This is a genomic window from Marivirga sericea (assembly GCF_900177665.1).
GTDB lineage: Bacteria > Bacteroidota > Bacteroidia > Cytophagales > Cyclobacteriaceae > Marivirga > Marivirga sericea.
In genome coordinates, this window is the sequence record NZ_FXAW01000002.1 from 346,028 (window position 1) to 461,370 (window position 115,343).

The window sequence follows — 115,343 nt, forward strand, 5'->3', positions numbered from 1 at the left end:
GTATAACTTCCTTGTTCATAAAAAAAAGTCCCTGCAAAAAAGATGATCTAGTATGTACAATTTTCCCTTTGCTTTGTAATTCCTTAAATAGATGACCTCTTTGAGTTTTATTATCCAAAAGATTGAACGGTGCTTGAATAACATCAATTAAGTCATTATCTAATAGTTCAATGATTTCATTATTATCATATATTGAAACTCCAATTTTTTCAAATAAATTTCCTTTATGCTTGTTAATGCTATTTCTATGCTTATTAATATTTTTTTTAAAATCAGTAAATGAATGGAATAGAATTGTATTAACAGAATCAATTTTAAGATTTGTTAAACTCGCTGTTAAAGATTTTTCAAAATCCACGCTATCATCAGTCTTAATTTTTGTGATTATTTTAAAACCCATTTCAGGATTACTTTGCAAAAAGTCTCCAATAAGCTTTTCGGAGTTACCATATGCGGCAGCAGTATCTAATGTTCTAATACCATGTTCGTATGCTTTTTTTAAAATAGTAAAAATTTCTTGCTTAGATGGTTGACCCACAAGGTTATTTACTCCATAAGGAATTCCAAATTGAACTGTACCTAAAATGAGCTTTTTTTCAGTCATATCGATAATTTGGGTTAAATAAGGCCATTCTTATAACATCGCAGTACTTGCCATTGTGGAATGCATGTTTTAGAAAGCGTCCCTCTTCTTCAAATCCTAATTTTTCATATAGTTTCACAGCTGCAATATTATCTTTTAGAACTCCTAGTGTTATTTTTCTTAAATTCAATCCTTCAAAAAAGCAAAATCTAATCACTCTATTAGAAGCTTCGGCAGCGTACCCTTTTCCCCATTCTAATTTGTCACCCATCATTATACCATATTCTCCCACACTATGTTTACTATTAATTGGATCAATTTTAATGTTGCCAATATGTTTCTGATTTTCTTTTAAATGTATGGCCCAAAAATAAATATTGCTATTTTGAACTTCATGCAGATAATCATTTAACATTTCCTTAGTATAATTACCACCAGTTTCGAGAAATTGATAAATGACATAATCATTTAGCCAATTCACATATTGATCTGTGCAATAGTTTAGGTTTAAAGGTTTGTAAGACAAACGTTCAGATTCAAATTCTTTAGCTTTCACCATTTTAAGCTATTATTTCAATAAATCTTTCAAAAATCAATTCGTAGTTTCATCTGATAGATGGATTAATTTACTTAAAAGATATGGATCAATCATTCAAAGAATATTCTAATAGTTTCTAAAATAAATTCCTGGTCTTCGTCAGACAAGGTTGGAAACATAGGTAAGCTAATACAATGCTTATAATAAGTCTCGGCATGGGGCATGTCACCTTCTTTCCAACCAAACTGTCTATAATACGGCATTAAGTGGGTAGGGATGTAATGAATTTGAGCAAATATTTTGTTTTCTCTTAGATGGTTGTACAATCCTAACCTGTCCTCAACTTCAATTACGTACAAATGATAGGCATGACCTTCAATTACTCCAGATTGACCTTTGATAAATTTCTGATTTTTAAACGCATTAAAATATTTTTCTGCAATTTTTCTTCTTTTTCCTAATCCTTCATCAGCTCTTTTTAATTGACTTAATCCTAAAGCTGCCTGAAAATCAGTCAACCTATAGTTATAACCCAAGTCCTGCATTTCCATGTACCAGGCAGGGTAATCAATTTCACCGCCTGCAAATTCAACCGAATTTTCGTACAAATCTTCATCCTTTGTAATACCGTGAGTTCTCAGCTTCATTAACTTTTCGTAGAGACCTTTATCATTTGTGGTGATCATCCCACCCTCTCCAGCTGCAATATGCTTTACAGGATGAAATGAGAAAATAGCTAAATCTGCATACTTACCATTTCCACAGTTTTGTTTTTGAGCTGTGCTGTCTATGAAATATCCACCAGGAGAGTGGCAAGAATCTTCAATAATCCATAGTCCGTACTCATATGCCAGTTTCCTAAAAGCTTCTAAATCTACTGCTCTACCAGCGAAATCTACTGGTATTATGCCTTTGTAGGTTCCTTTTGAGGAAGCCTCTAAAAGCTCTCGTACTTTTTCTATATCTAATAAATAGGTTTCTGGATCAATGTCAGCAAATACTACCTCTCCACCACAATACCTGATGCAGTTGGCCGATGCAGCGAAAGTGATGGGTGTTGTGATTACCTTATCACCAGGCTTCACATTCAAAGCAAGGCAGTTCAAGTGTAATGCGGCTGTGCCATTCGCAACGGCAATAGCATATTTAGCGCCGACGTAATCAGCAAAAGCTTCCTCAAATTCCTTAATTTTAGGCCCTTGAGTGAGATAATCTGATTGTAGTGTTTCTACTACTGCTTGAATGTCTGCTTCTGTTATATCTTGCTTTCCGTATGGAATTACTTTTTCATTCATACCTCAAATTCTGGGTCAACATGTTCTTTAATCAACTTTCGTAAGCTTTCTACGCTTTCCCATTCAGTATTTTCTGCAGAATTATATTGAAAACCTTCTTTTACTTTGGTTGCGTTAAAATGAGCTATAAAATCCTTTAAATCCCATTTATGTGTTGCTGGAAGTATAGTGTAATATTTGCCCAAGTCATAAGTATAATAAGAATCAGATGAAGTAATCATTTCTTCATGAATTTTTTCACCAGGCCTAATTCCTATTATTGGTTTAGCTGCCTGAGGACTTACTGCTTCGGCCACGTCAGTAACCTTATAAGATGGTATTTTTGGTATAAATATTTCTCCACCCCACGCTTGCTCCATAGCATGCATAACCATGTCTACACCTCCTTGCAAGGAAATATTGAAACGAGTCATTGTTGGGTCGGTAATAGGTAGTATCCCTTCATTTTTTTTTCTTAGGAAAAAAGGAATAACAGAACCATTAGACCCCATTACATTACCATAGCGAACTACAGAGAATTTAATAGGATTCCATCCAGTAATATTATTAGCTGCTATAAAAAGCTTATCAGATGCTAATTTTGTCGCTCCATATAAATTTATTGGTGCGCAAGCTTTGTCTGTTGATAATGCAACAACTCGTCCAACGCCAGTTTCCAAGCATGCATTAATCACATTTTGCGCTCCATTCACATTTGTTTTGACGCACTCCTCTGGGTTATATTCTGCCAAATGGACATGTTTCATAGCTGCAGCATGTATTACATAGTCTACATCCTTACATGCCCGAACTAACCTATCCTTATCTCTTACATCCCCAATTAAGAAGCGTAATTTAGGATAACTATTTTGAGGGAACTCTTGGGCCATCTGAAACTGCTTTTGCTCATCTCGTGAAAAAATTACAAGCTTTCTTATTTCAGAATGATTTGTTAATATATGTTTTGTTAGAGCTTTTCCTAACGAACCCGTGCCCCCAGTGATTAATATAGTTTTATCTTTATAAATACTCATTTAATAATATATTTGTCAAAATCCTTATGCTCTTTTTCAAAGAGCTTTCCCTTATCCAATGATTTAAAATAGTCATAGGTAATCTTCAAACCTACTTGCCTACTGACCCTTGGTCGCCAGCCCAATAGTTCTTTTGCCTTCGTGATATCCGGCTGTCTCTTTTTTGGGTCGTCTTTAGGCAAATCTTTGTATACCACCTTTTGGGTGGTGCCGGTCAATTTAATGATTTCTTCTGCAAATTCCGAAATCGTGATCTCATCCGGGTTCCCTACATTTACGGGATGACTATGGTCACTCAACAACAGCCTATAGATCCCTTCCACCAAGTCATCCACATAGCAAAAGGATCGGGTTTGGGAACCATCACCAAAAATAGTGAGGTCTTCTCCTCTCAAGGCCTGGCCAATAAAGGCAGGCAACACCCTTCCATCATTGAGCCTCATCCGGGGGCCGTAAGTGTTGAAAATCCTGATTATGCGGGTTTCCAGTTGATGGTAAGTGTGGTAGGCCATCGTGATGGATTCCATAAAGCGCTTGGCTTCATCATAGACTCCTCTTGGGCCGATCGGGTTCACATTTCCGTAATACCCTTCCGTCTGCGGATGCACTAGAGGGTCCCCATATACTTCGGAAGTGGAGGCCACCAAAATCCGGGCTTTTTTATCTTTTGCAAGACCCAATAGATTATGGGTGCCATGTGCACCGACCTTCAAGGTCTGGATGGGGATCTTTAAATAGTCTATCGGGCTGGCAGGAGAAGCAAAATGCAATATATATTTCAAATCACCGGGAACATGCACATATTTGCTCACATCATGATGGTAGAATTCAAAATCCTCTTTACCCATCAGATGGGCAATATTGTCCATGGAGCCCGTGATCAGATTGTCCATTCCGATCACATCGTACCCCTCTTTTATGAAGCGGTCACATAAATGTGAACCTAAAAATCCTGCTGCCCCTGTTATTAAAACTCGCTCTTTCGCCATAGCCCTTATCTTCCTATACTGAAATAAGTGAAGCCAAGTTCTTTCATCTGCTCCACTTCATATAAATTCCTTCCGTCCAAAATCAACGGCTCTTTCAATTCCTTTTTGACCACATTAAAATCAGGTGTCCTGAAGACTGGCCATTCGGTCATGATCATGAGCGCATCCGCGCCTTTCAGTGCTTCATAAGCAGTATCGGCATAGACAATCTCATCACCCAATTGACCTTTTACGTTCTCCATTGCCTCAGGATCGAAGGCTTGGATCTTTGCACCTGCAGCTATCAATGCCTCAATGTTATACAATGCCGGTGCTTCCCTGATGTCGTCAGTATTTGGTTTAAAGGCCAGGCCCCACATCGCAATGCTCTTGCCCTTTAGGTCATTCTTGAAATAACCGTTCAAGTTGTCCATCAAGCGGGTCTTCTGCGTGGTGTTCACCTCCATCACGGCATTCAGTATCTTGAAATCATAATTGGCATCCTTGGCCGATTTGGCCAATGCCTGCACATCTTTTGGAAAACAGCTGCCTCCATACCCGATGCCAGCAAAGAGAAACCGTTTGCCGATCCTTGTATCGGTCCCGATCCCTTTGCGGACCATGTCCACATTGGCCCCCAAGCGCTCGCACAGATTGGCGATCTCGTTCATGAAGGTAATCTTTGTGGCCAAGAAGGAGTTGGCCGCATACTTGGTCAGCTCGGCTGATTTCTCGTCCATAAAGATGACAGGGTTGCCCTGGCGCACCAATGGGGTATATAAGCGCTCCATTATTTTGGTGGCCCTTTCAGATTGTGTCCCGATCACGACTCTATCTGGCTTCATGAAATCGTCCACGGCCACCCCCTCCCGCAAAAACTCGGGATTGGAGACCACGTCAAACTCCACTTTTGCATTTTTGGCAATCGCGGAATGTACTTTGTCGGCAGTGCCCACGGGCACGGTACTCTTGTCCACTACCACTACATATTCCTCAAGGATATGTCCCAAATCGTCTGCCACCTTCAATACATATTGCAAATCCGCGGCACCATCCCCACCTGGCGGGGTAGGCAATGCCAGGAAGATGACTTCTGCATCTTTTATGCCTTCTTCCAAATTGGTGGTGAAATCCAGCCTTTTTTGCTTGACATTCCGTTCGAAGATTACTTCAAGACCAGGCTCGTATATGGTCACCTTGCCGGATTGTAATTTCTGTACTTTGACTTCATCTATATCCACACAGGTCACATGATTGCCGGTCTCCGCAAAACATGTGCCCGTTACCAATCCTACATATCCTGTGCCTACTACTGCTATTTTCATTTCTTATGTTATTTGCAAATTATCTTTTAAAAATTTTAAACCCTCGTGTAAGTTAGTGGTAGCTTTAATGTCAAATGAGTTTTTAAGTTTCTGGATGTCCGCAACGCTTTCGACTATATCTCCAGATCTCACCTCTTTGTATGATGGTGACTTGTTGTAGTTAAACAAAGATGCCATAGTATTAAAAAGTTCATTTATACTGGTAGATTTCCCTGTACCTAGATTGAAAATCTCAGAGGTGTTTTTTAATTCAATACTTGATATTAAAATTTTAACCAAGTCTTCAATAAACACAAAGTCCCTGGTTTGCTCACCGTCACCAAAGATACTAATTTCACCATTTTGTATCATTTTTTCTCTGAAAATAGAAATAACGCCAGAATAGGGTGAATCGCTTTTTTGACCTTTTCCATAAACATTGAAAAATCTAAACCCATTCGAATCTATATCAAAAAACTCTTTGTATGTTTTAGCATAAATTTCATTGATTGATTTACTAAATCCATATGGCGAGGTTGGTTTTATAATTGCATCTTCTGAAATTGGAGTTTTTGTGGGATTCCCATAGACAGCTGAAGAAGACGCGTATATTATTTTTTTAGCTTGATGACGTTTAGCGTATTCTAAAATATTCTGAAAGCCAACAATATTGATATTGTTATTTTTAGCACTTTCTGAAAAGGAAAGTGGAACGCTTACCAACGCTGCCAAATTGAATATGTAATCGACAGCCGGTAGATTTTCGACTTTATTAAAATCACTAATGTCAATTTCTATTAATTCTAATCTGCTGTCTTTTGAAAATGGCGTCAAATTTGATTTTAGTCCTGTGGATAGATCGTCAGCTACGTAAATTTTTTTAATCTTATATTTTAACAATTCAGACACTAAGTGATGCCCAATAAAACCAGCTCCACCCGTAACTAGTACCTTAGCGTTTTCTAGCAATTTCATTACAACCTTTTATTTACTAATTCTCTCTCAAAAAACCCTTTAATGTCGTAAGTGACTCCATTTTCATTCAAATGGTTGGATAAATTGAAATCTTTAAATTCTTTATGAGATACCGCTAAAACAATTGCGTTATAATCTGAGCCGGGTTTTTCAATTAAGTCAACTCCGTACTCATGTTTCACTTCTTCTTTATTGGCTTGAGGATCATAAATTTCTACATTTATGCCGTAAGAACCCAGTTCTTTAATGACATCAATTACTTTGCTGTTACGGATATCTGGACAATTTTCTTTGAAAGTTATCCCCAAGACCAAAGCTTTTGAGCCTTTGATCACAGAGCCTTTTTGTGCCATTAGCTTCACAACTGAGCTGGAAACGTGAGCACCCATGTTGTCATTAATCCTTCTTCCTGCTAAAATGACTTGAGGATGATAACCCAAAGCCTCAGCTTTATGGGTTAGATAGTAAGGATCAACGCCTATACAATGTCCACCGACTAACCCTGGTTTAAATGGCAAGAAATTCCATTTAGTACCCGCAGCTTCTAATACATCTGCAGTGTCAATTCCCATTTTATCAAAAATTAAGGCCAGCTCATTTACGAAAGCGATGTTCAAATCTCTTTGAGAGTTTTCAATTACTTTAGCTGCTTCTGCCACTTTAATAGTAGCGGCTTTATGAGTTCCTGCCGTAATAATTGTTTTGTAGAGTTGATCGACTTCCTCCGCTATTTCAGGAGTGCTTCCTGAAGTCACTTTTGTAATTGTGGGCAAACAATGCTCTTTATCTCCTGGATTAATTCTTTCGGGAGAATAACCGCAGAAGAAGTCTTGATTGAATTTTAAACCACTTTCTTTTTGCAAGATGGGAACACAGTCGTCTTCTGTGCAACCGGGATAAACAGTAGATTCATAAATTACAATATCCCCTTTTCTCAAGGTCTTGCCAACTGTGGACGAAGCCATCATAAGTGGAGTTAAATCTGGTTGTTTATATTCGTTAATAGGAGTAGGAACTGTTACTATATAAATCTGAGCTTCTGCTAAATCACTTGAGTCAAAAGTGTAAGATAAGTGAATAGCTTCTTTTAACTCATCTGATTCTACTTCTAAAGTCCGGTCAAATCCCTGAGAAAGCTCATCAATACGTTTTTGATTAATATCAAAGCCTATAACAGCTCCTTTCTTCCCGAATTCTACGGCTAGAGGTAATCCCACATAACCCAAACCAATAACTGCTATTTTTTTCATATAATAATCCAAATGAAGTGTAAAATTAGTCATTTTCTACTACTTAGAAAGTGAATGTAATTTTAATATCAAATGAACTACTGATTTGTTGGTGCGTGTCGGCTAGCAGTAGGGTTGGCGCTGTCACATAGGATTCTGTTAAACCAATAAAAAAATAAGTACATTATAAATGTGGTTCAATGCAAAGTTCTTTAATTTTCGTTCGATTCCATTCGAATAGTGGATCTTTATGATCAAAAAGACCTACTTTTTGTTTTTGTTGCTCTCATAATTTTAGTGACAACAACTATTCAATCATTAGAGACAACTAATTATTAGAAAAGTAGGGTTGGTGATTTTCCTTAAAAAAGTGCTAGCATTTGTATTTTCACTTCTAGTAAGAAACGATTGTCTTGAATCAAAATTTTTAGTGTGTCTTAGAAACTATTCGTGACACATGACCATTTATAAATAATGGTTCTAAGCTTATTTTACACTTTGTCAAAGTCGCGCTATACGCTTTTCATAAAAGTACTATAAACTTTTAAGAGTCTCAATAATATCCTTTATTGGCAACTCATAAAAAAGAGGCAATCTTACTAAACAATCAGAATAATGATCAGTGTTTGGTAAATCTCTTCCGTCATGTTTATTTTGATAGAAAGGACTGTCATGTAGAGATAAGTAATGAAAAACAGCCAATATACCTTTTTCTTTTAATTCTGTGATAAAACGATTTCTTCTTTCCAACGAATCCGTTACAACATAGTACATATGTGCATTATTTGTAGCATAGGCTGGCATTGAAGGCAATTTGAGCCATGGGATGGCCATTTCTTTAAAAAGCTCATTATAAGTTTGCCATAATTCTTTTCTTCGATTTTGGATGTCCTGCAGATTTTCTAACTGTGCCCATAAAAATGCTGCTATTACCTCCGATGGTAAAAAAGAACTTCCAACGTCTACCCAGCCATACTTATCAACCTCACCTCTAAAAAATGCACTTCTGTTTGTTCCCTTTTCCCAAATGATTTCTGCTCTGGCCTCAAATTGTTCATCGTTTATAACTAGCATTCCGCCTTCCCCAGAAATTACATTTTTTGTTTCATGGAATGAAAAGGCCGCTAAATGTCCGATGCTTCCCAAAGGGTTTCCTTTATAAAAGCTATCAATAGCTTGAGCAGCATCCTCAACCACCCATAGATTATGGCGCTTTGCGATGTTCATAATCGCATCCATGTCACAAGCAACACCAGCATAATGAACAACTACAATGGCTTTAGTTTTTGGTGTGATTAAATTCTCTATGGACTTTTCATTTATCCCAGGATGATCTACTCTCGAGTCAGCAAAAACCAATTTTGCACCTCTGAGAACAAATGCATTAGCAGTTGAAACGAAGGTGTAGGAAGGCATAATTATTTCATCACCTTCTTCAATATTCAAGAGAATAGCAGCCATTTCCAGTGCATCAGTACAAGAAGTGGTGAGCAAACATTTCTTAAATCCATAATGCTTCTCAAAAAACTGATGACATTTTTTGGTGAACATTCCATTTCCTGAAATCTTTCCTGATTGAACTGCTTCTGTAATGTACTCGGTCTCTCTTCCGGTTAAATATGGTTTATTGAAAGGGATATTCATATACGTTTTAGATTCTTAATTTTACTTAGTTTATTTTTCCAAATTTACTTATTGTATTTACAGATTATCAAATCTTTAGTTTTTAAAGTTGAGGAATCAAAAGTAGGACTTAAAATAAAGAATCTTAAACAAATAGAAAAACCCACTAGCAGTATGTAAAAAAACAACAAATAATAGAAAGGAATTACGCCATTTGCTTGCTCCATATAGCTGGATTTTCTCATATAATAAAGTTAAAGTTACGAGAAAAAGAATGTAATTTGACATGACGATTTGCCAAGTTAGATTCCCATGATCTGCTCTTTTTCCAGTTTCCGTAAAAACTATCCCTATGAATAATGAAAATAAAAACAAAAAAATACTATACTTCAATTTATAGCTTTTAAGGATATCTGAAGGATAAAGCAAGCAATAACTTAAAGGTAAAGCTAGGCTTACAAATGCATCAACAACTATATTTTTACTGTATAAGTTAAAAAAATAAAAGGGAGAAACGACAATACCGCCTTCTTCATCTTTACTGAGGGAATTATAAACATCAAGCTCATAGATAAGATAGTATTCATATATTATACCTATTCCAAGAATCAAAGAAATGGAAAAAGCAATTAATACTTTTTTATTTATTTTCTTTGTCTTAAGTAATACTACAAGTGGAAAAATAGGTATTAAAGCGAACAGAAAACTTGGTTTGATTAAAATTAACGTACCCCCAAATATTAGTACTTTGACAATTAGATTTTTTGACGGTTGAGAATGCTTAATAAATTCTAGAGAATCCCGAAATATTAAAATTACAAATGGCATCGCTAAAATAGTAGTAGAATTGTGCCAGACATTAGTTGCAAGCTTTCCTAAATACATTCCCTTCGTGACAATATCATAAAAAATGGGTGCTGAAAAAATGAGAGATAAACTTAAAATAAGTATAATTGAATTGTTACTTTTTTTTGTATCGTACTGAAGGTTATTTAAACTAAAGTAATAGGATAATATGAATTTGTAGGTGACGGAAGCACTTAAAACTAATACTGCAGCTAAGTTTAACGCGCCGAGATTTGTTGAAAACCCCGAGATAAAAAAAATCAAAGCATAATACAAAGGAGGTACTGGGAAACTACCTGCTTCTAGTAAAGAAACGATCATTTTACTATGCGACTGAATATCTGTACTTATATTTGATTTAATAATGAAAGAAAATATCAAAAAACTAGAAAATAGGATTAATATGAAAGATGTTTTTTCTTTTTTTTTCATCGACTACAAAATTGAGTTAAAAATTATTATTGCAATGAACGGGAATAGTGAGGCCTAAGCAGTTATTCCTTTGGATAAACATTTTATGTGAAAAATTGTCCTTGACCGGACCTTTTTTGTAATATTGCTTATTTCAACGCACCACAAATAGCTTGTTGTAAAGTTAGCATTTTTGGTATTATTGCCAGTAATGATAAATATATTTTTTTTCAACAACCTCGAAATCATTTTTGTAATAAAGTTTTACCGCACCTAAATTGGCTTCTTGAGTAGATACATTTAAAAATTGACCGTCATTGATTTTTTCCTCACAGGCCCTAATTAATTTTGAAGCTATTTTTCTTCCTTGCGACTCAGGGTCTACCGCTATTAAGCCAATTTGGCCAGTACCGTAATTATCTATTCTTAATGTCACAAAGCCAATAATTCTTGTTTTATATTGAGCAACCAAAATATAATCTGCTATATTCTTATTAATGCTCTCATCCAACCACTTCTTATACAGTTTTCTAAAATTATTCTCTCCAAACTTTTCATCTAACTTATATCGTGAAAATTCACCACTGAGATAGGCTAAATTTTCAATTTCATCGTAGGAATCAGTTTTTAGATTAAAGCTTGAAAATGAAATCTCACCTAAATTATTAAAAACAGATTCTTCTCTATGAATAACTTTTTTTTGAAATATCAATTTGGTATCAACATGCTTAAGGCCTGGCCAGTCCAAAGCATAATCAGAGAAAAAGTATATCAGTTTGAATTCCTTAGCTAACTCTTCGACATTATGCAGAGACCTGTCAGCATTAACATCAATTCTTCCAATAGGAAAGCCAAAAAAGTCTGAATCCCAATCTAATTTCTTAACCACGTTTTATCTTCTTTTCAATGATATATATTGGCCTTTGCTTAACGCCTTCAAAGGTTTTTCCTATATACAAGCCTACTAAACCTAAAGTTGCCATAGTTAGTCCTGACAGCAGCCATATCGATATTATTAAGCTTGTGTAACCCAGTATCACAACATGGCCCGCAAGATATTTCGCTAAGTAAACGATGGAAATAACTAGAGACATAGCTGAAATTAATAATCCCAGCTTCACAGCTAAACGAATAGGCTTATCAGAAAATGCCAATATGATATCAAGGGCAAGATTTAAAAGCTTCTTCATATTGTAACTTGTTTCGCCTTCTGATCTTTTGTTATGCTTAACTTTAAGTTTGGTAGATTTGAAGCCTACCCATTTCACCATAGTTGGGAAATATCTGATTGATTCCCGCATACTTTTCACAGCATCAATAACTTTTTTACTATAAATACCAAAATTAGCTATGCTTTCATCTTGCTTTGAACCCGTTAAATATCCTAGGACTCTATAAAAAGCAGCGGAAAAAAATCTTTTAAAAAAGCTGTCTCTTCTCTGATGACGCTGAGCTAGCACAATGTCATAACCCTTCAAAGCTTCGGAATAGAGGTTTGGTATCTCTTCGGGCTGGTCTTGCAAATCGCAATCCATTACCACAACCCAATCTCCGTTAGAAGCATCTAAACCAGCAGTAATGGCATAATGCTGCCCAAAATTTCTACTTAGCTTAATACCAATAATGGTTTCATCATTTTGGGCCAAGTTTTCAATCACCTGCCATGAATCATCAGGGCCATTATCTTCCACTAGAATAATTTCATAATCCATAGTGATATTTTCTACACTTTCTTTTATGCGAGAAATAAGTTCTGGTATTATTTTTTCTGCTCTATAAACAGGGCTAACTACAGATATTTTAGGCATTATTGCACAGGGATTAGCGATTGTAAACTACAAATTTATAATAAATTTTATACTCTTCATATTTTGAGAATAAATCAATTACACAATTTGTTATTATATACAATGCTTGAAATTCGGAAAAACATTATTGTTAGTTTTAGTCATTCGATTCTCGGTAGATCATTTTGATTTGAATAGAGGTTTAGAACTTATATTGATTCTTAGTTACTTAGGGAATTGGAGATGCCCTGTTTTTGGTTCTCAATCTATTTTTGCATCTGCGAAATCCTACTCTCATAGATTTAAGATTGAAAATAATTAAGCTTTTATTTTTTAGAAATCATTATTCCTTCTTACCTTTGTCAGCTCAAATGGTGGATGTAGCTCAGCTGGTTAGAGTATCGGTTTGTGGTACCGAGGGTCGTGGGTTCGAGCCCCATCTTCCACCCATCTTTTGTTAGCCTGATTCTTTACAGATTCAGGCTTTTTTTTATTCTTAAGTTTCAAGTTATCTTTTCTAACTAGTAATTCAAAGGATCAAGCAAAACGGAGGAATCAGCAGTAAATCTTGAGATTACAATCAGAAAGGATTAACAGAGCGGGTTAATAATATTTTGTCATAATTTTAGTTATTCCTCCCTAGTAGCAAATTTTCTAATTGAAGATTCGTATTTTGCGCTTAAATTGAATTTATGCATTTTTACATGTGCTTAGGGAGCATTATTTATGGCAAAGAACACTTATAAGTCTAATACTTTTAAAAAAGGAGAGAAAGAGAAGAAATCTGCTAAAATTAACTTGCAATGGAATTTTCTGAAAGATAGGAGACTCCATTTGGCTTTTGGTTTCTTTTTATTGACCGCTTCTATTTTTCTATTTACTGCATTTATTTCTTATTTATTTACAGGCAAAGCCGATATGAGCATTTTGCAGTCAGTTTCAGAAACAGGTGTGAAAGCTTCTGGAGCTGAAATGGATAATTGGCTTGGGCTGTTAGGTGCACAGTCTGCTTATTATTTCATTTTTAAATGGTTTGGCTTAGCCGCATTTTTAATTCCCCCATTTCTATTTTTAGCTGGTTATCGCATTACTTTCAATAAGGTAATCTTCTCCATAAAAAGTGCTTTCACTTTTATGTTGTTTTTCCTTTTTTGGTTCAGTTTACTTCTGGGCTTTATGGTTTTTGAATCAGGTAAAATTACAGCATTCTCTTTCTTGTGTGGTGGGATAGGCTATGAATTAGCAGTGCTTTTCAATAGCCTTTTTGGCTGGGGCACCTATCTTGTTTTAATTCTTTCCCTTCTCATATTTACCGTTTTCTATTTTAATGTCACCTCACTACTCTTTTTTAGTTCCAAAACAGCTGGTGATGTCCCATTAGCAGATGAAACCGTAAGCTTTTCAGATGAAAAAATTACTTCGGAAACTGAGAAAGATGAAATCACAAGCGAAAAGCAAGATGAAGTTGTAGAAGAAGAGTCTTTCGATGATGCTAGTACATGGACAGTGGCCGAACAAAAGCCCAAAAAAGCCCCTCCGCAAGAAGAATTAAAAATGGAGGTGGAAAATACACTGGAAAATAAGGTAGTTCAGGAAGAACCCCCAAAAGAAGAAAAGCAGGAAATGGAGGTAGAAGAGTCTTCGTTTGACGAGGCTTTAGGTAAAAAAGTAGAAAATTATGACCCGACTTTAGATTTATCCTCTTATAAATATCCGACTTTAGATTTATTAGCAGATCATGATTCAGGGAAAGTAAAAGTGACTCAAGAAGAGCTAGAGGCTAATAAAGATAAGATTTTGGAAACTTTGACCAATTTCAAAATCAAGATTCAGAGTATAAAAGCCACTATTGGTCCAACGGTGACGCTTTATGAGATTGTACCAGAAGCAGGCGTGAAAATTTCAAAAATCAAGAACTTGGAAGATGATATTGCTTTAAGTTTGGCAGCTTTGGGTATTAGGATAATTGCCCCCATACCTGGAAAAGGAACTATCGGTATTGAGGTTCCGAATAAAAACCGTGAGATGGTGAGTATGAAGTCGGTTTTAGCTACCGATAAGTTCCTAAAAAGTGATAAGGAATTGCCAATCATAATGGGTAAAACTATTAGTAATGATGTGTATATTGCAGATTTGGCTAAAATGCCTCATTTGCTCATGGCAGGAGCAACTGGTCAAGGTAAATCAGTTGGATTGAATGTGATGCTAGCTTCTTTGATTTACAAAAAGCATCCATCCCAACTTAAATTTGTATTGGTTGATCCTAAAAAGGTAGAATTAACACTTTTTAATAAATTGGAAAGGCACTTTTTAGCCATGTTGCCAGGAACGGAAGAGCCAATCATTACAGATACAAAAAAGGTTGTAAACACATTGAATTCACTCTGCATAGAAATGGATAATCGTTATGATTTACTGAAAGATGCAGGCTGTAGAAATCTAAAAGAATACAATGCGAAATTTGTAAGCAGGAAATTAAATCCGGAAAAGGGCCATAAATTTTTACCATACATAGTTTTAGTAATAGATGAGTTAGCGGATTTGATGATGACAGCTGGTAAGGAAGTCGAAACACCTATTGCTCGACTTGCACAGCTAGCAAGAGCCATAGGTATTCATTTAATCATTGCAACTCAGCGTCCTTCAGTTAATGTTATTACAGGTATCATTAAAGCTAACTTCCCAGCTAGACTATCATTTAGAGTAACTTCAAAAATTGATTCTAGAACCATTTTGGACACAGGGGGATCTGAGCAGTTAGTAGGTATGGGAGATATGTTACTTTCTCAAGGTTCTGACCTGATCCGATTGCAATGCCCATTTATTGATACACCAGAGATTGATGAAGTAGTGGAGTATATAGGGAATCAAAGAGGCTATGAAAGAGCATATCAGTTACCTGAGTTCGCAGGAGATGATGATGATAGCAAAGTAGGGGAGGTAGATTTATCGGAAAGAGATGCCTTATTTGACGAAGCCGCTAAATTAATTGTATTGCATCAGCAAGGAAGTACTTCCTTAATCCAAAGAAAATTGAAATTAGGTTACAATAGAGCGGGTAGATTAATTGACCAGTTGGAGGCTGCTGGAATAGTAGGATCCTTTGAAGGAAGTAAAGCGCGGGAAGTATTAATTCCTGATGAATATAGTTTGGAACAATTATTGAACAATATCGATAACAATCATTAGAACAGAAAAAAATAAAGGAATGAGAAAATTCACATTGATAATGATGCTGTGCGTTTATAGCATCACATCGTTTGCACAAAACGATCCCAAAGCAAAAGAAATTTTGGATAAAATGAGTGCCAAGTACAGTAACATCCAAGGATTTACAGCCACTTTTACTCAAACACTGGAAAATAAGATGGAAGATATCACAGATACTTTCAAAGGAGAAATTGTGGTAAGTGGTGATAAATTTAAAGCGGATGTGGCTGGGCAATTGATCGTCAATAATAACGAAACTGTTTGGACCTATTTGAGAGATGCTAACGAAGTGACTATTAATAATTATGATGAAGAGGCTGGGGAGATGAATCCAAGTAAAATCTATAAAGCATATCAAAAAGGCTATAAGTACTTATATATGGCTGGAGAAGGTAGTGCTCAATATCATGTAATTGATTTGGTTCCTGAGGATAAAGATGAATCGTTTTATAAGATTAGATTGAAAATAGACAAAAAAACTAATTTGCTGGATAAATGGACGATTTTCGATAGAGCAGGAAATATTTTTAATTATGAAGTTACCAACTTCAAAGTTGATGATTCTTTAAATGCGGATGATTTTGTATTTAATCCATCAGATTACCCAGATATTGAGGTGTTGGATTTTAGATAATTCACTCATTAATTATATTTAAACCTGTCAGGTCCCGTAGCTTTTTAAAGCTATAGTGAGAGCAAATCAATACAGTGTGTGATTACTAAAAACCAGACAGGTTTATTTAGCCAACCTACTTGAAACCATGAAGTACCAACAGCTTTCTGACCAAATTAGATCCAAATCCAGCTATCTTTGTGTAGGACTGGATACTGATATCAATAAAATTCCAAAGCATCTACTGAAGGAAAAAGATCCAATCTTTGAATTTAATAAGCAGATTATTGATGCTACGATTGATTATGCAGTGGCCTACAAGCCCAATATTGCTTTTTATGAAGCATTAGGTATCAAGGGCTGGGAAAGTTTACAAAAGACGATAGAATATCTACCCAAAGATGTTTTTACCATAGCCGATGCGAAAAGAGGAGATATTGGCAATACATCCAAAATGTACGCAAAAGCATTTTTTGAACAAATGAAATTTGACTCTATCACTGTAGCACCCTATATGGGAAGCGATTCCGTTGAGCCTTTTCTTGAATTTGAAGATAAATGGGTGATATTGTTGGCACTTACATCTAATGAAGGCGGAAAGGATTTTCAGTTTGAGGAATTAAAATCTGGAGAGAAGGTCTATCAAAAAGTTTTGGAAGTTTCTAAGAAATGGGGTACTCAAGAGAATTTGATGTATGTAGTGGGGGCCACCCGTTCCGAAGAGTTTCAGCAAATAAGAAAAGCAGTTCCTTACCATTTTTTACTGGTACCTGGAGTGGGGGCGCAAGGAGGTAATTTAAAAGAGCTCTCTAAATACGGGTTGAATAAAAATGGGGGTTTATTAGTTAATTCTTCCAGAGGAATTATTTACGCCTCAAAAGGCGAAGATTTTGCTAAAGTAGCGAGAGAAAAAGCCCAAACCATTCAACAGGAAATGAAAGGATATCTAGAGCAATTTAGTGAAGTGTAAAACAAAGCTCAGACTTAAATTCTTAAATCTGAGCTTTTGCAGTATGATACTGTTTATTCGTAGGTAATGGTATAGCCTCTAATTCCATGCTCATGGCTATCCAATCCTTGTTCTTCATGTTTTCTGGACACTCTCAATCCAATGGTCTTTTTCAATAATAAGAACAAGATTAAAGCCGAACCAAAAGCTGCTGCGCCACAGACTGCTACTCCGATTAATTGATTCAGAAATTGGTCCCAGCCTGCTTTTTCGCCAAAAAATCCGACAGCTAGGGTTCCAAAAATCCCACAAGTTAAGTGAACAGAAACTGCGCCTACTGCATCGTCTAATTTCAATTTATCTAATCCGATGGCGGAAAGCACCACTAAATTACCAGCTATAAATCCGATTAGAAGGGATAAGCCGGGTGTCATGAGGTCTGCACCTGCAGTAATTCCGACTAAGCCTGCTAAAGTCCCGTTCAGCACCATTCCCAGATCTAATCGCTTGAATGTGAAATAGCCCATTACAAAACCACCTAATGCACCAGCTGCTGCTGCAAGAGAGGTATTCATAATCACTAAGGAAGTTGCTCTAGGCTCTGCTGAAAGTACTGACCCTCCATTAAACCCAAACCAACCAAACCAAAGCAAGAACACTCCGATTGTTGCTAAAGGAACACTTGATCCTTCTTTATCGATCACTTTTCCATTCACATATTTTCCAATTCTAGGACCTAATACAATGATACCTGCAAGAGCTCCCCAGCCTCCTACTGAATGAACCATGGTAGAGCCTGCAAAATCATAAAAGCCCATTGCGGCTAAAGCACCGCCTCCCCATTGCCAACTTCCGATGGCAGGATATACGAAACCAACGAAAACAATGGTAAATATGAAATATGCAGAAATCTTTATTCGCTCAGCAACAGCACCAGAAACAATGGTTGCAGCTGTAGCAGCAAACATGGCCTGAAAAAGAAAGTCAGTCCAGTATGTGTAATTTTGATTGTAATTAAGACCAGCGAAATCATCCAAGAAAAAACCGTTGAAATCAAACCAGCCTGGTCCATTTGCAAATTCAGGATACATGAGATTAAATCCAATAATGGTATAGGAAACTAAACCTATTGCAGGGGTTAGTGTATTCTTGAAAAGAATGTTTACTGTATTTTTAGATTGTGTGAAACCCGCTTCCACGCAAGCAAACCCTAAATGCATAATGAAAACCAATGCAATACAGAGCATCATCCATAAATTATTTACTGTAAGGATTTCTATATTGATTTCTGATGCTATGGCAGTATTTTCAAGATTTGATGCCAGTAGGGGTTTAATTAATCCCTGAAATGACTGTAGAAATGATAATTCCATAAAAATAGGTTTGATTTATCATCAAATTTATGAAAATATACAGATATGAAAATATAATTGGTTAAAAAGTTAACCTGATTTATTAAATATGATGTTAAATAATAAATTTCAGGCCTTTTTATAGGGAAGATAGTGTTGTTTTGCAAAATTGGATGGACATTAGGGGTAAATTTTCAGCTTATTAGAGCTTTTTTGCCTTTTCCCAATAAATATCCATTTCTTCCAAACTCATTTCTGAAATTTGCTTGCCATCTTTCTTGCTTTCGGCTTCTAAATAATTGAACCGTGTAATGAATTTTCTATTGGTTTTCTCAAGGGCTTCTTCTGGATTTATACCTGCGAATCGTGCATAGTTAATGAGGCTAAACATTAAGTCTCCAAACTCTTCAGTGGCTTTTTCTTGATCACCAGATTCTTCTTCTTGTTTAAATTCTTGCATTTCTTCCTCTACCTTTCCCCAAACCTGCTCCTTTTTATCCCAGTCAAAGCCTACACCTCGTGCTTTTTCTTGAATTCGGATAGACTTTATTAAAGCAGGCAAGGATTTTGGAACTCCGCCTAAAACTGATTTATTCCCTTTTTCTTTCAGTTTAATTTTTTCCCAGTTTTCTTTTACCGCTTGCTCGTCATTAGCTTCTACATCTGCATAAATATGAGGATGACGGTTTATTAGTTTATCGCAAATTCCGTTTAGAACGTCAGCCATGTCAAAAGCTTTTTGCTCATCCGCCATTCTAGCGTAGAATACCATATGAAGCATAATATCGCCCAGCTCTTTTCTGATTTCTTCTAAATCATGATCTAAAATTGCATCGGATAATTCGAAGGTTTCTTCTATGGTTAAATGACGGATACTTTCAATGGTTTGCTTCTTATCCCAAGGGCAAAGGTTTCTGAGCTGATCCATTATGGTTAACAGTCTGTCAAAAGCTTGCAGTTTTACTTCTCTTCTTGCGTCAGGGTATTTTTGTACTTCCTTCATTTGTTTTTATAGCTATTAGGGAAAAGTGCAATTTAAGAAACTTTGCTTTCTTAGTAGGCGTTATGAAATTAGAATGTTAAATTTGCGGATCGATCAACAGGATGAATTAAAGTCCTAAACATTAATATTATGACTACTTTTTTATTAGCAATTGGATTAATAGGTGCGTTTTTTATTTTAATGTCAGTAAGGCTGATTTTTATAAAAAATGGTGAGTTTAAAGGTACATGTGCATCGCAGAGCCCTTTTCTGAATAAGGATGGTGAAGCTTGTAGCTTCTGTGGGAAGCAACCTGGTGAGCAATGTGCAAACCCTGATTCAGAAGTGAATAAAGTGTTGAATAAATTCTAATTAAGTAATAGATAGATTTATAAAAGCACAGCAAAAGCAACTTGCTGTGCTTTTTTTATGTCTAATGGTTTGAGTTATCGGTACAGGAACAAAATACTTTACCCCCTATGCAACCAATTAAATTTATATGCATCTTTACTAAGAAACTAACCCATACACACATGAAAAATTTAGTACTAGTATTTGTCCTTGCTCTTTTTGCATGTCAGGCGCAATCTCAAGAATCTGAAACACGTTCATTATCTGATTTTACTTCGGTATCTTCCTCTCAAAGCATCAGAGTTATTTTGAAAAAGGGAAGTGATGCAAAAGTAGATGTTAGCACTACTGGTGAATTAGAAGATGTTATCACTGAAGTAAAAGGTGGTGATTTGAAAATTGAAATGGAATCAAATAAAATTTTCCGAAATGTTGAGGTCGAGGTAATAGTCTATTTCCAAGAACTTGAAAGCTTGAAAGCTAGTAGTTCTTCAAGGATGATGTCAGAAGATTTGATTGAAGCAAGTAATCTAGATATAAAAGGTTCGAGCTCCGCTAGAATGGATTTAAATGTGAAAGCAACTAATATAGAAGTATCCGGATCAAGCTCCGCTAGAATCTCTTTACAAGCTGAAGCTAAAAATATCGAATCGCAAGTTAGCAGTTCTTGTCGATTTAGCTTATCTGGAAATGCTGAGAATATGGAGGCACAAGTGAGCAGCTCGGGAAGAATTGATGCTTCTGAATTTACTTGCGATAATGCTGATTTAGCGGCCAGTTCATCCGGTAGAATCGAATTAAATGTAGAAGAGAAATTAATTGCTAAGGCCTCTTCGTCAGGAAGAATTTCTTATGGTGGTAAGCCTTCTATTGTTGATGCTGATTCCGGCTCAGGTGGACGAGTCTCTAAAATGTAATTTTATATGATTGGAGTAAAAAAGGCTGCCTAAAATCAAATTAGACAGCCTTTTTTCTTTTGCTAGAATATATACTATTTCTTGAAAGTTTCATCATATAGCTTAATACTGTCATTAATGACATTCATAGCTTCCTTTTTATCAAAGAAATCTTCTACCACTACTTTCTTGTTTTCTAACTGCTTGTAATCTTCAAAGAATCTTTGCATTTCCTTGGAAGTATGCGGAGGTAAGTCATTAATGTCATTCATATGATTTACTGACATGTCATTAGCGGCAACTGCAATGATTTTATCATCTGCTTCCCCCTGATCCATCATTTTCATAACACCTAATACTTTTGCTTTTACCATGCAGAGAGGAGGTAATTCAATCGAAGTAATCACCATTATGTCCAAGGGATCTTTATCATCACAGTAAGTTTGCGGAATAAAGCCATAATTTGCTGGGTAATGAACAGAACTAAATAGCACTCTGTCCAACATTAAATAACCTGTTTCTTTGTCCAACTCAAATTTACCCTTGCTACCTTTAGAAATTTCAATCACAGCATTTACATACTCAGGCACCTCATCTCCGTAATGGATATCGTGCCAAGGGTTTCTTTTCTTATCTATCATCTTTAATTTGTAAAATATTTTTACAAAAATAAGGGATGAAGCTGAGAGCACCTACTTATAGTGTTATTAGATTGTTATAACTTTGTCATATGAATAAAGCGAAGAAAAAATCCATTACCCCCACCATAAATTTAGAGCGAAAGAAAAGAATCTGGTTTGTCGTAAAAGCTTTGATTTTTATTGCTGCGCTTTTTGCTATCGATACCTACAAATCACAGCTAGTGGATATTGGCATTCCAGAGCATTATATCAAAGCGCTGAGGCTTTATTTATATGCCGACTTGTGGATTTCATTTATAAGGTTGGCGGTGGTTCTTTATTACCAGCAAAAGCATAAATTATCGAAGGGTGTTAAAAGTAATTTTATTTTAGGGATTAATCACATTGCGAATATCCTGCACACATTTGTTCTAATTGGCGCAATTCTTCTCTTATTTAATATTGATCCCATCAATCTAATCACCTCTCTAAGTATAGTGGCAGCAGCTATTGCCATACTTTCGAAAGATTATATAGCCAATATGATCAATGGAATGTTAATTATGTTCTCAGAAGAAGTGATGATAGGGGATGAAATAAAAATTGGTGAGGTAAAGGGGAAAGTTGCTGATATAACCTTAGTGAATATGCATATTGTGAATGATGATGAAGATCTGATCTACATTCCGAATTCTATGGTATTCACCTCGCAGATTTTCAATTATACCAAGAGAGCAATTCGAAAAGTAAGTTTTGATTTTGATTTAAAAAATGAACTTGCATCTGATGTTTCCTCAGTTGAGAAGCATATTGTTGACGTATTAGGAGAATATCATCAGTATATAAATAGTGAAAGTTACGTACTGCGCATAATTAAAATTAATGAAAATTTTACTTCTCTAAAATTCCAATTTGTATTGCACCGACATTCGGAAGTTCGTGAAAAGGATATAAGGAAAGCAGCATTAAGGGAAGTTTTGAAGTATATAGGAGAAGCTAATAGAAAATAGGTAGCTTATCCAGCTGAAAAAAATGAAACACTTGCGATTGCGATCAGTTTTGTATCTTTATATAAACCAACACAAAAAAAGACTATGAAAAGTACAGTATTCGTATTAGGTCTTGCATTGCTAATATTTGCATGCCAGCCCGCTAAAAAAGAGAATCAAGAAGAAGAAACACAAGAAAAGGAGGTAGTGGAAAAATCAGCCGATCCAAAATTGGTCAAATTGTGGGAAACGGATAGCATAATGACTACCTGTGAGTCAGTTTTATTTGATGGTGAAGGAAGTCGATTATTTGTTTCTAATATCAACGGACAGCCATTGGATAAAAATGGTGAAGGATTTATTTCTATTCTAAATCTAGATGGAAGTGTTCAAGATTTGAAATGGGCTACTGGATTGAATGCTCCTAAAGGGATGGGCATCTTTGATGGTCATCTATATGTGACGGATATCGATAGAGTAGTTGCTATTGATTTGGAAACTGGTGAAGTAGCTAAAGAATTCACTCCAGAGAAAGCAGAGTTCTTAAATGACATCACTTCCTCATCAACAGCAGTTTATATTTCTGATATGGGCTTAGGATTAATTCATAAAATTGAAAACGGAGAACTATCAACCATAGCTGAAGGGGTTGAAGGTGTAAATGGCTTATTAAGCAAAGGAGATCATTTAATGACGTTGGACAAAAAGGGATTGAGGGCTTATGATTTAAGCAAAAATAAATTCTCTATGGTGAATGATTCCGTAACAGGTGGAGACGGTTTAACCATGCTAAATGATGAAACTTATATTGCCAGCAGATGGCAGGGTGAAATTTATCATGTGGCTGGTAATAAAGCTACTTTGTTATTAGACACTAAAGCAGAAGAATCTCAAACTGCCGATATCGGTTTAAATGCTGAGAAGATGATCGTTTACGTGCCTACTTTTTTTAAGAATAAGGTGGTAGCTTATCAGTTGGAGAAATAATAAAGAGATAGTGTATTTCAATAAAAACCCGCAAGATCCAGATTGGCCTTGCGGGTTTTTGTTTTATCTTAATGAAAAAAAGCTTCCGAGTTGCCTCAGAAGCTTTTTTATAATTAAATAAGTCAACCTAAACTTAAAATCTTCTTGAATATTTAATCCGGAAAGATCTGCCAGGGTTTCTGCTGAATTCAATTTGATCTTCAGCATTGAAGGAACTAAAAACTCTTTCCTGAACGTCTCCTAAAATATTATCTACCCTAACTCCAATTTTGTTCTTACCATCGATACCAAAGGCTTTACTTACATTGAAGTTCAAGCTATGGAATGGAACTGTATAGGTACTTGGCGTTCTGTTAACGCCAACGATTGCTAGAGTAGGTCCCTGCACATTATATGCTAAACTTGATTCAAAACCAGACTCAAAATCTACATAATCTATTCCTACATTGGCAATATAAGGAGGTTGTCCCAAGAAATCTCTTCTATCAGAATATTCTTCTCCAGTTCTTAAACCATTTTTGGTGCCTTCTGCCTCCGTTTCGTTCCTTTCGATAAATGAATTTGCATAAGTAAAATTACCTTTGAATAAGAAATTTTGTAAAGCTGGTGTAATAAAAGCTAAGTTCTTTCTTAGTTCAAATTCTGCACCCATTATTTGACCATCACCTACATTTTGAGGTCTGACGTTGTCAGATTGAATATCGTCTCTAACCAGTTCAATAGGATTCACAAATCTCTTATAGAATACCCCTACTGAAACGGTTTGCCCTCTACTCATAAACATTTCGTATCTCAAGTCTAAATTATCAATATCTGTTTCGATAAGGTCTATATTACCTATGAAAGTTAAACCTGTTAATACATCAGGAATTTCTAAAGTAGATTTTTCTTTAAATGATGGTCTTGCTACTGTTTTGGAATATGACGCTCTTAAATTTGTATTTTCGAATGGTGAGTAAGTCAAGTTTAAAGATGGAAAAAGCTTCAATGATGATAAAACGTTCTCGTCTTCAAAAACTCTTGAGCCATTTTGGTTTTGACCAGTAAAGAACTGATCGTATTTCTCTGATCTAACTCCGACTATCGCTTTAATCTCATCAGTAAAAACTAGTTCGCTGCTCACATATGCACCAATAATATTAATACTTCCGTTGAATGCATTACTCGGTGTAAATCTCGTTCCAACATAGGTGCCAAATCGAGAGTCATCTATTCCTTCTTCTTCACCAATTATATTCCCAGGTAAAAATATTCTGTCTGCATCTCCATCAAGTTCCAGTAGGTTTTGGCTACCAAAGAAATCAACGCCAAAATCTTGAATTTCGTAATCTCTTTGTTTAAAGTCTTCACTAAAACCAAAATTGAATTTAGATTCATTACCATTGATATCGAAACCTTTTTTGAAATCGACTCTTCCACTGTAGTTTTGCTCATCAAGTAAACGCCAGATTCTTTGTGATTCTCCACCTTCTTGTGATTGGATAGCTAGGTTTCCTTCATCATCAGCTACTGTGAAAGGAGTGATTCTTACGTCTTTGTCTTCAACAGTTGAAAAAGTAGAAGCTAAAATCCAATCGATTTCGAAATTTCCTCTGTTAAAGCTATGAGTACCGTTTAAGGTCGCATTATTCATGATCCTCTCTGTATACTCTAAGTTGTCTAAAAAGGCAGTATATGAATTTGTTAAAGAAGCTGTCCTTGTCCTTTGCCCCGCTCTTGAAATACCGTTTTGTATTCTTAATACTTTAAGAGAGTATTTTGAGGCATCAGTTTTTAATGATAAGCCTGCCAAACCGCTTAATCTTGTATCTCTTGCGCTCAAAGGCCCCTCGTAAATATTATCCGATATCAATTCAAACTCATCTGCATCTTGAGGTCTTAAGTAATATCCGTCAATCGCATTTTGATAGTGACTTGTACTTTTATTGTAATTTATAGCTACATTATAGCCTAATTTATAGGTGTTGATGTCAAATTGATTCCCCCTTGAGTATGAAGCACTCATATCGGGTAGATTGTTACCATAGACATCTGCAGCCATGTTTGAATCGAATCTTCTGGTTACGTCACTTAAAAAGCGGATACTTTGTTCATCAGTCGGAATTGTACTTTGCAATTTCCCACCATCTAATTTAGCATTATAAGGTAGATCCCTTGTTCCGTCATCAATTCCTAAAAAATCTAAACCTCCACCTTGATAACTTCTAAAGTCTGATTGAAAATGCATTGAAGGATTATAGGTAGTACTAAATGAAAAACTAGAAGTCTTTTCTGATGGGAAATCTTTTAATTCTATATCAACTGTTCCTCCAACGAAATCAGCGTTTAATTCCGGAGTAAATGACTTATAGACAATTATATTATTAATTAAGCTAGTAGGAAAAATATCCATTTGAACAGCATTTTTATCAGGATCAAGTCCTGGTATATTCATTCTGTTTAAAGTGGTCTTAGTATATCTGTCCCCTAAACCTCTAACAAAAACATATTGTCCATCTTGGATAGATACTCCAGAAACACGTTTTACAGCTGTGGCAGCGTGGGAGTCACCGATTAATTTGAATGTTTCAGAAGATATGCCGTCCATGATATTTGCGGATTTCTTTTTAACAGTTAGTAATGCAGCCTCAGTTTCTCTTATGGCTTTAGCCTTTACTACAACTTCTTGCATTTGTTCGACAGATTCACCTAATCTAATCGTTCCTAATGCAGTAACTTCATCAGGTTTTACTTCGATACCTTTGATTATTTTTGTCTCAAATGAAATAAAAGAAATTTTAAGATCGTAGGTTCCTGGATCTGCATTAAAGGAGAAAGCTCCCTCAAGATCTGTAGCTGCACCATTGGCCGTTCCATCAATAACCACGGAAACGCCAATCATTTCTTCACCTGTTTTGTTATCAATAACCTTACCTCTGATCGTTCCTTTTTGAGCCATCAGCAAGCTTGAGACAAATACAAGTGCGATAGTAAAAACTCCTAGTTTGATATTCATGATTTACTCTTATTAAATTTATAATGCAAAAGTAGCTAGAATTAAACTAGAGTAGTTTACCAGATAATTGTCTGTATGTTAATAATTTGTTAACCGAAATATTCTGTTAATATAGATACAAAAAAAAATAGCCCTCAATTCTGAGAGCTATTTCCTTTATTAATATGATTTTCTTGCTTAGAAAGAGTCTAACTGCCCTTGTGCTGCCGCATAAGACCAAGCTAATACACTTACATCTGCACCTACGGTTGGCTCTGATACAACTGCATTATTGCTAATGAATTTAGCGTTGTTTGCTGTGATTTGAGCAGCAAATTCAGTTTCAGTTCTATCATTAGCTGCTGCAGCTGCAGCTGCATCTAATTGATCAACAAAAATATCACCTATCGCATTTGTTGTATTAAATTCAAGTCCGATAAATTTGGTAATATCATTAGCGTAATTATCTGAACCTCTTGGATCATCATCATTATCATCAGCATCAATCTCAATATCTGAACCTTCCGCAAAATCGAAGAAATACGTATTTTGGATATCATATTTAGCACCGTCTCTTAGATCAGCATAATCACTAGAAGATAGGCCTCTTAAAGAACCGTTGATAAATTTACCAACCAAATTAGTTGATCCATCATCTCCTTCTGAACCATCTAACTCCATACCATGGTCTCCATCCCATGCGTAACCATTTGCTTCATCAGCTCCAATATATACAAAGTTGTCAATAGTTCCACTCCATCCTTGATCAGTATCGTATCCATCATCATCTTGAGCCCAAACTATAAAGTTTGAAATATTAACTGTTCCGCCAAATATTTCAACACCGTCATCTGAGCTATTAATTGACTCAACATGGTTGATTGTAGTACCTGAACCTACACCACCTAAGGTTAACCCTTGTAATTCATTTCCAGGGCCTAATTCAGCACCAGTAAATCTAATTGATACATATTCAAATACACCTGAGTTGTCATCAGCAGCATCGCCACCGTATAGTCCTTCAGTTACTGTAACAGGAATTCCTTCAATTTGCGCTTCAGCAGCTTCAGCTGAAATAGGGGCGTTACCTAATATTAAAACTCCACCCCATAAACCTCTTTGGGTAGTTAAATCAAGAGAACTTTCAAATTCACCCACTCCAATTTCATCAGCGGTTGAAGTAAAAACTATTGGAGCCTCAGCTGTTCCATTTGCTTGAATATCACCACCTCTAGCAACTATCAATACAGAAGCTGCTGCAGCGTCACCTGGACGTCCCTTTATTATAGTACCAGGTTCAATTGTTAATGTGTTGCCTGCAGTTACAATTACTCGTCCTGCTAGTTCCCATATTCTGTCACTAGTCAGCGTAAGATCTTCTTGGATTAAACCTGAAAGCACTTCATTAGGTAACTGAGCTGGAGCTTCTCCAACTGAAAGCACATGCGTAACTGTTTCTGAATCACCATCAGCATCAGTAGCTGTAAATTCAAATACAATGTTTTGATCTGCATCAGCTTCAGTTGCAGTATAAGAGAATTCGATTGATAACGAAGTTGCATTAGCTTCAAATTCTGGCTCTAAATAAGTGTCACCGTCTTTTGTTACTGTTACACTCGCTAATCCATCTTCTGCAGTAATAGTTGCATTTACTGGTCCTAAGGTCCCTAAATTTTCAATCTCAGCAGTAGCTGGGATTCCTTCAATTGTTACTAGGTTGTTTGGCTCTGGATCATCATCACATGCAGTGAATATGAATCCCGAAATCAATGCTAGCAACGCTAATAAATTAATTTTCTTCATCTTGAGTAATTTTAATTAAGTTTAAATTTCTTTGAGACAAAGGTGGGTTTTAATTGTTAACTCAAGTTGTCACGCTTTTTAGCAAATTGTTATCAAATTCTGCCTGTATTAATTTTGTGTTAAAATAAAAAAGTAGCCCAATAGGAATGCGTTTATATGTGTATTAATATATTTGTGTTTCAATTACGAACCTTATGAAAATATTACAAGTAACCTTAGCTTTTATTCTTTTTGTAATTTTTGCTCAATCATGTAAGTCGACAAAAAACTCATTAAGCAAAGTGGAGAAATTATCTAATCTGCTTTTTGTTGCTCAAAATGATAAGGAATCAAAAGTCAACAAACTGGACGAAACAGTTGAGCTAGATAGGCAGGAGTTCTCTTTGAGATTTTATAATAAACCCTACAAGCCGGAATCAAACGAATTTTATTCAGCTCAAATTGCCGCTTTCTTAAAAAAAGAGGAACTAGATAAAATTAATTTAGGAATTCAAAAAGCAGATTTGAAATGTTTTGAACCAGGCTCTGGTATGGCTCCTAATAGAAGCGGGAGATATGAAAGCCTAATATTTAAAGATAATGGACATCACTACACTATATATGAGAATTCGGACAGTAAACGGCTTAATTTAATCAGTGAATCCGATGAAATCTTAAAGTTAGAATTTGAGATTAATCAATTATATTATGAAGGCAAGCAAATTAAACTTAAAGATACTGATTTAGACAAATTTTATATTGCAGTCTTAATCGACCGAAACCTAAATGGAGTAATTGATGAAGGGGAATTAAATAAGTTGACTATTCTAGTAAAATAAGATCTGAATGATGTTTAGATCAAAATAATAGAACTTATTTGCCCTAAAATAACAAGGGGCGATTAGATTTAATCGCCCCTTGTTCATCTTCTAATAGATAAAATTAACCAATTGGTACTTGCTTTAATATTTTCTCTATAATGTCCTTGGTAGTAACACCATCTGCTTCAGCTTCATAGTTGAGCAAAATTCTATGGTTCATAACATCATAGGCCACTTCTTTTATATCTTCTGGTAAAACGTAATCTCTGCCTTCCATATAAGCAACGGCCTTGGCACTTAAGTTTAAGTTGATACTGGCTCGTGGAGATACTCCATACTGGATATACTCAGCCTCTTGTTTCAATCCGTAGTCCAATGGAGACCGAGTAGCATAAACCAATTCGATTATATATCGCTCTAATGATTCAGAAATCTCTACTTGGTTGACTTGATCTCTAATACTGAAGATTTCTTCTTTAGTAAGGATGGTATTCACTTCTTTATTAAATGTCATATTTGACATTCTTCTCATCACTTCCAATTCTTGAGATTTGGTTGGATAATCCACTGTTACTTTCAGCATAAATCTGTCAACTTGTGCTTCCGGTAATGGATAAGTCCCCTCTTGATCTACTGGGTTTTGAGTCGCTAATACTAAAAAAGGTCTATCTAAAGGGAAGGTAGTTTCTCCAATAGTTACTTGTTTTTCCTGCATGGCTTCTAAAAGAGCAGACTGAACCTTTGCAGGAGAACGATTAACCTCATCAGCTAAAACCAAATTAGAGAAGATAGGACCTTTTTTAACTTCAAAGTTCCCTTGTTTTTGATTATAGATCATGGTTCCGATCAAGTCCGATGGCATTAAATCAGGAGTAAACTGTATACGCTGAAAATCTAAATGCAAGACATTTGCCAAAGTATTAACCGTTAAAGTTTTCGCAAGACCTGGGACACCTTCTAACAGTACGTGGCCATTGGTGAATAATCCAATAAGCAAACGATTGACCATATACTCTTGTCCAACAACTACTTTAGCTACTTCAGACATTACATCCTTTACTTTCTGTTGCAACGCGCTTTTATTATCTATCTGTGCTTCTTCCATGATTGCTTTATAATTCTCTTTTTATAAAATACTTAAATTAATTATAGAAAAGTTTTCAATTTGATCCTGAATATTAAACACATACTAACATAGTTGATGTAAATGCTTCATAGACATTATTTGAATTTCAAATATATTAATAAGTAACGATACTGTAAACCGCTTCATTTTCTAAAGTCAGTTTTTTTTTGCCTTCCAAAAAACCTAACTCTATCAAGAAGGTAAAGTTGCCTACTTTTCCACCTAATTCTTTTACTAATTGGGCAGCAGCAAATGCAGTTCCTCCTGTGGCCAGCAAATCATCATGTATCATCACTTTTTGCCCTTTTTTGATAGCGTCCTTGTGAATTTCCATAGTAGCGCTACCATATTCCAAATCATATGAGTAATTAATCGTTTCGTAAGGTAATTTACCTTCTTTTCTAACCGGGACAAATGGCACTCCTAATTTTTCTGCAATTAGCATTCCAAAAAGGAATCCTCTTGATTCCACTCCTACAATGACATCAATTTCATCCCTTCTTGCTTTTTCTACAAACCAATCTACGATTTCCGTTACTAATTTAGGGTGAGAGAGTATTGGTGTAATATCTTTAAAAATAATCCCTGGTTTTGGGAAATCAGCTATGTCTCGTATTTGAGCATTAATTTTTTCTGTTAGCGTCATAGTAGTCGGGACTAGGTTAAATTATTTTAGATTGATTTAAGTTTTTTAATCAGGTCTGTTAACATATCATCATCAAAATCCAGATGAGTTACAAATCTTACATCATGTTTTCCAAAAGTGACTGCCAATATTCCGATTTGCTTCAACTTATCTACAAAATCAGTTGCTAATACTTTATTGGCTAGTTTGAAAATGACAATATTGGTTTCAACGGGCATTACCGAATCTACAAAAGTTAATCCATCTATTGTTTCAGCTATAGCTTTGGCTCGTTTATGATCTTCTTCTAATCGGTTGATATTATTATCTAAAGCGTATATACCTGCAGCCGCTAAAAGGCCAGCTTGCCGCATGCCGCCACCTAGCACTTTCCGTACTCTCCTAGCTTTTTTTATGTTCACTGCATCTCCCACTAGCAAAGAACCTACCGGGCATCCTAGCCCTTTTGAAAGGCAAATTGAAATGGTGTCAAAATGTTTTCCGTATTTTTTTGAATCATCCTTTGTGGCCACTAATGCATTAAATAGTCTAGCACCATCTAGATGAAGTTTTAAGTTTTTATTTTTACAAATTGCGCTAATTTTCTCAATTTCTTTGAAATCGTAAACACACCCACCGCCTTTGTTCATCGTGTTTTCTAATGAAACTAATGTTGAAATAGGCGCATGCACATCATCAGGATTGTTGATATTGTCTTGCACCATTTCTGCAGTTATCCGTCCCCTATCTCCATGCAATAAGCGAACTGACGCAAAGGAATTATAGGCGATTCCACCGCCCTCATATAAATAAATATGAGATTTTTCGTCACAGATAACTTCTGTGTGTGGTGCGGTATGAACTCGAATAGCTATTTGATTAGTCATGGTTCCGCTCGGACAAAAAATTGCAGACTCCATTCCAAAGTAATTAGCTGCTTTTTGTTCTAGAGCGTTTATAGTAGGATCTTCTCCAAATACGTCATCACCAACGGGAGCCTCCATCATGGCTTCCTTCATTCCTGATGTTGGTCGGGTTATAGTGTCACTTCTTAAATCAATCATTTTATTCATATTCAGTTTCACTTTCTATTCCTTAAAAGCCGTCAGTTTTGTGACTAAATCAATGATACAATTTATTTCTATTTCCTCATCAATTGTTTTCATAGAATATGACAGGTTTTTAATCAAAAAGCTCAGGAAACTTTTTCGAACCAGTGTGGTAGCTTCACTTGATCAGTATAAAATTTTTTGCGACTGTGATTACTGTCAAAAGGAACAATTTTTTCAATTCTGTCAGTTTTTGGATGGTAAAAGGCTTCCACGTAAAAGCCATTCAGTAAAAAGAGGTTTACTTTATAACGATAATATCTGATAGAAGTCACAAATTCTCCCTCAACATATAAAGTCTTAATCTTTTTGAATAAACTTAAACTTACAAATTCTTCTACTTTCACTAATTTATTTCTTTTTTAGTGTATATAAATCTTTTCTTCGGTCCTTCAAATTACGCACGCTTCCGTAAGTATGCAATTCTTTTAGCAAATTAACATCTACGTCTGCAATTACCGTCATTTCCGTATTGGGTGTAGCCTCTGTTTTTACTCCATTGGTCGGAAATGCAAAATCAGAAGGGGTAAAAACACCTGATTGGGCAAACTGAATATCCATATTGTTCACTTTTGGCAAATTACCCACACTTCCTGCAATGGCAACATAGCATTCATTTTCGATAGCTCTTGCTTGAGAGCATAAGCGAACCCGCATGTATCCATTTTGAGTATCAGTCAAAAATGGGACAAATAGAATTTTTACGCCTTCATCTGCTAATAGCCTTCCCATTTCAGGAAATTCAACGTCATAGCATATATTAATTCCGATTTTACCGCAATCTGTATCAAAAGCTTGTATCTTTTTTCCTCCGCTCATTCCCCATGCACTAACCTCCGCTGGAGTCATGTGAATTTTCTCGTAAGTTTCGTTGGTACCATCTCTTCGACATAAAAAGCCTTTGTTATAAAGTTTTCCTCTGCTCATCACAGGCATACTTCCCGTGATGATATTCACATTATAATTGATCGCATATTCCTGAAATATTTCTTTTAATGGCTCTGTGTACTTCGCTAATTCTCGTATTGCAGTGGCTTCATCTAAATGATTGAATTCCGCCATAAGTGGAGCATTAAAAAGCTCGGGAAATAATATGAAATCACATTGATAGCCACTTACTACATCAATAAAGAACTCAATTTGTTCTTGCATGGCTTTTAAAGAAGGTGTTGGACGCATTTGCCATTGCACTAATCCCAAACGAATAACTGTTTTAGGAATGTGAACATATTCTTCAGAAGGTTCATAATAAATATTATTCCACTCAATTAAAGCTGCAAATTCTACTGATTGCTTATCGCCCGGTAAATATCCTTTTAATACTTTTTTTACGTGAAAGTCATTTGACAATTGAAATGATAAGGTTTTATCATAGATTTCCTTAGCAATTACTTTTTGGATGTATTGCTTTGGTGTCATCTTCTCTGCAAATTTTGAATAGCCTGGAAGTCTGCCACCTGCCACAATTGAGTGAAGATTTAATTGCTCTACTAAATCTTTTCGGGCATCATACATCCTTCTTCCAACCCTCATTCCTCTAAAATCAGGATGCACAAATACATCTATTCCATAAAGTACATCTCCATCAGGATTGTGTGTGTCAAAAGATTCATTACCAGTAATCTGCGGATAAGTGTGATTATCGCCAAATTCAGAATAATCCACAATTATGGATAAAGCACAGCCCGCAACCTGTCCATTAACTAAAACGCATAATTGCCCTTCTGGAAATTTATCAATAAGCGTTTTGATATGTTCTACTTCCCATAGGTCATCCCATCCCGCATAAGCTTTTTTCATTGATTTTAATAAGCTGCGGTAATCCTTTAACTTCAGATTCTCCAGGGTAACAATAAAATTATCTTGCATAGGTATTCAAAGTTGGCTTTTTAAATCAGCCTTCATAAAAATGATAAAAGCTTTTCAACATTTTTTTAGAAAGCTCAAAAAGTAAAAACCACAGCAATATAAGTGAGATTCACTAAATGCTGTGGTTTGAAATGATTAAATTTTAACCACAAATATTTATTATTAGGCAGAATATTTTATCATAGTGATTTGTCTCCTCAATAATAAGTCAGTCTTTGACCGTTAAATCGGAACGTTTACGTGTCTTTCCGCATGGTATGAAGAACGTACTAGAGGCCCTGATTCAACATATTTCAGTCCTCTTTTCAATCCTTCTTCTCTGTACATATCAAAAACTTCAGGATGTACATATTCGATTACATCATGATGTCTTTTGGTTGGTTGTAGATATTGACCAACAGTTAAAATATCGCAACCATGTGCTACTAGATCATCCATAGCTGCAAACATCTCATCTTGTGTTTCGCCCAATCCAACCATGATGCCTGTTTTTGTTCTTTTTCCGTATTCTTTGGTAAGCTTAATTTGGTCTAAACTTCTTTGATATTTAGCCTGAGGTCTCACTCTTCTGTATAGACTAGGAACCGTTTCCACATTATGCGAAACCACTTCTTGGCCAGCTTCTATCATTCTATAAAGTGCATCCCATTTTCCTTTTACATCAGGAATTAAAGTTTCTATAGTAGTTTCAGGAGAAAGTTCTTTAGTTTTTACAACTGTCTGATACCAAATTTCCGCTCCTCTATCTTTCAACTCGTCTCTATTTACTGAAGTTAAAACAGCATGTTTTACCCCCATTTTTTTGATGGCTTCGGCAACTCTTTGAGGTTCCTGCTCATCATATTCTGGTGGACGGCCAGTAGCCACCGCACAGAATGAACAGCTTCTTGTACAAACATTTCCCAAGATCATAAAAGTAGCAGTTCCTGCTCCCCAGCATTCCCCCATGTTGGGGCAATTCCCGCTTTCACAAATAGTATGCAGTTTATTTTCATCCACAATTTTTCGGACGTTAGCATACTCTTTACCTACTGGTAATTTGACTCTTAACCAATCCGGTTTTTTATTTTTCTTTTTTTCTTCTTGGCTTACTACCGGTAAATCTATCATATCAATTAATTAATCGATTCTTAATCTATTTTCTTGACCCAAACAGTATACTAACAAAGGCTGCTGGATAAAAATTGTAATTTTTTGTACCTAAAGGCACTAGTTCTATTTGTCTACTAAATATTTCGCCTAAAAAACCGACCTCAAAACCTGTTACTTTACTTTTAAAGGTTCCGAATTCGAATAATAAAGAGGCTCTTATGTGAGCTCCCAAGACCACTTCCATCTGATCTATTCCTGAGAAATAACCCGCTGGACCTATAATAGAAGAACCATTCAAGTATTGAGAATATGTCACTAAACCGCCACCCTCGCTTCTTAGTAGATAGGGTGATACAAGGCCTAATGTCGGACCTCCTATCAAAACCCCGTTTATTTGTACGCCTTTTTGTTCCGCTTTCTTAAATAATAAAAGATCGTATCCATACATCAATCGTGTACTAATCAGATATTTTTCTTTACCTTCATAAAAGGAAGACGAGCTGAAAAAAGTTGGGCTTGGGACCCTTCGTTCCTGCGGATGTCTAACGTTTGCAATTTCAAGACCAAAAGTTTGAAATATTCGATCCGATTTTTTTGCACTGTAGCGGAAGAAGCCACCAGAGAAAAGACCTCCATTTGTTGCTTTTGTTATTCCAAATAAGAATTCCTGTCCATATTCAAATGGATCATCTTCTTGGCCTTTAAGCTCGAAGAGTAAAGAAGAGATAAAAATAAAAGTTAAAAATACTATTTTCATTTTATAGGAATAACATTACAAATTTAAAGCTTTAGTTTCGGAAACTAAATATTTTTCAATCCTTTCACTAAAAACTCTTTGTAAAAAAAATGACAGTGTATTAAATCATTCAATATTGTTAACTTGCGTTAGAAAAATAACGACAAAAGCACAATATAGTTTATGACCACTTCATCAATTAAATATAGCCACCCTTTAAAAACACATGCAATACATAATCGTTCAGGAAACTCTTTAAATACTGATGCCCCGATAGATAATAATGGAAAAGGCGAGTTTTTTTCGCCAACAGATTTAACAGTTACCTCTTTAGCAAGCTGTATGTTTACCATGATGGGAATCTATGCTGATAAGAATGAACTAGACCTGGGAGAATTATCCTGTGACTTAGAAAAAGAGATGGCAGCAAATCCTAGAAGAATTAGAGCTATAACTGTTGACATAAAATGGAAAACCAGCCTAGGGCAAAAAGAAATTGAAACTTTAAAGAAAATCGCCTTCAATTGTCCAGTTGCAAAAAGTTTGCATCCTGAAATTGAGCAAAATATTACTTTTACTATGCAGTAACTAAACTGCGACTCCTGATTTCAAGCTTTGATAATTGATGCCCATGTGCGAGTCGTCATAAACGCATGTTCCGTTTTTAATCAACAAAATTTGTGGTGATTGATGCATTATACCGAATTTTTCAGCTACAGCATTGGAAATATCGCGATAAGAAATCAGATCTAGGTAGTAAGCCTTTACTTCACTCATTTCGTTATCATTCCAGCTTCTTTCTAGTCTGTTTAACGCCATAGAGCTAATAGAACAGCTGGTACTGTGCTTAAATATTACCACAGCTTGTTGTTGAGATTCTTCAATGATTCTATCTAAACTTTCTTGATTGTCTAATCTATTCCACTTCATAAATTTAATTTTCTTGTTGACCTGATTCAGCTTCTGGCTTTTTCCATTCATCTGGATGTACAGAATTATCCCAAATCATTCCTTCTTTTTTATCTCGTCTCTCTTTAGGTTTTTTGCGATTCACGTAATTTGGTTGCTTGTCGTCTTTCCAGATACTGGTGAAAAACGAGGATACAGATTGAAAAGTTCTGGCAAGGATTGGAACTTGGGTATTTTCAGCTGCGAGTATTTTTGTACCTGGATGTGATTCATTGCTCACATAAATATGCTTTTTGGTATCACCATCAAATTTAGAAATGTCCTTGCTTGTCTCTTTCATTTCATCAATTGGTTTCCTCCTGTCAATCACCGTCAGAAGCCGATCGTCATGCAGTTCCTGCTTCTTAGGTTTAGTAAAGGTGGCGGTCATCAACTTATCATCATCAAAAGGCTTTCTTTCTCTGTCTCCATGCAAAGCCGTCATTAATTTGCTGTCATCATAGGCTTTTCGTTCTCTATTTGCAGGCTCCGATACCATAAGTTTGTCATAATTGTACTTATTTCTTTTTTCATCCTTAAGCGTTTCTGTCATCAATTTATCATTATCAAATGCTTTAGGCCTTTTGTTAGAAGCATCAATTGTTAATAATTTGTCTCCATCGGGTTTATTAGATTTATAGTCTGGTTGCTCGGATACCATTAGTTTATCGTTGTTCATTTTTGCGAAGTCATTTTTCTGCTTTTTGAACATGATTTTATCTTCATCCATTTTGGGATCTAAATCAGGAGCTGACGCAGTTTCCAATTTATTATTGTCAAATGCTTTGCGGTCTTTATCATTTCTACTACTGTAAAGCTTTTTGCCATCTACCTTACTTTTTCGCTCTTTTTTGGGAGCTTTCGATAGGGTTTCAGAAGGATCGTTCAAGTTAATTAACTTTGGAGAATCTTGAGGGCCACCCTTTTGTAAATTAACATTTTTTGGTTTTCGCTTTTTACGTAGATTTTTACCTTCCCCTGCTATTCTGCTATCGTATGGGATTAACGGTTTTCCTAACTCAGAAGGATTAGTTATTGCTTTTCGATCGGCTGATTTATAATTTGGTTCGTTGTCGTAAGTTTTTCTTTTTGTTCTTTTTTTCGGATTATAGTCTTTTGTTTCGTAGTCACTTTTCCGAGCTTTAAACCACATTACTTTATCCCAATCCCATTTGAACGGGTTGATAACAATTACCTTATTGCTTCCTCTGTTGGGATTTCCTTTTCCTTTTCTTCTTTTCGAGGTCCTTATTTTTTTATTGTCCATTTTAGTTGGACTATTTTTTCCAGAAACCTCCAATTTCTCACCTCCTGTCTCTTGAGAATATACATTCGCAGGAGAATAGAAAAGGCTTACCAAACTAATAGCAAGCGTTATTATAAAAGTTCTATATGGTATTTTGTTAATCAATTTTTAAGTTCTAAACCTACAATGTAAAGCCTATTTTCCAGAAAACGAATTTTTGTTGAAGCCCAAGGCCAATTTTTCAATACGCTATTAGTTTTTTTAGTTTTGATTTAATTCTCTCTTTCGGTAAAAAATTTTGCTCTAAATCTGCATTAAAAGGAACCGGAGTATCCAAACTTCCTTCTCTCATTATCGGAGCATCTAATGCTTCGAAGCAATTTTCGCTGATCCAAGCAGCGATTTCCCCACTGATACTTCCCGTTAAGCAGTCTTCATTGCAAATCAATACTTTTCCAGTCTTCAAGACACTTTTTTCTACTGTTTCAGTATCCCAAGGCAGTAAAGTTCTTAAATCAATCAGCTCAACAGATAAATCAGAAAAATCATTCATTGCTTCTTTCGACCAATGAACACCCATCCCATATGTGATGATGGTAATATCCGTTCCTTCCTTCACAATATTAGCTTTTCCGATTTCACAAGTGTAATAATCCTCCGGGATATCTTCTGTTATGGATCGGTAAAGTGCTTTATGTTCAAAGTACATAACAGGGTTAGGATCCTCTATGGCAGCTGCTAATAATCCTTTTGCTTCATACGGATTTGAAGGAAATACAATTTTTAAGCCTGGTGTATGAAAAAACCAAGCTTCATTTGATTGGGAGTGAAATGGCCCAGCCGCTACCCCTGCTCCAGTAGGCATTCTAACGACTACGTCAGCATTTTGTCCCCAGCGATAGTGAGATTTTGCTAAGTTATTTACAATTTGGTTAAACCCACATGTCACAAAATCAGCAAATTGCATCTCAATAACCGATTTTTGTTTTTTGATGCTCATACCCAATCCAATACCAATAATAGCAGATTCGCAAAGCGGTGTATTTCTGATTCTGTCTTTACCAAACTGATCAATAAATCCTTCTGTGATTTTAAAAACACCTCCATAATCGGCAACATCTTGTCCCATTATCACTAACTCAGGATATTTTTCAAATGACTGCCTTAACCCATCCGAGATAGCATCTATATATCTTTTGCTACTTTTCTTTTCGGATTTTGGGCTAATCGGTTTTGAATGACCTTGTAAAAACAAATCAGCGATTTGCTGGTCAGTATTAACTTCAGGATATATATCTTGATTTGCCAGCTTTAAACCCTCATTAATATCTGCTTTAATGGCAGCTCTTAAATTATCTATCTCACCCTGTGAGATTATTTCTTCTTTTACAAGAAATTCTTCATACCTGTCTACAGGGTCTTTTTTAGCCCATTGGTCAAAGAGCTCTTGAGGGACGTATTTAGTGCCAGATGCTTCCTCATGTCCTCTCATTCTGAAAGTCATAGCTTCTATTAAAATAGGTTTTGGATTTTTCCGTATTTTCTTAGCAGCTTTGTCCACCGCGTGGTAAACTTCCAAAATATTATTCCCATCAACTTTGATGGCCTCCATACCATATCCAGGTCCTTTATCTACAAAGTTCTTGAATTTGAATTGTTCATTGCTTGGAGTGGACAGTCCATATCCATTATTTTCAATCATAAAAATAACGGGCAAATCCCAAACAGCTGCAACATTCAAGGCTTCATGAAAATCACCTTCAGAACTGCCTCCGTCACCACTAAATACGAGAGTCGCTTTCTGTTCTTTTTGTAATTTATTGGCTAAGGCTATTCCATCAGCTACACCCAATTGCGGACCTAAGTGAGAAATCATGCCTACAATATGAAATTCATTGGTGCCGAAATGAAAGGAGCGGTCTCTACCCTTAGTAAAACCATCCATTTTACCTTGAAATTGTGAAAATAACCGATTTAATGGGATTTCACGACTAGTAAAAACCCCTAGATTCCGATGCATGGGTAAAATATATTCATCCTCTTGCAATGCTGCGGTAGCTCCTACAGAAATAGCTTCTTGTCCAATGCCTGAAAACCATTTACTAATTTTGTTTTGACGCAGTAATATCAACATTTTCTCCTCTATCATACGGGGCAACAAAATTTGTTTGTAGAGGTTAATCAGTTTACTATTGGATAATTTATTTTTATCGAATTGCATAAAAAAATACCTAAAAGAAAGGCTTTAAAGGTTTAAGTTTAGTTTTTAAATTACTGTTTCTATCTTTGGGTTTCCTAAAAAAAATCGGGAATAACTTCCCGGCAAATTTAAAGTAATGGTCTTATCTGCAAAAGCCATTATATTTTTTATTTTTGATTCACACATTAGCTTATGATAAAATATAATTCGTTTACGCTTGATAATGGGTTGAATGTATATGTCCACGAAGACAAAAATACACCTTTGGTGGTTGTTAACCTACTTTATGACGTAGGTTCTAGAGATGAAAAAGCGGACAAGACAGGTTTTGCTCATCTTTTTGAACATTTGATGTTTGGCGGATCAAAGAATATTCCTAATTACGATGAACCACTTCAAAGAGTAGGCGGGGAAAATAATGCCTTTACGAGCCCTGACGTGACTAATTATTATGTTACGCTTCCCGCACAAAATATTGAAACTGCATTTTGGTTAGAATCTGATCGAATGCTTTCGCTTTCTTTTGATCCTAAAGTTTTGGAAGTGCAAAGAAGTGTAGTAATTGAAGAATTTAAGCAACGCTATTTAAATCAACCATATGGGGATATGTGGTTGAAGATGCGCCCTTTAGCATATGAAAAACATCCTTATCAGTGGGCAACAATAGGTAAAGAGATTGAACATATTGAAAATGCTACTATGGATGATGTTAAAGATTTTTTCTTTACTCACTACAGACCGAATAATGCGTACTTAGTAGTGGCAGGGAATGTAGACACTGAAGAAATAAAGGGGTTGGCGGATAAATGGTTCGGTGAGATTCCATCTGGAGAAAATAATGATAGAAAGCTGCCCGTAGAGCCTAAACAAGAAAAAGCAAAGTTTTTGGAAATGGAAGCTGATGTGCCAGTAGATGCATTGTACAAAGCTTATCACATGCCAGCCAAAACAGATAAAAGCTACTATGCTGTAGATTTGATGAGTGATATTTTAGGGAGAGGAAAATCGAGCAGACTATACAAGAAATTAGTAAAAGAAGAGGGAGTATTTTCAAACTTAGCGGCTTACGTCACGGGTTCTGTTGATCCTGGTTTATTGGTGATAAGCGGACAAGTTTCTGCAGGAATAAGTTTAGAAAACGCTGATCTGGCAGTACATCAGATTATTAAAGAACTACAAGCAGAGGAAGTAGCCAATAAGGAATTAGAAAAAGTGAAAAATCAGGCAATCTCTACTACGGTTTATGGAGAAGTTGATATCTTAAACCGAGCAATGTCTATTGCTTTTGGAGCTGCTATGGGAAATCCAAATCTCGTAAATGAAGAAATCGATTTTGTTAAGGCAGTAAGTACTAAAGATATTAAAGATGCCTCCAATGAAATATTGAGAGATGAGAATTGTTCTACCATTTATTATAAATCAAAGAAATGAACTTGAGAATAGGATATGGCTATGACGTTCACCGCCTGGCTGAAGGGGAAGAGTTTTGGCTGGGAGGTATTAAACTTGACTATCACAAAGGTGGGGTTGGACATTCTGATGCAGATGTCTTAATACATGTGATATGTGATGCTTTATTAGGAGCAGCAAATTTAAGAGATATTGGATTCCACTTTTCTGATCAAGATCCGCAGTATAAAGGAATAGATAGTAAGATTCTTTTAGAAAGAACCGTTGATCTGCTAAGAAAAAAAGGGTATGAAATCGGGAATCTGGATGTTACAGTCGGTTTGCAAAAACCTAAAATCAACCCTTTAGTTCCAGAAATGGTATCTGTTTTAGCCAAAGTAATGAAAATTAGCGAAGGAGATTTATCTTTAAAGGCAACTACCACTGAAAAACTAGGGTTTGTAGGGCGAGAAGAAGGAGTGGATGCCCATGCTGTAGCATTGATTTACAAGGTTGATCAGCAAGTTGATTTAGAAAAATAGTCATGGACAACATTAAAATTATTACTACCGAAGACGGTTCTCATTCTCTTTATCATGAGGGCCTGAAAGAGACTTATCACTCATTTCATGGTGCTTTGCAGGAGTCAGTCCATGTTTTTATTGAAAAAGGGGTACGTTTCTGGAGAACCAAATCAGGATTACCCAAGCAGGTAGATATTTTTGAAGTGGGTTTTGGTACAGGTTTGAACGCCCTTTTAGCTGCTCAATTTGCCATGGAAAATGAATTGAAAATCAATTTCACTACTATTGAGCCTTTCCCATTGGATATGGGAATTATTAATCAACTGAATTATGCTACATCCATTGGTCAGGATGATTTAAAAGATGTTTTTGAACAGTTGCACACGAGCGAATGGGAAAATACCATTGATATCAATAAGTATTTTTCGCTTCATAAATGCAAAACTAAGCTTGAAGATTTTGATACTTCCAAGAGATTCGATGTACTCTTTTTTGATGCATTTGCACCCAACAAACAAGCAGAATTATGGACAGTGGATCTAATGCTGAAATGTTTTAATTTACTGAGAGATGGTGCCGTATTCACTACCTACAGCGCCAAAGGGCAATTAAAAAGAGATTTGAAATCAGTAGGATTTGAAGTAGAAACGCTGCCTGGCCCTCCAGGAAAAAAGGAAATGGTAAGGGGAATAGTAAATTAGATAAAACCAAAATTAGAGGGTGGAAGCTGGGATGATAGAAATAATTAAATGTAATCCTGTTTCGCTTTACTCTAATTTAAGTTTTAGACTTTTCAGGAGTCTCTATGAAATAATTGGTCGAGTGCTTAGCCTAAACAGATTTTGAAATCATTTTCCTCAAAATTAATGTCCATCAAATTATTGTTATTAAATTCATGCCATGGATTTAAGACTTTTCTTCAGCCCAGTTCCCGAGGATATTTTTTCCGACATCAAAAAACAGGGGAGCTTATACAAAAATATTAAGATTTATCAGGAGAAATTCCCCGACTATAAAAGCGCTGATATTGCTTTAATTGGTATATCTGATAAAGGAAAGAATGAAGAAAATGCTGGTACTGTGGGAAGTGCCGATGCTTTAAGAAAAAAACTTTACAGATTAACAAAAGGCACTGGTGCCTATAATATTGTGGATTTAGGGAATATTTCCGAAGCTATCGATACTGAGCAGACTTTCGGAAGAGTGCAAGAGGTTTGCCATGCTTGTATTGAGAATAATGTGTTACCCATTCTCATTGGGGGGTCCCAAGATATGGGTTTTGCGCAATACTTAGCGTACGAGGAAATGGAAAAGTTGATTAGTGTTTTAAACGTTGATGCTTTTTTGGATATGGAAGATAAAGATGCTCCAGCCAATCAGCAGCATGTACAAAAAATGCTGATGCACCAACCTAATTATTTGTTTAATTATAGCCATTTGGCTTATCAGACCTATCTTGTAAATCCTCAGGCAATTGCAACACTTGAAAAATTGTACTTTGAGGCGCATAGAATTGGGGCTTTACGCCATGACATAAAAGAGATGGAGCCTGTTATCCGACAAGCAGATATAATGAGTTTTGATCTTTCTTCTATAAAATCATCTGATTTTCCAGCTTCGGTTCATGCTCAACCTTTTGGATTAACGGGAGAGGAGGCTTGTCAATTATGCTGGTATGCAGGCATCAATGAAAAATTGAGTGCTGTTGGGTTTTATGAGTTTGATGTCACGAGGGATGATCAGTCATGTAAGTCTGCTGCAGTTTTAGCAACTATGATCTGGTATTTTATTGAAGGATTCTACCACAGGAAAGAATCAAGAGATTTTCGTTCTAATGATTATATGAAATATGTTGTATCCATGCCAGTCGAGCCCGAAATCCTTACCTTCTACAAAAGTAATTTTATCGATAAATGGTGGATGGAAGTTCCTAATCCATCAGGGGATAATCGTTTTAATCGTAATTCAATAGTTCCTTGCAGTTATTCAGACTATCAGCAGGCATTAAAAGGTGAATTACCTGAAAGATGGATAGTAATGCATTCCAAACTATTTTAAAATTGAAGCGTACTCTTGTTCTATGAGAAATATTTTTGGGCTAATACTTATAACAGTAGTCACAGTTTCGTGTAATCCTAGCGAGCAGTCTACAGAAAAACTTATTCAAAATGTTATTGAGTACCACGGGGGTGATGCCTATGATTCATTAAATCTTCAATTTAAATTTCGGGGTAAGCTGTATGGTTTACAGCATTTAGGCGGGAAATTTCAGTATGAAAGGATTTTTCAAGATTCAAGTGGTAGGAAAATCACTGACGTTTTAGATAATAATGGTTTTAAAAGATTGATAAATGGTAAGAGGGTTGGACTATCAGCAACTGACTCGGCTGCCTATGCAAATTCTGTAAATTCCGTTCATTATTTTGCTTTGCTTCCGTATAATTTGCAGGATGAGGCTGTCCAAGCGCATAATAAAGATGATGTGTTAATAAATGGAAGGCCTTATAAAAGTATCGAAGTCAAATTCCAGCAAGAAGGAGGGGGAGCGGATTATGAAGATGTATTCATGTTCTGGTTCAACGCCAATACGTACGAGATGGATTATTTTGCGTATTCCTACCATACAGAAGGTGGCGGGATTCGGTTTAGAGAATCTATTAATAGAGAAACAGTTGAGGGTGTGATTTTTCAAGATTATAATAATTTCAAAGCGGAGAAGGGGACTGATTTAAGCAACTTACCTTCAATGTTTGAAAGCAAAGAATTAGAATTGCTCTCTAAAATTGATTTAGAATTTGTAAGTAAGGGCTTATGATTATTTCAAAACCTCGATATAATACCGTTTTTGCTTTAAGTATTTTTTTAGTTCTGATATTTGGTTCCTTTTTTTTATTGTTAGATAGTTTACTAACGAGCGAATCCTTTTTTATATTAAAGCTAGTGCTGACCCCGATAGTGTTAGTAATAGGGTTATTAGTTTTAGGGAAATTATTGTCTGCTATAAAAATTGTTAAAGCTGGTAACAATAGATTGAATATCTTTTTCCCTATTAGTAGAAGCAGAATTGATTTACCATTGGAAGCGATCAGGGGATGGAGGGAAGATGTTGTAAAGACTAAACAAGGAGAATTCAAAGAAACAAAAATTCTTTACGGCAAGAAAAAAGTAATTAAACTATCTAATAAAGAGAATACGGAATACGATAGACTAGTGAAGTATCTCAATCAAAAGGCCAGAAAGCAAAAAGCAGGTTAAGATTGCGCAACACATTCTACCCGTCTTAGAATACCTCCATTAAATCACCACAGATTTTAAAAATCACGGCTATTTCCTTTATAGCCCTTAAATGAATCTGCCCATATCTTTGACAAAGTCATATGTTTAGCTAAATTCGGCTTGTTTTAAAAACCAAATAAGGCATTTATGGCGGAAAAAGTTGAAGAATTTAGTAGTAGGTGGAGTATAATTCTGGCTTCATTAGGGATGGCGATTGGTGCAGGAAACCTATGGCGTTTTCCTCGAATTGCTGGTGAATATGGAGGCACATTTATTATACTCTGGATGTTATTTCTTTTAGTTTGGTCAATACCACTTTTAATGGCTGAATTAGCATTGGGTAAACATTATCAAAAGGGAACCTTAGGCTCTTTAGGTAATTTAGCTGGAAAGAAATTTAATTGGATGGGTGTTTTTATCACCATCGTTACGCTAGGGATCGCATTTTATTATTCGGTAGTCACGGGCTGGTCTCTTCGATATTTTATATTAAATACCGAAGTGCTCATCGGGTATCTTTTTGGATCTGGTGAACTAAATACCCAAATCGGTGAAACCGATTTTATGAATACCTTCTGGGCTAACCTTTCGAATTCAAGTTGGGTGGCAGTAGTTTGCTATATGGTGACTATTTTGGCGGCAATATGGGTTTTAAGTAAGGGGATCAAAAACGGATTGGAGAAAGTTAATAAAATATTGATTCCTACCTTATTCATTTTATTAATGGTAGTATCCGCATTTGCCTTGAATATGGAAGGCGGATACCAAGGTTTAGAGTATCTATTTACGATCGATGTTGATAAATTCTCTAACCCTACTATTTGGATTGAAGCTATAACAGATTCTGCCTGGAGTACTGGTGCCGGCTGGGGATTGATGATCACTATTGGTTCCTTCTCTAACAAAAGGGAAGATGTTACCTTAAATACATTCTTAGGCGCCTTTGGTAATAATACCGCTGCGCTCTTGGCTGCTATGGCAATTTTACCAGCGGTTTTTGCGATGTCTGCGACTGCAGAAGGGGCGATGGATTATTTGCACTCAGGTAGTCAAGCATTGACGTTCACCGTGATTCCGCAGCTTTTTGCTCAAATGCCTGGTGGACCTATATTGTCTTTTATTTTCTTTGGAGCATTTTTAATGGCAGCTTTTAGTTCTCTACTACCCATGATGCAGCTACTGATAAAGAATCTTACGGACTATACGCTCACTAGAAAACAAGCTGCATTTGTCGCTGGAGCTTGCTGTTTTATAATTGGATTTCCATCTGCTTATTCTTTAGATGTATTTAAGAATCAAGATTGGGTTTGGGGACTTGGATTACTTGTGAGTGGGATCTTTATCGCCTTCTTAGTTATTCGATACGGACCTAGCAAATACAAAAAAGACTTTATTGATGAAAGCTCTGATTTTACTGTTGCAAATTGGTACTTCAAACTGATGGTTTATGCTATCTTCTTTTTCGGTTTATTCTTAGTGTACTGGTGGATGAGTCAAGGCTATAGTGATTATCCATGGTTTGACGCAGAAGGAAACTGGAATGTGATGGATGTCTATAGTAATGCCAGTATCGTAACTCAGTGGGGCATTGCTTTAGTTATTGCGATAGTATTTAATGGATGGTTTTACAAAAAATTTGTTAGAAAATGATGAGTACAGAAGCAATAATCGGGATGGTAGTTTGTCTGACGATAACTTTGGGAGGTTTTATAGGTTTAGTGATTAAAGCACTTTCAATGGATAAGAAAAAAGAAGAAGAATAGATCTTCGCTAAAATATAATTTTATTAAAAAGGGGGGGGCTTAGAGGTGCCCCTTTTTACTTTTTCTTCTTTAAAAACTCTTCTACAATTTTTTTTGGTAATACGTGGTATCCGTTTTTTGGCTCTAGCTTTTCCTTTTTATCAGTTGGGGTTAAATAAACATGGTAACCATTGAGATGATCAATAGCTATCATATCATCTACTTCATATAAGTCGTCTTTGTGAACCTGATCAAATCCATTTAATAATTTTTCTTTGGCTCTTTTTTTAATCTCTGTCGCTAATCTACCCACCAAAAAAGTGTTGGCATGATGCTCCATAAAATCACCTTCTTTATAGGCACCTAAGTTGATAAAGAATAACTTTTTATCTTGATCCAAATTTTTCTTTTTGTCGAGACTGACTTCATAACCATCCACAATGTCTAATTCCATATAAGAATCAATATGCATTTTATGAGGTAGCCCAAACCACTTATCTAGTAATTGAAAGTAGCAATCTTCTATAGTTGCACCTACTGCAAATACAACATCATGCAGTTCCGTATTGGATTTTTCTGCTGCTCCGCCTAAAACGACTGCGTATAATTTAAGTGGATTCATTTAATTAATTGTTAATGGAAATAGGGTAACTATTCACCCCGATTCAAGTTTAACAAAGATAAACTAAATTAAAAAGATAATTATGGCAGAAGTAACATTAGGGGGAAACCCATCAAATACAGTAGCAGATTTACCAGCTGAAGGGCAGACAGCTCCTAATTTCAAGTTGGTAAAAACTGATATGTCAGAAGTTTCACTTTCGGATTTTAAAGGGAAGAGTGTGATATTAAATATCTTCCCAAGCGTTGATACGGAGGTATGTGCCATGTCAGTTAGGGAATTCAATGAAAAGGCTGCTTCATTGGATAATACAGTGGTCTTATGCATATCAAAGGATTTGCCTTTTGCACAAGCAAGGTTTTGTGGAGCAGAAGGAATAGAAAATGCGATTCCGGTTTCTAATTTTAGAAATGATAGCTTTGGCAAAGAATACGGAGTAGAATTAGCAGATGGCGGATTTAAAGGATTAAATGCAAGAGCAGTAGTAGTGGTTAATCCAGAAGGAAAGGTGGTTTATAATCAGTTAGTTCCTGAAATAGGAAATGAACCTGATTATGAAAAGGCGTTCAAGGCTTTGAAAGATACTCAATAGGTTTAAAAATTTGTCTTAAAAACCCTTAAACTTATTTCAGGACTAGACAGACACTCAAATAAAAAAGCCCAAAAACATATGTCTTTGGGCTTTTTCAATTCTTTTGTATTGTAGAAAATTTTTTGACTTAAATTTCAACTTTATTCACTTTCCTGCACTTTTACTTCAATAGTAATTGTTCCATTTCCATTAGTATCATCAATAGAAACGACTTTAATTAAACCTAGATAACTTCCTCTATCTTCATCTAATTTAAATGCGATTACGCTACCTTCTGACAATTGTGTAGCAGAAGAATTAGTTGTAACCTCAGATTCTGCATTAGCAACTAGTTCAGAATTAGTTTCAATGTTATCGAAATCTTCCGGACTTAGGTCTGTGATTAAGAATCTGGTCGAATTCCTAGTTCCGAAGTTGTCCTCTATTGATAAGTCTGGATTAGTTGCTTCGTAAACAGCATTCAGTCCTGCATCATCAATTGAAGCAATAGTATTTCTGTTACTGTTACCATAGTAGTAAGCGAAATCAATAGTAGAGTTATTAAGACCTGAAGCATCTCTGGCTTCGCCATAAGTTGCTGTTTCACCTGATAATGCATTTACAAATCCAGGGTTAGTATTTCCTTGCGCTCCTAATAATATTGCGCTAAAGGAGGCAATTGGTTCATCTGCTTCACCCACTTCAACATCTAAAGAACCTTCTCCAATTCTTCCTTCTCCATCTTCCATTTCTATTGTAAAAGTTAAAGTTTGGTTAGCAAACTCATTTGGGATTTGAATACCGCTTAAAGTAAAACTACCTTCGGTACTTGAAGCGACATCAAATTCATTCAAATCAATAACATTGTTTGATATTCCAGTTGCATCAAAAGTCAATATAAACTCTTCAGTTTCTGCATTAATAGTTGCGCCTACCACAGGATCATCAGCTGTAAAATCAACTACTAAGTCAATTACGTCCCCTGGTAAATATTCATCTTGTTCATTCTCAACTGTCACGGTTACGTTTGGTGCGCTTCCAATAGGGGTTTCGTCCTCTGCTGGATCACAGGCCGTGAAAACCAATAGTCCGGCTGCTGCAAACAATAGTCCACTTTTCAAAAATTTCATCATAGTTTAACTCCTTTAATAATATAAAAATAAAATAGTAAAATTATATCCGATTTTTCGTACCCGGATAATTTAAAGACCCAATTTACCGGCATAAGGTTGTCCTTATTTTAAAAAATATTTGTCCAAGTAAAAATATTCTTGATTCCCGCGTTTTTTTTTGTACTTTCGAAGCGCTAAAGAGTCGGACGTAAGTGTTTAGAGATTAGTCTATTAGTGGGTGGAAGTTTGAGTTATAGCTTAACTACATTTAATAAAAAAAATTATTTTTAGGTATTTCAATTAATTTATATAACTTTATTGATAGAATTTTAAGGAATTAATTTTAACTTGCTTAAAGTTTCATTGTATTTTTACAAAGAATTAGTAATATTTCGCATTAGAAAACTAAATTTACCATCACTAAAAAACTGAATTATGAGCATCTTTGACATGATAAACCAATACGGACCGTACGTTGGTATGGGCATCATTGGGGTAGCCGTCTTACTTGTTTTACTCTATTACTTGAGGTTAGGAACTTTTAGGTGAATTTAAACAAAAGTATGACTACATCAATAAAAACGAAATTGATGTTTTATGGCGATCTTCCGTAATTATATTAATTGGTGCAGTCGTTTGGGTTAATTCCCTTTTCGGTGAAACTGAATTTTTATGGTTAGCTGTTAAAGTATTTGTTTCGGGTATGTTGGCGCTCATCATTGGTGTAATTGTCCAAAATGTACTTAGATTTTACTTTCCTTTTTACATCGAGAAAAGACTTAAAAAATTACGTTATACGCCAAGGGTGTCTCCAAAGACCGGCAAACCAATGAAATTGTTAAGTGAGGAAGAAGAAGATGTTTACCTAGACGAAGGTATGCAGGCAGAAGAAGATATTTTTTCAGTGGATTATGACGTTTGGGTTGATGAAGAAACCGGGTACACGAAAATTGAGAAATACTCTGGTCACTTACACGCATTACAATGCTCTGAATGTAATTACCAAACGCTGAAAGTAGTAAAGGAAGAAATTATAAAGTCCCCAACTATTACAGAAGATGGAGAATTAATGAAATACTTCAAATGTTCTTATTGTGGACATAAGGCAAGAAAGACTTTCCATATAGCGAAGTTAAAGGAGCCAACTCCTGAAACATCGACTAGCGACAGTACTTCGGCATCTGCTTAAAGGATTTTTAGATAAATGATACCAAAAGCCGATCAGTTAACTCTGATTGGCTTTTTTTTTGAATTGGACTGAAAAATTTATGGGGTTCTAGTACTTTTTAATATCGTATTGTTTCTTATCGGCAGTAACTTAAAATGGGCATGTTGAACGTAAACTAAAAGACTATAATCTTGCGTTTAGTACTGGAGACAAATATTTTTCGGCTCAGTAAAGAATCTTAATGCTTCTAAACCGCCTTCTCTTCCTAAACCACTGTTCTTCATGCCGCCAAATGGAGTTCTTAAATCACGATTCATCCAGCAGTTAATCCATACGATTCCCGTTTCAATTTGATTAGCAATTCTATGCGCTTTTGATAGATCGTTTGTCCACAGGCTGGAGGCTAGCCCATATTCACTTTCATTGGCCAGTGAAAGACCTTCTTCCTCACTTCTAAAACGATTTAAACTTACAACAGGGCCGAAAATCTCTTCCTGATTTGTTCTACACTGGTTTGTCAAGTTTTCAAAAACATGTGGTCTTAGGAAATAGCCATTTTTGATCTCTTCTCCTAGTTCTAGGGGTTCATCTCCACATAGTAATACTCCACCTTCTGCTTTAGCTAATTCTACATAGCTCTTTACTTTTGCTAAGTGCTGTTTAGAAACCAATGACCCCATGTTGTTTGAGTGATCTGATGGATCTCCTACTTCTAGTAATTTCACCTCTTTAACAAATTTGGTTTTGAATGCTTCATATAGCGAATCTTCAATATAAATTCTTGATGCACAAAGACAGATTTCTCCTTGATTCGAAAAGGAGGCGCGCACCAATTCTTTGACAGTTTTCTCCAAATCACAATCAGCAAAAACTAAAGCAGGATTTTTACCGCCAAGCTCTAAAGAAATTTTGCGGAACATCGGAGCAGAAGTCGCTGCTATTTTCCTTCCGGTTGCAGTTCCGCCAGTAAATGAAATGGCCTTTATTTTTTTACTTTGCACTATTGCATCTCCGATTTCAGATCCAGCACCGTGCAGGATATTCAAAACGCCTTTTGGAAGACCAGCCTCAATACAAATTTTACTAAATAGATATGCGGTATAAGGTGTGATTTCGGACGGTTTGGCAATCACGCAGTTGCCAGCTGCAAGTGCTGGTGCTATTTTCCATGTAAACAAATATAGTGGCAAATTCCATGGAGAAATACAAGCAACTACTCCAATGGGTTTTCTAAGGGTGTAATTGATAACATTTTGGCTAGCATGAGATTCGCTGCTAAATTGAGTGATCGCATGAGCAAAAAATTCCAAGTTTGCACTTGCCCTAGGGATATCAACTGTTTTGGCTAACTGAATGGGTTTGCCAGTATCTTTGCTTTCGGCTACAGCTAATTCGTCCAAATTATCGTTGATTAGTTCAGCTATTTTTATCAGGTAGTTTGCTCTTTGTTTGGCTGTTATGCTGCTCCATTGGGGAAAAGCTTTTTCGGCAGAATCTACTGCGGTTTTAAGATCCTCTTCTTTGGAAAGTGGAATTCTAGCAAATATTTGAGCTGTTGCGGGATTAACATCATCTAAATAATTGCCTGTTATGGGATTTCTTAATTCTCCATTGATGTAATTGGCTATTGTTTCCATATCAAATACAATCTAATCTTCCTCCATCTACTGGTAAATTTACTCCATTAATGTAGGAAGCTTTTTCAGATGCTAGAAACAAGACTGCGTGTGCGATTTCATCAGGTTCAGCAAACCTTCCTGTGGGGATTTTCGATTGCATTTCTTTACTGACTTCATTCAGGTTTTTGCCGCTTGATTTACTTTTACTTTGAATTAATCCTTCTAATCTACCCGTCATGGTGGCACCAGGTAATACATTATTTACTGTGATCCCAAAAGGGCCTAATTCATTGGAAATCGTTTTCGACCAACTTGCAACTGCTCCTCTTACCGTATTAGAAATCCCTAAGTTTGGGATGGGTTGTCGCACAGAAGTAGATATAATATTGATAATTCTGCCATATTCTTTTTTCTTCATTTTAGGGATAACGGCTTGCGCTAAATACTGATTGCAAATCAGGTGTTGTTGAAATGCAATGATGTAATCCTTTCCTAGTGCTTCATGCGCTTGCCCAGGGCTTGGCCCGCCAGTATTATTAATTAAAATATCAACTTGATGTTTGGCGCAATATTCTAGGGCGATTTCGCGTAAAGATTCAGGATGACAATAGTCTGCCACTAAAATATGGTGTTCTTGATTTGTACTTGGCAGTTCATTCTGTACTGCTTCTAGTTTTGTCTTGTCTCTTGCAATAAGCGTAACATGAGCACCTTCTTTAGCAAATTCATGAGCTATTGCTTTCCCAATACCTGCTGTACTACCGCCTACCAAAACTCTTTTTCCTGAAAAATTCAAATCCATTTTAATTATTTTTTAGATTCCATCCCGATGAATACGGGACAAGTTGGGACCGTTGTTAATAAACTTATACACATGAATATCATCATATGTTAATATTGTATTTCTGATTTTAAACTCCGTCTTAATTTCACTAAATTTAAAAGATTAACAAAATCAATTTACAGATAAGACAGGATTAGGCTTTATAAAATTGAGAAAAGATGGCAATACAGAAACCTTTTAATTTAACAAAGTGGGTTGAGGAAAACAGAGATCTGTTAAAACCCCCTGTAGGAAATAAGAATCTATATAAAGAAGCGGGAGATTATATTGTGATGATTGTTGGCGGTCCCAATGCACGCAAAGATTACCATTATAATGAGACCGAAGAACTTTTCTACCAATTAGAAGGTGAGATTTCAGTAAAAGTTCAGGAGGAAGGCAAAGCAGTAACTATGAAATTGGGACCAGGTGACATGTTTTTGTGCCCTGCAAAAACTCCTCATAGCCCGATCCGAAACGAAGGATCAATAGGGTTGGTGGTAGAAAGAGTAAGAAAGGGTACTGATATGAAAGACGGTTTATTATGGTTTTGCGATAATTGCAATCATAAATTGCATGAAACCTATTTTCCTCTTGTGGACATAGAAAAGGATTTTCAACCTCGATTCAAAGAGTTTTACGCTTCTGAGGATTTGCGTACCTGCGATAATTGTGGACATGTAATGGAGACAGATCCAAGATTTGTATAATGGAAAAAGTAGCTGATATAGCATCAAAAAGACCACTGAAGGTTGATATACATACTCATATTTTGCCTAAAAACTGGCCAGATTTACGAGAGCGGTATGGCTATGGTGGCTTCATCCGTTTGGAGCATCATAAACCATGTTGCGCCCGAATGATGATGGATGATAAGTTTTTTAGGGAAGTTGAAGATAATTGTTGGGATCCTAAAACTCGAATGCATGACTGTGATCATCATAATGTAGATGTTCAGGTACTATCGACAGTTCCTGTGATGTTCAGTTATTGGGCAAAAGCGGTAGATGCACTTGACTTATCAATGATGCTCAATGATCATATTGCAGGAATTGTTGAGAGGTATCCAGATCGATTTATAGGGTTAGGAACACTTCCTATGCAAGCGCCAGATTTGGCGATTAAGGAATTGGAGCGATGCGTTAATGAATTAGGTTTAGCAGGAGTTCAAATAGGCTCACATATCAATGACTGGAATTTAGAAGCGCCTGAAATATTTGCGGTATTTGAAGCTGCCCAAGATTTAGGAGCGTCAATTTTTGTACATCCATGGGACATGATGGGGAAAGATCAAATGCCGAAGTATTGGTTGCCCTGGCTAGTAGGTATGCCAGCAGAAACTTCCAGAGCTATTTGTTCTATGATATTTGGAGGTGTTTTTGAGAAACTTCCTGATTTGAAAGTAGCTTTTGCCCATGGAGGCGGTTCTTTTCCTGCTACAATTGGACGAATCGGTCACGGTTTTGATGTGCGTCCTGATTTATGTGCAATTGATAATCCGCACCACCCTAGTAAGTATTTGAAGAAGTTTTATGTGGATTCCTTAGTGCATGATCCATCCACTTTGGAATATTTAATCAAAACCATGGGAGAAGATTTTATTGCATTAGGAACAGACTATCCTTTTCCCTTGGGAGAGTTGCAACCTGGTAAAATTATAGAAGATAGTCCTTTCACCGATGAATTGAAGTCAAAACTTCTAGGACAAAATGCTTTGAAATGGTTGGGCTTACATCAAGAAGAATATGCATGGCATTGAGCAAGATTTTTTTATAGATACTAAAATAGGGAGGCTACTAATTGGTGTTTCTCAAAACAAGATTGTAAAGATTTCATTTAACCAACCTAACAACAGCCTGAAGGGGATCAAACCAAAAGTAGTGGCAGGTTTAGAGAATCAGTTTTTGGAATATTTCAATGGACATAGGAAAACATTTCAGGTAGATTTTTCTTTAGTAGGTACCGATTTTCAAAAAGAAGTGTGGCAAAAATTGCTTGATATACCATACGGAAAAACGATTAGCTATGGTAAATTAGCAGCTCAATTAGGTGACGTGAAAAAAATCAGGGCTGTAGCTAATGCAGTGGGTAAAAATCCAATTCCAATTGTGATTCCATGTCATCGTGTAGTAGGGATGCACGGTAAGTTAACAGGCTATATTGGCGGATTACAAAATAAAAAGTTTTTAATAGAATTAGAATCAAATAGGCAATTAGGCTTATTCTAGGGTCTGATTATTTGTAGAAGAACTCAGATTCAGAATCTAGATTTATCAATATACATTAATTCAAAGAATGGCAGAAAATTATCAGAATACGCTTGAGTACGCAAAGAGAATGGATCAAGAGGATCCTTTAAAGAAATATAGGAATGAATTTCATATGCCTATTATAGATGGCCAGCAAGTCATTTATTATACGGGTAACTCATTGGGTTTGCAGCCCAAAAGAACTCGCTCTTTTATTGAAAAGGAGATGAAAGATTGGGAGCTTTTCGGTGTGGAAGGTCATTTCAATAAAAAGAAAGATAATATTTGGTACAAATACCATGAGTATGGAAAAGAAGCAATAGCTGAGATAGTAGGTGCGAAACCAATAGAGGTGGTACCGATGAATAATCTTACAGTAAATCTTCATTTACTACTGGTCTCCTTTTATAGACCTACCACAAAAAAATTTAAGATTATCGTAGAAAAAGGAGCTTTCCCTTCAGATCAGTATGTTTTTGAATCTCAACTTAACTTTCATGCAAATCACGGAGGGCAGAAACTGTTTAATCCTGAGGAAGCGTTAGTTGAAATTGCACCGAGAGAAGGAGAGGATACATTAAGGACAGAAGATATCATTTCTACTATTGAAGAGCACCAAAATGAGCTTTGCCTGGTGATGATGGGCGGTTTACAATATTATACAGGTCAATTTTTTGATTTGGAGAAAATTACCATGGCGGCACATAATGTTGGAGCTTATGCTGGTTTTGATCTTGCCCATGCTGCCGGAAATATTGAATTAAAACTTCATGAGTGGGATGTCGATTTTGCCACTTGGTGTACTTATAAATATTTGAACTCCGGTCCGGGAAATGTTTCAGGAGTTTATGTACATGAGAGATTTGCACATGATAAGGACTTGCCTCGTTTAGCCGGATGGTGGGGTCATGATGAAGAAGAGCGTTTTAAAATGAAAAAAGGCTTTATCCCAATGGAAGGGGCTGATGGCTGGCAGTTGAGCAATACAAATGTTCTAGGACATGCAGCTCATTATGCATCCTTAGAAGTATTTAAGGAGGTAGGAATGAAAGCTTTAAGAAAGAAAAGCATTTTGCTAACTGGCTATCTTGAATATTTAATCAATGAATTCAATAAAGAGGATAAAATATTTGAAATCCTTACTCCCAAGGAGCCTGAAAGTAGAGGATGTCAATTATCCTTATATTTATTAAAATATGGAAAGCCTCTCTTTGATGAGCTTATGAAAAGGGGTGTACTGGGAGACTGGAGAGAGCCAGATGTTATTCGGTTAGCTCCTGTGCCTTTATATAACACCTTTGAGGAGCAATACCAATTTATTGAAAAGCTGAGAGACGCAGTTAATGCCGTAAAATAGACTGATTTTGAAGAAAGAGATAAAACATATCGGAATTCTAGGTGCAGGTTTAGTAGGAGCACTGTTAAGTATTTACTTAAGAAAAAGAGGCTATAAAGTAAGCCTTTATGAGAAAAGAGACGATATGCGGAAATCTTCTTCAGATTCAGGGCGCTCAATCAATTTGGCCTTAAGCAGAAGAGGAATAAAGGCATTAGAAGATATTGGCATTATTGAGGAAGTAGAGAAGATCATGTTGCCCATGGAAGGTAGGATGATGCATAGCCAGCATGGAGAACTCACTTTCCAGCCTTACGGAAAGGAAGGTCAATATATCAATTCCGTTTCTAGAGGAAATCTGAATAAAATATTATTGAGTAAAGCAGAGGCTGAGGGAGTTGAAATCAAATTTGAACATGCTTGTAAATCCGTAGATTTGGAAGGGACCAGCGTTACGTTCGAAACGCAAAATTCTGAAAAGACCATGCAATTTGATCTGCTTTTCGGTTCTGATGGAGCTTTTTCTAAGATGCGTCAAGCAATGGTTAAAACTGACCGCTTTAATTATGAACAGTACTACATTCCCCATGGATATAAAGAATTAAGCATTCCAGCAACTGAAGAGGGTGATTTTGCAATAGCACCCAATGCCTTACATATTTGGCCACGAGGACAATACATGCTAATAGCTTTGCCAAATTTAGATAAGAGTTTTACCTGTACACTGTTTTTTCCATTCGAAGGTCAGCCTTCTTTTGAAAGCTTACAAACCCCTCAGCAAGTATTACACTTTTTTAAGAATACCTTTCCTGATAGCTTACCACACTTGAAGAATATCCAGGAAGAATATTTCCAAAATCCCACTTCTTCATTGGTGACTGTAAAATGCGAGCCATGGGTTAGAAATAACTGTGTCTTGATCGGTGACGCAGCGCATGCAATCGTCCCTTTTTACGGTCAGGGTATGAATGCAGGATTTGAAGATTGTTGGGAGCTAAATTCTTTATTGAACAAACACAAAGACGATTGGGAAAAGACCTTGGCGGATTATCAGGAGATCCGTAAAAAAGATGGAGATGCGATAGCAGATTTAGCCTTGCATAATTTTGTGGAGATGAGAGATCTAGTAGCAGATGAAAAATTCCTTATTCAGAAAAAGATTGAGGCCAAGCTTCATGAGAAGTTTCCTGAGCAGTGGATCCCTTTATATTCCATGGTTACCTTTAGCGATCTTAGATATTCAGAAGCTTATAGAATTGGAAAAAAGCAACAGGCCATTATGGATGATGTAATGCAAGAAGCGGATATTTTGGAAAATTGGGAAGATATTGATTTAGAGGCCATTGTCAGAAAGTTGAATGAATAGCTTGCTATATTCCTAAACAAATTTTATTGAATTCGTTTCTATTAAGGAATCAAAAGTTGATAGAAATGGGATATACCGTAAAAATCACTGATGTGTTGTCTTTAACGCATAATGTGAAGCAAATTACAACAGAGAAACCTAAAGATTATCACTTCAAACCAGGGCAAGCCACTGAGGTAGCCATTAACAAAAAAGGCTGGACAGAAGAAAAAAGGCCATTTACCTTTACCTCTTTACCCGAAGACGAGCACCTTGAATTTGTAATTAAAACATACCATAATCATGAAGGTGTTACTCATGAAATTGATAGTTTAGAAGAAGGAGATGAAGTGATAATTGATGATGCTTGGGGAGCTATAGAATATAAAGGAACAGGAACCTTTATTGCAGGTGGGGCTGGAGTTACTCCTTTTATCGCTATTTTTAAAAGTCTTGAAAAGAATAATAAGATTGGAGAAAATCAATTGATTTTTTCTAACAAAACTGGAGATGATGTAATTCTGGAGTCTTATTTTAACGATATTTTAGGGGATAATTTCATTTCTACGCTCACTCATCAAAATATTGAAGGGCATGAGAATAAAATAGTTGATATGGATTTTTTGAAATCTCACTTGGAAAATTTCACTCAAAATTTTTATGTATGCGGGCCTGATGCCATGGTGAAAGATGTGAGTAAACATTTAGAAATGCTTGGAGCAAGTCCTGAAGGTATAACATTTGAAAAATAAATTGAAATAGATTATGAATATAGTAGTAAGTGGTGCAGACGGAAATTTAGGGAGCGCAGTAATTGATAATTTAAAGTCGGAAGGGCATAAGATCTTTGGTCTTTTTGGATTTGAAAAAAACACCCAAAATCCTGAAGATGATTTTCAAAAAGTAGCGATCGACTTAATGGATCCAAAAGCTGCAAAAAATGCGGTTAATAAAGCCCATGACAAATACGGGGAGATTAATGGAGCAGTTCTAACAGTCGGAGGTTATGCTGGAGGAGGCATCAAGGATGTGAGCATTGAGGATATTCACAAACAAATCAAGCTTAATTTTGATACGGCCTTCAATTTGGTGAAACCTCTATTGGAAAAAATGCCGAAAGGAAGTCAAATATTTTTAATAGGAGCTAAACCTGTTTTATCTCCTTCTGATTTGAAGAATGTAGTTTCATATGGTTTGGCAAAACAGTTAATCTTTAGCTTGGCAGATATTATAAACGCTGATTTTTCAGAACATCAAATAAGTGCTCATGTGGTAGTACCAAGTATTATTGATACACCACCGAATAGAGAAGCTATGCCTGATATGAATTTTGATAATTGGGTAAAGCCTGAGCAAATAGCACAGACAATTATGCATTATTTCAACCATCCTGAATTGAGAGGTGGAGTGATAAAGGCATTCGGAAATATGTAAAACGGAGGTCTCAAAGGAATTAAGATTCTTTTGAGACCATATTTTTATTACGATTTTAGTAAGTTTCGAACTCCTAACAATGCAATAATACTTCCTGCTACTAAGGAAGTATAATACCAAGCTTCACTCATTCTATAGGCATCTTCTTTCAATAGATCGTTAACTTTTTCTCCTATAGAAGCGTTCGGGCTATGATCCATTGCCCAGTAGATAGTAAATGCTCCTATTGCAATTAATATGATACCACTTAAAAGTCCTTTTTTCATAGGGTTAAAAAAAATTGGTTTATGCAATTTAATGAAATTTCATAGAATCCTTACGGGCAAATATTGAACTGTTTTTTATTGTAATCAAAATTTGTGTTATATTTATGTAAACAGACCGCGACTAATTTTTTGAGCGTACTATAAGTTTTTTAGAAATGTCTAAGAAAGTAAAAAATATACCCTGTGAATTATGCCTTAGTAGGCGTAAATCAATGTTTAACGGAGTTCCAGAAGATGCATTGTGCACCCTGAGTGATCATAAGAGCACTTTAGCGCACAATAAGGGACAAGTATTGTTCTTAGAAGGTACTCAACCAATGGGGCTCTTTTGCATTAGTGAAGGTAAAGTGAAGATTTACAAAACTGATGATTCTGGTAGGGAGCAAATCGTTCGATTGGCTCAAGAAGGTGATTTCTTGGGATATAGAGCCTTGCTTTCAGGTGAAAATTATAATTCTTCAGCTACAATATTAGAAAATGCTAAAGTCTGCTTTATCCCAAAAAGTAGTTTCACTGATCTTGTTTCCAAAGACCAACAGTTTCAAAATAAATTAATGCAAGCCGTTTGTCATGACTTGGGTGTGATGGAGCAAAAAATGGCAGATATGGCCAATAAAACCGTTAGGCAGCGTTTAGCTACTACTTTATTGATGCTTAAAAGCTCTTATGGTATAGATGGTGATCATAAAACGGAAATTGATATTGCTTTGACTCGTGAAGATTTAGCGAAAATTGTTGGAACTGCCACAGAGACTTTGATTCGTCTTTTATCTGACTTTAAAAAAGAAGGGTTAATCGATTTAAATGGAAAGAAAATAAGTGTTTTGGATGAGAGAGGGATCGCCAAAGAAATTGATTTATTCGCTTAATGTTACAATTCTCCTAGAATTCCTGAACTAATGTTACTTCATTAGGCTTATGTCTGCTGATTATTGTAATTTTGTATCATGCAAGAGAAAGCAGTCCATATCGAGAAAGAAGTAATTGAGGTTAATCTTAGCAAAAAGGACATCCGGAAAATGTCAATTGATGCTATAGCAAAAGATTTAACCGAATCTGGAGAAAAAGCTTTTAGAGCCAAACAAATTTATGAATGGCTTTGGGTGAAATCTGCCTCAGCATTTGAAGAGATGACCAATCTTTCTAAAAATTTGAGAGAATGGCTAGACGAAAACTATTGCATCAATAGAATCACAATTGCTTCTAAGCAATTAAGCTCTGACAGAACCATAAAAGTAGCTTTTCGCTTGCATGACGGGAATGAGGTAGAAGGTGTGTTAATTCCTACCGAGAACAGAATGACCGCTTGTGTTTCTTCTCAAGTCGGCTGTTCCCTAAGTTGTAAGTTTTGCGCAACGGGCTATCTTAAAAGAATGCGTAATTTGGAAGCTGCTGAGATCTATGATCAAGTGGTCATGATCAAGGAGTTAGCTGAAACACATTATGATATGCCACTTTCTAACATCGTTTATATGGGAATGGGCGAGCCGCTCCTGAACTATAAAAATATGATGGAGTCCATTGAGCATATCACTTCCGAACAAGGCTTATTCATGTCTCCAAAGCGAATAACAGTTTCTACGGCAGGGATTTCCAAAATGATTAAGAAATTAGCCGATGATGATGCTAAATTTAATTTAGCTCTTTCTTTACATGCTGCCAATGATGAAAAGCGTAGCACTATTATGTCCATTAATGACAGTAATAATTTGCCTGTTTTAAGGGAAGCACTAGAATACTACTATAACAAAACGAAAAATAGAGTCACTTTTGAATATTGTGTATTCAATAATTTTAACGATAGTTTAGAAGACGCAAAGGAGCTGTGGCAATTCACCAAATATGTTCCTGCTAAAGTTAATTTAATTGAGTACAATCCAATAGAACAAGCAGACTTTACCAACACAGAAGAAGATAAGTTAGATCAGTTTGCGGCCTTCTTGGAAGATCGTGGCGTAATTGTCAACGTGAGGAGAAGTCGTGGCAAAGATATAGATGCGGCTTGTGGGCAATTGGCTAACAAGCATTGAAAATGTTCTAATAAGCCATACTTAATGCAATTTTCTTGCGTTATAGTGTCAGGTGTATGAATAATCATGTTGAACTCTAAATGATTATTCACTATGGAACATTTCAAAAATGCTACTCGAAAATTGTATGCTAAACGTCCTTTGTTTTTCAATATTGGATTAGTTATAGCAATTAGTCTATGCTTTATTGCTTTCGAATTTAAGGTTTTTATCCATGAAGAGGATAAAGTTGATTTGCCAGATGAAGAGCCTTATGTATTCCTGAATGAGGATGTGCTCCGGACCTCACAACCACCCAAGCCCAAGCCCCCAAAATTGCCACAACCTACAGCCGAGGTGAATATTGTGGAAGTAAAGGAGTTGGCAAAGCAAGCAGAACAAAAGGAAAAGCGTGATATAAAAGATTTACTAGATCTCGGTGAAGATTTCAAAATGCCTGAGGAAAAGGTAGAAGATAACAGTATTCATGGGACCTTTGGATTAGAAGTAAATCCGAAATTCCAAGGAGGCATGGATGCTTTTTATGAATATATTGGCAACGCTATTGAGTACCCCGCTGCTGAACAAAGAAGAAACATTGAAGGACGCGTGGTTTTATCCTTCGTAATCGAAAAGGATGGCTCCTTGACGGAGGTAGAAATCTTAAAGGGCGTTTCCGAAGGAATTGATAGAGAAGCTACCCGCGTGATTGAAAATGCTCCGAAATGGGAGGCTGGCAGACAAAGAGGTCAAGCCGTTAGGGTGAAAATGAATATTCCCATTTACTTTAAATTGAATTAAGATAAAAATAGAAAGAAAGCTTTATTTTAAAGCTTTCTTTCTATCCTTCAAAGCCTACTTTTTGATGACTGCCATCACAAAAAGGCTTATTGCTTGATGCACCGCATCTGCAAAAAGCGGTTACTTTCTCTTTTATTTCACTGTTGCCATCCGAGTGTTTTATTTCAATAGTTCCTTTCACCATCAAAGGTCCATTTTTACTCACTTCAACTTTTGTGGAGGCTGTTTTAGTCTCCGATTCTTGCTTTTGATTTTTCCAATAACCTGAAAGAGCACCTGACGGACAAGATTTCAACTGCTCCATAATCCTTTGATCATCTGCACCATCAGTTTTTACCCATGGTTTTTCGTCCTTCCTAAATACTTCTGGGAGACCTCTCCAGCATTTTTCGCTATGAATGCACAGTGAAGGTTGCCAATCGACTACTAATTCATCGGATTCGTATGATTTTTTTGTTGGTTTTACTTTCATTTTCCTAAGCTTCTAGATTTGATATTTAAGTTAATGATTTATTTTAATTAATCCTCAAATCTGATTGCTATCAAGCGTCCTACAAAGTCTAAGCTCTACAACGACCATTTATGGAAGAGTATTTAGTATCACTGAGGAATCAGACAAAAATCATTAAATTTACATATTATGATTTTGTCAACGTGAAAAAGCAGTTTATTCTCATATCATTTCTTTTTTGCCTCATAGCGCCCGCCATGGTGACTTATGTTTATTTGAGCCATCAAAAGAAGCAGCTCAAAAGAGAAGTGAAGTGGGAAATTATTGACGGTATTGATAAATCTGAATTGGTAATGATCCATCTAAGTAAAGTTGAGGCTAAGGAAAGACTAGAGTGGGAGCATTCTAAAGAGTTTGAATTTCAAGAAGAGATGTATGATGTGGTCGAATATGAAGAAACTGCTGATAGTGTTAAATATTGGTGCTGGTGGGATCACGAAGAGACAGCATTAAATAAAAATTTGACTGAAGTGGTCAATAATTTATTAGGAAATCATCCTGATAAAAAAGAAAAGGAACAAAAGCTGATTTCTTTTTATCAAACTTTATTTTCAGAAAAAAGCTTTCAATGGAAAGCACTGAAATTTACTCAAATTTCAAATCCGATAACTGATTATCGATTTATTTCCAAAATACATATTAATCCTATACCTACTCCACCTCCTCAAAAAATAGTTTAGATATTTCTTTTGCTTTACTGATTAAATTGGATTGTTATCATCCTCTGCTCAGCAAAGCCTTCTATTTTTTAAACTATTTATAAACTAAAAATTTATAATGAGGAATATTTTATTGCTCTGTTTGTTTTTGGGTAGTTCTACTATTGCCTATTCTCAAACTATTACGATTAAAGATGCCAATACTTCTGAGCCTATTGAAATGGTAACCATTGTCAGTGAAGAAACAAACGAATTCATTAGCACTGATAAAGAAGGGAAGGCCGATATTTCAACTTTTAGTGGCGCACAAAAAATTCAGATTCAACGACTGGGATACCAGTTGAAGGTCCTAAGTTATGAGGAAATAAAGGTTTCTGATTTTATTATTAAGCTCAAAGCCAATAATTTCAATCTGAATGAGGTTATTGTTTCTGCAACTCGCTGGAGACAGAATACTGGAGATATACCTTCAAAAGTAACGACTATTTCACCAGAGGAAGTAGAACTACAAAACCCTCAAACCGCAGCCGATTTATTAGCGGTTTCTGGCAAGGTCTATATTCAAAAAAGTCAACAAGGTGGTGGAAGTCCTATGATCAGAGGTTTTGCCACCAATCGTTTGCTGTATACAGTAGATGGAGTAAGAATGAATAATGCTATTTTCCGTGGCGGGAATATTCAAAATGTCATCAGTTTAGATCCGTTTGCTACTGAGAATACAGAAGTTGTGTTTGGGCCAGGTTCTGTGATTTACGGAAGTGATGCAGTTGGAGGTGTTATGAGTTTTCAAACCTTAAGTCCGAAATTTTCGGATTCTGGTGAAGTTTTAATCTCCGGAAAAATGAATACCCGGTTTTCTTCAGCTAATAATGAGAAAACTCTACATGCAGATGTAAAATATGGCTGGAAAAAGTGGGCTTTTGTGACCAGTGCCAGTAGATGGGATTACGACCATTTAAGGCAAGGCAGGAATGGTCCAGATGATTATCTTAAAACTTATCATGTAGAAAGAATTGAAGGAGAAGACAGGCTGGTGGAACAAGAGGATCCTTTAATTCAAAATCCTACTGCTTACACTCAAAAGAATTTCATGCAAAGAGCCAGATTTCAGCCTAATGAAAGCTGGGATTTTCAATATGGATTTCATTATTCTGAGACTTCGGATTATGGTCGATATGACCGACTTAATAGGGTAATGAATGGTGAGCCACGTTATGCAGAATGGAAATATGGACCTCAAAAATGGATGATGAATAATTTGAATATAACACATTCAAAAGAGACCAAAACCTTTGACCAATTATCAATTCGCTTAGCCCAGCAGCAGTTTGAAGAAAGCAGAATTGACCGGAATTTTCAAAGTGAGATTAGAAGAATCAGAGCAGAAAAAGTAGATGCTTATTCAGCCAATATTGATTTTATTAAAAAGTTAGGAGAGAAAAGTACGGTTTTCTATGGTGCAGAGTATATTTTGAATAATGTTGAATCAAATGGTAAACAAGAAAATATCTTAATAGGAGATTTTGCTAGTTCACCTTCGAGATACCCTCAATCTAATTGGAGTTCGATGGCGGTTTATACAAACTATGAATTTAAGCCATCGGATGATTTCACATTGCAAGGCGGGATAAGATATAATCACTTTTTATTGGATGCTGAATTTGACACCACATTTTATTCATTCCCTTTTACGAAAGCCAATATTAATAATGGGGCTTTAACGGGAAGTTTGGGCATGGTTTATCATCCAGGAGATTCCTGGTCGGTCAATGCTAATTTTGCTACTGCCTTTAGAGCGCCCAATGTAGATGATGTGGGGAAAATATTCGATTCAGAGCCTGGAGCAGTAGTTATTCCTAACCCGAATTTAACTGCAGAATATGCTTACAATTGGGATGTTGGAATAGCAAAAGTGTTCAATGATTTTTTGAAAGTGGATTTCACGGCTTATTATACCATACTTAACAACGCTATGGTTCGAAGGAATTCTCAGTTGAATGGGCAAGATAGTATCATTTTTGATGGGGAAAGAAGTCAAGTACAGTCCATTCAAAATGCAGCTATTGCTAATGTTTACGGGCTTCAAGCGGGAATGGAGATGAAATTTCCTGGAGGAATAAATCTATCTTCAGATTTAAATTATCAAATAGGAGAGGAGGAATTGGATGATGGCTCTGTCAGTCCATCTAGGCATGCACCGCCCTTGTTTGGAACAACTCGCTTGAATTTTAAATCCGGGGATTGGAATGTACAACTTTATGCCAATTATCAGGCGGAGAGACCGCATTCAGAAATGGCTGTGGAAGAAAGAAGAAAAACGGAGATTTACGCTTTAGATGAAAATGGTAATACGTATGCTCCTGCTTGGTACACACTAAATTTTAAAATGAGCTATCAGTTATTAGAAGATTTCGGCTTAAATGTGGGGGTAGAGAATTTAACGGATCAACGCTATAGGCCTTATAGTTCAGGCATGTCGGCTCCGGGGCGGAATTTTATCTTATCCTTGAATTTCAAATTTTAATATGAGATAGATTCAAGGGGTTTTCCAATGTCAATTCTTTGAATCTTTTTCTTTCATTTGGCTTTTCCATTCTAATTGCCAATCATTATTTGTAATTTTGCATTCTCATTGAGAAATCCATATGAACAAGTTAGAACAAGAGATTAGCAAGCGAAGAACTTTTGGCATCATTGCCCACCCAGATGCAGGTAAAACCACCTTAACAGAAAAACTTTTACTTTTCGGGGGTGCTATTAATAAAGCAGGGGCGGTGAAGTCGAATAAGATTGATACCGCTACTAAATCCGATTGGATGGAAATTGAAAAGCAGAGAGGTATATCTGTGGCTACTTCCGTAATGGGTTTTGAATACAAGGATTTGAAAATCAACTTGCTTGATACGCCAGGTCACCAAGATTTTGCAGAAGACACCTACCGAACTTTAACAGCAGTAGATAGTGTGGTAATGGTGATTGATTGCGTAAAAGGGGTGGAGCAACAAACGGAAAAACTGATGGAAGTTTGCCGTATGCGGAATACTCCTGTGATTTGCTTCATCAATAAATTAGATAGAGAAGGAAGAGATCCTTATGATTTACTCGATGAAATAGAAGAGAAATTAGACATCCAGGTTCGTCCATTGACTTGGCCAATCGGAATGGGCAAAACCTTCAAAGGAGTTTATAATCTATTCAGCAAAAATTTATTACTTTTTAAGCCAAGTAAGCAGCAGCTAACAGCAGAGGGTATTGAAATCAAGGATTTGAGCGATGAAAGATTAAATGCAAATATTGGAGAGTCATTATCCGATCAATTGAGGGAAGATGTTGAACTTATCGAGGGGGTCTATCCTGAATTAGATAAGGAAGAGTATTTGTCAGGTAAAGTGGCACCAGTATTTTTCGGTTCAGCTATCAATAGCTTTGGTGTGAAAGAAATGCTGGATACTTTCATCAATATTTCGCCACAACCAAAGGAAAGAGCCACGGAGGAACGTATCGTTAAGCCGAATGAAGATAAATTTTCTGGTTTTGTATTTAAGATTCATGCCAATATGGATCCAAAGCATAGGAACCGGATAGCTTTCGTGCGAATTTGCTCGGGAAAATTCCAAAGAGGAAGTAGTTATTTGAATGTGCGACATGATAAAAAATTTAGGTTTTCCAATGCTACAGCCTTTATGGCTCAGGACAAAGAAACAGTAGATGAAGCATATCCAGGAGATATTGTCGGTTTATTTGATACTGGAAATTTAAAAATTGGAGATACTCTATCTGAAGGAGAAAAAGGTATTTATAAAGGAATTCCATCTTTCTCACCTGAAATTTTCAGAGAAGTAATTAATAAAGACGCTATGAAAACCAAGCAATTGGATAAAGGTCTTACGCAGTTAATGGATGAAGGTGTAGCGCAGCTATTTACTTTTGAAATGGGAGCCAGAAAGGTAGTGGGGGTAGTAGGGAATCTCCAATTTGAAGTAATTCAACATCGATTGAAGAATGAATACGGTGCTTCCTGCGATTTTGCACCCATGAATCTGTATAAAGCTTGTTGGTTCAGCAGTACCGATAAAAAGAAATTAGATGAATTTGTGAAGTCAAAATACCGTCATATCGCTAGAGATAAGGATGGGAAAATGGTTTTTATGGCCGAGACCAAGTCATGGCTTCAAATGGTTCAGGATAATTTTCCTGAGGTTGAATTTCACTTTCAATCTGAATTTTAAGGCAAATATTAGCACCTAGTTTCGAGAATCTAGGTGCTAGCTTTCCTATTACCTCACTTCACGAGCATCAATCTACTTCAAACTTTCCTTCATTGACAATATGTTATATACCCAAATTTTCCGACTTTTGTCCTTATGAATTATCAAGAGTTTTTACAGATAGTAATGTATGAAGATAATCACCTGCTGGTGGTAAATAAACCTTCTGGTATGTTAGTGCAAGGCGATCAGACGGGAGATACGCCTATTTCCGAACATGCTAAAGAATATATAGCTAAAAAATATAGTAAGCAAGGGAAGGTGTTTTGTGGAACCCCCCACAGGATCGACAGGCCAGTAAGTGGGACACTGGTGTTAGCCAGAACTTCAAAAGCGTTAGAAAGAGTTTCTAAATTGTTTCATGATGGTAAGGTAGATAAGACATATTGGGCCATAACCGAAAAAAGGCCACCGAAAACCGAGGATACTATTACCCATTGGCTCAAAAAGGACACTACTAAAAACTTAACTCATGCGCACATGAGCGATAAAAAAGGAGGGCTGAAGTCGACACTTTCTTACCGATTGGTTCGTGCCCTGGGGGATAGAAACCTGATAGAAGTAAAGCCACATACCGGTCGTCCTCATCAAATCCGAGTGCAATTGGCAAGGATAGGATGTCCTATTATAGGAGATGTAAAGTATGGTTTTCCAAAACCCACCAAAGATGGATCCATAGCACTGCATGCAAGAGCAATTAGTTTTGAACATCCAGTGAAAAAAGAGCCTTTTAATGTAGTGAGCCCCATTCCAAAAGCTTTTGTGTGGTCATTTTTCGAAGATGTAATTTGATATAGAACACCGAAGTTTTACCACTTGTGTAAATACTATTGTATTGATCTAACTATTTTCTGAATTTCCATTTGAATCTATAAATATGAAGTCAATTGCATTAGTAGTCGCGCTTACTTATTCATTTTCTTTTTCTGGTTTTTCTCAGGATTTTCAAGCGGATTCTGCTGAAATAGTAAGGATTATCCAAGACGTCTTTGACGGCATGCGTGAATCCGATACTTCGAAAATGGCACCCTATATGCACCCAGATGTAAGAATGCAAAGCTTGAATGTGAGCGAAAACGGTAATAATGTGACTCAACTAAATGGAGCTTCCGGTTGGCTAAATGCGGTTGCTCAAAATACAGGACAAGTTTGGAATGAAGAGGTAAGCAATATACGAATCCTCTCTGACGGATCTGTGGCTACAGCCTGGATGGAATATAAGTTCTATTTAGGAAATGAACTCAGCCACTGTGGAATCAATTCATTTCAGTTTATCAAAATTGATGAAAATTGGAAAATAATTTATATTATTGATTCCAGAAACAAGAATAATTGTCAGTAACATAAACTATAACCTAAATTGAATTAAAATGGAAAATGAAGAAATAGAAGTAAATAATACTCAGCATGGCTTAAAGTGGGGAGCAATCTTTGGACTGATACTAATCATTATAACTTTACTTATTTACATTATTGATATCACTATCATAGTGAGTCAATATATTTCTGTTTTATGGTTGGCTATTTTTATTGGGTTTGGAATTTTTGCAGGGAGAGATTTAAGAAGTAAGCTTGGGGGATATTTGAGCTTTAAAAGTGCCTTTCTGCATGCTTTAGTCATTTTTGCGATTGGAGGATTCATAGGTACAGTATTCGATTTTGTACTGTATAATTATATTGACCCTGAAATAATACCTATTTTGGTAGATATTCAAATGGAAACTACAATGAAGGCCATGGAAACTTTTGGTGGAGGAAGTAATGAAATGATGGATAATATGGCCGATGGAATTCAAAAAGGCTATACCTTACAAGCTCAAGCATTAGGGTTTTTATGGAAAATAGTCCTGTATGCACTTGGAGCATTAATTGTTGGCGCCATTAATAAAAAGAAGAATAAAGAGGAAGAATTTTAATAGGATAAAATCATGTTTGAAAGCCATTCAATAGTCTATTGAATGGCTTTTTTATTTTGTATTAATAGATGGAACTAAACTATTTCTCTATTTTTCAGTACTTTATATAGAATATAGATTATCCAATAAAATTGCAGTTCAGTCGAAAAAGCTTCGGCTCCTTATACGCTGAGATATATATTGGTTATATTCACAACCTTAAACTAAAGATATGATGAAAATATTCAACAAGTCTTTTTATGTCATTCTGATTGTAATACTTGGCTCTACGTGGGCTTGTTCAACTAAAACAGACACGCAATCGCAGGATTTGTCTTACGCCATCGAACCAGTAGATTTTGATTTTGCGAAAATTAAAGAAAGAGGATATCTAATAGCCGTAGTAGACAATAGCGCCACTAGCTACTTTATCTATAAAGGGCAGCCTATGGGTTATGAATTTGAAATGCTCAATTGGTTAGCTAGTGATTTAGATGTTGAATTGAAAATTATTAAAGATAATAGTATTTCATCTGCTTTAGAAAAGGTTAATAGAGGAGAGGCAGATATTGCTGCTTTCAATCTAACAGTAACAAAGGAAAGAAAGCAATTCGTAGATTTCACTAATCCATTGTATTTTGTCAGGCAAGTATTGGTACAGAGAAAGCCCGAAAATTGGAGAGAGATGAAGATACATGAAATAGAGAATGAACTACTACGTGACCCTATACAATTGACCGGAAAAGAGATTCATGTGCGGAAGAGCTCGGCCTTTTCAACGCGCTTAGCAAATCTCTCAGATGAAATTGGAGGTGACATCGTGATTATTGAAGATAGTAGTAGTTTAGAGGTTGAGACCTTGGTTAAAATGGTAGCTGATGGTGAGATAGAATATACCGTGGCCGATGAAGATGTTGCAATGCTGAACGCTACTTACCATCCTATTTTAGATGTTAAAACACCAATTAGTTTTTCTCAACAGATTGCGTGGGCATTGAGGTCGAATGCAGATACTTTGGAGACTAAGATCAACGCCTGGTTAGAGGACAGGCAAAAGGAAACTGATTATTATGTGATCTACAATAAGTATTTTAAGAACTTGAAGCGATCTGCAAATCGGTCATACTCCGAATTTTCATCTGTGGGCGGTGATAAGCTTTCGCCTTTCGATGAAGAGATTAAAGCAACTGCCGAAAAAATTGGATGGGACTGGAAATTGTTGGCGGCTTTAATTTATCAGGAAAGTAAGTTCGACCCTAATGTGAAGTCATGGGCGGGTGCTGTGGGACTGATGCAAATGATGGAGCCGACTGCAGAGGAATTTGGAGCTACAAACTTATATGACCCTAATCAAAGCTTAGAAGCAGGTGGAAAGTATATTAATTGGTTGCAGAAATCATTTAAAAAACATGTAGCGGATAGTGTTGAGAGACAAAAATATGTTTTGGCTGCCTATAATGTTGGTATTGGCCATATGCAAGATGCTATTCGCTTAACCAAGAAATACGGTGGAAACCCAGCCAAATGGGATGAGAATGTTGAAAAGTACTTATTGTTAAAATCTCAAAAGAAGTATTATACAGATCCAGTGGTCAAGTATGGTTATTGTAGAGGAGAGGAGCCAGTGAATTATGTTAAAGAGATTTTGGAAAGGTACGATCAGTATGTTTTATTATTAAATCCCCCAGATGTTGAGGACGACTCAAGAGCACCAATTATGTAAGCTTAATTTTTTATTCATAAAATGTCAAAAATAGATCAACTTTTTAAAGAGTATACGCAAGAGCGTTTCATTAAATTAAACAAAGAGCAATTCGTTTATATTGTAAATCTTTTTCCAGCGCTCAGGGTAGTGATGTCGGATGGAATTGTTGATCAAGACGAATGGGTGACTGTAAAAAGGCTGGCTAAAATTCTTGGAGATGAATTTGCCTCTGAGGACTTGGGAGAGGAGAAAGAGGAAAATCTAATGCTTATTTATAGATCGGAGTTCCGACATTTAGTTAAGAATTTAGATAAGTGGCAGACTAAGTTTCTAGATGCCTTGAAGGATTATTTTAAGGAAAATGAAACTTCGAAGGAGTTTGTTGTGGAGACTATGTATCTTTTCGCCAGTGCTTCAGATGGTGTTTCGGAAGAGGAGAATGAAGTAATTGAATTCTTAACCCAAGAACTGGGATTAGAAGATATTGAGCTTTGAAATCAAATTTTCGGAAAGTTAATATGATATTTAACAGCTAAGAGGCGTGCTGACATTATGAATGAAGCTGTAACAATAAAGTTAATGTCCCTATCGAGTTGAAAATAATTTAATAGCGTATACAGCATTCCACCTAATAGACATGCACTTGCATAAATTTCTTTTCTAAAAATAACTGGAGTTTCATTAACTAAAGTATCGCGAATAACCCCACCAAAAACAGCTGAAAACATGCCCATTATGGCGGCTATTTCCCACCTGAGTCCCATTGATAAAGCTTTTTCTACTCCAGCAACTGTGAAAAGTGCAATTCCCATTGAATCAAAAAGGCTCAGCGTTTTTCGTAAATTTTGTAAAAATTTGTTAAAAAAGCTTGTCAGCAATACTCCAAATAGAATGGTATAGATAATATTCATGTCTCCGACCCAAGATAGGGGGTAGCTACCCAGCATGATATCACGTAAAGTTCCGCCACCGATGGCAGTCACAAATCCTGTAAATCCTGCGCCAAACCAATCTTCAGATTTGTCTTTTACTGCCAACGCACCTGAAATTGCAAAAACTAGTGTCCCAAGAAGTTCAAGTGCATATTGTATTTGCATAGCTGACTTTTGATTTAGGGACGAATTTTTTCAATTTTGGAATGTGTTTCCAAATATACTGACAGAGCAGCTGAGCCATACCAATTATAAATATCGTAAGCCAGAAGATCTGCTTTGATGGCAGGATCTGTCTGTAAGAGTTCTGCTACTTTGGCCTTATCTTGCACGTCAAAAATGAATATACCTCGGTAATTCCTATCGTTTTTTTCTACTGGCCCGGCTACAATAATTTTCCCTTCTTTGGCTAATCGACCAATATTATCTAAATGCCCTCTAAATAGGCTGTCAACCTTTGATTTGTCTTCAATATTTCCACCACCTGATTTCAGCATAACTAAGCTGTAGGATTTCATTCCATAATCATCGGCACCTAATGAGTCCGCCAATGATTTATCATAATTTGGATTTTGAGAGAAACCCAAAAATGGAATAATTAGAAAAATGCAATGTAAAAGGGTAGTTTTCATAGCAATAAAATCAAAATTGTAAAGATTATTTATCTTAAAAAGTCTTCAACCAAGCTGAGAAACTCTTCTGGTTTTTCAGCATGAATCCAATGTCCTGCACCTTCCACCATTTTAATCCTAGCATTTGGGAAGAAATTGTTGATAGCAATATGGTCTTCAGATTTAATGTAATTAGAATTTTTACCTCCTATAAATAACACATCTTTTTCAGTGGATAATCTTTTTTCTAAACCTTTCCCAACTACCTCAATATTTTTTTCTAAAATGGCTAGATTAATTTTCCATTCAAATTCTTTATCATCATTCCTAGTCAAGTTTTTCAATAGGAATTGCCTAACTCCTTTTTCTGGAACATATTCTGATAATTTTTTATCTGCATCACCTCTAGATTCAAGCTCATCTAATTTAAGGCTACAAAGACCTTCCAAAATAGTGTCGTGATGGACGGGGTATGCTTTGGGAGCAATGTCTACCACTATTAACTTATCATATAAGTCAGGATGCTCGACTGCAAAATACATAGCTGTTTTTCCTCCCATAGAATGTCCAATTATATGAGGATTTTCAATCTTATTAGAGTCAATAAATTCTTCCAAATCAGCAGCCATTACCTCGTAGTTGTGAACATCATCATGTGGTGAGTCACCATGATTCCGCTGATCTACTAAATAAACATGAAATTTCTCTGCTAACTTTCGTCCAATGGTCATCCAATTATCTGAAGAACCGAAAAGCCCATGTAAAATAATCAATGGCTGTCCGCCATCACCCAATTCTTTATAATTCAATTTCATATTTCATATTTTTACAGTCTAGATTCAAGAATCAAGACAGTTTTATTTACATCGATTTCATCCTTCACCGCACACCCAAGTTCCAACTTTCAAGGCTTCCTTTGGGAATTTCCGGTCTGACCTTCGGTAATGACCTAAGTGCTTCTTGCACTTCATCCTACACCCCACTTCCAACTTCGAGCTGCCAACTTCTAACTTCCCTCTTCTCTGAGTTCTCGAAGGTAGAGTTGAATTGTATTTTCAAGTCCATAGTAAAGTGCATCGCAAATTAAAGCATGTCCGATACTTACCTCATCAATAAATGGAATTTTTTCTTTTAAATATCTTAAGTTTTCTAAACTCAGATCGTGGCCTGCATTAATTCCCAGATTTAATTCTTTCGCCTTTCTGGCAGCCATAACAAAGGGCTCTATTGCCCCTTCTTTATGCTTAGCGTAATTAGCAGCATAAGGTTCGGTATAAAGCTCGATTCTGTCAGTTCCTATTTTAGCAGCCGCCTCAATTAGATGAATGTCCGTTCCAATAAAAATGGAAGTTCGAACTCCCATACTTTTCAATTGAGAAATTATATCAGTTAAGAAGTCATTGTGTTTGATTGTATCCCAGCCAGCATTAGAAGTTAGCACACCAGGAGGGTCCGGAACTAAAGTAGCTTGAGCAGGGGTATTCTTTTCAACTAATTCTAAAAATCTATCATCAGGATAACCTTCAATGTTGAATTCAGTAGTCACAATTGGAGCTAAATCATATACATCTTTTGTGGTGATATGCCGTTCATCCGGCCTTGGATGAATGGTAATTCCTTGCGCACCAAATCGTTCGCAATCCTTAGCAACATTTACTACATTAGGGTTTTCACCGCCTCTTGCATTACGCAAAGTGGCAATCTTATTGATATTGACGCTTAAGCTTGTCATAATTTTATTTTTATATGATAACTTTGTCGGCAAGTTAATGATTTTAAAAATTTACTATGAGCTTAAAACAACAAATTGATTCGGATATTAAAAATGCAATGAAGGCTAAGAATAAAGAAGAGCTTCAAGCATTGCGTTCTATAAAGTCTATGATTTTAATGGCTGAATCTGAAAAGGGTGCAGAAGATAATCTTTCTGAAGATGCAGAAATGAAATTACTAATGAAGGCTGCTAAGCAAAGAAAGGAATCTGCAGAAACCTACAAAGAGAATGGTAGAGATGAACTGGCAGAGGCGGAACTTTTGGAGTTGAAAGTAATCGAAAAATATTTGCCAAAGCAAATGTCGGAAGAGGAATTGAAATCAGAATTACAAGGAATAATTACTAAGATAGGTGCTGCAGGTCCTCAGGATATGGGTAAGGTTATGGGGATAGCCACAAAGGAATTAGCTGGTAAAGCTGATGGAAAAATGATTTCTCAGTTAGTAAAACAAATCCTCACTTCTTGAAAACTCTGGATATCGTTTTACTGATACCATTATTTTTTGGAGCATATTTGGGCTTTAAAAAAGGACTTCTTTTAGAGATAGTTTCTTTATTAGCACTGGTTTTAGCTATAATCGGTGCTTTTAAACTTTTAGATTTTGGAATGGAAGTTTTGCAACCCTATTTCGAAAATTGGGAGCAAGCACTACCCATTATATCTTTTGTTTTACTTTTTATAGCTATTTTATTAATAGTAAACCTGATAGGGAAGATCGTCAAAAAGATTTTGGATATGACTCTTTTAGGAGGCTTGGATAATTTCGCTGGTGCAGTAATCGGCTTGTTGAAGTGGGCTTTTGGAGTTAGTTTAGTGCTATGGTTGGGAGAATCAATTGATATTAGTATTTCAGCTGAAATGGCTGAAGGAACATATATCTATCCTGTAGTAGCATCAATAGCGCCATTTGTTGTAGATTTAATTTCAACCTATTTGCCTTTTATTCAAGATGTATTTGACCAATTAAAATCTCAATTTTTATTTGAACAGTCATGATTTTAATGGTGGATAATTTTGACTCTTTTACCTATAATTTGGTTGACTACTTCAATCAACTGGGATTGGAGTGTCAGATTGTGCGAAATGATGTATCTCCAGATCAGTTAGACAAGAATAAATATTCTGCTGTGGTCTTGTCTCCTGGGCCGGGTAAGCCGGAGGAGGCTGGTTTTTTAATGGACTATATTGAGTTTTTTGAAAATGAGATTCCAATTCTTGGGATTTGTCTTGGACATCAGGCAATTGCTAAGTTTTTTGGAGCGAATGTTGTGAAAGCTATCAAACCAATGCATGGTAAGATTTCAAAGATTCATGTAGAGAAAGAGGATAGTTTGTTCGAAGGGATTCATGATGATTTTGAGGTTGTGAGATATCATTCTTTAGTGGTGAAAAATATAGAAGAAACAATGCTCGTTTCTTTAGCTAAGACCAAAGAAGGGGAAAACATGATTTTTAAACATAAATATCTTCCAATTTATGGAATTCAATATCACCCTGAAGCAGCATTAAGTAACTTCGGATTGAAAATTCTTTCCAATTGGAAAGTGATAGTCGACCACAAAAAAGAGGCAATAATGAATAAATTGTAGTATTTTAAAGGAAATTGATATATTTAACCATAAGTTATATTCTAGCGTTTGTTGAATAATGAAACGCAGATATTGCTAAGGCATTATTCTTTTAGTTGAAGAGTATATTTTTATTGAATTAAATTAGATTATGAAAATACATAAAGAAGGAGAGTATAGTTATATAGATGAAGGTGCAGGAGAACCCTTAGTCCTTTTACATGGTTTATTTGGTGCATTAAGCAATTGGGAAGCAGTTGTAAGTAAGTTTTCTCAAGAATATCGTGTCTTAATTCCATTATTGCCGATATATGATATGCCAATCAAGCAGGCGGGCTTAGGAGCATTAACAGATTTCGTAGAAGGATTTGTTGAGCAGCAAGGATTGGAAAAGATGACCTTAATTGGGAATTCACTAGGAGGCCATGTCGCCTTAATTTATACATTACGACATCCTGATCAGATTAGTCGCCTCGTTTTAACGGGAAGTTCAGGTCTTTTTGAAAATACAATGGGAGGTTCATTCCCAAAAAGAGGAAGTTATGATTACATCCAAGAAAGAGTAGCCTACACTTTCTACGATCCAAAAACCGCCACAAAAGAATTGGTATATGAAGTTTTTGAGACGACTAAGAGTATTCCAAAATGCATGCGTATAGTTGCCATAGCAAAATCCGCTCAGCGACACAACATGCGAGAGGAGATAAAAAAAATAACAGCACCGACTTTATTGGTTTGGGGCTTAAATGATACCATTACTCCGCCCATGGTAGCACACGAATTTGACAAGTTGATTCCAAATACAACTTTGAAATTTATAGATAAATGTTGTCACGCGCCAATGATGGAACACCCTGAGATCTTTAACAATTATTTGGATGATTGGTTGAAAAGTACAGAACTTGTAACAACAGCATGACGATAGATTTAATAAATGATATGATTCCACCTCTTAAGGTGACAGATGATGCAGCTAAAGCCTTGGTTTGGATGGAAGAGTTGCGGCTTCATGCATTGCCAGTCATTAAGGATAAAAAATTCCTAGGATTCTTGACTGAAGATATGATCATTGATCAAAATAATGTTGATGCCAAAGCGGGTGACTTCATGTTGAAAGGAGAAGACTGTTTTATTTTTGATTATCAGCACACTTATGAGGCAGTAAAGAAAGCTACAGATTTTGATTTTGAATGTGCAGTTGTCCTCAATGAAGAGGAGGAATATTTGGGAGTAATTGTACTCTCAGATGCGCTCTCGATATTTTCACAATCAGCCTCTATTCAAAGTGAAGGCGGTGTGATAGTCTTATCAATGAATCAAGCAGATTATTCTTTGAGTGAAATTAGTCGTTTGATTGAGTCAAATGAAGCACAAGTAATGGGCTCGAGCTTGAATATTGAAAAGAATGAGCCCACTAAATTTCGATTGACACTAAAAATCAATAAAGTAGATCTAACTCATATAATTGCTACATTGGAACGCTTTGGTTTCAAAGTGATAGCCAAGTATCAAGAAGTGAAAACAGTATCCAACGAAAAGGAAAGGTTGGATATGCTAATGAGATATTTAGATGCTTAATTCAGTAAAGATTGCACTTCATGGTAAAGTATTTAATGATGAGGTCAAGCCCCACATTAAAAGAGTAGTAGATATTTTGATTGGCTCTCACGTGGAGCTGATTGTGTCCCAATTGTTCGCCAAGAAGTTCACAGAGGCCTTTCCAGAGTATGCAGATTTTGAAATTTTCAGAAAATTAGATGCTGACGATAATGTTGATTACCTCATTAGTTTAGGCGGAGATGGTACCTTATTAGAGGCTGTGAATTATGTAGGTAAACTAGAAATACCAATCTTAGGGATCAATACAGGCCGATTAGGCTTTTTAGCAACGACACCTAAAGATAAAATTGATAAAGCACTTTCAGACTTACTGAAAAAAAATTTTAAAATTGACAGTCGGGCTTTGATTTATTTAGAAACAGATTCAAAAGTATTTGGAAAGAAACCTTTTGCTTTGAATGAATTTGCAATTCTGAAAACAGATTCGTCATCCATGATTACGGTTCATACTTATGTCGATGGAGAGTATTTAAACTCGTACTGGGCAGATGGATTAATAGTAGCTACTCCTACTGGCTCAACGGGCTATTCATTGAGCTGTGGTGGTCCAATCATATTACCACACTCAAACAATTTTGTGATTACCCCAGTAAGCGCTCATAACCTAAATGTTAGGCCCTTAATCGTTTCAGATCAGAGTGTTATCACTTTCAAAATTGAGGGACGTAGCAACAAATTCCTGGTATCCCTCGACTCAAAATCGCATTCTGTCGATTCTTCGATCAAAATGTCAGTTAGAAAAGGAGAATTTAAAGCAAATTTGATTACGTTTGACCAATTGAATTATTTTGATACGTTACGGCAAAAATTGAATTGGGGATTAGATTTAAGGAATTGAGTGCCATATATTTAAATTATTTCCCTTATTTTTGCTCTTTAAGTCAAGAACCTGTACAGATATGAAGAAACTAATACTAAGCTTTTCTATTTTAATGTCGGCTTTAATGATCATGCCAGAAGCATCTGATGCTCAAATTTTTGGTGGGAAAAACAAAAGAAGAAAAAGTAGTCGAAAAATAGGTTCCTTTTCAGGATCTAAGAAGCTTGTTAATCCTGAGATTTCATATTTTGCAATAGGAGGAGGGATAAATGCCCTGAACTACTTTGGTGAAATAGCACCAAGACCTAATACTTTAAGCACTGATATCTCATTTACTAGACCAGGAGTAAATCTGTTTATAAAGCAAAAATTTGGGGATAGGTATAGCTGGAAAGTGAATTTTATGTGGGGAAGGCTTCAGTCCTCTGATCGAGAAACAGTATCACCAGAAGGAAATAATTTTGTTCAAGAAAATGCTAATCGTTACCTAAGGAATTTATCATTTCGAAATGATATTTATGAACTTACTGTTCAAGGACAATTCGATCTTTTTAAGCATGGAGGAAGATTTTCTTCCCGTCCTCCTTTGAACGTGTATGTTACTTTTGGAGCAGGACTATTTTATCATAATCCAAAAGGACTAGCTCCTGATAATTTTTACACTGGTGCTTTTCAAGGTCAAGGAGAAACTATCTCTTTAGGTACAAATGCTGGTCAATGGGTGTCCCTTAGAGATTTAGGGACTGAAGGGCAATTTTTTGATGCTGAGACTAGGGAAGCTTACAGAGAAGCATACAGCAAAGATGTCCCGAATCCTTATAGTCGACTTCAGATAGTTTTGCCGTTAGGAATAGGGGCTCGATACAAACTAACAAACAACTTGGATATTGCTTTGGAGCTAGGATATCGACATACGTTTACTGATTATTTGGATGACGTAAGCGGAGAATATGTTGATTTGGGAGCATTCGGTTCACTAGCAGATGCTCAAGGAGACGAGAATATCGCTCTAGCGATGGCAATGTCAGATTTGTCTAATCAGTTTTCTCAAGAAGATTTCAATAATATTCAAGAATTTGTTTACGTCCCTGGAACCGATACTTATTCTTCCGAATTTTCGGATTTACTATGGTCTAGAGCTAAAGGATATGGAGGTGCAGCTGGTATTGGGAATGATGATGTTAGACGTAACATTAGAGGAAATCGAAATGATAATGACATTTATATTACTACAAATATCTCTTTGACATACATTTTGGGCGGTGGGCTCGTTAGAGGTGCAAAGTTTAGGTAATTTATGTTGAGAATTTCATTCATAAAATTTAGGGTACTTAAGATCACCTTTTTATCATTCGCCTTTCTTCTTGGATTGAGCGAAGCGGAAGCACAATCTAAGGAATTTGGTGTCGGAGTAGCTAGTTTCAATTATACTGGTGACTTAATTCGTACCTATGATATTCAAAACCAATCACTTGGAGTGAATTTGTTTTACGTGAAAAATTATGATGACGGATGGGCAGCCAAATTGAATTTTGAAGCCGGCAGAATAAAAGGAAGCGACCAAAATCCAATAGATCCACAAGCTCAAGTCAGGAGCGCCTCTTTCCAAGACTTCATTACAGAAATTTCAGGTCAAGCTACTTATGAGTTTTTAGATTTCCGAACTGATAGAGCATTAGTGAAATTCACGCCTTATTTGACAGTAGGAGCAGGGTTTTTCCTGATAAATAGAGCAGAGAAAAATGCTGATTACAGTGACATTCAGCTAATGATCCCATTTGGAGGTGGTATCAAATATAGTTTAGGACCTCTATGGACGTTAAATTTTGAGTTTTCAGCTAGAAAATTGTTCTACGATTATTTAGATAATATATCTCTGCAAGAAGTGACGGATAAAAGAAATTCCGATTTCCAATTTGGCGATTGGAATGATAATGATTGGTATTATTCCACCACTATTTCTATAAGTTATACTTTTTGGGAAGTGGATTGTCCCGTTCCATTGAAAAAATAAAAGTAGAAACTCTTCACAAGTTTATTAATAGTAATGATTTTTGTACCTTGCGCCTTTATTTGGAGCAGGTGATTGAACATGGAAAAAAGTTTGGATAAAAACAATTTACCAAAACATGTAGCCGTTATTATGGACGGTAATGGGAGATGGGCCAAAAAGCAAGGTGCTGCTAGGGTTTTTGGTCATAAAAATGCTATTAAGGCTGTTCGGGATACTGTGGAAGGATCCGCAGAATTAGGTATATCTCATTTAAGCTTGTATGCTTTTTCAACTGAAAACTGGGCTAGACCTAAAATGGAAGTAGATGCTTTGATGCAATTACTAGTTTCTACGATAAAAAGTGAGATGAAAACACTAATGGAAAATGATGTTAGGCTTTCATCGATAGGAGATATAGAAAAATTACCAAATAAATGTTATAAAGAATTGCAATCTGCTAAAGAGCAAACTGCAGGTAATAAAGGATTGAATTTAATTTTAGCCTTGAATTATAGTGGGAAATGGGACATAGTTCAAGCTTGTAGAAAAGCAATGGACGATACAAAAGCGGCTGGATTAAATTCTGATGATCTTACCGACCTGAGATTTGAAAATTATTTGTCAACAGCAGGGATTCCTGATCCTGAACTTTTGATTAGAACTAGTGGAGAGTTTAGAATTAGCAATTTTATGCTTTGGCAATTAGCTTATACTGAAATATTTATCACAGATGTTCTTTGGCCTGATTTTAGGAAAGAGCATTTAACGGAAGCATTATTAAACTACCAGTCTCGAGAAAGAAGATTTGGAAAAGTATTAAGTGAATGAAACGACATTTATTAATTATAATTAGCATTTTATTTAGCGCTTACACTTTATCAGCGCAAATCAATCCATCCTTGGATTATAGCAAACCACGAAAATATGAGATTGTGGAAGTGGTGGCTAATGGATTAGAATACCTGGATGAAGGAGCTGTAATTGCGATTACAGGAATCTCCAAAGGAGATAGGATCGATATTCCTGGTGACGACATTTCTTTTGCTATCAAAAAGATGTGGAGACAGGGCCTCTTTGCAGATGTTACAATTAAATACGAAGTAGTAGAAGAGGGTAAAATTAAGTTGATACTAGAACTTACTGAGCGACCTCGATTGACTAAATACACTTTTCAGGGAATCAAAAAATCAAAAATCTCTGAAGTATCGGATGAATTGAGTTTAGTAAAGGGTAGGATATTAACAGATGCATCTGTAAAAAATGCAGAATTAAACATTATCAAATATTTTAAAGGGAAAGGTTACCTTAATGTAGAAGTGAAGTCAACCCAGAAACCAGATAATCTCGTAGGGAATGGGGTGGAATTGATATTTGATATTGATAAAAAGAATAAAGTAAAGGTAGCTGATATATACATTGTTGGTAATGAGGCTTTTGGTGACAGAAGATTGAAAGGTAGATTGAAGAATACCAATGAAAGATTGAGATTTTCCTTATTCGAAGATTTGGTGAGCCGTGCTATACATTCTAAACCGAAGCACTGGTTTCAATTATTTGCTCAACAAGATTCTGTTGGTTTAAATCGAGCTTTAGACTACTTTGGTGAACATGTTAATGTAAACTTCTTTAAGTCATCAAAGTTGGTGAAGGCAGATTATGAAGAAGATAAAAATACACTAATTGATTTTTATAACAGCAGAGGATATAGGGATGCCGAGATATCTTACGATAGTATTTTTACGGAAGGTCAGGATATATCCATCGAAATTGGAGTAGATGAGGGGCAAAAGTACTATTTCCGAGATATTAAGTGGACGGGTAATTTTAAATATAATGATGAAGTTCTAAGTGCCGTACTTAATATTGATAAGGGCGATGTCTACAACTTAGAGAAAATCAATAGAAAACTAAACTATGATCCAACAGGAAATGATATCAGTTCTATTTACATGGATAATGGGTATCTGTTTTTTAATGTTACGCCTGTTGAAGTTAATGTGGAACAAGACTCCATTGATTTGGAGTTAAGAGTTTACGAAGGTGCGCAAGCTACTATTAATAAAGTGACCATTAATGGAAATACCAGGACGAACGATCATGTCGTGCTACGAGAGCTGAGAACTATTCCTGGAGAGAAATTTAGCCGCAAAAAGCTTATCAGAACCCAAAGAGAATTGTCGCAGTTAGGATATTTCAATCCTGAAACCGTAGATCCAACGCCGGTGCCAAATCCAAGTGACGGTACAGTTGATATTAATTGGGAATTAGAGGAAGTGTCAAATGACCAAATCCAATTATCAGGTGGATGGGGTGGTTTTATTGGTTTTGTGGGAAGTTTAGGGGTGACCTTTAATAACTTTTCATTGAATAATTTCCTTGATTTTGGGAATTGGGATCCACTTCCAGTGGGTGATGGCCAAGTACTTTCTCTTCAATTCCAAGCAAATGGAAGACAGTTTCAGAGCTATAATTTTTCTTTTACTGAACCATGGTTGGGAGGTAAAAAGCCTAATGCATTAACAGTTGGTGGTAGTTATTCTTACCAAGGAGACTTTGTTAATTTCAGAGACCCAAGATCGGGGATTTCAGGTTCATTTAGAATTTTTAGAGGATTTGTGAGTTTATCGAGACGATTGAAATGGCCAGATAACTATTTCACTTTAGCCAATTCAATAGAGTATTCTAGATATACATTAAATAATTCACAGAGAATAGGATTTCAATTAGGGTGTACTACTTGTGAATCTAATAATATTAACTTTAAAACGACCATTGCACGAAATAGTGTCGATAATCCTATTTATCCGAGAAGTGGGTCGAATATAAGCCTAGCGGTTTCTTTAACCCCTCCTTATAGTTTGTTGAATAATAGAAATTATGATGAGCTGTCCTTCGAAGAGAGCATAAACTTCTTAGAATTCAACAAATGGATGTTTGATGCTTCATTCTTCAATCAGGTTGTAGGTGATTTGGTTGTGAATACAAGAGCTAACTTCGGAATTATCTCTAGTTATGGAGATAAAGTAGGTGTTGGGCCATTTGAAAGATTTATACTGGGTGGTTCTGGACTTGCTGGGCAAGGATTTATATTGGGTAGTGACATTATAGCGTTAAGGGGTTATGAAGATAATTCTTTAAGGCCAACTGAAACCGTAAGTAGTTTCGAAAATGGATCAGTTAATAATCGTCAAATAAGTGGAGGAACTATCTACAATAAATTTGTAATGGAGTTAAGATATCCTATTTCACTTAATCCTTCTGCAACAATTTTTGTATTAGGCTTCGGAGAGGCTGGAAATACATGGACTGATTTCAGTGAGTACAATCCATATGATTTGAAGCGTTCGGCTGGTGTTGGTGCTAGGATATTTATGCCAGCTTTTGGTACTATTGGTATCGATTGGGGTTATGGATTTGACAACGCACCAGGCACAAACAGAGCAAGTGGTGGACAAATTCACTTTACAATTGGTAATCAGCAAAGATAAATTGGTATGAGATTTGTTAAAGTCCTAATAACAATTGTAATTTTAAGTCTGAGTTCGCAAATGGCGAGCGCACAGAAATTTGGATATGTTGATTCTAAATTTATTCTGAGTAAAATGCCTGAGTATAGTGAGGCAAAACAAGAGATAGATGCTTTAACTTCTGCATGGCAAAATGAAATCAAGCAGATGCGAAAAGAAATAGAATCAAAGTATGCTGAATTGAAGGCAGAAGAAGTACTGCTTACAAAGCAACTTAAAGAAGAAAGATTAGCAGAGATTGAGAAAAAAGAAAAAGAGGTTGAAGAATATCAAAACAAAGTGTTTGGTTTTAATGGCTTACTTTTTTTAAAAAAGAAAGAATTGGTGAAACCAGTTCAAGACCAAGTGTTTGAAGCGGTGGAAATTGTAGCAAAGAAGGAGCGGTTACAAATAGTGTTTGATAAAGCTGGTGAATTGATCATGATATATACAGATCCTGTTCATGATTATACAGACTTGGTTCTAGAAGAGTTAGGATTGATTGACGAAAATGATTTAAATAAAAATTAATAAAGTGTAAATAATAATGATGAAACTGAAGTTGCTTAAATAATCACTAGCGGTTTAGCCTCAAAAGCTTATTTTCGCAGTCCAAAGTTTTATCAAATCATTAAAATTTAAAATAAACAGATGAAAAAGGGATTAATATTAGTTTTAGCGTTGGGCTTATTTTATACAGCAAGTGCCCAAGATACAAAAATAGGATTTACTAATGCTGATTATGTTTTGAGTTTAATGCCTGAATCTAAGGAGGTACAATCTCAAGTAGAGGCTTACGAAAAGCAATTTTCAAATTCAATTCAGCAGAAGTATCAAGATTTTCAAGCACAAGTTGCGGAGTATCAGCAAAATGCTCCCACTATGACTGAGCAAGTGAGAGCTGAAAAAGAGCAAGAATTGCAAGGTTTACAGCAGTCTTTGCAAAAGTTCCAACAAGATGCTGAGCAATCAATTGCTCGTAAGCAGCAGGAATTATACCAACCACTATATGAGAAAATCCAAAATGCGATCGACAAAGTGGCTGAGGAAAATGGTTATAGTCACGTGCTAAGAGCGGAAGCTTTATTGTTTATTGCTGATGAAGATTCAGGTGATATCTCTGAATTAGTTTTAAATAAATTAGGTGTAGAGGCTCCAGCAGCATCTGCAACAGACGAGTAGAAAGTATCGAAAATATATTAATTTCTATTTAATAGAAATTTGTTGAAATTAGCCCTGAATTTATTCAGGGCTTTTTTTATTTCTAATGTTATGAGCAATTATCCATCTTTTCTTAGTAAAAATGATTTAATCTTAGTAATCAGCCCTTCAGGTGTTGTGGATAAAGAAGAGGTGTTAAAAGGGGCTAGGCTTTTAGAGAAGGCAGGCTTTAAAGTTGAATTTAGCCTCAATGCATTTAATGCTCATTTTAAATTTGGAGCTAAACATCAAGAAAGACTTGCTGATTTGCAATTTGCACTGGATCATAAAATAGCCAAAGCCATTTATTGTGCAAGAGGAGGTTTCGGTATTACCCATATCATTGATGAATTAAACTGGAGTCAATTTAAGCAAAATCCTAAGTGGATTATTGGCTTTAGCGATATCACAGCGCTTTTGCATACCACTTACCTAAATGGTTTCCCTTCTTTACATGCCAGTGTACTGCAAGGGTTACCAAGATTGTCAGGAGATTATCAGAACAAATTAATTGAATCTTTATCTGGTAATATTAGCGGCTTAAATGCTACAAGCACTTTTAATAAATCAGGAAAAGCAAGTGGGCAGTTAATAGGTGGGAACTTATCCTTATTGGTTCATCAAATCGGAACCCAAACGGAATTAGATTATAGGAATAAGATTCTTTTCATTGAGGAAGTAGCAGAACCTCTGTATCATATTGACCGAATGATGTTGCAATTAAAAAGAGCAGGTAAATTAGAAAACTTGGTTGGTTTAGTGGTTGGACAGTTTTCTAATCTTACTGAAGATAAATCTATTTATGGGCAGTCAGTGGAGGAGGTTATTTTAGCTCACTGTGAAGGTTATGATTTCCCCATTGGCTTTAATTTTCATATTGGGCATGGGGAGGTTAATGTGGCTTTGTTTCATGGGGCTGAGGTTGAATTGGTAGTGGAGAATGGTGTGGCTAAGTTGACATATGGGTAGTGGATACTTAGTTCAATTTTAAAGTAGAGCCATTAAATCAATATGAAACTCAAAAAGTAAGTGAGAAAAAAGACTTCATTGGCAGAGTAAATACTTTTCTCAAACTTTTTTATATAGTCTCAAAAAAGGAGACTGGTAGATCCTACTTTAGCATTATGAGGTAATAAAAGGTGCACTAATAGTTACCAAGCCCGGGATGCTGAAGACGGTACAGAGCAGGTTAATAGTAAATTAAAAATTATGGAAAATTTATCAAAAAGCGAATTAAAAAATATTAGTGGAGGAGATTTGCTGGCTTATTACGAGGCACTTGGTGATGCAATTAATGCAATGAATAATGCAACTCCTGGCTCAACATCATGGAATGATTCACTGTGGTTAAGAAACACCTTGTTGGTGGAGATTTAAAACCTTTATGGGTAAAAATATTTAAGTCAAAATTTGAATATATATAATTAATACATAGGTAAATTAGGTTTTATTATAATAAGATCTAATTTTCAATATTCTAACCTAATGATGCGTTTTTTAAGAATTCTTTTTTTACTTATACTGCTTACAAGTAAGCTAAATGCTCAAAGCAGTGAAGAGTATTTACGAAGTGCTATTAAGAATGTAATTGGATCAATAGATCCTGATAACAAATTAAACGGATTGATATCAATCTATTATAAAGGTGAATTAATAAATGCTGATACATCCAAAATTGAGATTTTTAAATTGTTTCCTGACAGTTTTAAAAGTCATGTATATAAGGAAAGTGATAGTCTGACCTCTATAGTTAGCAAAAATGGCTACTATCAATATAGAAATGGAGATAAGTTGAAAACTGAAAAATCTGAATTTGACCAAGACATTTATTATGATTTAGTTAAATTCAATCTGTATTTTGCGTTGAATAATACCTATAAAAATGCTGAAATTGAATTATTGGAAGAAACTAAATCCTTTATTATTTTCAAATATGAATTTAAAGCAGGCCAGCTCTATACTTTTAAATTGAATAAAGAAAATATGAGAATAGTTGAGTACTCTTGTGATTGTTTAAAGGTAAATTATCATAGTGGATATGTAAGACTTAAAAACTATTAATCCTTTGATAATTTATTATTTCCAAGTAGGATTGAATTTTGGACAGAATCTAAATTAGAAGAAGTTTTTCAATATGATTCAATTTCTATCAATGATCTTTCGGAAATCGAATTTAGTTTTGATTAGGGAGTTATAATATAAAATTCAGAGATATTTAAGGCGTTTATTCAATCATCCCGATAAATTAATAAGCTAAAAATTCAGTCATTATCAAATAAGGAGCAATGATTAGACTTATACAAAACCTGCCTTAGATAGATTTAATTCCTTTTTTCATTTTTACCGTATTTAAACCACCCCTTTTTTGGTAAAATTATACCCTTAAATGGATATAAAAACCACCCCTTTTTTAGTTTGAAACACCCCTATGATAAGCTTGGTCAAATAATAAATTGACATTAGTTTTGCGGTCGAACTAATTATCAACCTTAAAATTATGCCCAATAGTCCTAAGTCTATCTTCCCAAAGGAAGTTATAGGCTTTAGTGTGGAAGCTTTGCTCAATAAGCATTCTACACGAAGCCTCATCATTTATCAAATCATTTTACTCGTCCTCATAATTGCATGTGCTCTTTTACCTTTTATTACGGTCGATGTAAATCTTAACGGATCAGGTGTTGTTCAATCCAAACAGCTGCAGTCGAAGATAGTAGCCGGTGCAACTGGAAGGATAGTAGAGAATAATATCAAGGTTAATCAATTTGTGGAATCCGGGGATACCTTGTTTATTTTGGATCAGACATTCATAAACAATCAGAAAGTAGATATTCAAAAGAGACGGGATATAAAAGAAGATGAGTTGACTGATTTGAATTCTTTAGTATCGTCAAATATTCAGGATAATTTAGATTTGAAGTCTTTAAAATATATTCAATCCTATAATTACCTCAAAAAATCAATAAGCGATTTAGACCAACAAATCAAAATCAAAAGGAATGCTTACCAAAGAGAGAAAGCTTTATTTGAAGGAAATGCCTCATTTAAAGCTAAGCTTGAGGAGGTGAAATTGGCAATGGATGTTCTTCTTAATCAAAAGAGTTTAGAAATAGAGAAATTCAAGGCACAGTGGAATTCTGATTTACAGAGAGCATTATTGGATTTATCAGAATTGGAAAACAGGCTAAACCAGATCAATACCGAATTGGAACAATATACAATAGTAGCTCCGATAGCAGGTTATATCCAAAATTTGGAAGGTATATCCGAGAATGGTTTTATCTATCCAAATCAACAACTCTGCGTGATTTCACCCAATGAGAATCTTCTTTTGGATTGTTATATAAAGCCGACAGATATTGGATTGATTAAACAGAATCAAAAGGTGAAAATCCGAGTAGATGCTTTTAATTACCAGCAGTGGGGAATGTTGGAAGCGGAAGTTGTGGAAATTTTTAATGATGTTAGTCTTCTTAATAATCAAGAACCAGTATTTACCGTGCGATGCAAACCCAACCAGCAATATCTGCAACTTGAAAATGGCTATAAAGGTGAGTTGAGAAAAGGAATGAGTTTTCAGGCGAATTTCTTAATTGCTGAAAGAAGTTTGTTTGATTTATTATTTGATAAAGTTGAGGACTGGTTAGCTCCTAGCGCCAATAAAAAGACATCGATATGAATAAGAATGTGCTGATTAAGCAAAGGGATATCACCGATTGTGGAGCTGCATGTTTAGCTTCTATAGCAGCCAACTATAATTTAAAACTACCTGTTTCTAAGATTCGGCAAATTGCCTCAACTGATCAAAAGGGCACGAATGTTTTAGGGATGATCGAGGCAGCTGATAAAATGGGCTTTTCCGCAAAAGGAGTTAAAGGTCCTATTGAGAGTTTGCCTAAAATTCCAACTCCTGCTATCGCCCATGTAATTATAAAAGAGCGCCTACACCATTATGTAGTGATTTATAAAGCTACGAGTGAGCAAATTACTGTCATGGATCCGGCAAGAGGTAAATTGGAAAAATATACCACTGCGGAATTTAAAGAGATTTGGTCAGGGGTATTGATTTTACTTTCGCCCAATGAGTCCTTTAAAGCAAAAGATGATAAAGTTTCTATTACTTCTCGTTTATGGTTTCTATTAAATCCCCATAAGGGTTTATTACTACAGATTTTAGTGGGTGCTGTAATCTATACTATTTTAGGACTAAGTACCTCAATTTATGTCCAAAAAATAGTTGATCAAGTGATTGTCAATGGGAATAATAACCTATTAAATCTATTGAGCACGGTCATGATTGGGTTATTGGTGATTCAAATCCTGATTAATGTCCTTAAATCCATTTTTATGTTAAGAACCGGGCAACAAATTGATGCTAGGCTTATCCTTGGATATTATAAGCATTTGATGCAGTTGCCCCAACGTTTTTTTGATACCATGAGAGTTGGGGAAATCATTTCCCGAATCAGTGATGCCGTAAAAATCCGTTCTTTTATTAATGAGGTGGGGATTAATATGATGGTAAACGTATTGGTGATCATTTTTTCTTTCGGATTGATGTTCACCTATTACTGGAAACTTGCATTGATTGTATTGATTGTAATTCCGCTTTACTCTATCATTTATACTATTACCAATAGGTTTAATAAAAAGACCGAAAGGAAAATAATGGAAAACGCTGCAGAATTGGAATCACAGTTGGTCGAGTCCATTACGTCTATGAGGACGGTAAAAAGTTTTGGTATGGAAGATATTGCCAATATGAAAACTGAAACCCGTTTTGTTAATATGTTGAATAGTATTTACAGCTCAGGCCGAAATGCTATTGTTTCCACTAGCTCCACCGAGTTTGTGTCTCGTTTATTTACAATTATATTACTTTGGTTGGGTGCAGGCTATGTATTGCAAACTGAAATTACACCTGGGGAACTCTTATCCTTTTATGCTTTGATAGGTTATTTTACAGGGCCTGCCAATAGTTTAATTGGAGCCAATAAAACCATTCAAAATGCTATGATTGCTTCTGATAGGTTATTTGAAATAATGGATTTGGAAGCGGATAAAGATGATGGGCAAATAAACCTTGAAGATAATCAGTTACCAGGTGATATCTTTTTTAAGAATGTTTCTTTTAGGTATGGAAGCCGAGCGCAAGTATTTGAAAACTTAGATTTAAGAATTAAAAAAGGCCAAATAACTGCTGTGTTAGGTGAAAGTGGTTCAGGTAAGACCACTATAATGGCCATTTTGCAAAGGTTGTACCCGATACAAGAAGGAAAAGTGCTTTTCGATAATTATGATATCAATTACATTTCTAAAGATAGCCTTAATCATTTGGTGGGGATTGTTCCCCAAAAAGTAGATTTATTTGCAGGAAATGTGATAGATAATATCGCGGTGGGTGATTTTAATCCTGATTTTCAAAAGATTATTAGGATCTGCCAACAATTGGATATGATGAGGTTTATTGAAAACCTGCCTAATAATTTTCAAACCTATTTGGGAGAAAACGGAGCTAGTTTATCTGGTGGGCAAAAGCAAAGAATTGCAATTGCCAGGGCTTTGTACCGAGATCCTGATTTGATTATTATGGATGAAGCCACCTCAGCATTGGATACCACCTCTGAGGATTATGTTCTGAATACCATAAGAGATTTAAAAAATCAAGGGAAAACCATCATCATGATTACGCACCGTTTGGCTTCGGCTTCTCATGCGGATCATATTCTATTACTTGAAAATGGAAAATTAATAGAAGAGGGAAGTTATCCCGAATTAATGAAAAGCAAAGGTCATTATTATAAGTTATGGCAGAACCAATTGCCTAAAGAAGTATTAGAAGATTAAAAAATTATTTAACCATTAAACCTTAGTATAATGAAGCTTGAATATTATTTACAAAAGCTGGAAGCTATTGACCAGAAAATCAGATTAAAGGCTACAGGCGGACCAGAAGAATTTGCAGAAAGTTTAGAGATGTCCAAAGCATCGCTTTATAGATATATTGATTTTTTAAAAGATTATGGAGCACCCATCTATTATGATGTCAGCAATAAAAGTTTTTGTTATGAACATGATATCAATATCGAATTCAGTTTTAAAGTGGAACCATTAGACCAATATGAAGCTCAAAAAGTAAGTGGAGGTAAAGCACTTAATTGGCAGAGTAATAAATTTTCTCAAATTTTTTATAGTAGTCTCAAAAAATGAGACTAGTCAAACCTACATTTACATCGTGAGGTAATAAAAGGTGCACTAAGAGTTACTAAGCCCGGGATGCTGAAAACGGTATAGAGTAGGTTAATAAAAAATCTATATTAAAATGGAAAATTTTGAAAGCTCAAATTTCTCAGAATTAAGTGATGCTGAATTATCCCAAACCTTTGGAGGAGGTTTTTGGGAAAAAGCATTAGGTGTTGTTATTGGAGTTGCAATAGGAATACTATTAGAATCAATTGATGGTAATTAAAATTAAATAAAATGAAAAAGGAAAACAATATTTTAGGATTTACAACTTTAAATAAAGAAGAACTTCTTGAAATTGAAGGTGGAGGTAAAGTTTGGGATTTTATTAAAGAAAATTGGGCAGCGATTTTAGTAGGCGTGGCGATTGGCGGTGTTATTGGCTCTCAAATTGATTAAAATTTTAAAATAGGGGGGGTATCCCCCCCCTATTTAATATCATATATTAATAGAAAAACATGAAATATTTATTTTTTATTATTTTTATAATAGTGAATGTTCAATTCGTACATTCTCAAAATGATAAAAATTATCAGATAGTGACTAATGATTACGAGTCCTTTATGTACAATGGTATGGAGTATGAATTTAAGGGCTTAGAAAATATCATTAAATCAAATCAATCTGCATATTCTAGTTATAAAAAGTCTAAATTAAATGGTGCAATAACAAAAATCACTGCACTTTTGGGTGGGGCTTTGATTGGATATTCGACTGTAAGTTTAATAAGAGATTATAAAAAAACAGACATTTTATTCATGGCTTCAGGAGCAAGTTTAATTGGTGTGTCATATGTCTTTCATATCAGGAAAAATAAAAAAATCAAACAATCGGTATCAAGATTCAATAAATCGGAATAATGTATATATTTTTATGAGGCAAACTTTTATTATAAAATTTATTCTTTTTTGAGTGCTTTGACTTAATTATTAATCCAAGTAGTTATTCAAAATAAAAGTTAACAAACCATCTAAATCAACTTCATTGAAACCAATTTCAACAATACTAATTCTAAGCTTTTCATTTATTGCTCAATATGCTTTCAGTCAAAATAAAGAATTTGTCTTATGGGATAAAGAAGATAGTCAACCTATTGAAAGCGCATTAATTCTAAATCAAACACAATCCAAAGAAAGTGCCATAAGTAACAGTAATGGATTATTTGAAATACCACAATCATGGCAAAAAAATGACTCTCTATTTGTCCATCATGTGAATTATGAAACCACAGCTTTTACTATCTCCAAAGATTTAAAAGATACGGTATATATCAAGCCACAAGATTTTGTGTTAGATGAGGTGGTGGTCTATGCAGAAACGACCTTAGAACAATTTTTAAAAGATATTGTGGTCAATACAGAACGGAAATTAAAGTTGCCTGTCAAATATGATGCTTACTATAAGGAGTTTACGTTAGAGAATGACAAGTATATTTCATTTGCAGATGGTTCTATGCAGTTTTATCTGGAGGAGAAAAGGGGTGATTTAAATATAGAAGCAAGCTTACTGGAAAGTAGAGCTGTAAATTTAGAAACGAGTGAAGAAATTGATTTATCTCTAGTAGCACCTATAGGTTTTGAAAGTGCACTTTCTTATACTGATCCTAGCAGGGTTAGTCGTTTTCTAAACGTAAATAACTTTGACAACTATAATTATTCCATTAAAGATGGGGAGTCTTTTATTACTATTCTGGCTAGCCCAAAGAAACCCGAGAGTGACACTTATAGTAATGGTAAAATTTTAGTGAATAAGGGTGATTCCACGATTTCTTACCTTCAGTTTCAGTTGCATCCTATTTCCATAGAAAATATGAAGGTTGTTAATGCTGTAATTATGAAATCAAAAATAAAGGATTATCGAGTTACAGTAAAATATAGTGCGATTGAGGATAATTTAATGTTGGATTATGTGAGGATGAATGTCGAAATGAGGCTTTTTAATGATAAGAAAATAGATCAAACCAATACTTTTATCAATGACCTAAGTATCCTAAAACCATCCGAAAATCAAGAGAGCATTAGCTGGGGCGATCAATATCGTAAAAAATCAATTGCCAAGAATGGCACCAATTATCAAACAGAGTTCTGGAAAAATGCTTCTCATGTTTCCCTTAGTGCCGAAGAATTGGAATTGATTAATAGTGATAGTATTGATTTCGAAGCAAATTAAGTTTTGAAACTACTTAAGCAAATAATTAAACTGCAACCGATTAATGCAGAAGATAGTAAAATAAAATTATCTCTAAGAATATATTGACTTTCAAAAAAAATGGAGCCCCCATCTATTTCGATATGAGAAATAAAGGTTTTTGTTGCGAGCATGATATCAATATCAAGTTTGGCTTTAAAGTAGAACCTTTAAATCAATATGAAACTCAAAAAGTAAGTGGAGGAAAAAGACTTCATTGGCAGAGCAAAAATTTTTCTCAAAATTATTTTTACAGTCTCAAAAAATGAGACTGGTAAATTCTACTTTAGCATTGTTAGGTAATAAAAGGTGCACTAAGAGTTACCAAGCCCGGGATGCCGAAAACGGTACAGAGTAGGTTAACAATTAATTAGTAGAAATCATGGAGAATTTATCGTTTGAAGAATTAAATGAGACGAATGGCGGTAGTATTGCTGGCTTAGTTGCTGCTGGCATTACAATTGTAGGTGCTGCGATTTATGTTTATAACAATGCAGCTGATATGGCACAAGGTTTTGAAGACGGTGTTAATGGAAATTATAATCCACCAAGCGACTGTAATTAATTAATTAAAAAAAAACAGAAAAAATGGAAAATTTAGAATTAAATAATTTAGATAGTAATGAAATTCTTTGCATATCAGGTGGTGACAAAGCATCATACGATTTTTTTTATGCATTAGGATCCGCATGGGATAGTGTTTCTGAATGGGCTGCTAACGTAGATGCTGGCTTCTCGCCAGATTCACCAATTCATGGGACTAATCCTAGTCACTTTATGTAATAATTTTTATATTTGTTAGCAACAAATTTTATTGTTGCTAACATTTTTATGCTTTAATTAATAATTTTCTTATGAAAGCCAATACTAAAAATGAATATAAAGTAGGTTTTTTTATATTGTTAATATATTCAATAATAACGACATTAATTATGATTTATAATAATATTTGAATACTTAAATATTTTTTTAAAATCTGTACAATAAGTACTTGCAAGAATGCTTCTCTTAGTGTTGAAGAATTGGCTTTGATCAATAGTAATAGTGTTGATTTGGAAGCTAAGTAAGTCTTGAAATCACTTAAACAAATAGTTAAACTACAGCCCATTTATCTTGAAGATAATGAAATTAAATTATCTCTAAAAATATATGGATTAGGTTTATTAGTATTGGCCATTTTTACCATTTTTAAAATGGTTGCAGCTAATATGGATTATATGAAAACTATGTTCATCCTGTAGGAGTTAATTTGGGAATGATGATTCAGGGTTTAAAATTTTATCAATATTATTATTGACTATAATTTTACATCCTTTCGTAGAAGAATCATCATTTAGGTTGTGGTTAGGTCAAAATCGTATAAGATTTCTATTCGGAATAAGTTTTTGTTGTGTGCTTTTTGGATTGGTCTTGTCTGATTTCCATAAGCGATTTCCAATTTCAACTGAATTATCATTTTATTTGATGTTTTTTATTTTTGGAATAGGCTTAGCCTACATTTTATTAAAATTATTATCTAAAAGTATTAAGATACCCTCTACCTTATTTCTAATTATTATTTCGGCTATTTTATTTTCCTTATTGCACTTAAATGTAATTGGAAAGCAGGATAATTTTTTAGCTTATTTGATTATATTGATTCCTTATTTTATAAAGGGTTATTTTTATGGTTATATCAATTACAGACTAGGTTTTAGATATGCTTTTTATGCACATGCTTTACATAATTTAACATTGGCCTCTATGAATTTAATGATGAGATAAATCAATATAGGTCTTCTTATTAGCTTGATTTCTAAATAGAAACAAAAAGTTCTGATTATTCACCCCAACAAAAACCCAGCAACCAACCCAATCAAAACCACATAAGGAGCTGGAATCTTCGTAAAAAGCAAAATGGCGACAGTACCAATAATCAAACTAAAATTGAGCATGGTATTCTGTACCGGTTCAAATAGTAAGAATATAGCAGCTACCACCATTCCAGAACTGACCGCTGTAATTCCTTCCAAGGAGGCTTTGATAATTCTGAATTTCTTGAGTTGATCCCAGAAACGGATTAAGAAAATCATCATTAAGGTACCTGGGACAAATATTCCAACTGCCGCCAAAAAACCACCTAATATTTCACCCCAAACACCATATTCCCGCATGGAAAGTGCCCCAATATAACTGGCAAAAGAAAAAGTAGGGCCGGGAATAGCCTGCGCTATAGCAAAACCACTCAAGAATTCTGAGGAAGAGAGGTAATCTTTAAAATCGACAAACTCAGTATAGAGAAATGGAATAAGTACCTGACCTCCCCCAAATATTAAGCTTCCGTTCCTATAGAAGTTTTCTAATAAACGAATAGGTAAAGATTGCGTAAATAAACCGATCAGGGCAATTAAAACTAAGACGCTTATCCAGATGATTAAGGCGGTCCATCTGATTTTGATTTTCTCCTTCGCTTCAATAGGCTGATCTTTGTATTTAAAGGCAGTAATAAACCCACCAGCCAAAATTAATGCAGGAAATAAGTAAGGGGAGTTTATCCAGACTGATATTGCTGCTGATATAATTAGTAAAACAACACTAGTCTTAGTGTGAATCACTTTTTTGACTATTCGATAAGCTGCTGCAGCCACGAAGCCCACCGCGATGGGTTGTACAAAAGTCAGAAAGTGAGTAGATAGTTCATTCTCATCTATGTTTGACATTAAAATTCCAAAGCCCGTCATTAATGCTACTCCTGGCAGTACCCACACGAAAAGCGTTAGAAACGCAAAGGGAGCGCCTCCTATTTTGGTCGCAAGTCCTGTTAGAATTTGAGTTGAAGAAGGCCCCGGCAACATTTGACACAGGGCATTCATTTCTATCAATTCTTTTTCAGTCAAATAACCTCTTTTGTAAACCAAATGATCTAAAAAGAAGGCAAAATGGGCAGTAGCACCTCCAAAGGTGGTGAGAGACAGGATAAAAATATCCTTCAAATATATGAGATATCGGATATTTCGAACCACTAATTATTTCTTCAGCAATCCTATTTCAGCTAACCTTTCTTGTAAAAATTCTCCTGCTGTCATATCATCATATTTTTTAGGATTATCGGTATCCACACAGCTATCCAAGCAGGTCAAATCCATGCTCGATTTAGGATGCATGAAAAACGGGATGCTATAGCGAGACTTTTTCATCTGATCTTTAGGAGGATTAACTACTCTATGAATAGTAGATTTTAATTTATCATTGGTCAATCTGGCCAACATGTCGCCTACATTGACCACCAATTGATTAGGCAATGCTGTAATCGGAATCCATTCACCATCTCTTCTTAAAACTTGCAAACCATCAGCACTCGCTCCCATTAGCAAGGTGATCAAATTAATATCGCCATGTTGGGCTGCACGCACAGCATCTGCCGGTAAATCTTCTGGATTTTCAATGGGTGGATAATGGATGGCGCGTAAAATACTGTTTCCATAAGTTACTTCCGAATCAAAGTAACTTTCATCTAGGCCTAAGTAAAGTGCTATGGCTTTCAACATTTCAAAACCGGTTTTCTCCAGTTTTTGGTAAGCCTCTGTAGCTAATTCGGCCAATTCGGGCACCTCTGAAGGCCATAAATTGTCGGGATACTCTTTCTTCAATTCATGATCTTCGGGAACGAATTGCCCAACTTGATAAAATTCTTTTAAATCAGGGACCTTATGGCCTTTTGCCTGTTCCTTGCCTTTGCTGGTGTAGCCTCTTTGTCCTGCCAGCTCTTCCTTTTCGTACCCTTTTTTCTGTTCAGTGGTTAAGTTAAAAAAGTCTTCCACTGCTTTGTATAGCTTTTGGCTTAAGTCATCACTCAAATAATGGCCTTTTATGGCAACAAAGCCAATACTGTTGTAAGCTTCTCCTAGGTTCTTAACAAATTGCGCTTTGGTTTCTTCATTTCCGCTGGTGAAATCCTCTAAATTTAGAGAGGGAATTTCTTCATATAATTTTTTACTCATAACAGTATCGGGGTTAATTGAGTTGATTGTGTAACATATTCACACTACCTTAGTACACTTTAGTAGAGTAAATTAAATCAAAAAACATAAAACCATGAAAAAAGCCACTATAAGATTTAGTATTTTATTTGCGATGGCTACAATTTTTGCTTGTAGCACCGGAAATAGAGAAGAAAAAGCCGAAACTGAAGAGAGTAATTCAACAACAGTGGAGTCTAATGAAATGAGTTCTTCCATTAAGTTGACACCTGTTGAATCGCCCCAGTTTGATGATTCTATGTTGGAGATGTTGAGTCCGATGGAAAACGAAACGAAATTAGAGGAGAACTCAGTAAAGTTTTCTTACAATGTTAAAAACTATACATTAGCTACTCAGACCATAGATGCAGATGTAAAGAATTGCGCAAATTCTGCTAAAGGTCAGCATATTCACTTGATTTTAAATAATCAGCCCTATACTGCACATTATGAAGCCGAATTCACTAAAGATTTAGAGGAAGGACACTATGTTGCACTATCGTTTTTGTCACGCTCGTATCATGAGAGTGTAAAAAGCTATGGGGCTGCGAACATACGTCAGTTTACGGTAGGAAGAGAGCCAAAAGAGGAGGAAATAGCTGATTTGTCGGATCCTCATATGTTTTACAGCCGTCCAAAAGGAACGTATACCGGTGAAGATGCAAAAAAAGTATTATTAGATTTTTATCTGTTGAACACCGATCTGGCTTTGGATGGTAATTCAGTACGTGCGACCATCAACGGGCAGGAATTTATGCTTGATAAATGGCAACCTTTTTTCATCGAAGGACATGAAATGGGTGAAATGACTATTAAACTCGAATTGCTTGATGCAAAGGGAGAATTAGTGCCTAGTCCATTCAACCCTGTTGAAAGGACTGTAACTCTGAAAGAAGGAGACGCTTCTTAATTTTATTTGAATTAGAATTCAAACCCGCAGGTTTTTTGAAAAGCATGCGGGTTTTTTAATGTCCAACAGGCTAATATCTTAAATCTTTTATCTATTGTCTATTTTTTTATTAGCACATCATTGGCTAATTACTTAATTTTAGCGCTGTATTGGGAATGGCTTTTTTGTGCCAATAGAAGAAAAATTAAAAAATAAATGCAAATGAATTATCCGGTAAGCGAACGCATCAAAAATATGTCCGAATCCGCAACTTTAGCTATGGCAGCTAAAGCGCGGGAATTGAAATCTCAGGGGATTGATATTATTAGTTTAAGTTTGGGGGAACCGGACTTTAAAACTCCAAAGCATATTCAAGAAGCGGCTAAGAAGGCAATTGATAGCGAAAAGTATTTTGCTTACCCACCAGTTTCTGGTTATCAGGATTTACGTGAGGCGATTGCCAATAAATTGGAAAAAGAAAACGGTATTCCTAGTTCACCAGATCAAATTGTGGTTTCCAATGGCGCCAAGCAATCTATAGCTAATTTGATGCTGTCTTTGTTTAATCCTGGTGATGAAGTAATAGTTTTTGCCCCATTTTGGGTGAGCTATGCAGAATTAGTAAAATTAGCAGGAGCAACCCCTGTTTATGTAACTGGAACTCTTGAAAATGATTTTAAGCCTACGGCAGGACAATTGAAAGATGCCATAACTGACAATACAAAGGCCGTTTTGTATTCGTCCCCTTGCAACCCAACAGGAAGCGTTTTCTCCAAAGAAGAATTAGAGAAGTTAGCTATGGTGATAAGGCAGTATGATAATATAGTTGTCATGTCTGATGAGATATATGAGCATATTAATTTTGGAACTGAAGGGCATGTAAGCATGGCTTCCTTGCCGGGCATGGCGGAGAGAACCATCACTATAAATGGTTTTTCAAAAGGCTTTGCCATGACCGGCTGGAGAGTTGGATATATATCTGCTCCTTTACCGATAGCAAAGGCAGCCACAAAAATTCAAGGGCAAATTACATCCGGTAATTCATCTATCGCACAAAGAGCAGCATTGGCAGCTATTACGGAAGATTTAAAACCTACGATGGATATGACTAAAACATATCATAAGCGCAGGGACATGATGCTGGAATTACTAAAAGAAATGCCTGGAGTGGTGACCAATGTGCCAACAGGTGCCTTTTATATCTTCCCTGACATTAGCAGTTTCTTCGGGAAATCTGATGGTGAAACTAAAGTGAACAATGCAGATGAATTGGCGATCTACATTTTAAAGAAAGCCAATGTATCAGTAGTAACAGGATCTGCTTTTGGAGCGCCAAATTGTATACGAATTTCCTATGCAGCTTCTGATGATGAACTGACGGAAGCGATGGCTCGGTTGAAAAAAGTATTGGCAGAACTAAAATAATTAAGCTTATTTTATCAAAATCTGTCAAGCTTAAATGGTGAAAGCTTTCAATATCGGAATATTAAATAGCATAAGCCTGACGGGTTTCTTTATCAATATAGATTAAGCGAAAGTGAAATAATTTTATATAGAATTTATACAAATGGTCATTAAGGGTATTCCTGATCTTTTTAAAGCATTTCAAAAACTAAAAGTATTAGTCATCGGTGATGTAATGATTGATGCCTATATCTGGGGCACAGTTTCCAGAATTTCCCCGGAAGCACCAGTTCCTGTTGTAAATGTAAAACATCGAGAAAAGAGGATGGGCGGGGCAGCCAATGTTGCTCTTAATTTACTGTCATTAGGTGCTGAACCGATTTTATGTGCCGTTTTAGGGGATGATGAGGAAGCTGATATTTTTGAAAGTTTACTGGACAAAAGAAAAATCACCTCTAAAGGGATCATTAGAAGTAAAGATAGAATTACGACTATTAAAGAAAGAGTACTTTCTGGTTCGCAGCATTTGCTAAGGGTTGACTCCGAAAGTCTGGATCCCTTAAACAAGGTAGAAGAGAGTCTTTTGCAAGAGAAAATATCTGAATTGATCCCAGAAGTGGATGTCATTATTTTTGAGGATTATGATAAGGGCACTATTACTTCTACTATAATAAAGCATACCGTTAAAGCAGCTAAACTGGCAAAGAAACCTATAGTTGTGGATCCTAAAAAGAATAATTTCTTTGAATATGAGGGTGTTGATTTATTTAAGCCCAATTTAAAAGAATTGAAGGAAGGGATGAATGTTAATTTTGATCATTCTGATCAGGCAATTCTAAAGACACAAACCCAATTGTTAAGGGAGCGATTATCTTCCAAAATGGTGATGACCACCTTATCTGAAAAAGGAGTTTACATACAATCGGAAAATGAAGACTTCTTAATCCCCGCATATAAAAGAAGTATTTCGGATGTGTCAGGTGCAGGAGATACGGTCATCAGCATTGCAGCGCTTTGTATGGCTTTGAATTTAAAAACTGATTTTGTAGCAACTTTATCAAATTTGGGTGGTGGCATCGTCTGTGAAGAATTGGGGGTGGTCCCAATTGATGCCAAAAAGTTGGAAGTAGAAGCAATAAAGCATAATTTACAATTATAAATAAAGGCAAGTAAATCTAAAGCCACGCGTTTCTAACAGAATGAAATTTTCAAAACTCAAAAATGCTGTAACAGAATGGTTAAATAATGCCATTTACAATAGTAGAAGCGCAGTTCTAAATACACTGGTTTCATTAAAGGCTTTTATCTGGTTAACTGCGGCAGTTTTGTTGTTTTTTGTTTTTGGTTTTGAAACAGAATCGAATGAGTTGGAGCAAGTGTTTTTAGGGCTTGATGTGGTCTTGATTATCTATTTCTTCTCATTCTTAATTCGTTTACTCTATGAGTTCCGTAGGACTGAGTTTCTAAAATCTAATAAACTGGAGGCCTTTTTAGTTTTTATAATTATTCTGAATACTGTCAGTAATTACTACTTTGACAATCAGTTAATAAAATATTTAGCGGAAACGCTAGGTTTCAAAAACTACCAAGATGCTTATCTCACTTTTATTACGTTCTATTTCTTAATATTAATAGTCTATGAATTTATAAAAGCTAGCACGGTCTTGTCTAAATTGAAAACAAAACCTGCCAGAACTTTTATTTATAGTTTTTTACTTTTGATAGCATTTGGAACTGGAATTTTGATGCTGCCAGCAATGAGTGTAAAAGAAGGGTCAATGCCTTTCATGGATGCACTTTTTACGTCTGTAAGTGCGAGCTGCGTTACGGGGCTTATAGTGGTTGATACTGCTACATATTTTACCATGAAAGGCCAGTTTGTTATCATGATATTATTCCAATTGGGCGGTTTGGGGATCATTTCATTTACCTCTTTTTTTGCCACTTTTTTGAAAAGCGGAGTAGGTATTAAGCAACAATTAATGCTGCAAGATTTTCTGGTAAGTGAATCTTTATTTTCTGCCAAAGGATTATTGAGGAAAATTATCGGGATCACTTTAGTCATAGAGATTATATCATTCCTTCTAATATTTTTTAGCTGGGGTGAGAATGTAGTATTTAATTCCATGGGTCAGAAAATATTCTTTTCGGCTTTTCATGCAGTCAGTGCATTTTGTAATGCTGGATTCAGCTTGTTTACTAATGGACTTTTCGAGGATGGTGTAGCAAACGGATATATTTTACATATCATAATTGCATTAACTCTGATCTTGGGAGGACTAGGTTTTTCTTCCATAAAGGATTTATTCTCAAGAAAAAATTTAAAAGATCGATTCCAAAATCCTTGGAAGGACTGGAATTTGAGCACAAAAATAGCCGTTTATACATCTTTGGTGCTTTTAGTTTCAGGAACTGTGGTTTTTTATCTTTTGGAAAGGGGGAATACCTTAAGTGAACAGAATTTTATAGAATCTTTGATCACCAGTTTCTTTCAATCAGCCACTGCCCGTACAGCCGGCTTTAATACGGTCGATATAGGAGCCTTGCGTACTCCAACGTTAATTGTAATCGCTTTTTTGATGTTTATTGGAGCTTCATCTGGGTCTGTAGGGGGTGGTATTAAGACCTCAACATTTTATTTGTTAATAGTTTCAGTTTTTGCAACGCTGAGAGGAAGATTGAAAATTGAAATTGACCGAAAGTTTATACCAAAAGAATTATTGTTCAAAGCCTTGTCGATTTTTTTCTTTGCAGCTTCTCTAAACCTGATCGGTATTTTTATTCTTACCATCACAGACAGTGATTTTACATTAATGCAATTGATCTTCGAAGAAGTATCAGCTTTCGGAACTGTAGGGTTAAGCACAGGGATTACAGCTGACCTTTCCTTTGCAGGTCGAACTGTAATTATTCTCTCTATGTTTATCGGTCGTGTAGGAACCCTTACTTTTGCCTTAGCTCTAAGTAGTAGGAAGTCAAGTAAAAGCTACAAATATCCTAAGGCTCATTTGATGGTAGGCTAATCTCTTATAAATTCAAAGTGCCATTCTGGCATAAGAAATTCTTTGGTGTTATTTTCGCTTAATGGAGCATATGGCAAGTATTGAATTTTATAAATACCAAGGGACTGGAAATGATTTTGTTGTGGTAGATAATCGCTCCCAAAAATTATATAGAAACGATAAATCCATCGCTCAAAAGCTTTGCGATCGTAAATTTGGGGTAGGTTCTGATGGGTTGATTTTAATTGAAGACCATGAGGAATATGATTTTGAAATGATATTCTTTAATCCTGACGGCTCACAAAGCATGTGTGGGAATGGTAGTCGTTGTGCCGTTAAATTCGCTCAATTTTTAGGCATCATTGGTAATCAGACTACATTTTTATCTACTGATGGAGTGCATGAAGCTTCTATAGATGGAGATATTGTAAGATTAAGCATGCAGGATGTGGCTCAAGGAAAAATCAATACTTTTCCGGAGCATTTTACGATTAATACAGGTTCGCCTCATTATGTTATTTTTGCCAGTAACATAAAAGACAAAAATGTAAAAGAAGAAGGTGCATCCATTCGTTATAGTGAGGAATTTGCAGTGGATGGAATCAATGTTAATTTTGTAGAGAAGCAATCTGAAAATAAGATTTCAGTGAGGACTTATGAACGTGGCGTTGAAGATGAGACTTTATCGTGTGGAACAGGAGTCACGGCATGTGCAATAGCCCATGTATTACACGGAGGAGCTTCACCGGTGCAAATAGAAACTTTAGGAGGTCAATTAAGTGTTGAATTTGAGTTGGAAAAGAGTAGTGCAAAAAGGGTCTGGTTAACAGGACCAGCAAAGAATGTTTTTAAAGGTGAAATCGAACTTTAAAAATTAAATAAATCATAAAAAACCGTGTAAATTAGCACATATTTTAAATTATTACAGCAAATAAGTATGCTTGACTTTATAGCCAAAGGATTAACAAAAGTTTTCGGAACGAAATCTGACAGAGATATAAAAGAGGTACTTCCTCTAGTAGAGCAAATCAATGGTGAATTTGCCAAATTAAAGGATTTATCACATGATGAATTAAGAGCTAAAACTGGTGATGTTTTAGAAAGAATCAATCAGTATTTGAAAGATATTGATGATGAAATTGCTGCGCTTCACACTAAAGTGGACGAAAATCCGGATATGGATTTGCATGCTAAAGAAGAAGTCTTTAATGAAATTGATGCATTAGAGGAGAAAAGAAATGAAAAGCTGGAAGAGATACTTTTAGAAGTACTTCCTGAAACTTTTGCAATTGTAAAAGATACTGCCCGGAGATTTCTAGAAAATGAGCAATTAGAAGTGACGGCTTCTATGTTCGATAAAGAAATGTCTGGTAAGGCGGAACACGTGAATTTAAAAGGAGATAAAGCCGTTTGGAATAATTCATGGAAAGCTGCAGGAAATGAAGTGACATGGAATATGATGCACTATGATGTGCAGTTGATCGGTGGTATTGTGCTTCATAAAGGAAAAATTGCAGAGATGGCAACCGGTGAGGGTAAAACCTTGGTGGCTACTTTACCGGCTTTCTTAAATGCCCTAGCTAGGAGAGGGGTTCATATTGTAACAGTAAATGATTACTTGGCAAAACGTGATGCTGAGTGGATGGCACCAATTTTCCAATTCCATGGAATTTCTGTTGATTGTATTGATAATTTCAAACCAAATTCAGAAGAAAGAAGAAAAGCTTATCAGTCTGATATCGTGTACGGAACCAATAATGAGTTTGGCTTTGATTATTTGCGTGACAATATGACGCGCGAAACGAAGGAATTGGTGCAAGGGAAGCATCATTTCGCTATGATTGATGAGGTGGATTCTGTTTTAATTGATGAAGCTAGAACTCCGTTGATTATTTCTGGTCCTGTGCCGAAGGGGGATGTACATGAATTTGATTCTTTAAAGCCTAGAATTGAAAAATTAGTGCAAGAGCAAAGAAAATTAACCGCTGACTTCCTACTAGAAGCTAAAAAACTCATTAAAGAAGGAAAAGAGGATGAAGGTGGATTAGCATTATTTAGAGCTTTCCGAGGCCTACCAAAACACAAGCCTCTCATTAAATTCTTGAGTGAGCAGGGAATGCGGCAGATTTTGCAAAAAACGGAGAATATCTACTTAGCAGATAATTCTAAATTAATGCCAGAGGCTGATGAGCCTTTATTGTTCACCATTGAAGAGAAAAATAATAATATTGACCTTACGGAAAAAGGAATTGACTTAATCACCAGAGATGATGAAGATGCAGGTTTCTTTATTTTACCGGATATAGGTGTAGAAATTTCTGAATTGGAAAAAGATGAGTCTTTAGCCGATGAAGAAATCTTGGAGAAAAAGGATGAATTAATTAGAGATTATGCTGTGAAAGCGGAGCGTATTCACTCTGTCAATCAATTATTGAAAGCGTATACACTTTTTGAAAAAGATACTGAATACATTCTAGTAGATGGTAAGGTAAAAATTGTTGATGAGCAGACGGGTCGTGTGATGGAAGGAAGGAGATATTCAGATGGTCTCCACCAAGCGATTGAAGCTAAGGAAAACGTGAAGGTGGAAGATGCCACGCAAACTTATGCGACTATCACCTTGCAGAACTATTTCAGAATGTACCATAAATTGGCCGGTATGACGGGTACTGCCGAAACAGAAGCTGGTGAATTCTGGGATATTTACGAATTGGATGTTGTGGTAATTCCTACTAACAAGCCGATCGTAAGAGATGACCGTCAAGATAAGGTTTACAAAACGGTTCGTGAAAAATTTAATGCGGTTGCGGCTGAAATTGAAGAAATGAGTAAAGAAGGAAGGCCTGTGCTAGTGGGTACTACTTCCGTTGAAATTTCAGAAATTTTGAGTCGAATGTTAAATATGCGTAAAATCAAGCATCAAGTCTTGAACGCAAAGCAGCACGCCAGAGAAGCGGATGTAGTAGCTGAAGCTGGTAAACCGGGAACAGTGACTATCGCCACTAACATGGCGGGTCGTGGTACGGATATTAAATTGGCTAAAGAGTCTAAAGAAGCAGGAGGTTTAGCTATTATTGGTACTGAAAGACATGAATCACGAAGGGTTGACAGACAATTAAGAGGTCGTGCCGGTCGTCAAGGAGATCCTGGTTCATCACAATTCTTCGTGTCCTTAGAGGATAACCTAATGAGGATGTTTGGTTCTGATAGGATTGCTAAATTGATGGATAGAATGGGATTAGAAGAGGGGGAAGTTATTCAACACTCCATGATTTCTAAATCTATTGAAAGAGCACAGAAGAAAGTAGAGGAAAATAACTTTGGCACTCGTAAGCGATTGTTGGAGTATGATGATGTAATGAACTCTCAAAGGGAGGTGATTTATAAAAGAAGAAAAAATGCGCTTTATGGTGAGCGATTGCAGTTGGATATCATGAATATGTTATTCGATACCTGTGAAGATATCGTGAACAATTCCAAGGCAGCGGATGCTTTCGATGACTTTAGGTTAAGCATATTGAGCACTTTCGGTATTGATTTCGAAATTAACAAAGAGGATTATGAAGTTTCAAAACCTAATGAGCTCACAGAAAAATTATATAATCATGTCTATTCTGCCTATAAAGCCAAAAATGACAAGATAAGAGAGAAAGCATTCCCTATTTTGAAAGATATTTCTAAAACTAAGGGAGCTACAGTAAAAGAAGTGATGGTGCCTTTCACGGACGGTAAAAAGCAAATTGGTGTGGTGACAGATCTGGAGAAAAATCTTAACACCGAGGGCCAAGAACTGATCCTTTCCATGGAGAAAATATCAACACTCGCTATTATCGATGAAAATTGGAAAGAGCATTTGAGAGAAATGGATGACTTGAAGCAATCAGTTCAAAATGCTGTTTATGAGCAGAAAGATCCCTTATTGATTTATAAATTTGAAGGGTTTGAATTATTCAAGAGATTTATTGGTAAATTAAATGAAGACACTAGTTCCTTCATGATGAAGCTGGATTTACCAGTTCAGGATAGTTCTCAGGTACAAGCAGCAGCTCAAAGAAAGCAACAGCAAAATTATAAAGAAAGCAAGGAGGAATCTGGTTCTGTACTAAGCGGAGGTCAAAATAAAAATAGGCCACCGGTTGAAAAACAGATGCCTGTTAAATCTGAAAAGATAGTGGGTAGAAATGATAGAGTATCTGTTCAATATCAGGATGGAAGCGTCAAGAAAGATGTGAAGTTTAAGACTGTCGAAGAAGATGTTAAAAGCAATAAATGTGTTTTGTTAGATGAATAAATTTGGAAACAGCATAGCGTTTTTATTATTTGGGTTTTTTATAATCGGCTGTGTGAGCACGCAGCAAACTTCCACGGCCAGTAAAACTTACAGTGAAGATCTTAGTGAGTATCGCCCTAAAGTCGATACTGCCTTTGAAATGGAGAATCAGAAGAGTGGTTTCAGAAAGACTAGCAAAGATTTTAGAGCTGAGGCAGATGTAACAACGCTTTTAAATAGAAAGCTAGATACATTAGCTGAAAGCAATAAAGAGATTCGCTATATAAATGGTTATTCTATTCAGGTTTATAGCGGTAGCAGCAGCTCTGATGCTTATGCAGCAAGAGATACTGCTAGAGTAGTACTGCCCGAGATCAGAACTGATGTTGAATATAAACAGCCGATTTATAAAGTAAGAGTAGGTAGGTTTACTGAAAGATTAGAGGTTCAAAGGACCTTATTAAAATTAAAGCCTAAGTTTCCAAGTGCTATTTCCGTGCCTCAAAAAATCTATATTAATTAGAAACGCTTGAAATCTCGCAGCTTTGATACTTATCAGCGAGATACAAGATTTCGGATACCTCAATATTTTTGAAAAATGGAACTCGGTAGGCACTTACTTCTCTTATAATAGATAAAGAAATATTATGGATTTAAAATCAGAGATTCAATCACTTGCAAAGTCGCAATTTGAAGAGATAAAGAACATTCGAGAGCATTTGCATCGTAATCCTGAATTATCTTTTGAAGAGTTTGAAACTGCTAAATTCATCAGTAAAACCTTAACGGACTGGGGGATTAAGCACCAAACAGGAGTGGCTGAAACGGGTACAGTGGTTTTAATCAAAGGTAAAAATCCAGATAAAAAAGTAACTGCGCTTCGGGCAGATATCGATGCCCTTCCTATTACGGAACAGAATGATGTTCCTTATAAAAGCCAGAATGTTGGAGTAATGCATGCTTGTGGGCATGATGTACATACTTCCTCTATGCTTGGCGCAGTGAAAATCCTGAACCAATTGAAAGAAAATTTCGAAGGAACCATTAAAGTGATTTTCCAGCCTGGTGAAGAAAGAGTCCCTGGTGGAGCTTCCAAAATGATCAAAGAAGGGGTCTTGAAAAAGCCCGATGTTGATAATATCATTGGACAGCATGTTATGCCTTTAATCGATGCCGGTAAAGTAGGATTCCGAAGCGGCATGTATATGGCCAGCACAGATGAACTCTATATGAAAATTATCGGAAAAGGAGGGCATGGTGCTATGCCTGAATACAACGTGGACCCGGTAATTATCACGGCAAATATTTTGGTAGCCCTTCAGCAGCTTGTAAGTCGTTATTCAAGTCCTAAAATCCCAACCGTTTTGTCTTTTGGTAAGATTATCGCAGAGGGCGCCACGAATGTTATTCCAAACGAAGTATACCTAGAGGGAACTTTTCGTACCATGGACGAGGAGTGGAGGGCTGTTGCACATCAGAAGTTAAGGAAAATGGCAGAAGGAATGGCCGAAAGCATGGGAGCCAAGTGCGAATTAGAAATCCGAAAAGGATATCCTTTCCTAGTGAATGAACCGGAGCTAACTGACAGAGCAAAAGCCAATGCCATAGAATTCCTAGGCGAAGAGAATGTGGAGGATCTGGATTTGTGGATGGCTGCCGAAGATTTTGCTTATTTCTCTCAAGCTACTGATGCTTGTTTTTATCGCTTAGGCGTTCGAAATGAAGCCAAAGGGATTAATTCATCTGTACATACCCCGACTTTCGATATTGATCCTGTCGCTTTAGAAACCGGAATGGGGTTAATGGCTTGGTTGGCTATTAAAGAGTTGGGAAGCTAGCTAGAATAGAGATTAATTAAAATAAGAAAGCCCGCATTCAAAATTTGAATGCGGGCTTTCTTATTTATTATTCTTTTAGTAATGCTTTTAAAACAAATTCATAAATTCATTTACAATCTGATCTTGGAATTTTTTGTTTACACCAATGGCAAGAAGAACGGATAAAACTAAGCCGATGGTAGCATAAAGAAAATCTCTTCCTACAATTTTACTTGCTCTTCTAATATTTTTAATTCTCTTTTTATAACGCTTTTTGCTGATGGCAATCGCTACTTCTCTACCACCTAATAATCCGATAAATACCCAAGTTGTACTAATTGGGACGGTACTGATGACTTTGAAGTAATAGAGCAGGATAGCATATACAAAATCGACTATTGTAGCCGCTCTGACATCAGTAACCCCTGCTTTTTCATTGACAATACTTTGAATTTTATCTCCTTTAAGGAAAAACAAAAGCCCCATTCCGATAAATATAAAACCGGCAAAAGCAATGAATTGATAAATATCTAAACTTCTCGGAAGAAATACTGCAATGTTTGCAGCATCTTGAGAAACCCATACTGACCATAAAGCCCCACTAATAATCCACTGAACAGGGGTCCAAAATTTCGCAGGTTTTTTACTTTTGAAGTACTTTGAAACAAACTTTGAAACAATGAACCAAACAAAAATAGCAGTTACAAAAGCTAAAAGATAGCCTGTCAAACTTTTCCCTAGCATTGCACCAATAGAGGATGCTTGAGTTGAAAAGGCACTTAATAGCAAAAAGGTTGTAGAAACCGGCATCCTAAACCGGGTCAAAATCAAAAGTAGGATGGGTGCTGCTAATTGTAAGAAACTAAAGGAAGTTGGAGCCTTATCAAAACCTTTAGTAAGTAGTCGTTGGCTTGTCACATCGCCATCAAAAACCACCCAACTGTACCCAACTGTAGCTAGGAAAATCAAGCCCATGAATAACCATAGAATCCACCAGGGTTTTTTGCTGTTGGAAGCTATAAATGTTCCGATAGTTTGAATACTGTCATTGGCAATAGCTGAATAAGCAGCTAATCCAAAACCAACCCACATCGCTATTTGAGGATATGGACTTATAATTCCACAGATGAAAGTGAAAATAGCAATCATGGTGATGAAAGCTTTTTCCTTTTTAGCTATCTCAAAGGTTTTGTAAGTAACTTCAGAAACTGTATTTCTGTTGTACTTAAGGAATGGTTTTTTAGCCATAAAAAAATTGATTCAATATTGTCGTTTGACAAAATTATGTTTCAGGGACAAAGCTAAGTATTCTTAGTGAAAGAATGAGTTAAAAAATTGTTAACAATATTACCCGTATGTTAACTGTAGTCAGAACACTTATTTTTTTGGTCTAATAACTAGAAACAATGTTAAGTTTAAGTTAACTGCTGTCATATTTAATTCTTAACAATTGCTTTACTTTGTAAACGCTATTACTAATAAAATTGCAGTTAATTTTGCATTTTACTTTACTCTAAAGAAATACTAAGTCATCAATAATCCAGTGCTACATAATGATCCCAAATGGCAATCAACCTTCAAGAGGTTTATATTGATTGCATCCACTATCTTTTTGTTTCTTTTAGCAATAGATTTTATAGGGTATTCATTTAGGTTACTGAACAAGGATATCGCTAATTCCATCATAAACCTTACAGCTAATCCTTTTATAAGTCTTTTTATTGGTTTACTGATAACAGCTATAATTCAGAGCAGCAGTACCAGTACTTCCATGATTGTGGCGATTGTAGCATCGGGCTCACTTGAATTTTCTGATGCGATTCCAATGATAATGGGAGCAAATATTGGAACCACCTTGACCAGTACCTTAGTTTCTCTAAGCTTTATTACAAATCGTGATGAATTTAGAAAAGCGATTGGAGCAGGTGTAGTTCATGATTTTTTTAATATTCTTGTTGTAGCTATATTGTTTCCCCTAGAATATAATTATGGCGTATTAACTAATCTTTCTTCGGAAGCCTCTAATTTTATATTGGGAGCAGATTATGTGGCGCAGAATACCGAGTTTAGATACTTTCTCTTCACTAAGCCCATTGTTCTCTTTATTGGCGATTTAATCCCTTATCCTGTTATTTTGGCTATTGCATCTTTTGTAATGTTAGCCATAGCAGTAAAATTTTTATCTAAGACCCTATATAAATCAATAACAGGTGGTTCTAGAGAGTTTCTTCAGAGGTATTTTTTCGGAAGTCCATACCGTTCTTTTTTCTGGGGAATTATATTTACAGCAGGTGTGCAGAGCAGCTCCGTTACAACTTCTGTAATCGTACCATTTGTGGCGACAAGAAAGATCAGTTTGAAGCAGAGTTTTACTTTTATTTTGGGGGCCAATATCGGTACTACTATAACTGCACTGATTGCAGCACTTTTTAAATCAGAAGCAGCTGTGAGTATTGCATTGGTCCATCTGTTTTTTAATTTAATCGGAGTATTAATCTTCTTGCCCTTTCCTTTCATTAGGAGTATTCCGGTGAGAATGGCTAAATCTTTTGGTCGATTAGCAATGAAATTCAGGATTGCTGGTTTCGTTTATATAATACTGACATTCTTTCTTATACCTTTTATTTTGATTTCTTTTAGTAGAGAAGGAGAGGAAAGTGCAAAACCAGAAATTGAAATGGAAAAGGAGTTGCGTGAACCTGATAGTCCTGCTGACTCATTCAACTAGTTTTCCTATAGCCTTAAGCCTAGAAAATACCTTTTCAGTATGCGGAGCATCTTTTAGCTCATCGGTTAGGTCTTGGCCTGACCAATGTTCATAGTGTGTTCCATTTTTCCAAAGTTTCGAATTAGTGGCGTCATAAATAATCCCCTTGTAAGCTACCCAGATTTCATCACGATCTTGACCATTACGTAAGGCCAGCTGTTGTGCGCTGTATTCTTTCATTAACTCTTTTTTTAAAATTAAAATTAATCAATACAATATTTTATTACATAGCATTTCAGGGAAACATTCAGAATAAAAATTTGAATTTATATGATTTAAAGAAATGATATAGCTTATCCTTGGCTAGTAAAGTGTAATTGCTTTTAAGCTTAGTTGATCAACAGGCTAGTTTTATTGAAAATAGTAAAAAGGACTACTTCTGTAACTTTAGTTATCAGCTAACTAAAACTCTGGAAAAAGAGTCAGCTACTTTTGCATTGTATAAAAAATTATAGGAATATGTCAATTTTAGTCTCTCAATCAGAAAAAGCAACCATAGAAGAAGAACTTGATGTTCAAGCAGCCATGATTACTTTTCATGGAAGTTTGAAAAGTGAGGAATATCGTGCAGCAATGTTAGCAAATTACGATTTATGTAAAAAGCCCCAAATTAAAAACTGGCTGCAAAATAATATTGACGCAGGTATTCTATCATTAGAAGATCAAAAATGGGTTTCTGAGTCACTGATTCCTAAAGCTGCTCAAGAGGTAGATAAAATTGCAGTGGTTGTTTCAAAAGATGTATTTAGAAAATTTGCAGCCAAAAATATTTTGGATAAGCAAAAGGGAAAATTAAATTTTCAATATTTTAACAGCTTGGAAGAGGCTAAAGATTGGTTGAAATCTTAAGAATATTAGTATGTAATAAATAGTGTTTAGTTTAGGTTAACAAAAAAGGCAGGGGTGGTTCCCTGCCTTTATTTTTTAGCTATTTTTTGCTTTTATTTATTCCTGCTCATTTCGTTATCTGCAGGAGATTGACCTCTTGGTGTAGAATTCCTTCTTTGATATAATTCAAATTTATTAGGAATGTTTCGCGGCGGCCAGTAGTTGTTTTCTTCATCTACATCCGCAGTCTCTCTTTTAGGGTCCACTTGAAATTGTACAATCTCTTTTTGACTAATGATTACTTTAGTGGCGGTATTTTCTCTTTTCCTCCAGATTTCCGCAGGATATTTAAAAGTTTCTTTACTTCCGTCAGAGTAGGTCGCCTCAATAATAATTGGCATTACCAATCCTCCTTTGTTTTCGTACTGAACTTCATAGAAGTTATAGCCACCATCTAGTAGGGCTTCTTCTTTTTCAGTCAGAGAGGCTCTAAAGGTTTTGTAAGCTTTTCTGTCATCGCCATCCACTTCATAAGGGTCGTAACTGTTGTAGAAATCTTTCAGCTCAGGATGTTTTTCAACCACAGTTTTGATTCCCTCTTCTTTGTTTTTATCAGGCGTTACGTGGTAGCTTTCTTCTTCTGCTCTCTCACTTTTGATCTTATTTTCAACATCAGGATTTTGAGAATGTAATTTGTACCACTCTACATCTTCAATAGCGATGTCAACATGGTTTACAGAATAGAACCAGCCTCTCCAGAACCAGTCTAAATCCACTGCAGAAGCATCTTCCATAGTTCTGAAGAAATCAGTAGGAGTAGGGTGTTTGAATGCCCATCTTTCGGAAAAAGTTTTAAATGCTTTATCAAAAAGCTCTCTGCCCATTACAGTTTCCCTTAGGATATTTAGTGCTGTTGCTGGTTTTCCGTAAGCATTATTACCAAACTGAATGATATTTTCAGAATTGGTCATAATTGGTCTAATATTGCTTTTATCTCCTTTCATGTAAGAAACAATATTTCCAGCTGGACCTCTTCTACTTGGGTAGTTAGGTTCCCATTCTTGTTCTGCCACAAACTGTACAAAACTATTCAGTCCCTCATCCATCCAAGTCCACTGCCGCTCATCAGAGTTTACAATCATAGGAAAGAAGTTATGTCCTACTTCATGAATGATTACGCCAATCATCCCGTATTTAGTTCTGGCTGAATAAGTACCATCTGGAGCGGGTCTTCCGTAGTTGAAGCAGATCATTGGGTATTCCATTCCGTTGGCTGCTTCTACTGAAATAGCTACCGGATAAGGATAAGGAATGGTCATTCTGGAATAAACTTCTAAGGTGTGAGCAACTACTTTAGTGGAATATTTATCCCATAGTCCCCAAGCTTCCTTTGGGTAATAAGACATGGCCATTACGGTTTTGCCTTCGATATCAACACCCATCGCATCCCAAATGAACTTGCGAGAAGAACCAAAGGCAAAGTCACGAACGTTTTCAGCATGGTACGTCCATGTTTTCGTTCCTTTTGCTTTATTTTTCTCTGCTTTTTCAGCTTCTTTTTTAGTGACAATTAAAACAGGATCATCAGCAGTTTTTGACTTTTCCCATCTTTCTAATTGATCAGCTGTTAACACTGCATCTGCATTTTGTAATTCACCTGTTGACGCTACTATATGATCGTCAGGAACGGTTATGTTGACTTCATAATCTCCAAAAGGCAAAGCAAACTCACCGCTACCTATGAATTGCTTGTTTTGCCATCCTTCGAAATCATTATAAACAGCCATTCTGGGAAACCATTGCGTAATGGTGAAGACGGTATTTTCATCCTCTTCAAAATAATCAAATCCACCACGACCTCCCATTCTAGCTCTGTCGTTTATGTTATAAAACCAGTCAATAGAGAAAGATATTTCTTCTCCGGCCTTCAAGGGTTTTTCTAGATCAATCCGCATCATAGTATTGTTGATGATATATTTCATATCATTGCCTTCAGCATCTACCAGCTTTTGTATTTTATGTCCACCATCATAGTCAGGATAACCCATCATACGATCGATTTGTCCTTCACTCGCTCTGTCTGGAACACTATTTTCGTCTACATCATAAGACATGCTGTTTTTTGCACGCATATTTTGATCTAACTGCACCCACAAATAAGTTAGCTCATCGGGTGAATTGTTAGTATAAGTAATGGTTTCTGATCCAATAATTTGATTTTTTCCTTCGTCTAAGGTAACATCAATTTTATAATCGGCTTTTTGTTGCCAATACATATGGCCGGGTGCACCAGAGGCTGTCCTATAAACATTCGGTGACCTCAACATATAATCTAATTGCTCGAATTTGCCTTGGTTTTGATACTCTTGCGCTGTTGCTGCAAAAGCAAAAAATGCCAAAAAGGCTGTAAATATTCTTTTCATATCTAGTTTAATTTATTGTACTACTTACCAAAATTTTGTTTCCATCATTATTGTTACAGCTATTCCTGCAATGGCACTGGAAACAATCAGCACCCAATCTCTTCTTTTCATCCCGAATAG

114 protein-coding genes and 1 tRNA gene (2 of these 115 running past the window's edge) are annotated in these 115,343 nt (G+C 35.8%); 72 read left to right on the forward strand and 43 right to left on the reverse strand.

All coding sequences use genetic code 11. The features are described from left to right. From B9Y84_RS06790 to B9Y84_RS06845, 12 genes are all read right to left on the reverse strand, one after another. Window positions 1-604, reverse strand: the 5' portion of a protein-coding gene (locus tag B9Y84_RS06790; protein ID WP_085516328.1) for an aldo/keto reductase. Its footprint begins 269 nt before the window's first position; the window shows 604 of its 873 coding nt (coding positions 1-604); its start codon is at window positions 602-604; its stop codon lies off the left edge, out of view. Further along, a complete protein-coding gene (locus B9Y84_RS06795) occupies window positions 597-1,142 on the reverse strand; it encodes a GNAT family N-acetyltransferase (protein WP_085516329.1) in 546 nt (181 codons plus the stop codon). Before B9Y84_RS06795 ends, B9Y84_RS06790 begins: the two co-directional genes overlap by 8 nt. Before the next feature lie 89 nt (window positions 1,143-1,231). Continuing rightward, window positions 1,232-2,416 carry a UDP-4-amino-4,6-dideoxy-N-acetyl-beta-L-altrosamine transaminase gene (gene pseC, locus B9Y84_RS06800; RefSeq protein WP_085516330.1) on the reverse strand — a complete coding sequence of 395 codons (1,185 nt, stop codon included), beginning with the start codon at window positions 2,414-2,416 and terminating at the stop codon, window positions 1,232-1,234. Continuing rightward, window positions 2,413-3,429, reverse strand: a complete 1,017-nt coding sequence (gene pseB / locus B9Y84_RS06805) for a UDP-N-acetylglucosamine 4,6-dehydratase (inverting) (protein ID WP_085516331.1) — start codon at window positions 3,427-3,429, stop codon at window positions 2,413-2,415. Before pseB ends, pseC begins: the two co-directional genes overlap by 4 nt. Beyond that, window positions 3,426-4,418: a UDP-glucuronic acid decarboxylase family protein gene (locus tag B9Y84_RS06810; protein WP_085516332.1), complete on the reverse strand. Its 993-nt coding sequence runs from the start codon at window positions 4,416-4,418 to the stop codon at window positions 3,426-3,428. The genes pseB and B9Y84_RS06810 overlap by 4 nt, the downstream gene beginning before the upstream one ends. A 5-nt stretch (window positions 4,419-4,423) precedes the next feature. After that, a complete protein-coding gene (locus B9Y84_RS06815; RefSeq protein WP_085516333.1) occupies window positions 4,424-5,722 on the reverse strand; it encodes a UDP-glucose dehydrogenase family protein in 1,299 nt (432 codons plus the stop codon). A gap of 3 nt (window positions 5,723-5,725) precedes the next feature. Beyond that, the gene (locus tag B9Y84_RS06820) at window positions 5,726-6,676 is read right to left on the reverse strand and encodes an NAD-dependent epimerase/dehydratase family protein (protein WP_085516334.1); all 951 of its coding nucleotides are present in this window, start codon (window positions 6,674-6,676) and stop codon (window positions 5,726-5,728) included. After that, complete coding sequence (locus B9Y84_RS06825) at window positions 6,676-7,959, reverse strand: nucleotide sugar dehydrogenase (protein ID WP_245830832.1); 1,284 nt, start codon at window positions 7,957-7,959, stop codon at window positions 6,676-6,678. The genes B9Y84_RS06820 and B9Y84_RS06825 overlap by 1 nt, the downstream gene beginning before the upstream one ends. 480 nt (window positions 7,960-8,439) lie before the next feature. Continuing rightward, the gene (gene rffA, locus B9Y84_RS06830) at window positions 8,440-9,549 is read right to left on the reverse strand and encodes a dTDP-4-amino-4,6-dideoxygalactose transaminase (protein WP_085516335.1); all 1,110 of its coding nucleotides are present in this window, start codon (window positions 9,547-9,549) and stop codon (window positions 8,440-8,442) included. A 96-nt stretch (window positions 9,550-9,645) separates the two neighbouring features. Beyond that, window positions 9,646-10,806, reverse strand: a complete 1,161-nt coding sequence (locus B9Y84_RS06835; RefSeq protein ID WP_085516336.1) for a hypothetical protein — start codon at window positions 10,804-10,806, stop codon at window positions 9,646-9,648. 178 nt (window positions 10,807-10,984) lie between these two features. Then, a complete protein-coding gene (locus tag B9Y84_RS06840) occupies window positions 10,985-11,674 on the reverse strand; it encodes a GNAT family N-acetyltransferase (RefSeq protein ID WP_085516337.1) in 690 nt (229 codons plus the stop codon). Further along, window positions 11,667-12,593 carry a glycosyltransferase family 2 protein gene (locus B9Y84_RS06845; protein WP_085516338.1) on the reverse strand — a complete coding sequence of 309 codons (927 nt, stop codon included), beginning with the start codon at window positions 12,591-12,593 and terminating at the stop codon, window positions 11,667-11,669. The genes B9Y84_RS06840 and B9Y84_RS06845 overlap by 8 nt, the downstream gene beginning before the upstream one ends. A 352-nt stretch (window positions 12,594-12,945) precedes the next feature. Between B9Y84_RS06845 and B9Y84_RS06850 the strand changes: the two genes are divergently transcribed. From B9Y84_RS06850 to pyrF, 4 genes are all read left to right on the forward strand, one after another. After that, window positions 12,946-13,021, forward strand: a tRNA-His gene (locus B9Y84_RS06850). A gap of 277 nt (window positions 13,022-13,298) precedes the next feature. Beyond that, window positions 13,299-15,761: an FtsK/SpoIIIE family DNA translocase gene (locus B9Y84_RS06855; protein WP_085516339.1), complete on the forward strand. Its 2,463-nt coding sequence runs from the start codon at window positions 13,299-13,301 to the stop codon at window positions 15,759-15,761. Window positions 15,762-15,780: 19 nt separating this feature from the next. After that, window positions 15,781-16,416: an outer membrane lipoprotein periplasmic chaperone LolA1 gene (locus tag B9Y84_RS06860; RefSeq protein ID WP_085516340.1), complete on the forward strand. Its 636-nt coding sequence runs from the start codon at window positions 15,781-15,783 to the stop codon at window positions 16,414-16,416. A 127-nt stretch (window positions 16,417-16,543) separates the two neighbouring features. After that, complete coding sequence (pyrF, locus tag B9Y84_RS06865; protein WP_085516341.1) at window positions 16,544-17,365, forward strand: orotidine-5'-phosphate decarboxylase; 822 nt, start codon at window positions 16,544-16,546, stop codon at window positions 17,363-17,365. A gap of 53 nt (window positions 17,366-17,418) precedes the next feature. On the opposite strand, the gene B9Y84_RS06870 is transcribed toward pyrF, so the two are convergent. Both B9Y84_RS06870 and mazG read right to left on the reverse strand, forming a co-directional pair. After that, window positions 17,419-18,717, reverse strand: coding sequence for an ammonium transporter (locus B9Y84_RS06870; protein WP_085516342.1), 1,299 nt, complete (start codon window positions 18,715-18,717; stop codon window positions 17,419-17,421). A gap of 181 nt (window positions 18,718-18,898) precedes the next feature. Further along, the gene (mazG, locus tag B9Y84_RS06875) at window positions 18,899-19,699 is read right to left on the reverse strand and encodes a nucleoside triphosphate pyrophosphohydrolase (protein ID WP_085516343.1); all 801 of its coding nucleotides are present in this window, start codon (window positions 19,697-19,699) and stop codon (window positions 18,899-18,901) included. Between the two features lie 129 nt (window positions 19,700-19,828). Between mazG and B9Y84_RS06880 the strand changes: the two genes are divergently transcribed. Next, complete coding sequence (locus B9Y84_RS06880) at window positions 19,829-20,050, forward strand: hypothetical protein (protein ID WP_085516344.1); 222 nt, start codon at window positions 19,829-19,831, stop codon at window positions 20,048-20,050. Window positions 20,051-20,211: 161 nt separating this feature from the next. After that, complete coding sequence (locus B9Y84_RS06885) at window positions 20,212-20,946, forward strand: head GIN domain-containing protein (RefSeq protein WP_176223737.1); 735 nt, start codon at window positions 20,212-20,214, stop codon at window positions 20,944-20,946. Window positions 20,947-21,020: 74 nt separating this feature from the next. Here the strand turns inward: B9Y84_RS06885 and B9Y84_RS06890 are convergent, their stop codons facing one another. Continuing rightward, window positions 21,021-21,566: an inorganic diphosphatase gene (locus B9Y84_RS06890; protein WP_085516346.1), complete on the reverse strand. Its 546-nt coding sequence runs from the start codon at window positions 21,564-21,566 to the stop codon at window positions 21,021-21,023. Window positions 21,567-21,655: 89 nt separating this feature from the next. Between B9Y84_RS06890 and B9Y84_RS06895 the strand changes: the two genes are divergently transcribed. Continuing rightward, on the forward strand, window positions 21,656-22,555 hold the full coding sequence (locus B9Y84_RS06895) for a mechanosensitive ion channel family protein (protein ID WP_085516347.1): 900 nt from the start codon (window positions 21,656-21,658) through the stop codon (window positions 22,553-22,555). Between the two features lie 84 nt (window positions 22,556-22,639). Then, window positions 22,640-23,521 carry an SMP-30/gluconolactonase/LRE family protein gene (locus B9Y84_RS06900; protein WP_085516348.1) on the forward strand — a complete coding sequence of 294 codons (882 nt, stop codon included), beginning with the start codon at window positions 22,640-22,642 and terminating at the stop codon, window positions 23,519-23,521. 133 nt (window positions 23,522-23,654) lie between these two features. Here the strand turns inward: B9Y84_RS06900 and B9Y84_RS06905 are convergent, their stop codons facing one another. Continuing rightward, entirely contained in the window at window positions 23,655-26,516 is a 2,862-nt protein-coding gene (locus B9Y84_RS06905; protein WP_085516349.1) for a TonB-dependent receptor, read from the reverse strand. A 177-nt stretch (window positions 26,517-26,693) separates the two neighbouring features. Then, complete coding sequence (locus B9Y84_RS06910) at window positions 26,694-28,298, reverse strand: hypothetical protein (RefSeq protein ID WP_085516350.1); 1,605 nt, start codon at window positions 28,296-28,298, stop codon at window positions 26,694-26,696. Between the two features lie 194 nt (window positions 28,299-28,492). Here B9Y84_RS06910 and B9Y84_RS06915 point away from each other — a divergent pair, with 194 nt between their 5' ends. Next, window positions 28,493-29,116 carry a hypothetical protein gene (locus B9Y84_RS06915; protein WP_085516351.1) on the forward strand — a complete coding sequence of 208 codons (624 nt, stop codon included), beginning with the start codon at window positions 28,493-28,495 and terminating at the stop codon, window positions 29,114-29,116. A gap of 103 nt (window positions 29,117-29,219) precedes the next feature. On the opposite strand, the gene B9Y84_RS06920 is transcribed toward B9Y84_RS06915, so the two are convergent. From B9Y84_RS06920 to B9Y84_RS06950, 7 genes are all read right to left on the reverse strand, one after another. Continuing rightward, on the reverse strand, window positions 29,220-30,203 hold the full coding sequence (locus B9Y84_RS06920; RefSeq protein ID WP_085516352.1) for an AAA family ATPase: 984 nt from the start codon (window positions 30,201-30,203) through the stop codon (window positions 29,220-29,222). 136 nt (window positions 30,204-30,339) lie between these two features. Next, window positions 30,340-30,870, reverse strand: coding sequence for an adenine phosphoribosyltransferase (locus B9Y84_RS06925; RefSeq protein WP_085516353.1), 531 nt, complete (start codon window positions 30,868-30,870; stop codon window positions 30,340-30,342). A 26-nt stretch (window positions 30,871-30,896) separates the two neighbouring features. Then, window positions 30,897-31,922 (reverse strand): threonine aldolase family protein, encoded by a 1,026-nt coding sequence (locus B9Y84_RS06930; protein WP_394334688.1) that lies wholly within the window; start codon window positions 31,920-31,922, stop codon window positions 30,897-30,899. A gap of 122 nt (window positions 31,923-32,044) precedes the next feature. Then, window positions 32,045-32,305: a hypothetical protein gene (locus B9Y84_RS06935; protein WP_085516354.1), complete on the reverse strand. Its 261-nt coding sequence runs from the start codon at window positions 32,303-32,305 to the stop codon at window positions 32,045-32,047. A 4-nt stretch (window positions 32,306-32,309) separates the two neighbouring features. After that, window positions 32,310-33,827 (reverse strand): bifunctional GNAT family N-acetyltransferase/carbon-nitrogen hydrolase family protein, encoded by a 1,518-nt coding sequence (locus tag B9Y84_RS06940; protein ID WP_085516355.1) that lies wholly within the window; start codon window positions 33,825-33,827, stop codon window positions 32,310-32,312. A gap of 222 nt (window positions 33,828-34,049) precedes the next feature. Next, complete coding sequence (gene lipA, locus B9Y84_RS06945; protein WP_085516356.1) at window positions 34,050-34,937, reverse strand: lipoyl synthase; 888 nt, start codon at window positions 34,935-34,937, stop codon at window positions 34,050-34,052. A gap of 25 nt (window positions 34,938-34,962) precedes the next feature. After that, on the reverse strand, window positions 34,963-35,676 hold the full coding sequence (locus B9Y84_RS06950; RefSeq protein ID WP_085516357.1) for a hypothetical protein: 714 nt from the start codon (window positions 35,674-35,676) through the stop codon (window positions 34,963-34,965). 162 nt (window positions 35,677-35,838) lie between these two features. On the opposite strand from B9Y84_RS06950, the gene B9Y84_RS06955 reads away from it, so the two are divergent. Next, on the forward strand, window positions 35,839-36,243 hold the full coding sequence (locus B9Y84_RS06955; protein WP_085516358.1) for an OsmC family protein: 405 nt from the start codon (window positions 35,839-35,841) through the stop codon (window positions 36,241-36,243). Here B9Y84_RS06955 and ytxJ read toward each other — a convergent pair whose 3' ends face one another. The 3 genes from ytxJ to B9Y84_RS06970 form a co-directional block, all read right to left on the reverse strand. Next, window positions 36,244-36,585 carry a bacillithiol system redox-active protein YtxJ gene (gene ytxJ / locus B9Y84_RS06960; RefSeq protein ID WP_085516501.1) on the reverse strand — a complete coding sequence of 114 codons (342 nt, stop codon included), beginning with the start codon at window positions 36,583-36,585 and terminating at the stop codon, window positions 36,244-36,246. A 4-nt stretch (window positions 36,586-36,589) separates the two neighbouring features. After that, entirely contained in the window at window positions 36,590-38,014 is a 1,425-nt protein-coding gene (locus tag B9Y84_RS06965; protein WP_139827970.1) for a hypothetical protein, read from the reverse strand. A gap of 76 nt (window positions 38,015-38,090) precedes the next feature. Next, complete coding sequence (locus B9Y84_RS06970; RefSeq protein ID WP_085516360.1) at window positions 38,091-40,070, reverse strand: alpha-ketoacid dehydrogenase subunit alpha/beta; 1,980 nt, start codon at window positions 40,068-40,070, stop codon at window positions 38,091-38,093. 171 nt (window positions 40,071-40,241) lie between these two features. On the opposite strand from B9Y84_RS06970, the gene B9Y84_RS06975 reads away from it, so the two are divergent. From B9Y84_RS06975 to B9Y84_RS07005, 7 genes are all read left to right on the forward strand, one after another. Continuing rightward, window positions 40,242-41,480, forward strand: coding sequence for a M16 family metallopeptidase (locus tag B9Y84_RS06975; protein WP_085516361.1), 1,239 nt, complete (start codon window positions 40,242-40,244; stop codon window positions 41,478-41,480). Next, window positions 41,477-41,980, forward strand: a complete 504-nt coding sequence (gene ispF / locus B9Y84_RS06980; protein WP_085516362.1) for a 2-C-methyl-D-erythritol 2,4-cyclodiphosphate synthase — start codon at window positions 41,477-41,479, stop codon at window positions 41,978-41,980. The genes B9Y84_RS06975 and ispF overlap by 4 nt, the downstream gene beginning before the upstream one ends. A 2-nt stretch (window positions 41,981-41,982) precedes the next feature. Continuing rightward, window positions 41,983-42,663 (forward strand): tRNA (5-methylaminomethyl-2-thiouridine)(34)-methyltransferase MnmC2, encoded by a 681-nt coding sequence (gene mnmD / locus B9Y84_RS06985; protein WP_085516363.1) that lies wholly within the window; start codon window positions 41,983-41,985, stop codon window positions 42,661-42,663. A gap of 199 nt (window positions 42,664-42,862) precedes the next feature. After that, a complete protein-coding gene (locus B9Y84_RS06990; protein WP_085516364.1) occupies window positions 42,863-44,020 on the forward strand; it encodes a formimidoylglutamase in 1,158 nt (385 codons plus the stop codon). Window positions 44,021-44,042: 22 nt separating this feature from the next. After that, window positions 44,043-44,777 (forward strand): DUF6503 family protein, encoded by a 735-nt coding sequence (locus B9Y84_RS06995; RefSeq protein ID WP_085516365.1) that lies wholly within the window; start codon window positions 44,043-44,045, stop codon window positions 44,775-44,777. Continuing rightward, complete coding sequence (locus B9Y84_RS07000) at window positions 44,774-45,217, forward strand: hypothetical protein (RefSeq protein WP_085516366.1); 444 nt, start codon at window positions 44,774-44,776, stop codon at window positions 45,215-45,217. The genes B9Y84_RS06995 and B9Y84_RS07000 overlap by 4 nt, the downstream gene beginning before the upstream one ends. Before the next feature lie 168 nt (window positions 45,218-45,385). Further along, window positions 45,386-46,888, forward strand: a complete 1,503-nt coding sequence (locus tag B9Y84_RS07005; protein WP_085516367.1) for a sodium-dependent transporter — start codon at window positions 45,386-45,388, stop codon at window positions 46,886-46,888. A gap of 168 nt (window positions 46,889-47,056) precedes the next feature. On the opposite strand, the gene B9Y84_RS07010 is transcribed toward B9Y84_RS07005, so the two are convergent. Continuing rightward, window positions 47,057-47,602, reverse strand: a complete 546-nt coding sequence (locus B9Y84_RS07010) for a DUF1543 domain-containing protein (RefSeq protein WP_085516368.1) — start codon at window positions 47,600-47,602, stop codon at window positions 47,057-47,059. An 82-nt stretch (window positions 47,603-47,684) separates the two neighbouring features. Here B9Y84_RS07010 and tpx point away from each other — a divergent pair, with 82 nt between their 5' ends. After that, the gene (gene tpx, locus B9Y84_RS07015) at window positions 47,685-48,194 is read left to right on the forward strand and encodes a thiol peroxidase (protein WP_085516369.1); all 510 of its coding nucleotides are present in this window, start codon (window positions 47,685-47,687) and stop codon (window positions 48,192-48,194) included. Window positions 48,195-48,334: 140 nt separating this feature from the next. Here the strand turns inward: tpx and B9Y84_RS07020 are convergent, their stop codons facing one another. Next, window positions 48,335-49,306 (reverse strand): hypothetical protein, encoded by a 972-nt coding sequence (locus B9Y84_RS07020; RefSeq protein WP_085516370.1) that lies wholly within the window; start codon window positions 49,304-49,306, stop codon window positions 48,335-48,337. Between the two features lie 682 nt (window positions 49,307-49,988). On the opposite strand from B9Y84_RS07020, the gene B9Y84_RS20830 reads away from it, so the two are divergent. Next, a complete protein-coding gene (locus tag B9Y84_RS20830) occupies window positions 49,989-50,474 on the forward strand; it encodes a hypothetical protein (RefSeq protein ID WP_245830833.1) in 486 nt (161 codons plus the stop codon). A gap of 176 nt (window positions 50,475-50,650) precedes the next feature. Here B9Y84_RS20830 and B9Y84_RS07030 read toward each other — a convergent pair whose 3' ends face one another. Further along, on the reverse strand, window positions 50,651-52,090 hold the full coding sequence (locus tag B9Y84_RS07030) for an aldehyde dehydrogenase (RefSeq protein ID WP_085516371.1): 1,440 nt from the start codon (window positions 52,088-52,090) through the stop codon (window positions 50,651-50,653). Window position 52,091: 1 nt separating this feature from the next. Then, the gene (locus B9Y84_RS07035) at window positions 52,092-52,874 is read right to left on the reverse strand and encodes an SDR family oxidoreductase (protein ID WP_085516372.1); all 783 of its coding nucleotides are present in this window, start codon (window positions 52,872-52,874) and stop codon (window positions 52,092-52,094) included. A 200-nt stretch (window positions 52,875-53,074) separates the two neighbouring features. Between B9Y84_RS07035 and B9Y84_RS07040 the strand changes: the two genes are divergently transcribed. The 7 genes from B9Y84_RS07040 to B9Y84_RS07070 all read left to right on the forward strand — a co-directional run bounded on the left by B9Y84_RS07040 (window position 53,075) and on the right by B9Y84_RS07070 (window position 59,259). Next, window positions 53,075-53,605, forward strand: a complete 531-nt coding sequence (locus B9Y84_RS07040) for a 3-hydroxyanthranilate 3,4-dioxygenase (RefSeq protein ID WP_085516373.1) — start codon at window positions 53,075-53,077, stop codon at window positions 53,603-53,605. Then, on the forward strand, window positions 53,605-54,654 hold the full coding sequence (locus B9Y84_RS07045) for an amidohydrolase family protein (protein WP_176223738.1): 1,050 nt from the start codon (window positions 53,605-53,607) through the stop codon (window positions 54,652-54,654). Before B9Y84_RS07040 ends, B9Y84_RS07045 begins: the two co-directional genes overlap by 1 nt. After that, the gene (locus B9Y84_RS07050; protein WP_085516374.1) at window positions 54,641-55,123 is read left to right on the forward strand and encodes a methylated-DNA--[protein]-cysteine S-methyltransferase; all 483 of its coding nucleotides are present in this window, start codon (window positions 54,641-54,643) and stop codon (window positions 55,121-55,123) included. Before B9Y84_RS07045 ends, B9Y84_RS07050 begins: the two co-directional genes overlap by 14 nt. A gap of 67 nt (window positions 55,124-55,190) precedes the next feature. Continuing rightward, complete coding sequence (gene kynU, locus B9Y84_RS07055; RefSeq protein ID WP_085516375.1) at window positions 55,191-56,501, forward strand: kynureninase; 1,311 nt, start codon at window positions 55,191-55,193, stop codon at window positions 56,499-56,501. Window positions 56,502-56,508: 7 nt separating this feature from the next. Continuing rightward, window positions 56,509-57,846 (forward strand): FAD-dependent oxidoreductase, encoded by a 1,338-nt coding sequence (locus B9Y84_RS07060; protein ID WP_085516376.1) that lies wholly within the window; start codon window positions 56,509-56,511, stop codon window positions 57,844-57,846. Window positions 57,847-57,911: 65 nt separating this feature from the next. Then, on the forward strand, window positions 57,912-58,577 hold the full coding sequence (locus B9Y84_RS07065; protein WP_085516377.1) for an FAD-binding oxidoreductase: 666 nt from the start codon (window positions 57,912-57,914) through the stop codon (window positions 58,575-58,577). A gap of 13 nt (window positions 58,578-58,590) precedes the next feature. Continuing rightward, window positions 58,591-59,259, forward strand: a complete 669-nt coding sequence (locus B9Y84_RS07070) for an SDR family NAD(P)-dependent oxidoreductase (RefSeq protein ID WP_085516378.1) — start codon at window positions 58,591-58,593, stop codon at window positions 59,257-59,259. Between the two features lie 47 nt (window positions 59,260-59,306). Here B9Y84_RS07070 and B9Y84_RS07075 read toward each other — a convergent pair whose 3' ends face one another. Next, the gene (locus tag B9Y84_RS07075; RefSeq protein ID WP_085516379.1) at window positions 59,307-59,525 is read right to left on the reverse strand and encodes a hypothetical protein; all 219 of its coding nucleotides are present in this window, start codon (window positions 59,523-59,525) and stop codon (window positions 59,307-59,309) included. A gap of 155 nt (window positions 59,526-59,680) precedes the next feature. Between B9Y84_RS07075 and B9Y84_RS07080 the strand changes: the two genes are divergently transcribed. The 3 genes from B9Y84_RS07080 to B9Y84_RS07090 all read left to right on the forward strand — a co-directional run bounded on the left by B9Y84_RS07080 (window position 59,681) and on the right by B9Y84_RS07090 (window position 62,335). Continuing rightward, window positions 59,681-60,394, forward strand: coding sequence for a Crp/Fnr family transcriptional regulator (locus tag B9Y84_RS07080; protein WP_085516380.1), 714 nt, complete (start codon window positions 59,681-59,683; stop codon window positions 60,392-60,394). A 78-nt stretch (window positions 60,395-60,472) separates the two neighbouring features. Continuing rightward, window positions 60,473-61,555, forward strand: a complete 1,083-nt coding sequence (gene rlmN / locus B9Y84_RS07085; RefSeq protein WP_085516381.1) for a dual-specificity RNA methyltransferase RlmN — start codon at window positions 60,473-60,475, stop codon at window positions 61,553-61,555. A gap of 93 nt (window positions 61,556-61,648) precedes the next feature. Beyond that, window positions 61,649-62,335 (forward strand): energy transducer TonB, encoded by a 687-nt coding sequence (locus B9Y84_RS07090; RefSeq protein WP_085516382.1) that lies wholly within the window; start codon window positions 61,649-61,651, stop codon window positions 62,333-62,335. A 40-nt stretch (window positions 62,336-62,375) separates the two neighbouring features. On the opposite strand, the gene B9Y84_RS07095 is transcribed toward B9Y84_RS07090, so the two are convergent. After that, window positions 62,376-62,807 carry a (4Fe-4S)-binding protein gene (locus B9Y84_RS07095; RefSeq protein WP_085516383.1) on the reverse strand — a complete coding sequence of 144 codons (432 nt, stop codon included), beginning with the start codon at window positions 62,805-62,807 and terminating at the stop codon, window positions 62,376-62,378. Between the two features lie 110 nt (window positions 62,808-62,917). Between B9Y84_RS07095 and B9Y84_RS07100 the strand changes: the two genes are divergently transcribed. The 8 genes from B9Y84_RS07100 (at window position 62,918) to B9Y84_RS07135 (ending at window position 71,868) form a co-directional block, all read left to right on the forward strand. Next, window positions 62,918-63,526, forward strand: coding sequence for a hypothetical protein (locus tag B9Y84_RS07100; RefSeq protein WP_139827971.1), 609 nt, complete (start codon window positions 62,918-62,920; stop codon window positions 63,524-63,526). 97 nt (window positions 63,527-63,623) lie between these two features. Continuing rightward, entirely contained in the window at window positions 63,624-66,029 is a 2,406-nt protein-coding gene (locus B9Y84_RS07105; protein WP_085516385.1) for a TonB-dependent receptor, read from the forward strand. A 121-nt stretch (window positions 66,030-66,150) separates the two neighbouring features. Further along, a complete protein-coding gene (locus tag B9Y84_RS07110; RefSeq protein WP_085516386.1) occupies window positions 66,151-67,734 on the forward strand; it encodes a peptide chain release factor 3 in 1,584 nt (527 codons plus the stop codon). A gap of 135 nt (window positions 67,735-67,869) precedes the next feature. Beyond that, on the forward strand, window positions 67,870-68,565 hold the full coding sequence (locus B9Y84_RS07115) for an RluA family pseudouridine synthase (RefSeq protein WP_085516387.1): 696 nt from the start codon (window positions 67,870-67,872) through the stop codon (window positions 68,563-68,565). An 85-nt stretch (window positions 68,566-68,650) separates the two neighbouring features. After that, a complete protein-coding gene (locus B9Y84_RS07120) occupies window positions 68,651-69,115 on the forward strand; it encodes a nuclear transport factor 2 family protein (RefSeq protein ID WP_085516388.1) in 465 nt (154 codons plus the stop codon). A gap of 28 nt (window positions 69,116-69,143) precedes the next feature. Continuing rightward, window positions 69,144-69,689: a DUF4199 domain-containing protein gene (locus B9Y84_RS07125; protein ID WP_085516389.1), complete on the forward strand. Its 546-nt coding sequence runs from the start codon at window positions 69,144-69,146 to the stop codon at window positions 69,687-69,689. Between the two features lie 211 nt (window positions 69,690-69,900). Further along, window positions 69,901-71,391, forward strand: coding sequence for an MltF family protein (locus B9Y84_RS07130; RefSeq protein WP_245830834.1), 1,491 nt, complete (start codon window positions 69,901-69,903; stop codon window positions 71,389-71,391). Between the two features lie 21 nt (window positions 71,392-71,412). Then, window positions 71,413-71,868, forward strand: coding sequence for a hypothetical protein (locus tag B9Y84_RS07135; protein ID WP_085516391.1), 456 nt, complete (start codon window positions 71,413-71,415; stop codon window positions 71,866-71,868). 2 nt (window positions 71,869-71,870) lie between these two features. Here the strand turns inward: B9Y84_RS07135 and B9Y84_RS07140 are convergent, their stop codons facing one another. The 4 genes from B9Y84_RS07140 to B9Y84_RS07155 form a co-directional block, all read right to left on the reverse strand. Further along, on the reverse strand, window positions 71,871-72,470 hold the full coding sequence (locus B9Y84_RS07140; RefSeq protein ID WP_085516392.1) for a trimeric intracellular cation channel family protein: 600 nt from the start codon (window positions 72,468-72,470) through the stop codon (window positions 71,871-71,873). A gap of 14 nt (window positions 72,471-72,484) precedes the next feature. Next, window positions 72,485-72,937 carry a YciI family protein gene (locus B9Y84_RS07145; RefSeq protein WP_085516393.1) on the reverse strand — a complete coding sequence of 151 codons (453 nt, stop codon included), beginning with the start codon at window positions 72,935-72,937 and terminating at the stop codon, window positions 72,485-72,487. A 29-nt stretch (window positions 72,938-72,966) separates the two neighbouring features. Next, window positions 72,967-73,731 carry an alpha/beta fold hydrolase gene (locus tag B9Y84_RS07150; protein ID WP_085516394.1) on the reverse strand — a complete coding sequence of 255 codons (765 nt, stop codon included), beginning with the start codon at window positions 73,729-73,731 and terminating at the stop codon, window positions 72,967-72,969. Window positions 73,732-73,922: 191 nt separating this feature from the next. Further along, a complete protein-coding gene (locus tag B9Y84_RS07155; RefSeq protein ID WP_085516395.1) occupies window positions 73,923-74,648 on the reverse strand; it encodes a pyridoxine 5'-phosphate synthase in 726 nt (241 codons plus the stop codon). A 56-nt stretch (window positions 74,649-74,704) separates the two neighbouring features. Here B9Y84_RS07155 and B9Y84_RS07160 point away from each other — a divergent pair, with 56 nt between their 5' ends. The 25 genes from B9Y84_RS07160 (at window position 74,705) to B9Y84_RS21040 (ending at window position 95,589) form a co-directional block, all read left to right on the forward strand. Continuing rightward, window positions 74,705-75,157 carry a GatB/YqeY domain-containing protein gene (locus B9Y84_RS07160; RefSeq protein WP_085516396.1) on the forward strand — a complete coding sequence of 151 codons (453 nt, stop codon included), beginning with the start codon at window positions 74,705-74,707 and terminating at the stop codon, window positions 75,155-75,157. Then, the gene (locus B9Y84_RS07165) at window positions 75,154-75,687 is read left to right on the forward strand and encodes a CvpA family protein (RefSeq protein WP_085516397.1); all 534 of its coding nucleotides are present in this window, start codon (window positions 75,154-75,156) and stop codon (window positions 75,685-75,687) included. The genes B9Y84_RS07160 and B9Y84_RS07165 overlap by 4 nt, the downstream gene beginning before the upstream one ends. A 5-nt stretch (window positions 75,688-75,692) precedes the next feature. Beyond that, window positions 75,693-76,280 carry an anthranilate synthase component II gene (locus B9Y84_RS07170; protein ID WP_317043236.1) on the forward strand — a complete coding sequence of 196 codons (588 nt, stop codon included), beginning with the start codon at window positions 75,693-75,695 and terminating at the stop codon, window positions 76,278-76,280. A 130-nt stretch (window positions 76,281-76,410) separates the two neighbouring features. Next, window positions 76,411-77,178 (forward strand): alpha/beta fold hydrolase, encoded by a 768-nt coding sequence (locus B9Y84_RS07175; RefSeq protein WP_085516399.1) that lies wholly within the window; start codon window positions 76,411-76,413, stop codon window positions 77,176-77,178. Then, entirely contained in the window at window positions 77,175-77,837 is a 663-nt protein-coding gene (locus tag B9Y84_RS07180) for a CBS domain-containing protein (protein WP_085516400.1), read from the forward strand. Before B9Y84_RS07175 ends, B9Y84_RS07180 begins: the two co-directional genes overlap by 4 nt. Next, entirely contained in the window at window positions 77,830-78,717 is an 888-nt protein-coding gene (locus B9Y84_RS07185) for an NAD kinase (RefSeq protein ID WP_085516401.1), read from the forward strand. Before B9Y84_RS07180 ends, B9Y84_RS07185 begins: the two co-directional genes overlap by 8 nt. Window positions 78,718-78,778: 61 nt before the next feature. Next, a complete protein-coding gene (locus B9Y84_RS07190) occupies window positions 78,779-79,993 on the forward strand; it encodes a DUF6089 family protein (RefSeq protein ID WP_139827972.1) in 1,215 nt (404 codons plus the stop codon). 3 nt (window positions 79,994-79,996) lie between these two features. After that, window positions 79,997-80,713, forward strand: a complete 717-nt coding sequence (gene porG / locus B9Y84_RS07195) for a type IX secretion system protein PorG (protein WP_085516403.1) — start codon at window positions 79,997-79,999, stop codon at window positions 80,711-80,713. A 78-nt stretch (window positions 80,714-80,791) separates the two neighbouring features. After that, entirely contained in the window at window positions 80,792-81,520 is a 729-nt protein-coding gene (locus tag B9Y84_RS07200) for an isoprenyl transferase (protein WP_085516404.1), read from the forward strand. Further along, window positions 81,517-84,180 carry a BamA/OMP85 family outer membrane protein gene (locus B9Y84_RS07205; protein ID WP_085516405.1) on the forward strand — a complete coding sequence of 888 codons (2,664 nt, stop codon included), beginning with the start codon at window positions 81,517-81,519 and terminating at the stop codon, window positions 84,178-84,180. The genes B9Y84_RS07200 and B9Y84_RS07205 overlap by 4 nt, the downstream gene beginning before the upstream one ends. A gap of 6 nt (window positions 84,181-84,186) precedes the next feature. Beyond that, complete coding sequence (locus tag B9Y84_RS07210; RefSeq protein WP_085516406.1) at window positions 84,187-84,729, forward strand: OmpH/Skp family outer membrane protein; 543 nt, start codon at window positions 84,187-84,189, stop codon at window positions 84,727-84,729. Between the two features lie 120 nt (window positions 84,730-84,849). After that, window positions 84,850-85,380, forward strand: a complete 531-nt coding sequence (locus B9Y84_RS07215) for an OmpH/Skp family outer membrane protein (protein ID WP_085516407.1) — start codon at window positions 84,850-84,852, stop codon at window positions 85,378-85,380. A gap of 90 nt (window positions 85,381-85,470) precedes the next feature. After that, on the forward strand, window positions 85,471-86,367 hold the full coding sequence (locus B9Y84_RS07220) for a S66 peptidase family protein (protein ID WP_085516408.1): 897 nt from the start codon (window positions 85,471-85,473) through the stop codon (window positions 86,365-86,367). A gap of 240 nt (window positions 86,368-86,607) precedes the next feature. Next, the gene (locus B9Y84_RS20400) at window positions 86,608-86,775 is read left to right on the forward strand and encodes a bacteriocin (RefSeq protein WP_139827973.1); all 168 of its coding nucleotides are present in this window, start codon (window positions 86,608-86,610) and stop codon (window positions 86,773-86,775) included. A gap of 108 nt (window positions 86,776-86,883) precedes the next feature. Continuing rightward, window positions 86,884-87,459 (forward strand): hypothetical protein, encoded by a 576-nt coding sequence (locus tag B9Y84_RS07225; protein ID WP_139827974.1) that lies wholly within the window; start codon window positions 86,884-86,886, stop codon window positions 87,457-87,459. Between the two features lie 436 nt (window positions 87,460-87,895). Then, window positions 87,896-89,074 carry an HlyD family secretion protein gene (locus B9Y84_RS07230; RefSeq protein WP_085516410.1) on the forward strand — a complete coding sequence of 393 codons (1,179 nt, stop codon included), beginning with the start codon at window positions 87,896-87,898 and terminating at the stop codon, window positions 89,072-89,074. After that, window positions 89,071-91,242: a peptidase domain-containing ABC transporter gene (locus tag B9Y84_RS07235; RefSeq protein WP_085516411.1), complete on the forward strand. Its 2,172-nt coding sequence runs from the start codon at window positions 89,071-89,073 to the stop codon at window positions 91,240-91,242. Before B9Y84_RS07230 ends, B9Y84_RS07235 begins: the two co-directional genes overlap by 4 nt. Before the next feature lie 30 nt (window positions 91,243-91,272). Beyond that, a complete protein-coding gene (locus B9Y84_RS07240; protein ID WP_085516412.1) occupies window positions 91,273-91,605 on the forward strand; it encodes an HTH domain-containing protein in 333 nt (110 codons plus the stop codon). 112 nt (window positions 91,606-91,717) lie between these two features. Then, window positions 91,718-91,864 carry a hypothetical protein gene (locus B9Y84_RS20575; RefSeq protein WP_176223739.1) on the forward strand — a complete coding sequence of 49 codons (147 nt, stop codon included), beginning with the start codon at window positions 91,718-91,720 and terminating at the stop codon, window positions 91,862-91,864. Between the two features lie 11 nt (window positions 91,865-91,875). Continuing rightward, window positions 91,876-92,037 (forward strand): Blp family class II bacteriocin, encoded by a 162-nt coding sequence (locus B9Y84_RS20405; protein WP_139827975.1) that lies wholly within the window; start codon window positions 91,876-91,878, stop codon window positions 92,035-92,037. Window positions 92,038-92,096: 59 nt separating this feature from the next. After that, window positions 92,097-92,498 carry a hypothetical protein gene (locus B9Y84_RS07245; protein WP_085516413.1) on the forward strand — a complete coding sequence of 134 codons (402 nt, stop codon included), beginning with the start codon at window positions 92,097-92,099 and terminating at the stop codon, window positions 92,496-92,498. Between the two features lie 124 nt (window positions 92,499-92,622). Beyond that, window positions 92,623-93,807, forward strand: a complete 1,185-nt coding sequence (locus B9Y84_RS07250; protein WP_085516414.1) for a hypothetical protein — start codon at window positions 92,623-92,625, stop codon at window positions 93,805-93,807. Window positions 93,808-94,207: 400 nt separating this feature from the next. Then, window positions 94,208-94,390, forward strand: a complete 183-nt coding sequence (locus tag B9Y84_RS07255) for a hypothetical protein (protein ID WP_085516415.1) — start codon at window positions 94,208-94,210, stop codon at window positions 94,388-94,390. A gap of 23 nt (window positions 94,391-94,413) precedes the next feature. Then, window positions 94,414-94,608: a hypothetical protein gene (locus B9Y84_RS07260; protein WP_085516416.1), complete on the forward strand. Its 195-nt coding sequence runs from the start codon at window positions 94,414-94,416 to the stop codon at window positions 94,606-94,608. 681 nt (window positions 94,609-95,289) lie between these two features. Next, on the forward strand, window positions 95,290-95,589 hold the full coding sequence (locus tag B9Y84_RS21040) for a CPBP family glutamic-type intramembrane protease (protein WP_394334689.1): 300 nt from the start codon (window positions 95,290-95,292) through the stop codon (window positions 95,587-95,589). Between the two features lie 59 nt (window positions 95,590-95,648). Here B9Y84_RS21040 and chrA read toward each other — a convergent pair whose 3' ends face one another. Next, window positions 95,649-96,797, reverse strand: coding sequence for a chromate efflux transporter (gene chrA, locus B9Y84_RS07270; protein ID WP_245830835.1), 1,149 nt, complete (start codon window positions 96,795-96,797; stop codon window positions 95,649-95,651). 33 nt (window positions 96,798-96,830) lie between these two features. Then, a complete protein-coding gene (locus B9Y84_RS07275) occupies window positions 96,831-97,805 on the reverse strand; it encodes an isopenicillin N synthase family dioxygenase (RefSeq protein ID WP_085516419.1) in 975 nt (324 codons plus the stop codon). A gap of 94 nt (window positions 97,806-97,899) precedes the next feature. Here B9Y84_RS07275 and B9Y84_RS07280 point away from each other — a divergent pair, with 94 nt between their 5' ends. The 8 genes from B9Y84_RS07280 (at window position 97,900) to B9Y84_RS07315 (ending at window position 109,226) form a co-directional block, all read left to right on the forward strand. After that, window positions 97,900-98,733, forward strand: a complete 834-nt coding sequence (locus tag B9Y84_RS07280) for a phosphopeptide-binding protein (RefSeq protein WP_085516420.1) — start codon at window positions 97,900-97,902, stop codon at window positions 98,731-98,733. Window positions 98,734-98,934: 201 nt separating this feature from the next. Further along, window positions 98,935-100,137 (forward strand): pyridoxal phosphate-dependent aminotransferase, encoded by a 1,203-nt coding sequence (locus B9Y84_RS07285; protein WP_085516503.1) that lies wholly within the window; start codon window positions 98,935-98,937, stop codon window positions 100,135-100,137. Between the two features lie 142 nt (window positions 100,138-100,279). Continuing rightward, on the forward strand, window positions 100,280-101,275 hold the full coding sequence (locus B9Y84_RS07290) for a bifunctional heptose 7-phosphate kinase/heptose 1-phosphate adenyltransferase (protein ID WP_085516421.1): 996 nt from the start codon (window positions 100,280-100,282) through the stop codon (window positions 101,273-101,275). A 40-nt stretch (window positions 101,276-101,315) separates the two neighbouring features. After that, complete coding sequence (locus B9Y84_RS07295) at window positions 101,316-103,139, forward strand: TrkH family potassium uptake protein (protein ID WP_085516422.1); 1,824 nt, start codon at window positions 101,316-101,318, stop codon at window positions 103,137-103,139. 70 nt (window positions 103,140-103,209) lie between these two features. Next, entirely contained in the window at window positions 103,210-103,989 is a 780-nt protein-coding gene (gene dapF / locus B9Y84_RS07300; RefSeq protein ID WP_085516504.1) for a diaminopimelate epimerase, read from the forward strand. A 66-nt stretch (window positions 103,990-104,055) separates the two neighbouring features. Further along, on the forward strand, window positions 104,056-107,409 hold the full coding sequence (gene secA / locus B9Y84_RS07305) for a preprotein translocase subunit SecA (protein ID WP_085516423.1): 3,354 nt from the start codon (window positions 104,056-104,058) through the stop codon (window positions 107,407-107,409). Continuing rightward, the gene (locus B9Y84_RS07310; RefSeq protein WP_085516424.1) at window positions 107,402-107,911 is read left to right on the forward strand and encodes an SPOR domain-containing protein; all 510 of its coding nucleotides are present in this window, start codon (window positions 107,402-107,404) and stop codon (window positions 107,909-107,911) included. The genes secA and B9Y84_RS07310 overlap by 8 nt, the downstream gene beginning before the upstream one ends. 124 nt (window positions 107,912-108,035) lie before the next feature. Then, window positions 108,036-109,226, forward strand: a complete 1,191-nt coding sequence (locus tag B9Y84_RS07315; protein ID WP_085516425.1) for a M20 metallopeptidase family protein — start codon at window positions 108,036-108,038, stop codon at window positions 109,224-109,226. A gap of 87 nt (window positions 109,227-109,313) precedes the next feature. Here the strand turns inward: B9Y84_RS07315 and B9Y84_RS07320 are convergent, their stop codons facing one another. Then, the gene (locus B9Y84_RS07320) at window positions 109,314-110,453 is read right to left on the reverse strand and encodes a hypothetical protein (protein ID WP_085516426.1); all 1,140 of its coding nucleotides are present in this window, start codon (window positions 110,451-110,453) and stop codon (window positions 109,314-109,316) included. Window positions 110,454-110,796: 343 nt separating this feature from the next. Here B9Y84_RS07320 and B9Y84_RS07325 point away from each other — a divergent pair, with 343 nt between their 5' ends. Continuing rightward, window positions 110,797-111,933 carry a Na/Pi symporter gene (locus tag B9Y84_RS07325; RefSeq protein WP_245830836.1) on the forward strand — a complete coding sequence of 379 codons (1,137 nt, stop codon included), beginning with the start codon at window positions 110,797-110,799 and terminating at the stop codon, window positions 111,931-111,933. Here B9Y84_RS07325 and B9Y84_RS07330 read toward each other — a convergent pair. Further along, entirely contained in the window at window positions 111,922-112,152 is a 231-nt protein-coding gene (locus B9Y84_RS07330; protein ID WP_085516428.1) for a cytochrome b5 domain-containing protein, read from the reverse strand. The two genes, B9Y84_RS07325 and B9Y84_RS07330, sit on opposite strands and share 12 nt — an antisense overlap. 279 nt (window positions 112,153-112,431) lie before the next feature. Here B9Y84_RS07330 and B9Y84_RS07335 point away from each other — a divergent pair, with 279 nt between their 5' ends. Beyond that, entirely contained in the window at window positions 112,432-112,821 is a 390-nt protein-coding gene (locus tag B9Y84_RS07335; RefSeq protein WP_085516429.1) for an STAS/SEC14 domain-containing protein, read from the forward strand. A 92-nt stretch (window positions 112,822-112,913) separates the two neighbouring features. Here the strand turns inward: B9Y84_RS07335 and B9Y84_RS07340 are convergent, their stop codons facing one another. Together B9Y84_RS07340 and B9Y84_RS07345 are read right to left on the reverse strand one after the other, a co-directional pair. Then, window positions 112,914-115,223: a M1 family metallopeptidase gene (locus B9Y84_RS07340; RefSeq protein ID WP_085516430.1), complete on the reverse strand. Its 2,310-nt coding sequence runs from the start codon at window positions 115,221-115,223 to the stop codon at window positions 112,914-112,916. A gap of 24 nt (window positions 115,224-115,247) precedes the next feature. Further along, window positions 115,248-115,343, reverse strand: partial view of a HupE/UreJ family protein gene (locus B9Y84_RS07345; protein WP_085516431.1) — the final stretch only. It continues 492 nt past the right edge of the window; the window shows 96 of its 588 coding nt (coding positions 493-588); the start codon falls outside the window, past its right edge — the gene reads right to left on this strand; the stop codon is at window positions 115,248-115,250.

Coding starts and splice junctions, on each gene's coding strand:
- B9Y84_RS07175 (WP_085516399.1), top strand. CDS start 76,411: ATGAAAATACATAAAGAAGGAGAGTATAGTTATATAGATGAAGGTGCA.
- B9Y84_RS07290 (WP_085516421.1), top strand. CDS start 100,280: ATGGTCATTAAGGGTATTCCTGATCTTTTTAAAGCATTTCAAAAACTA.
- B9Y84_RS07200 (WP_085516404.1), top strand. CDS start 80,792: ATGGAAAAAAGTTTGGATAAAAACAATTTACCAAAACATGTAGCCGTT.
- B9Y84_RS07185 (WP_085516401.1), top strand. CDS start 77,830: ATGCTTAATTCAGTAAAGATTGCACTTCATGGTAAAGTATTTAATGAT.
- B9Y84_RS07310 (WP_085516424.1), top strand. CDS start 107,402: ATGAATAAATTTGGAAACAGCATAGCGTTTTTATTATTTGGGTTTTTT.
- B9Y84_RS06915 (WP_085516351.1), top strand. CDS start 28,493: ATGAAAATATTACAAGTAACCTTAGCTTTTATTCTTTTTGTAATTTTT.
- B9Y84_RS06920 (WP_085516352.1), bottom strand. CDS start 30,203: ATGGAAGAAGCACAGATAGATAATAAAAGCGCGTTGCAACAGAAAGTA.
- B9Y84_RS21040 (WP_394334689.1), top strand. CDS start 95,290: ATGTTTTTTATTTTTGGAATAGGCTTAGCCTACATTTTATTAAAATTA.
- B9Y84_RS06970 (WP_085516360.1), bottom strand. CDS start 40,070: ATGCAATTCGATAAAAATAAATTATCCAATAGTAAACTGATTAACCTC.
- B9Y84_RS07220 (WP_085516408.1), top strand. CDS start 85,471: ATGAGCAATTATCCATCTTTTCTTAGTAAAAATGATTTAATCTTAGTA.
- B9Y84_RS07030 (WP_085516371.1), bottom strand. CDS start 52,090: ATGGAAACAATAGCCAATTACATCAATGGAGAATTAAGAAATCCCATA.
- B9Y84_RS06825 (WP_245830832.1), bottom strand. CDS start 7,959: ATGACTAATTTTACACTTCATTTGGATTATTATATGAAAAAAATAGCA.
- B9Y84_RS06860 (WP_085516340.1), top strand. CDS start 15,781: ATGAGAAAATTCACATTGATAATGATGCTGTGCGTTTATAGCATCACA.
- B9Y84_RS07280 (WP_085516420.1), top strand. CDS start 97,900: ATGAAAAAAGCCACTATAAGATTTAGTATTTTATTTGCGATGGCTACA.
- B9Y84_RS06955 (WP_085516358.1), top strand. CDS start 35,839: ATGACCACTTCATCAATTAAATATAGCCACCCTTTAAAAACACATGCA.
- B9Y84_RS07155 (WP_085516395.1), bottom strand. CDS start 74,648: ATGACAAGCTTAAGCGTCAATATCAATAAGATTGCCACTTTGCGTAAT.
- B9Y84_RS07095 (WP_085516383.1), bottom strand. CDS start 62,807: ATGAAAGTAAAACCAACAAAAAAATCATACGAATCCGATGAATTAGTA.
- ispF (WP_085516362.1), top strand. CDS start 41,477: ATGAACTTGAGAATAGGATATGGCTATGACGTTCACCGCCTGGCTGAA.
- B9Y84_RS06910 (WP_085516350.1), bottom strand. CDS start 28,298: ATGAAGAAAATTAATTTATTAGCGTTGCTAGCATTGATTTCGGGATTC.
- B9Y84_RS07190 (WP_139827972.1), top strand. CDS start 78,779: ATGAAGAAACTAATACTAAGCTTTTCTATTTTAATGTCGGCTTTAATG.
- B9Y84_RS07170 (WP_317043236.1), top strand. CDS start 75,693: ATGGTGGATAATTTTGACTCTTTTACCTATAATTTGGTTGACTACTTC.
- B9Y84_RS06950 (WP_085516357.1), bottom strand. CDS start 35,676: ATGAAAATAGTATTTTTAACTTTTATTTTTATCTCTTCTTTACTCTTC.
- pyrF (WP_085516341.1), top strand. CDS start 16,544: ATGAAGTACCAACAGCTTTCTGACCAAATTAGATCCAAATCCAGCTAT.
- B9Y84_RS07320 (WP_085516426.1), bottom strand. CDS start 110,453: ATGGCTAAAAAACCATTCCTTAAGTACAACAGAAATACAGTTTCTGAA.
- B9Y84_RS07140 (WP_085516392.1), bottom strand. CDS start 72,470: ATGCAAATACAATATGCACTTGAACTTCTTGGGACACTAGTTTTTGCA.
- B9Y84_RS06975 (WP_085516361.1), top strand. CDS start 40,242: ATGATAAAATATAATTCGTTTACGCTTGATAATGGGTTGAATGTATAT.
- B9Y84_RS06900 (WP_085516348.1), top strand. CDS start 22,640: ATGAAAAGTACAGTATTCGTATTAGGTCTTGCATTGCTAATATTTGCA.
- B9Y84_RS07260 (WP_085516416.1), top strand. CDS start 94,414: ATGGAAAATTTAGAATTAAATAATTTAGATAGTAATGAAATTCTTTGC.
- B9Y84_RS07225 (WP_139827974.1), top strand. CDS start 86,884: ATGATGCGTTTTTTAAGAATTCTTTTTTTACTTATACTGCTTACAAGT.
- mnmD (WP_085516363.1), top strand. CDS start 41,983: ATGGACAACATTAAAATTATTACTACCGAAGACGGTTCTCATTCTCTT.
- B9Y84_RS07330 (WP_085516428.1), bottom strand. CDS start 112,152: ATGAAAGAATACAGCGCACAACAGCTGGCCTTACGTAATGGTCAAGAT.
- B9Y84_RS06870 (WP_085516342.1), bottom strand. CDS start 18,717: ATGGAATTATCATTTCTACAGTCATTTCAGGGATTAATTAAACCCCTA.
- B9Y84_RS07050 (WP_085516374.1), top strand. CDS start 54,641: ATGCATGGCATTGAGCAAGATTTTTTTATAGATACTAAAATAGGGAGG.
- B9Y84_RS06845 (WP_085516338.1), bottom strand. CDS start 12,593: ATGCCTAAAATATCTGTAGTTAGCCCTGTTTATAGAGCAGAAAAAATA.
- B9Y84_RS07080 (WP_085516380.1), top strand. CDS start 59,681: ATGTCTAAGAAAGTAAAAAATATACCCTGTGAATTATGCCTTAGTAGG.
- B9Y84_RS07010 (WP_085516368.1), bottom strand. CDS start 47,602: ATGAATCCACTTAAATTATACGCAGTCGTTTTAGGCGGAGCAGCAGAA.
- B9Y84_RS07245 (WP_085516413.1), top strand. CDS start 92,097: ATGAAATATTTATTTTTTATTATTTTTATAATAGTGAATGTTCAATTC.
- B9Y84_RS07240 (WP_085516412.1), top strand. CDS start 91,273: ATGAAGCTTGAATATTATTTACAAAAGCTGGAAGCTATTGACCAGAAA.
- B9Y84_RS07110 (WP_085516386.1), top strand. CDS start 66,151: ATGAACAAGTTAGAACAAGAGATTAGCAAGCGAAGAACTTTTGGCATC.
- rlmN (WP_085516381.1), top strand. CDS start 60,473: ATGCAAGAGAAAGCAGTCCATATCGAGAAAGAAGTAATTGAGGTTAAT.
- tpx (WP_085516369.1), top strand. CDS start 47,685: ATGGCAGAAGTAACATTAGGGGGAAACCCATCAAATACAGTAGCAGAT.
- B9Y84_RS06995 (WP_085516365.1), top strand. CDS start 44,043: ATGAGAAATATTTTTGGGCTAATACTTATAACAGTAGTCACAGTTTCG.
- B9Y84_RS07105 (WP_085516385.1), top strand. CDS start 63,624: ATGAGGAATATTTTATTGCTCTGTTTGTTTTTGGGTAGTTCTACTATT.
- B9Y84_RS07340 (WP_085516430.1), bottom strand. CDS start 115,223: ATGAAAAGAATATTTACAGCCTTTTTGGCATTTTTTGCTTTTGCAGCA.
- B9Y84_RS07275 (WP_085516419.1), bottom strand. CDS start 97,805: ATGAGTAAAAAATTATATGAAGAAATTCCCTCTCTAAATTTAGAGGAT.
- mazG (WP_085516343.1), bottom strand. CDS start 19,699: ATGAAGGAAGTACAAAAATACCCTGACGCAAGAAGAGAAGTAAAACTG.
- pseC (WP_085516330.1), bottom strand. CDS start 2,416: ATGAATGAAAAAGTAATTCCATACGGAAAGCAAGATATAACAGAAGCA.
- B9Y84_RS06885 (WP_176223737.1), top strand. CDS start 20,212: ATGAAAAATTTAGTACTAGTATTTGTCCTTGCTCTTTTTGCATGTCAG.
- B9Y84_RS06905 (WP_085516349.1), bottom strand. CDS start 26,516: ATGAATATCAAACTAGGAGTTTTTACTATCGCACTTGTATTTGTCTCA.
- B9Y84_RS07235 (WP_085516411.1), top strand. CDS start 89,071: ATGAATAAGAATGTGCTGATTAAGCAAAGGGATATCACCGATTGTGGA.
- B9Y84_RS07040 (WP_085516373.1), top strand. CDS start 53,075: ATGGCAATACAGAAACCTTTTAATTTAACAAAGTGGGTTGAGGAAAAC.
- B9Y84_RS07230 (WP_085516410.1), top strand. CDS start 87,896: ATGCCCAATAGTCCTAAGTCTATCTTCCCAAAGGAAGTTATAGGCTTT.
- B9Y84_RS07315 (WP_085516425.1), top strand. CDS start 108,036: ATGGATTTAAAATCAGAGATTCAATCACTTGCAAAGTCGCAATTTGAA.
- B9Y84_RS06990 (WP_085516364.1), top strand. CDS start 42,863: ATGGATTTAAGACTTTTCTTCAGCCCAGTTCCCGAGGATATTTTTTCC.
- B9Y84_RS07145 (WP_085516393.1), bottom strand. CDS start 72,937: ATGAAAACTACCCTTTTACATTGCATTTTTCTAATTATTCCATTTTTG.
- B9Y84_RS07020 (WP_085516370.1), bottom strand. CDS start 49,306: ATGATGAAATTTTTGAAAAGTGGACTATTGTTTGCAGCAGCCGGACTA.
- B9Y84_RS07150 (WP_085516394.1), bottom strand. CDS start 73,731: ATGAAATTGAATTATAAAGAATTGGGTGATGGCGGACAGCCATTGATT.
- rffA (WP_085516335.1), bottom strand. CDS start 9,549: ATGAATATCCCTTTCAATAAACCATATTTAACCGGAAGAGAGACCGAG.
- B9Y84_RS06890 (WP_085516346.1), bottom strand. CDS start 21,566: ATGATAGATAAGAAAAGAAACCCTTGGCACGATATCCATTACGGAGAT.
- B9Y84_RS07120 (WP_085516388.1), top strand. CDS start 68,651: ATGAAGTCAATTGCATTAGTAGTCGCGCTTACTTATTCATTTTCTTTT.
- B9Y84_RS07125 (WP_085516389.1), top strand. CDS start 69,144: ATGGAAAATGAAGAAATAGAAGTAAATAATACTCAGCATGGCTTAAAG.
- B9Y84_RS06810 (WP_085516332.1), bottom strand. CDS start 4,418: ATGGCGAAAGAGCGAGTTTTAATAACAGGGGCAGCAGGATTTTTAGGT.
- B9Y84_RS06925 (WP_085516353.1), bottom strand. CDS start 30,870: ATGACGCTAACAGAAAAAATTAATGCTCAAATACGAGACATAGCTGAT.
- B9Y84_RS06855 (WP_085516339.1), top strand. CDS start 13,299: ATGGCAAAGAACACTTATAAGTCTAATACTTTTAAAAAAGGAGAGAAA.
- B9Y84_RS06940 (WP_085516355.1), bottom strand. CDS start 33,827: ATGCAAGATAATTTTATTGTTACCCTGGAGAATCTGAAGTTAAAGGAT.
- B9Y84_RS20575 (WP_176223739.1), top strand. CDS start 91,718: ATGGAAAATTTTGAAAGCTCAAATTTCTCAGAATTAAGTGATGCTGAA.
- B9Y84_RS07065 (WP_085516377.1), top strand. CDS start 57,912: ATGGGATATACCGTAAAAATCACTGATGTGTTGTCTTTAACGCATAAT.
- secA (WP_085516423.1), top strand. CDS start 104,056: ATGCTTGACTTTATAGCCAAAGGATTAACAAAAGTTTTCGGAACGAAA.
- B9Y84_RS07075 (WP_085516379.1), bottom strand. CDS start 59,525: ATGAAAAAAGGACTTTTAAGTGGTATCATATTAATTGCAATAGGAGCA.
- B9Y84_RS06930 (WP_394334688.1), bottom strand. CDS start 31,922: ATGAATAAAATGATTGATTTAAGAAGTGACACTATAACCCGACCAACA.
- B9Y84_RS07070 (WP_085516378.1), top strand. CDS start 58,591: ATGAATATAGTAGTAAGTGGTGCAGACGGAAATTTAGGGAGCGCAGTA.
- B9Y84_RS07215 (WP_085516407.1), top strand. CDS start 84,850: ATGAAAAAGGGATTAATATTAGTTTTAGCGTTGGGCTTATTTTATACA.
- B9Y84_RS07090 (WP_085516382.1), top strand. CDS start 61,649: ATGGAACATTTCAAAAATGCTACTCGAAAATTGTATGCTAAACGTCCT.
- B9Y84_RS07160 (WP_085516396.1), top strand. CDS start 74,705: ATGAGCTTAAAACAACAAATTGATTCGGATATTAAAAATGCAATGAAG.
- B9Y84_RS06895 (WP_085516347.1), top strand. CDS start 21,656: ATGAATAAAGCGAAGAAAAAATCCATTACCCCCACCATAAATTTAGAG.
- B9Y84_RS20405 (WP_139827975.1), top strand. CDS start 91,876: ATGAAAAAGGAAAACAATATTTTAGGATTTACAACTTTAAATAAAGAA.
- lipA (WP_085516356.1), bottom strand. CDS start 34,937: ATGATAGATTTACCGGTAGTAAGCCAAGAAGAAAAAAAGAAAAATAAA.
- B9Y84_RS07255 (WP_085516415.1), top strand. CDS start 94,208: ATGGAGAATTTATCGTTTGAAGAATTAAATGAGACGAATGGCGGTAGT.
- B9Y84_RS20400 (WP_139827973.1), top strand. CDS start 86,608: ATGGAAAATTTATCAAAAAGCGAATTAAAAAATATTAGTGGAGGAGAT.
- B9Y84_RS20830 (WP_245830833.1), top strand. CDS start 49,989: ATGTTGGCGCTCATCATTGGTGTAATTGTCCAAAATGTACTTAGATTT.
- B9Y84_RS07005 (WP_085516367.1), top strand. CDS start 45,386: ATGGCGGAAAAAGTTGAAGAATTTAGTAGTAGGTGGAGTATAATTCTG.
- B9Y84_RS06880 (WP_085516344.1), top strand. CDS start 19,829: ATGACTACTTTTTTATTAGCAATTGGATTAATAGGTGCGTTTTTTATT.
- B9Y84_RS07045 (WP_176223738.1), top strand. CDS start 53,605: ATGGAAAAAGTAGCTGATATAGCATCAAAAAGACCACTGAAGGTTGAT.
- B9Y84_RS07135 (WP_085516391.1), top strand. CDS start 71,413: ATGTCAAAAATAGATCAACTTTTTAAAGAGTATACGCAAGAGCGTTTC.
- B9Y84_RS07130 (WP_245830834.1), top strand. CDS start 69,901: ATGATGAAAATATTCAACAAGTCTTTTTATGTCATTCTGATTGTAATA.
- B9Y84_RS07000 (WP_085516366.1), top strand. CDS start 44,774: ATGATTATTTCAAAACCTCGATATAATACCGTTTTTGCTTTAAGTATT.
- B9Y84_RS07285 (WP_085516503.1), top strand. CDS start 98,935: ATGAATTATCCGGTAAGCGAACGCATCAAAAATATGTCCGAATCCGCA.
- pseB (WP_085516331.1), bottom strand. CDS start 3,429: ATGAGTATTTATAAAGATAAAACTATATTAATCACTGGGGGCACGGGT.
- B9Y84_RS07180 (WP_085516400.1), top strand. CDS start 77,175: ATGACGATAGATTTAATAAATGATATGATTCCACCTCTTAAGGTGACA.
- dapF (WP_085516504.1), top strand. CDS start 103,210: ATGGCAAGTATTGAATTTTATAAATACCAAGGGACTGGAAATGATTTT.
- B9Y84_RS07205 (WP_085516405.1), top strand. CDS start 81,517: ATGAAACGACATTTATTAATTATAATTAGCATTTTATTTAGCGCTTAC.
- B9Y84_RS06835 (WP_085516336.1), bottom strand. CDS start 10,806: ATGAAAAAAAAAGAAAAAACATCTTTCATATTAATCCTATTTTCTAGT.
- B9Y84_RS06820 (WP_085516334.1), bottom strand. CDS start 6,676: ATGAAATTGCTAGAAAACGCTAAGGTACTAGTTACGGGTGGAGCTGGT.
- B9Y84_RS07115 (WP_085516387.1), top strand. CDS start 67,870: ATGAATTATCAAGAGTTTTTACAGATAGTAATGTATGAAGATAATCAC.
- B9Y84_RS07295 (WP_085516422.1), top strand. CDS start 101,316: ATGAAATTTTCAAAACTCAAAAATGCTGTAACAGAATGGTTAAATAAT.
- B9Y84_RS07210 (WP_085516406.1), top strand. CDS start 84,187: ATGAGATTTGTTAAAGTCCTAATAACAATTGTAATTTTAAGTCTGAGT.
- ytxJ (WP_085516501.1), bottom strand. CDS start 36,585: ATGAAGTGGAATAGATTAGACAATCAAGAAAGTTTAGATAGAATCATT.
- B9Y84_RS07100 (WP_139827971.1), top strand. CDS start 62,918: ATGGAAGAGTATTTAGTATCACTGAGGAATCAGACAAAAATCATTAAA.
- B9Y84_RS07335 (WP_085516429.1), top strand. CDS start 112,432: ATGTCAATTTTAGTCTCTCAATCAGAAAAAGCAACCATAGAAGAAGAA.
- B9Y84_RS06795 (WP_085516329.1), bottom strand. CDS start 1,142: ATGGTGAAAGCTAAAGAATTTGAATCTGAACGTTTGTCTTACAAACCT.
- B9Y84_RS06815 (WP_085516333.1), bottom strand. CDS start 5,722: ATGAAAATAGCAGTAGTAGGCACAGGATATGTAGGATTGGTAACGGGC.
- B9Y84_RS07035 (WP_085516372.1), bottom strand. CDS start 52,874: ATGGATTTGAATTTTTCAGGAAAAAGAGTTTTGGTAGGCGGTAGTACA.
- kynU (WP_085516375.1), top strand. CDS start 55,191: ATGGCAGAAAATTATCAGAATACGCTTGAGTACGCAAAGAGAATGGAT.
- porG (WP_085516403.1), top strand. CDS start 79,997: ATGTTGAGAATTTCATTCATAAAATTTAGGGTACTTAAGATCACCTTT.